Annotated in this window: 105 protein-coding genes, 2 tRNA genes and 1 riboswitch (2 of these 108 running past the window's edge); of the genes, 59 read left to right on the top strand and 48 right to left on the bottom strand. The window is 71.1% G+C overall.

The annotated features are described in order from the left end of the window. Together C8250_RS27735 and nudC are read left to right on the top strand one after the other, a co-directional pair. Positions 1-828, top strand: partial view of a M20/M25/M40 family metallo-hydrolase gene (locus tag C8250_RS27735; protein ID WP_138350960.1) — the 3' portion only. It extends 591 nt beyond the left edge of the window; 828 of the gene's 1419 nt are visible here — the last part of the coding sequence; its start codon lies beyond the left edge, outside the window; its stop codon occupies positions 826-828. Positions 829-916: 88 nt separating this feature from the next. Continuing rightward, entirely contained in the window at positions 917-1855 is a 939-nt protein-coding gene (gene nudC / locus C8250_RS27740) for an NAD(+) diphosphatase (RefSeq protein WP_232484650.1), read from the top strand. A gap of 79 nt (positions 1856-1934) precedes the next feature. Here the strand turns inward: nudC and C8250_RS27745 are convergent, their stop codons facing one another. Next, positions 1935-2177 carry a mycoredoxin gene (locus C8250_RS27745; RefSeq protein ID WP_138350959.1) on the bottom strand — a complete coding sequence of 81 codons (243 nt, stop codon included), beginning with the start codon at positions 2175-2177 and terminating at the stop codon, positions 1935-1937. A 175-nt stretch (positions 2178-2352) separates the two neighbouring features. On the opposite strand from C8250_RS27745, the gene C8250_RS27750 reads away from it, so the two are divergent. The 5 genes from C8250_RS27750 to C8250_RS27770 all read left to right on the top strand — a co-directional run bounded on the left by C8250_RS27750 (position 2353) and on the right by C8250_RS27770 (position 6154). Next, entirely contained in the window at positions 2353-4557 is a 2205-nt protein-coding gene (locus C8250_RS27750) for an ATP-dependent DNA helicase UvrD2 (protein ID WP_138350958.1), read from the top strand. Positions 4558-4717: 160 nt separating this feature from the next. Further along, positions 4718-4999, top strand: a complete 282-nt coding sequence (locus C8250_RS27755) for a hypothetical protein (RefSeq protein ID WP_138351080.1) — start codon at positions 4718-4720, stop codon at positions 4997-4999. 125 nt (positions 5000-5124) lie between these two features. Next, positions 5125-5484, top strand: a complete 360-nt coding sequence (locus tag C8250_RS27760) for a WhiB family transcriptional regulator (RefSeq protein WP_138350957.1) — start codon at positions 5125-5127, stop codon at positions 5482-5484. Continuing rightward, entirely contained in the window at positions 5481-5807 is a 327-nt protein-coding gene (locus C8250_RS27765; protein ID WP_138350956.1) for a hypothetical protein, read from the top strand. The genes C8250_RS27760 and C8250_RS27765 overlap by 4 nt, the downstream gene beginning before the upstream one ends. 149 nt (positions 5808-5956) lie before the next feature. Beyond that, on the top strand, positions 5957-6154 hold the full coding sequence (locus C8250_RS27770; protein ID WP_138350955.1) for a hypothetical protein: 198 nt from the start codon (positions 5957-5959) through the stop codon (positions 6152-6154). A gap of 15 nt (positions 6155-6169) precedes the next feature. Here C8250_RS27770 and C8250_RS27775 read toward each other — a convergent pair whose 3' ends face one another. Next, a complete protein-coding gene (locus C8250_RS27775) occupies positions 6170-7519 on the bottom strand; it encodes an AarF/ABC1/UbiB kinase family protein (RefSeq protein ID WP_138350954.1) in 1350 nt (449 codons plus the stop codon). A gap of 20 nt (positions 7520-7539) precedes the next feature. Continuing rightward, entirely contained in the window at positions 7540-8724 is a 1185-nt protein-coding gene (locus C8250_RS27780; RefSeq protein WP_138350953.1) for a TOMM precursor leader peptide-binding protein, read from the bottom strand. Positions 8725-8947: 223 nt separating this feature from the next. Between C8250_RS27780 and C8250_RS27785 the strand changes: the two genes are divergently transcribed. The 4 genes from C8250_RS27785 to C8250_RS27800 all read left to right on the top strand — a co-directional run bounded on the left by C8250_RS27785 (position 8948) and on the right by C8250_RS27800 (position 12725). After that, positions 8948-9523 (top strand): M48 family metallopeptidase, encoded by a 576-nt coding sequence (locus tag C8250_RS27785; RefSeq protein ID WP_138350952.1) that lies wholly within the window; start codon positions 8948-8950, stop codon positions 9521-9523. Between the two features lie 70 nt (positions 9524-9593). Then, positions 9594-11249 (top strand): TerD family protein, encoded by a 1656-nt coding sequence (locus C8250_RS27790; protein ID WP_138350951.1) that lies wholly within the window; start codon positions 9594-9596, stop codon positions 11247-11249. A 6-nt stretch (positions 11250-11255) separates the two neighbouring features. Next, complete coding sequence (locus C8250_RS27795) at positions 11256-11939, top strand: AIM24 family protein (protein ID WP_138350950.1); 684 nt, start codon at positions 11256-11258, stop codon at positions 11937-11939. 15 nt (positions 11940-11954) lie between these two features. Then, the gene (locus C8250_RS27800; RefSeq protein WP_138350949.1) at positions 11955-12725 is read left to right on the top strand and encodes an AIM24 family protein; all 771 of its coding nucleotides are present in this window, start codon (positions 11955-11957) and stop codon (positions 12723-12725) included. A gap of 36 nt (positions 12726-12761) precedes the next feature. Here the strand turns inward: C8250_RS27800 and C8250_RS27805 are convergent, their stop codons facing one another. Next, entirely contained in the window at positions 12762-13289 is a 528-nt protein-coding gene (locus tag C8250_RS27805; protein ID WP_138350948.1) for an NUDIX hydrolase, read from the bottom strand. Beyond that, positions 13286-14737: a zinc-dependent metalloprotease gene (locus C8250_RS27810; protein WP_138350947.1), complete on the bottom strand. Its 1452-nt coding sequence runs from the start codon at positions 14735-14737 to the stop codon at positions 13286-13288. Before C8250_RS27810 ends, C8250_RS27805 begins: the two co-directional genes overlap by 4 nt. Before the next feature lie 129 nt (positions 14738-14866). Here C8250_RS27810 and C8250_RS27815 point away from each other — a divergent pair, with 129 nt between their 5' ends. From C8250_RS27815 to C8250_RS27830, 4 genes are all read left to right on the top strand, one after another. Next, positions 14867-15970: an NAD-dependent epimerase/dehydratase family protein gene (locus C8250_RS27815; protein ID WP_138350946.1), complete on the top strand. Its 1104-nt coding sequence runs from the start codon at positions 14867-14869 to the stop codon at positions 15968-15970. 109 nt (positions 15971-16079) lie between these two features. Then, a complete protein-coding gene (locus tag C8250_RS27820; protein ID WP_138350945.1) occupies positions 16080-16538 on the top strand; it encodes a molybdenum cofactor biosynthesis protein MoaE in 459 nt (152 codons plus the stop codon). A gap of 118 nt (positions 16539-16656) precedes the next feature. After that, complete coding sequence (locus tag C8250_RS27825; RefSeq protein ID WP_187145007.1) at positions 16657-16815, top strand: hypothetical protein; 159 nt, start codon at positions 16657-16659, stop codon at positions 16813-16815. A 76-nt stretch (positions 16816-16891) separates the two neighbouring features. Then, positions 16892-17968 (top strand): PDZ domain-containing protein, encoded by a 1077-nt coding sequence (locus C8250_RS27830; RefSeq protein WP_138350944.1) that lies wholly within the window; start codon positions 16892-16894, stop codon positions 17966-17968. A 90-nt stretch (positions 17969-18058) separates the two neighbouring features. On the opposite strand, the gene C8250_RS27835 is transcribed toward C8250_RS27830, so the two are convergent. After that, a complete protein-coding gene (locus C8250_RS27835; RefSeq protein WP_203675294.1) occupies positions 18059-18613 on the bottom strand; it encodes a PPA1309 family protein in 555 nt (184 codons plus the stop codon). 131 nt (positions 18614-18744) lie between these two features. Here C8250_RS27835 and C8250_RS27840 point away from each other — a divergent pair, with 131 nt between their 5' ends. The 5 genes from C8250_RS27840 (at position 18745) to C8250_RS27860 (ending at position 25601) form a co-directional block, all read left to right on the top strand. Further along, positions 18745-21603, top strand: coding sequence for a UPF0182 family protein (locus tag C8250_RS27840; protein ID WP_138351079.1), 2859 nt, complete (start codon positions 18745-18747; stop codon positions 21601-21603). Positions 21604-21644: 41 nt separating this feature from the next. After that, positions 21645-21718 (top strand) — tRNA-Met (locus C8250_RS27845). A 167-nt stretch (positions 21719-21885) separates the two neighbouring features. After that, positions 21886-23781 (top strand): tetratricopeptide repeat protein, encoded by a 1896-nt coding sequence (locus tag C8250_RS27850; RefSeq protein WP_138350942.1) that lies wholly within the window; start codon positions 21886-21888, stop codon positions 23779-23781. Positions 23782-23902: 121 nt separating this feature from the next. Then, positions 23903-23976, top strand: a tRNA-Met gene (locus C8250_RS27855). Positions 23977-24215: 239 nt separating this feature from the next. Then, on the top strand, positions 24216-25601 hold the full coding sequence (locus tag C8250_RS27860) for a hypothetical protein (protein ID WP_138350941.1): 1386 nt from the start codon (positions 24216-24218) through the stop codon (positions 25599-25601). On the opposite strand, the gene C8250_RS27865 is transcribed toward C8250_RS27860, so the two are convergent. After that, positions 25567-25977, bottom strand: a complete 411-nt coding sequence (locus tag C8250_RS27865) for a Fur family transcriptional regulator (protein WP_138350940.1) — start codon at positions 25975-25977, stop codon at positions 25567-25569. The two genes, C8250_RS27860 and C8250_RS27865, sit on opposite strands and share 35 nt — an antisense overlap. Before the next feature lie 140 nt (positions 25978-26117). On the opposite strand from C8250_RS27865, the gene C8250_RS27870 reads away from it, so the two are divergent. Then, the gene (locus C8250_RS27870; protein ID WP_138350939.1) at positions 26118-27578 is read left to right on the top strand and encodes a catalase; all 1461 of its coding nucleotides are present in this window, start codon (positions 26118-26120) and stop codon (positions 27576-27578) included. Between the two features lie 264 nt (positions 27579-27842). On the opposite strand, the gene C8250_RS27875 is transcribed toward C8250_RS27870, so the two are convergent. Together C8250_RS27875 and hisN are read right to left on the bottom strand one after the other, a co-directional pair. After that, a complete protein-coding gene (locus C8250_RS27875) occupies positions 27843-28253 on the bottom strand; it encodes a CBS domain-containing protein (protein ID WP_138350938.1) in 411 nt (136 codons plus the stop codon). Positions 28254-28355: 102 nt separating this feature from the next. Then, the gene (hisN, locus tag C8250_RS27880; protein ID WP_138350937.1) at positions 28356-29156 is read right to left on the bottom strand and encodes a histidinol-phosphatase; all 801 of its coding nucleotides are present in this window, start codon (positions 29154-29156) and stop codon (positions 28356-28358) included. A 130-nt stretch (positions 29157-29286) separates the two neighbouring features. Between hisN and C8250_RS27885 the strand changes: the two genes are divergently transcribed. Both C8250_RS27885 and C8250_RS27890 read left to right on the top strand, forming a co-directional pair. Then, on the top strand, positions 29287-29970 hold the full coding sequence (locus tag C8250_RS27885; RefSeq protein ID WP_232484648.1) for a TetR/AcrR family transcriptional regulator; helix-turn-helix transcriptional regulator: 684 nt from the start codon (positions 29287-29289) through the stop codon (positions 29968-29970). A gap of 110 nt (positions 29971-30080) precedes the next feature. Further along, entirely contained in the window at positions 30081-31667 is a 1587-nt protein-coding gene (locus tag C8250_RS27890; protein ID WP_138350935.1) for an MFS transporter, read from the top strand. A 58-nt stretch (positions 31668-31725) separates the two neighbouring features. Here the strand turns inward: C8250_RS27890 and C8250_RS27895 are convergent, their stop codons facing one another. The 4 genes from C8250_RS27895 to C8250_RS27910 all read right to left on the bottom strand — a co-directional run bounded on the left by C8250_RS27895 (position 31726) and on the right by C8250_RS27910 (position 35386). Further along, positions 31726-32049: a multidrug efflux SMR transporter gene (locus tag C8250_RS27895; protein WP_138351078.1), complete on the bottom strand. Its 324-nt coding sequence runs from the start codon at positions 32047-32049 to the stop codon at positions 31726-31728. Positions 32050-32210: 161 nt separating this feature from the next. Next, complete coding sequence (gene rsgA, locus C8250_RS27900; RefSeq protein ID WP_138350934.1) at positions 32211-33215, bottom strand: ribosome small subunit-dependent GTPase A; 1005 nt, start codon at positions 33213-33215, stop codon at positions 32211-32213. 7 nt (positions 33216-33222) lie between these two features. After that, positions 33223-34560 carry a 3-phosphoshikimate 1-carboxyvinyltransferase gene (aroA, locus tag C8250_RS27905; protein ID WP_138350933.1) on the bottom strand — a complete coding sequence of 446 codons (1338 nt, stop codon included), beginning with the start codon at positions 34558-34560 and terminating at the stop codon, positions 33223-33225. Between the two features lie 112 nt (positions 34561-34672). Beyond that, on the bottom strand, positions 34673-35386 hold the full coding sequence (locus tag C8250_RS27910) for a M50 family metallopeptidase (RefSeq protein ID WP_138350932.1): 714 nt from the start codon (positions 35384-35386) through the stop codon (positions 34673-34675). A 54-nt stretch (positions 35387-35440) separates the two neighbouring features. On the opposite strand from C8250_RS27910, the gene C8250_RS27915 reads away from it, so the two are divergent. The 9 genes from C8250_RS27915 to def all read left to right on the top strand — a co-directional run bounded on the left by C8250_RS27915 (position 35441) and on the right by def (position 43181). After that, positions 35441-36256, top strand: coding sequence for an SOS response-associated peptidase (locus C8250_RS27915; protein ID WP_138350931.1), 816 nt, complete (start codon positions 35441-35443; stop codon positions 36254-36256). 23 nt (positions 36257-36279) lie between these two features. After that, positions 36280-36936, top strand: coding sequence for an alpha/beta family hydrolase (locus tag C8250_RS27920; RefSeq protein WP_244809399.1), 657 nt, complete (start codon positions 36280-36282; stop codon positions 36934-36936). 64 nt (positions 36937-37000) lie between these two features. Further along, entirely contained in the window at positions 37001-37843 is an 843-nt protein-coding gene (locus C8250_RS27925) for a sigma-70 family RNA polymerase sigma factor (protein ID WP_138350929.1), read from the top strand. Beyond that, on the top strand, positions 37840-38163 hold the full coding sequence (gene rsrA / locus C8250_RS27930; RefSeq protein ID WP_138350928.1) for a mycothiol system anti-sigma-R factor: 324 nt from the start codon (positions 37840-37842) through the stop codon (positions 38161-38163). The genes C8250_RS27925 and rsrA overlap by 4 nt, the downstream gene beginning before the upstream one ends. 207 nt (positions 38164-38370) lie before the next feature. Continuing rightward, the gene (locus tag C8250_RS27935) at positions 38371-39771 is read left to right on the top strand and encodes an HD-GYP domain-containing protein (RefSeq protein ID WP_138351077.1); all 1401 of its coding nucleotides are present in this window, start codon (positions 38371-38373) and stop codon (positions 39769-39771) included. Further along, a complete protein-coding gene (locus C8250_RS27940; RefSeq protein ID WP_138350927.1) occupies positions 39768-41237 on the top strand; it encodes an HD domain-containing protein in 1470 nt (489 codons plus the stop codon). The genes C8250_RS27935 and C8250_RS27940 overlap by 4 nt, the downstream gene beginning before the upstream one ends. Positions 41238-41326: 89 nt before the next feature. Further along, a complete protein-coding gene (locus C8250_RS44500; protein WP_269284347.1) occupies positions 41327-41449 on the top strand; it encodes a biotin/lipoyl-binding protein in 123 nt (40 codons plus the stop codon). A gap of 17 nt (positions 41450-41466) precedes the next feature. Then, positions 41467-42462, top strand: a complete 996-nt coding sequence (locus C8250_RS27950; RefSeq protein WP_138350925.1) for a hypothetical protein — start codon at positions 41467-41469, stop codon at positions 42460-42462. 62 nt (positions 42463-42524) lie between these two features. Then, complete coding sequence (def, locus tag C8250_RS27955) at positions 42525-43181, top strand: peptide deformylase (RefSeq protein WP_138350924.1); 657 nt, start codon at positions 42525-42527, stop codon at positions 43179-43181. A gap of 89 nt (positions 43182-43270) precedes the next feature. Here the strand turns inward: def and C8250_RS27960 are convergent, their stop codons facing one another. The 4 genes from C8250_RS27960 to C8250_RS27975 all read right to left on the bottom strand — a co-directional run bounded on the left by C8250_RS27960 (position 43271) and on the right by C8250_RS27975 (position 47755). After that, on the bottom strand, positions 43271-44302 hold the full coding sequence (locus C8250_RS27960; RefSeq protein WP_138350923.1) for a ribonucleotide-diphosphate reductase subunit beta: 1032 nt from the start codon (positions 44300-44302) through the stop codon (positions 43271-43273). Continuing rightward, positions 44302-46659 carry a ribonucleoside-diphosphate reductase subunit alpha gene (locus C8250_RS27965; protein ID WP_244809401.1) on the bottom strand — a complete coding sequence of 786 codons (2358 nt, stop codon included), beginning with the start codon at positions 46657-46659 and terminating at the stop codon, positions 44302-44304. Before C8250_RS27965 ends, C8250_RS27960 begins: the two co-directional genes overlap by 1 nt. Positions 46660-46807: 148 nt before the next feature. Then, positions 46808-46939: riboswitch (cobalamin riboswitch) on the bottom strand. Positions 46940-47001: 62 nt separating this feature from the next. Next, positions 47002-47496 carry a GNAT family N-acetyltransferase gene (locus C8250_RS27970; protein ID WP_138350921.1) on the bottom strand — a complete coding sequence of 165 codons (495 nt, stop codon included), beginning with the start codon at positions 47494-47496 and terminating at the stop codon, positions 47002-47004. Positions 47497-47551: 55 nt separating this feature from the next. Further along, positions 47552-47755 carry a hypothetical protein gene (locus tag C8250_RS27975; RefSeq protein ID WP_138350920.1) on the bottom strand — a complete coding sequence of 68 codons (204 nt, stop codon included), beginning with the start codon at positions 47753-47755 and terminating at the stop codon, positions 47552-47554. Between the two features lie 88 nt (positions 47756-47843). Here C8250_RS27975 and C8250_RS27980 point away from each other — a divergent pair, with 88 nt between their 5' ends. Beyond that, positions 47844-48818, top strand: a complete 975-nt coding sequence (locus C8250_RS27980; RefSeq protein WP_138350919.1) for a helix-turn-helix domain-containing protein — start codon at positions 47844-47846, stop codon at positions 48816-48818. A 36-nt stretch (positions 48819-48854) separates the two neighbouring features. Here C8250_RS27980 and C8250_RS27985 read toward each other — a convergent pair whose 3' ends face one another. The 3 genes from C8250_RS27985 to C8250_RS27995 all read right to left on the bottom strand — a co-directional run bounded on the left by C8250_RS27985 (position 48855) and on the right by C8250_RS27995 (position 51732). Then, on the bottom strand, positions 48855-50507 hold the full coding sequence (locus C8250_RS27985) for a sodium:solute symporter (protein ID WP_138350918.1): 1653 nt from the start codon (positions 50505-50507) through the stop codon (positions 48855-48857). Then, positions 50504-50770, bottom strand: coding sequence for a DUF3311 domain-containing protein (locus C8250_RS27990; protein ID WP_138350917.1), 267 nt, complete (start codon positions 50768-50770; stop codon positions 50504-50506). The genes C8250_RS27985 and C8250_RS27990 overlap by 4 nt, the downstream gene beginning before the upstream one ends. Positions 50771-50949: 179 nt before the next feature. Next, positions 50950-51732, bottom strand: a complete 783-nt coding sequence (locus C8250_RS27995; RefSeq protein WP_138351076.1) for a GntR family transcriptional regulator — start codon at positions 51730-51732, stop codon at positions 50950-50952. Positions 51733-52052: 320 nt separating this feature from the next. On the opposite strand from C8250_RS27995, the gene C8250_RS28000 reads away from it, so the two are divergent. From C8250_RS28000 to C8250_RS28025, 6 genes are all read left to right on the top strand, one after another. Beyond that, complete coding sequence (locus C8250_RS28000) at positions 52053-53348, top strand: extracellular solute-binding protein (RefSeq protein ID WP_138350916.1); 1296 nt, start codon at positions 52053-52055, stop codon at positions 53346-53348. A 114-nt stretch (positions 53349-53462) separates the two neighbouring features. Next, the gene (locus C8250_RS28005; RefSeq protein WP_138350915.1) at positions 53463-54470 is read left to right on the top strand and encodes a sugar ABC transporter permease; all 1008 of its coding nucleotides are present in this window, start codon (positions 53463-53465) and stop codon (positions 54468-54470) included. Beyond that, positions 54467-55321: a carbohydrate ABC transporter permease gene (locus C8250_RS28010; RefSeq protein ID WP_244809403.1), complete on the top strand. Its 855-nt coding sequence runs from the start codon at positions 54467-54469 to the stop codon at positions 55319-55321. Before C8250_RS28005 ends, C8250_RS28010 begins: the two co-directional genes overlap by 4 nt. After that, positions 55318-56862 (top strand): glycoside hydrolase family 3 protein, encoded by a 1545-nt coding sequence (locus C8250_RS28015; protein WP_138350914.1) that lies wholly within the window; start codon positions 55318-55320, stop codon positions 56860-56862. The genes C8250_RS28010 and C8250_RS28015 overlap by 4 nt, the downstream gene beginning before the upstream one ends. A 41-nt stretch (positions 56863-56903) precedes the next feature. Continuing rightward, positions 56904-57974 (top strand): SIS domain-containing protein, encoded by a 1071-nt coding sequence (locus tag C8250_RS28020; RefSeq protein ID WP_138350913.1) that lies wholly within the window; start codon positions 56904-56906, stop codon positions 57972-57974. 429 nt (positions 57975-58403) lie between these two features. Next, positions 58404-59852 (top strand): PAS domain-containing sensor histidine kinase, encoded by a 1449-nt coding sequence (locus C8250_RS28025; protein WP_138351074.1) that lies wholly within the window; start codon positions 58404-58406, stop codon positions 59850-59852. Between the two features lie 131 nt (positions 59853-59983). On the opposite strand, the gene C8250_RS28030 is transcribed toward C8250_RS28025, so the two are convergent. Next, positions 59984-60241, bottom strand: a complete 258-nt coding sequence (locus tag C8250_RS28030) for a WhiB family transcriptional regulator (RefSeq protein WP_138350912.1) — start codon at positions 60239-60241, stop codon at positions 59984-59986. Between the two features lie 317 nt (positions 60242-60558). Beyond that, the gene (locus C8250_RS28035) at positions 60559-61527 is read right to left on the bottom strand and encodes a diacylglycerol kinase family protein (protein WP_138350911.1); all 969 of its coding nucleotides are present in this window, start codon (positions 61525-61527) and stop codon (positions 60559-60561) included. A gap of 48 nt (positions 61528-61575) precedes the next feature. On the opposite strand from C8250_RS28035, the gene C8250_RS28040 reads away from it, so the two are divergent. Then, a complete protein-coding gene (locus C8250_RS28040; protein WP_244809405.1) occupies positions 61576-61995 on the top strand; it encodes a hypothetical protein in 420 nt (139 codons plus the stop codon). Positions 61996-62068: 73 nt separating this feature from the next. Here C8250_RS28040 and C8250_RS28045 read toward each other — a convergent pair whose 3' ends face one another. The 5 genes from C8250_RS28045 to C8250_RS28065 form a co-directional block, all read right to left on the bottom strand. Then, entirely contained in the window at positions 62069-63034 is a 966-nt protein-coding gene (locus tag C8250_RS28045) for an RNA polymerase sigma factor SigF (RefSeq protein WP_232484647.1), read from the bottom strand. Between the two features lie 109 nt (positions 63035-63143). After that, complete coding sequence (locus tag C8250_RS28050; RefSeq protein ID WP_138350908.1) at positions 63144-63557, bottom strand: anti-sigma regulatory factor; 414 nt, start codon at positions 63555-63557, stop codon at positions 63144-63146. Positions 63558-63739: 182 nt separating this feature from the next. Further along, on the bottom strand, positions 63740-64309 hold the full coding sequence (locus C8250_RS28055; RefSeq protein ID WP_138350907.1) for a GNAT family N-acetyltransferase: 570 nt from the start codon (positions 64307-64309) through the stop codon (positions 63740-63742). 9 nt (positions 64310-64318) lie between these two features. Beyond that, complete coding sequence (locus C8250_RS28060) at positions 64319-65041, bottom strand: AAA family ATPase (protein WP_138350906.1); 723 nt, start codon at positions 65039-65041, stop codon at positions 64319-64321. Between the two features lie 28 nt (positions 65042-65069). Next, a complete protein-coding gene (locus C8250_RS28065; RefSeq protein ID WP_244809407.1) occupies positions 65070-65969 on the bottom strand; it encodes a pyridoxal-phosphate dependent enzyme in 900 nt (299 codons plus the stop codon). A gap of 129 nt (positions 65970-66098) precedes the next feature. On the opposite strand from C8250_RS28065, the gene C8250_RS28070 reads away from it, so the two are divergent. Beyond that, the gene (locus C8250_RS28070; RefSeq protein WP_244809409.1) at positions 66099-67028 is read left to right on the top strand and encodes a MurR/RpiR family transcriptional regulator; all 930 of its coding nucleotides are present in this window, start codon (positions 66099-66101) and stop codon (positions 67026-67028) included. Between the two features lie 113 nt (positions 67029-67141). Here C8250_RS28070 and sodN read toward each other — a convergent pair whose 3' ends face one another. Further along, the gene (gene sodN, locus C8250_RS28075; RefSeq protein ID WP_138350904.1) at positions 67142-67537 is read right to left on the bottom strand and encodes a superoxide dismutase, Ni; all 396 of its coding nucleotides are present in this window, start codon (positions 67535-67537) and stop codon (positions 67142-67144) included. Between the two features lie 140 nt (positions 67538-67677). On the opposite strand from sodN, the gene sodX reads away from it, so the two are divergent. Next, entirely contained in the window at positions 67678-68100 is a 423-nt protein-coding gene (gene sodX / locus C8250_RS28080) for a nickel-type superoxide dismutase maturation protease (RefSeq protein WP_138350903.1), read from the top strand. On the opposite strand, the gene C8250_RS28085 is transcribed toward sodX, so the two are convergent. Next, positions 68004-68633, bottom strand: coding sequence for a CGNR zinc finger domain-containing protein (locus C8250_RS28085; protein ID WP_138350902.1), 630 nt, complete (start codon positions 68631-68633; stop codon positions 68004-68006). The two genes, sodX and C8250_RS28085, sit on opposite strands and share 97 nt — an antisense overlap. Positions 68634-68712: 79 nt before the next feature. Here C8250_RS28085 and C8250_RS28090 point away from each other — a divergent pair, with 79 nt between their 5' ends. Then, complete coding sequence (locus C8250_RS28090) at positions 68713-69498, top strand: class I SAM-dependent methyltransferase (RefSeq protein WP_138350901.1); 786 nt, start codon at positions 68713-68715, stop codon at positions 69496-69498. An 86-nt stretch (positions 69499-69584) separates the two neighbouring features. Here the strand turns inward: C8250_RS28090 and C8250_RS28095 are convergent, their stop codons facing one another. The 3 genes from C8250_RS28095 to C8250_RS28105 are packed head-to-tail and all read right to left on the bottom strand — an operon-like array spanning position 69585 to position 72292. Further along, on the bottom strand, positions 69585-70352 hold the full coding sequence (locus tag C8250_RS28095) for an amino acid ABC transporter ATP-binding protein (protein WP_138350900.1): 768 nt from the start codon (positions 70350-70352) through the stop codon (positions 69585-69587). Further along, positions 70349-71305: an amino acid ABC transporter permease gene (locus tag C8250_RS28100; RefSeq protein ID WP_138350899.1), complete on the bottom strand. Its 957-nt coding sequence runs from the start codon at positions 71303-71305 to the stop codon at positions 70349-70351. Before C8250_RS28100 ends, C8250_RS28095 begins: the two co-directional genes overlap by 4 nt. Positions 71306-71335: 30 nt before the next feature. Beyond that, positions 71336-72292, bottom strand: coding sequence for an ABC transporter substrate-binding protein (locus C8250_RS28105; RefSeq protein ID WP_138350898.1), 957 nt, complete (start codon positions 72290-72292; stop codon positions 71336-71338). A gap of 505 nt (positions 72293-72797) precedes the next feature. Here C8250_RS28105 and C8250_RS28110 point away from each other — a divergent pair. After that, positions 72798-73994, top strand: coding sequence for an NADP-dependent malic enzyme (locus C8250_RS28110; RefSeq protein WP_138350897.1), 1197 nt, complete (start codon positions 72798-72800; stop codon positions 73992-73994). A gap of 79 nt (positions 73995-74073) precedes the next feature. Here the strand turns inward: C8250_RS28110 and C8250_RS28115 are convergent, their stop codons facing one another. Then, positions 74074-74814 (bottom strand): hypothetical protein, encoded by a 741-nt coding sequence (locus C8250_RS28115; RefSeq protein WP_138350896.1) that lies wholly within the window; start codon positions 74812-74814, stop codon positions 74074-74076. Further along, positions 74811-75317, bottom strand: coding sequence for a SigE family RNA polymerase sigma factor (locus C8250_RS28120; protein WP_138350895.1), 507 nt, complete (start codon positions 75315-75317; stop codon positions 74811-74813). Before C8250_RS28120 ends, C8250_RS28115 begins: the two co-directional genes overlap by 4 nt. 183 nt (positions 75318-75500) lie before the next feature. Between C8250_RS28120 and C8250_RS28125 the strand changes: the two genes are divergently transcribed. Further along, positions 75501-76466, top strand: coding sequence for a zinc-binding dehydrogenase (locus C8250_RS28125; RefSeq protein WP_138350894.1), 966 nt, complete (start codon positions 75501-75503; stop codon positions 76464-76466). Positions 76467-76536: 70 nt separating this feature from the next. On the opposite strand, the gene C8250_RS28130 is transcribed toward C8250_RS28125, so the two are convergent. The 3 genes from C8250_RS28130 to C8250_RS28140 form a co-directional block, all read right to left on the bottom strand. Further along, positions 76537-77529 carry a PadR family transcriptional regulator gene (locus tag C8250_RS28130; protein ID WP_138350893.1) on the bottom strand — a complete coding sequence of 331 codons (993 nt, stop codon included), beginning with the start codon at positions 77527-77529 and terminating at the stop codon, positions 76537-76539. Position 77530: 1 nt separating this feature from the next. Then, positions 77531-78412, bottom strand: coding sequence for a DUF4097 family beta strand repeat-containing protein (locus C8250_RS28135; protein ID WP_138350892.1), 882 nt, complete (start codon positions 78410-78412; stop codon positions 77531-77533). Between the two features lie 169 nt (positions 78413-78581). After that, positions 78582-78767, bottom strand: coding sequence for a DUF6104 family protein (locus C8250_RS28140; protein WP_138350891.1), 186 nt, complete (start codon positions 78765-78767; stop codon positions 78582-78584). 169 nt (positions 78768-78936) lie between these two features. Between C8250_RS28140 and C8250_RS28145 the strand changes: the two genes are divergently transcribed. From C8250_RS28145 to fxsT, 7 genes are all read left to right on the top strand, one after another. After that, positions 78937-81048: a trypsin-like peptidase domain-containing protein gene (locus C8250_RS28145; protein WP_244809410.1), complete on the top strand. Its 2112-nt coding sequence runs from the start codon at positions 78937-78939 to the stop codon at positions 81046-81048. 100 nt (positions 81049-81148) lie between these two features. Further along, positions 81149-82198, top strand: coding sequence for a MoxR family ATPase (locus tag C8250_RS28150; RefSeq protein WP_244809411.1), 1050 nt, complete (start codon positions 81149-81151; stop codon positions 82196-82198). Positions 82199-82202: 4 nt separating this feature from the next. Beyond that, on the top strand, positions 82203-85640 hold the full coding sequence (locus C8250_RS28155; RefSeq protein WP_138350889.1) for an SAV_2336 N-terminal domain-related protein: 3438 nt from the start codon (positions 82203-82205) through the stop codon (positions 85638-85640). Between the two features lie 97 nt (positions 85641-85737). Then, positions 85738-85929, top strand: coding sequence for an FxSxx-COOH cyclophane-containing RiPP peptide (fxsA, locus tag C8250_RS28160; protein ID WP_138350888.1), 192 nt, complete (start codon positions 85738-85740; stop codon positions 85927-85929). A gap of 172 nt (positions 85930-86101) precedes the next feature. After that, positions 86102-87271: an FxsB family cyclophane-forming radical SAM/SPASM peptide maturase gene (locus tag C8250_RS28165; RefSeq protein ID WP_269284405.1), complete on the top strand. Its 1170-nt coding sequence runs from the start codon at positions 86102-86104 to the stop codon at positions 87269-87271. Further along, positions 87268-88692, top strand: coding sequence for an HEXXH motif domain-containing protein (locus C8250_RS28170; RefSeq protein ID WP_138350887.1), 1425 nt, complete (start codon positions 87268-87270; stop codon positions 88690-88692). The genes C8250_RS28165 and C8250_RS28170 overlap by 4 nt, the downstream gene beginning before the upstream one ends. A gap of 58 nt (positions 88693-88750) precedes the next feature. After that, positions 88751-91747, top strand: coding sequence for an FxSxx-COOH system tetratricopeptide repeat protein (gene fxsT, locus C8250_RS28175; RefSeq protein WP_138350886.1), 2997 nt, complete (start codon positions 88751-88753; stop codon positions 91745-91747). A gap of 93 nt (positions 91748-91840) precedes the next feature. Here fxsT and C8250_RS28180 read toward each other — a convergent pair whose 3' ends face one another. From C8250_RS28180 to C8250_RS28190, 3 genes are all read right to left on the bottom strand, one after another. Then, positions 91841-95626 carry a multifunctional oxoglutarate decarboxylase/oxoglutarate dehydrogenase thiamine pyrophosphate-binding subunit/dihydrolipoyllysine-residue succinyltransferase subunit gene (locus C8250_RS28180; protein ID WP_138350885.1) on the bottom strand — a complete coding sequence of 1262 codons (3786 nt, stop codon included), beginning with the start codon at positions 95624-95626 and terminating at the stop codon, positions 91841-91843. A 230-nt stretch (positions 95627-95856) separates the two neighbouring features. After that, entirely contained in the window at positions 95857-96933 is a 1077-nt protein-coding gene (locus C8250_RS28185) for an ATP-binding protein (RefSeq protein WP_138350884.1), read from the bottom strand. Further along, positions 96930-97646, bottom strand: a complete 717-nt coding sequence (locus C8250_RS28190; protein WP_138350883.1) for a response regulator transcription factor — start codon at positions 97644-97646, stop codon at positions 96930-96932. Before C8250_RS28190 ends, C8250_RS28185 begins: the two co-directional genes overlap by 4 nt. Before the next feature lie 202 nt (positions 97647-97848). On the opposite strand from C8250_RS28190, the gene lon reads away from it, so the two are divergent. Beyond that, positions 97849-100266: an endopeptidase La gene (gene lon / locus C8250_RS28195; RefSeq protein ID WP_138350882.1), complete on the top strand. Its 2418-nt coding sequence runs from the start codon at positions 97849-97851 to the stop codon at positions 100264-100266. Positions 100267-100399: 133 nt separating this feature from the next. Here lon and C8250_RS28200 read toward each other — a convergent pair whose 3' ends face one another. Then, a complete protein-coding gene (locus C8250_RS28200; RefSeq protein WP_138350881.1) occupies positions 100400-101257 on the bottom strand; it encodes a lysozyme in 858 nt (285 codons plus the stop codon). A gap of 211 nt (positions 101258-101468) precedes the next feature. On the opposite strand from C8250_RS28200, the gene C8250_RS28205 reads away from it, so the two are divergent. Further along, a complete protein-coding gene (locus C8250_RS28205; protein ID WP_138351069.1) occupies positions 101469-101894 on the top strand; it encodes a MarR family transcriptional regulator in 426 nt (141 codons plus the stop codon). Positions 101895-101942: 48 nt separating this feature from the next. On the opposite strand, the gene C8250_RS28210 is transcribed toward C8250_RS28205, so the two are convergent. Then, positions 101943-102713, bottom strand: a complete 771-nt coding sequence (locus tag C8250_RS28210) for a hypothetical protein (protein WP_138350880.1) — start codon at positions 102711-102713, stop codon at positions 101943-101945. A gap of 369 nt (positions 102714-103082) precedes the next feature. Between C8250_RS28210 and C8250_RS28215 the strand changes: the two genes are divergently transcribed. Genes C8250_RS28215 through C8250_RS28235 form a run of 5 tightly spaced genes read left to right on the top strand, consistent with a single transcriptional unit; the run spans position 103083 to position 108280 of the window. Next, positions 103083-105479 carry a nitrate- and nitrite sensing domain-containing protein gene (locus C8250_RS28215; RefSeq protein WP_244809412.1) on the top strand — a complete coding sequence of 799 codons (2397 nt, stop codon included), beginning with the start codon at positions 103083-103085 and terminating at the stop codon, positions 105477-105479. Further along, complete coding sequence (locus C8250_RS28220) at positions 105476-105991, top strand: roadblock/LC7 domain-containing protein (RefSeq protein WP_187145008.1); 516 nt, start codon at positions 105476-105478, stop codon at positions 105989-105991. Before C8250_RS28215 ends, C8250_RS28220 begins: the two co-directional genes overlap by 4 nt. After that, on the top strand, positions 105991-106386 hold the full coding sequence (locus tag C8250_RS28225) for a DUF742 domain-containing protein (protein ID WP_138350879.1): 396 nt from the start codon (positions 105991-105993) through the stop codon (positions 106384-106386). Before C8250_RS28220 ends, C8250_RS28225 begins: the two co-directional genes overlap by 1 nt. Further along, positions 106367-106975 (top strand): ATP/GTP-binding protein, encoded by a 609-nt coding sequence (locus C8250_RS28230; protein ID WP_138350878.1) that lies wholly within the window; start codon positions 106367-106369, stop codon positions 106973-106975. The genes C8250_RS28225 and C8250_RS28230 overlap by 20 nt, the downstream gene beginning before the upstream one ends. Before the next feature lie 42 nt (positions 106976-107017). Further along, positions 107018-108280 (top strand): styrene monooxygenase/indole monooxygenase family protein, encoded by a 1263-nt coding sequence (locus C8250_RS28235; protein WP_138350877.1) that lies wholly within the window; start codon positions 107018-107020, stop codon positions 108278-108280. A gap of 126 nt (positions 108281-108406) precedes the next feature. Here C8250_RS28235 and C8250_RS28240 read toward each other — a convergent pair whose 3' ends face one another. From C8250_RS28240 to C8250_RS28265, 6 genes are all read right to left on the bottom strand, one after another. Next, positions 108407-109522, bottom strand: coding sequence for a C40 family peptidase (locus C8250_RS28240; RefSeq protein WP_244809413.1), 1116 nt, complete (start codon positions 109520-109522; stop codon positions 108407-108409). Between the two features lie 176 nt (positions 109523-109698). Then, complete coding sequence (locus C8250_RS28245) at positions 109699-110937, bottom strand: PQQ-binding-like beta-propeller repeat protein (protein ID WP_138350876.1); 1239 nt, start codon at positions 110935-110937, stop codon at positions 109699-109701. Positions 110938-111052: 115 nt separating this feature from the next. Further along, complete coding sequence (locus C8250_RS28250; RefSeq protein WP_232484692.1) at positions 111053-112615, bottom strand: glycosyl hydrolase family 18 protein; 1563 nt, start codon at positions 112613-112615, stop codon at positions 111053-111055. Between the two features lie 236 nt (positions 112616-112851). Further along, positions 112852-113148 carry a hypothetical protein gene (locus C8250_RS28255; protein WP_138350875.1) on the bottom strand — a complete coding sequence of 99 codons (297 nt, stop codon included), beginning with the start codon at positions 113146-113148 and terminating at the stop codon, positions 112852-112854. Beyond that, the gene (locus C8250_RS28260) at positions 113145-113900 is read right to left on the bottom strand and encodes a TetR/AcrR family transcriptional regulator (protein WP_138350874.1); all 756 of its coding nucleotides are present in this window, start codon (positions 113898-113900) and stop codon (positions 113145-113147) included. The genes C8250_RS28255 and C8250_RS28260 overlap by 4 nt, the downstream gene beginning before the upstream one ends. A gap of 70 nt (positions 113901-113970) precedes the next feature. Then, positions 113971-114086, bottom strand: partial view of a diiron oxygenase gene (locus tag C8250_RS28265; RefSeq protein ID WP_232484645.1) — the final stretch only. It continues 775 nt past the right edge of the window; the window shows 116 of its 891 coding nt (coding positions 776-891); its start codon lies beyond the right edge, outside the window — the gene reads right to left on this strand; its stop codon occupies positions 113971-113973.

Consider the following 114086-nt stretch of genomic DNA (forward strand, 5'->3'; position numbering starts at 1 on the left):
ACCGTCTGCACCGGCATGCGCGGTCTGGCCGACTGCCAGGTCGATCTGTACGGGCCCGACCAGGACATCCACTCGGGTTCGTTCGGCGGCGCGGTCCCCAACCCCGCCACCGAGGCCGCCCGGCTGGTCGCCGCGCTGCACGACGACGACCGGCGGGTGGCGATCCCGGGGTTCTACGACGGTGCCGTCGAGCTGACCGCCCGCGAGCGCGAGCTCTTCGCGGCGCTGCCGTTCGAGGAGTCGCGCTGGCTGAGCACCGCCAAGTCCCACGGGGCGCTCGGCGAGGCGGACCACACCACCCTGGAGCGCATCTGGGCCCGGCCGACCGCCGAGGTCAACGGCATCTACGGCGGCTACCAGGGCCCCGGCGGCAAGACCATCGTCCCGGCCTCCGCCCACCTCAAGCTGTCCTTCCGGCTGGTCGCGGGACAGGACGCGGGCGCGGTGCAGCAGCTCGTCACCGACTGGGTCGCCGCCCGGCTCCCGGACGGCATCCGCCACGAGGTCACCTTCTGGGGCACCACCCGCCCCTGCCTGACCCCGCTGGACCACCCGGCACTGCAGTCGGTCGTCCGGTCGATGGGCCGGGCCTTCCAGCAGGAGATCCTCTTCACCCGTGAGGGCGGTTCAGGACCGGCCGCGGATCTGCAGGACGTGCTGGGTGTGCCGGTGCTGTTCCTGGGCATCTCCGTACCGTCCGACGGCTGGCACTCGGTGAACGAGAAGGTCGAGCTCGACCTGCTGTTCAAGGGTGTGGAGACCGCCGCCTACCTGTGGGGCGACCTCGCCGAGAACTGGCGTCCGGCCTCCGCCGACGTCACCGGGTGACACCGCCGGCGCCACCGGCGCGCCCCACCGACACCAGTCACTGACAACGACAGCCGCGCTACCGCGTACCGCAGGTACGCACGGGGAGTTGGAAGCAGCCTTGTCCGAGATCGACCTGTCAACCCAGCCGCTGACCCTCGCCCAGACGGGCGTGGACCGCGCCGCCCACCACCGGCTCGACGAGGCCTGGCTGGCCGCCGCCTGGAGCCATCCGACGACCCGGGTCTTCGTGGTCTCCGGCGGCCAGGTCCTGGTCGAGGAGAAGGACGGCACCACCGAACTCGTCATGGTCCCGGCCTTCGACGCGCCCGAGACCGAGACCCACCGCTACTTCCTCGGCATCGGCGAGGACGGCGTGCGGTACTTCGCGCTGCAGAAGGACGCGCTGCCGGGACGGATGGACGACGTGGCACGGGCGGCCGGGCTGCGCGAGGTGGCCGGGCTGCTCTCCCCGCTGGAGGCCGGCCTGATGGCGCACGCCGTCGCGCTGGAGAACTGGCAGCGGATGCACCGCTTCTGCTCCCGCTGCGGCGAGCGCACCGTCATCGCCGCCGCCGGCCACATCCGGCGCTGCCAGGCGTGCGGTGCCGAGCACTACCCGCGCACCGACCCCGCCGTGATCATGCTGGTGACGGACGACCAGGACCGTGCACTGCTGGGCCGCCAGGCGCACTGGCCGGAAGGGCGCTTCTCGACGCTCGCGGGCTTCGTGGAGCCGGGCGAGTCACTGGAGCAGGCCGTGGTCCGCGAGACGGCGGAGGAGGCGGGGGTGGCGGTCGGCGACGTGACATATGTCGCGAGCCAGCCGTGGCCGTTCCCGTCGAGTCTGATGCTCGGCTTCATGGCCCGCGCCACTTCACCGGACATCCAGGTCGACGGCGAGGAGATCCACGAGGCCCGCTGGTTCTCCCGCGAGGACCTGCGCAAGGGCATCGAGTCCGGGGAGATCCTGCCGCCGGGCGGCATCTCGATCGCCGCCCGCCTGATGGAGCTCTGGTACGGCAGCCCGTTCCCGGCCGCCGGCTAGCAGCACCCCGGACAGCACTCCGCCGGGGCGCGGTCGCGCCCCGGCGGATGCGGGTGGGATCAGGCGTCGAGCTGGGGAATCAGACGCCGAGCTTCTGCTTGACCTGCGCCAGCGACGGGTTCGGGAGCGCCGAGCCGTCCGGGAAGAGGACGGTGGGGACCAGCTGGTTGCCGCCGTTGACCTTCTCGACGAACGCCGCGGACTCCGGGTCGTTCTCGATGTTGATCTCCGTGTAGCCGATGCCCTCGCGGTCCATCTGGCCCTTGAGCCGACGGCAGTAGCCGCACCAGGTGGTGCTGTACATCGTCACAGTGCCCGACATGGGTGTCCGCTCCTCACAAGCAGGTGGAATCGTCGATCGGGAGAACGCTGACCCTGCTCCGGGCATTCCTGGACTCCCCGATCTCACCCCTGCACCACCGCTCGCGGTCCGACAATCGCACCTCGGCTGTGGATAACTTTCCCGACCGCCTCCGCGGACCTGGCAGCATGGCGGGGTGACCGCACCAACGCACACCTCGCTCTTCCCCGCAGTACCGGATTCCCCCGACGCCGTGCTCGACGGGCTCGACCCCGAACAGCGCGAGGTCGCCACCGCCCTGCACGGGCCGGTCTGCGTGCTGGCCGGCGCCGGCACGGGCAAGACCCGGGCGATCACCCACCGGATCGCCTACGGGGTGCGGGCGGGGATACTGCAGCCCGGCAGTGTGCTCGCGGTCACCTTCACCGCCCGCGCGGCGGGGGAGATGCGTGGCCGGCTGCGCCAGCTCGGCGCGGGCGGCGTCCAGGCGCGTACGTTCCACTCCGCCGCGCTGCGCCAGCTCCAGTACTTCTGGCCGCGCGCCATCGGCGGTGAGATGCCGCGGCTCGTCGAGCGCAAGGTCCAGCTCGTCGCCGAGGCCGGCGCCCGCTGCCGGATCCGGCTGGACCGCAGCGAGCTGCGGGACGTGACGGGCGAGATCGAATGGTGCAAGGTCACCCAGACCGTTCCCGAGGACTACCCGGCGGCCGCCGCGAAGTCCGGCCGTGAGGTCCCCCGGGACCCGGCCGAGATCGCCAAGATCTACACGGCGTACGAGCAGCTCAAGCGGGACCGCGGCGTCATCGACTTCGAGGACGTGCTGCTGCTCACCGTGGGCGTCCTGCAGGAGCGCCCGGACGTCGCGGACACCATCCGCTCCCAGTACCAGCACTTCGTCGTCGACGAGTACCAGGACGTCAGCCCGCTCCAGCAGCGGCTGCTGGACCTGTGGCTCGGCGGCCGGGACACCATCTGCGTGGTCGGGGACGCCTCCCAGACCATCTACTCCTTCACCGGCGCCACCCCTGACTACCTGCTCGGCTTCCGCTCCCGGCACCCGGAAGCCACCGTCGTGAAGCTCGTCCGCGACTACCGCTCCACCCCTCAGGTGGTGCAGCTGGCCAACGGGCTGCTCTCCCAGGCCAGGGGCCAGGCGGCCCAGCACCGGCTGGAACTGGTCTCGCAGCGCGAGCCGGGCCCCGAGCCCGGCTACACCGAGTACGTGGACGAGCCCACCGAGGCCGAGGGCACCGCCCGCCGGATCAAGGAGCTCATCGCCGGCGGGGTGCGCCCCAGCGAGATCGCCATCCTGTACCGCATCAACGCCCAGTCCGAGGTCTACGAGCAGGCGCTCGCCGACGCCGGGGTGCCGTACCAGCTGCGCGGGGCGGAGCGGTTCTTCGACCGCCCCGAGGTCCGCGAGGCCGGGCTGCTGCTGCGCGGCGCCGCCCGGGCCGGGGCAGGTTCCGATCCGGGGATGGCCGGTACGGAAGTGCCCGAGCACGTCAGGGCCGTCCTCAGCTCCCGCGGCTGGACGGCCGAGGCCCCCGCCGGATCGGGCGCGGTCCGGGACCGCTGGGAATCGCTGGCCGCGTTGGTCCGGCTCGCCGACGACTTCGCGCTGGCCCGCCCCGAGGCCACCTTGTCGGATCTTGTCGCGGAGCTGGACGAGCGGGCGAGCGCCCAGCACGCCCCGACGGTCGAGGGCGTCACCCTCGCCTCGCTGCACGCCGCCAAGGGCCTGGAGTGGGACGCGGTGTTCCTCGTCGGGCTGACCGAGGGCATGATGCCGATCACGTACGCCAAGACCGACGAGCAGGTCGAGGAGGAGCGCCGGCTGCTGTACGTCGGCGTCACCCGGGCCCGGCTCCATCTGTTCCTGTCCTGGGCGCTCTCCCGCTCGCCCGGCGGACGCGCCACCCGCAAGCCCTCACGCTTCCTGGACGGCCTGCGGCCCGGTTCCGCGACTCGCGGCACCGGAAACCGCTTCGCGGCCGGTACGGGCGGCATCGAGCGCGGAGTGGCCGCCGCCAAGCGCAAGCGTGGCCCGGTGCGCTGCCGGGTCTGCGGCCGCACCCTGTCGGAGGCCGGCGAGATCAAGCTGATGCGCTGCGAGGACTGCCCGTCCGATCTGGACGAGGGGCTGTACGAGCGGCTGCGCGACTGGCGCATGGAGCAGGCCAGGGAGCTGGGCCAGCCCGCGTACTGTGTCTTCACCGACAAGACGCTGCTGGCCATCGCCGAGGTCCGGCCCGCAGGACCGGCCGAGCTCTCCGCGATCGCCGGAGTCGGCAGCCGAAAGCTGGACAAGTACGGCGCCGAGGTCCTGGCGCTGTGCACCGGCGGGGATGCCGGCCCCGTAGCCGGTGACGAAGCTGTTGCAGAAGAACCAGAAAAATAGTTTGCGCCCGGCGAGGAAGTCCCCATAGCCTTCCGGAGCACGGTCACTGCGGCTCTTCCAAGAGCCGGGGAGATCGTGATGTACTGACCAAGCACCACAGGCCCTACGAGACGCCGAGAGGAGGCGAAGACCCGTGACCATCAACTTCGAGAACGTGAAAATGACCGATCGTCCGGTCGTCGTCGCCACCTGCCCGCTCGGCTCCCCGCTGCCTGGCACCGGTATGTCCGGTGCCCCGGCTCTGCGCCTGGCTTCCATCGCGGAACTCTCGATCCGCGAGCGCAGCGAGCGAGCGACCAAGGCATCGGCAGTACTGGAGACGAAGGCCCCGGCCTATGTCTTTACGCCCGGCGGTGCCGGTCACAGCACAAATGGACAGAAGCAGCAGCACCTCTCGATGTGGGCCTTCCGCGGGCTCGAACCCTGGAGCGATCCAGTCTGATCGACGATCAGACCGGCACCTTCCAGGGCCGCGGAATCCCAGACCGGGATCCGCGGCCCTTTTGTTTTCTCCAGCCGAACCACCGGCCCACCGGCCGGACCAGACAGACGAGGAACACCAAGACCGTGCATGCCACCCCGCACGCCCCGTCCGTATCGCCCACAGACCAGCTCCCCCCGCCCGCGGTCCACTCGGAGGTCCCGTTGCTGCCCCTGACCGAGCTCGATGACGAAATCGAGCGCCTCGGTGTACCCGTCCCCTGCCGGACCTACGACCCGGAGGTCTTCTTCGCGGAGTCCCCGGCCGACGTCGAGTACGCCAAGTCGCTGTGCCAGACCTGTCCCGTCCGCGAGGCCTGCCTCGCCGGTGCGAAGGACCGCCGTGAGCCTTGGGGCGTCTGGGGTGGAGAGCTCTTCATCCAGGGCGTCGTCGTAGCCCGCAAGCGGCCCCGTGGCCGTCCGCGCAAGAACGCAGTAGCGGTGTGAACACCAGCGCCGTAGGAACAGTCGACCGACCCCTGACGCACGACCCGAAGAAGCAGGTCCCCATGAACCCCTCCACAGAAGTGGCGCACGCCACCGAAGCCTCCCGACACACTTCCGGCGCGTACAGCGCCCGCCAGAACAGGAACCTCGAAATGCAACTCATGCCAGAAGCCTTGGCACGTGCCCATATGCAACAACGCCTCTACGAGGCCGAGCACGAACGTCAGGCCCTTCGAGTGGTGTCGGCCCGCCGACTCCAGCGCCGGGCCGAACGAGTCTCGCTGCGCGCCCGCCGTGCGCTGGCGATGGCCGTCATGCAGTAACAGCGGCCACCACGCTCCAACGGCCGCACACCAGCGGCTGAGCAACACCACTCCGTGCCACAGCGAACACCGCGGGGCCGGTCCGAAAGGACCGGCCCCGCGGTGCGTTACGGCGTATTAACGGGCACTGGGAGAGGTATCGTCGCCAAGTGGACCAGAAGACTCAGCACAACCGGGTCGGGACTGCCCAGACAACGACGTGCGCGCGCTGCGGTGCCGTCGAGGAGGGTCTGCCGATCACCTGGACCTGCTCCGTGGAGAACAGCCGGCGCGTCTATTTCTGTGACCGGTGCGGCCGGGAGAACCTCCGCAGTATCGAAGGTCGTCTCGACTCCTCCTGGTGGTAGCTGCCCGCCGCGTGGTTACGCCGACTCCGCCGCCCCATCGGCGTCGAAGCCCGGCAGCCACTCCAGCAGTTCATCGCGCAGCCGCACCGTCGCGCCCAGCTGGCACAGGACGCCGATGGTGCTCAAGGTCACGCGGTGGATCAGCAGATACGACGGCGGCAGGTTCAGCTGCTTGCCCAACTGATGGGCGGGCGAGCGCGGATCGGCGATCCGTGCCGCCTGGGCGCGCATCCAGCTGCGGACGAAGGTGAACTCCTCGGACCCGGCCGGCTCGATGATCGGCCGCAGATAGTCCAGCACCGCGTCCGGGCGCAGCTTGATCGACGGCCGGACGAAGCCCTCCTGACGGAGCATCGCGTGCACCGATTCGGCGTCGCCCTCCAGCGCCAGCCGCAGCGCGGTGCCGATCGGCAGCGGCAGCCCGTCGGGCAGCCGGTCCACCGTCCCGAAGTCCAGCACGCCCAGCCGCCAGCCCTCGGCGGGGCCGTCGTCCACCAGCAGCCGGAAGTTTCCCGGGTGCGGGTCGGCGTGCAGCAGCCCGGTACGCGCCGGGCCCGCGAACAGGAAGCGCGCCAGCAGCTGGCCGGCCCGGTCCCGCTGCTCCTGGGTGCCCTTGGCGATCACCTCGGCCATGGGCACGCCGTCCATCCACTCGGTGACCAGGACCTGATCGGCCTGGTGCACCACATCGGGCACCGAGACATCGGGGTCGCCGGCGAACTCCGCGGCGTGGGCGTGCTGTGCCTGGGCCTCCAACTCGTAGTCCAGCTCCTCCGAGACCCGGTCGCGCAGCTCGGCGATGAGCGGCTTGATGTCCATCCCGGGGATCAGCGGGCCGAACAGCCGGGCCACCCGGCCCAGTTGGGACAGGTCCGAGAGAAGGGCCGCCCCGGCGCCCGGGTACTGCACCTTCACCGCCACCGTCCGGCCGTCGTGCCACACCGCGCGGTGCACCTGGCCGATCGAGGCGGCCGCGGCCGGAGTCTCGTCGAATTCGGTGAACAGCTCCCGCCAGTCCGCGCCCAGCCGCTCGGTGAGCACCTTGCGCACGGTGCTTGCGGGCATCGGCGGCGCGGAGTCCTGCAGTTTGGTGAGCGCGGCCCGGTACGGACCCGCCACATCCTCGGGCAGCGCGGCCTCGAACACCGACAGCGCCTGGCCGAACTTCATGGCCCCGCCCTTGAGCTCTCCGAGCACCTTGAACAACTGCTCGGCCGTGCGTTCCTGCAGTTCGCTCGCGACGACCTCGGCAGGACGACCGCCCAGCCGCTTGCCCAGCCCGAGTGTGGCGCGGCCCGCGAACCCCAAGGGGAGCGCGGCCAGTTTCGCGGTGCGAGTCACCGCCTTACGAGGAAGATCAGACATGCGCTCCTCATTCCCGTCGGTCACCCGGCCATTGTGCCTCTCCGCACTCGCGGCGCGGCGGGCAGCACCACCCTCGGGTCATTTCCCGCACCACAACCGCATCTGATGTCACCGGGAACCGGTCGTACTTCCATGGACAGCCGGGCCAGCGCGATCTCCACCCGGGCCCCGGAACTCGGCGGACTTCCGCCGTCGAGGAAGGCCAGCGCATGGGCGGCGGCGAGCCCCGCGACCGTCGTCGCCAGGGCGATGTCGCAGGCCGGAACCGCGGGCGCCCGGCCCGATCGGAGCTGGGCGAGCATCCGCGGCCACGCGGGATCCGCGTCCGCCAGCCGCAGCGCCAGACAGCCCGCACAGCCGGTACGCCCCGGAACGACGAGCGGGCCGACCACTCCCATGCCTTCGACGACGCCCGTATAGAGGTGCGGGATGCCCGCCGCGAGCAGCCGTTCCGCCTCCCGGGGCTCCGGAGCGTAGGCCGCCAGCCCGTCGCGCGGGGCCACCACGACCAGCGAGAGCCGGGAATCCTCCGGCTCCTGTCCGGGCCCGTGGCCGGAGCCCGGCCCGCGCCCGGCCCGGGGTCCCCGGCGGCCGAGCGCCGCCGCGCGCGGATCGGGCGCGGCCCGGCGCACCGCCCCGCGGGCGGCCGCGTCCCGCCGCTCACCGATGTGCTCGGCCGGGATGCCGCCCGGGCTCACGTCCCACGGCTCGACCCGTCCGCCGTCCAGCACCTCCACCCGGCCGACGCCGGCCGCCGACAGCAGCGCGGCGACGGCCGCCCCGACCCGGCCCGCGCCGCGGACCCGCACCCGCGCCGCCCGCCGGTCCCGCATCCGGCCGGCCGCGCCGCCGGGACCCGCGTGCACGACGGACAGCGCGGCAAGGTCGGGCCGCAGCCGGTCGATCGCCGCCGTCCGGTGCCGGACCGCCTCGGACAGCCGGGCATGCGCCGCCGCATCGTCCAGCACACCGCCCTCGGCGAGCAGCCCCAGCAACTGCCGGACCTGCTGCGCTCCCAGCCCCAGCGCTTCGGCGTCCCGGGTCAGCAGGGCCGCCCCGCGGGTGCCGTCCAGCAGATCCAGGAATCCCGCCGCCGCGCCGTCGACCGAGTCCAGGACGACCGCGTGCGCCGGATCAATTCCGAACTGCACGCTCTCGCGGTTGCGCCAACTGCGCCGCATGGCGGTTTTGAGCATGGGACGCATGGCCACCCCCGGTGGATCACCGCGAATCCATTCAAGATCCGCACCAGTTTCCGCATCGCTGTAATGCGGCAGTCACAGAATGCACGCGGACGCCGACGGTGACGAAAAGTTATCCACAGGTTGTGAGGGATAGTCGTTCAATATGCGCACGAAGCGAGGTGATTCCCTCGCCGACCGGCCTGGGGACGGGACTTCGCGGACCCCCACCCGGTAACGTCGGAGCGTGTCCGCCGACCCCGCGCATGACCTCTCCAGCCAGCAGTCCCTCACCTCCCGGACGAGTGAGGTCGAAGTGCGCCGCAGCGCCCGAAGGCGCCGGACGGTCTCGGCCTACCGCGAGGGGGACCGCACCGTCGTCCTCATTCCGGCCCGGATGTCGGTCGCCGAGGAGCAACGCTGGGTGACGGTGATGCTCGAGAAACTCGCGGCGCAGGAGAGCAAGCGGATGCTCGGCGACGACGAGCTCTTCACCCGCGCCGCCCAGCTCTCCGAGCAGTATCTGGACGCCCGAGCGGAACCGGACACCGTCCGCTGGGTCACCAACCAGAACTCCCGCTGGGGGTCCTGCACCCCCTCCGAGGGCAGCATCCGTCTCTCCCACCGGCTGCAGGGCATGCCCGAGTACGTCATCGACTACGTTCTGTTGCACGAACTCGCGCATCTGCTGGTACCGGGCCACGGCCCGAGCTTCTGGAAGCTGCTGGAGTCGTATCCGCGGACCGAACGGGCCCGCGGATATCTCGAGGGGGTCGTGGCGGCCGGCCGGCTGCCGGAGCTGCCCACCGCCCGCGAGGAATAGCCGCTGTCGGGGCCAGGGGCTAGCCTGTCGCAACGCACATGCATTTACGGGATGGGGGACGGTCGTTCGTATGGCCAGGGAATTCCAGCGTGGCCACAAGGCCAAGATCAGTGATCTCACGGCGGGGACGGATCTGTACATCGGTGTGCAGATCGCCGGACCCGGCCTGTCGTTCGACATCAGCTGCTTCGGGCTCGACGAGAAGGAGCAGCTGTCCGACGACAGTTACTTCATCTTCTTCAACCAGCCCAAGTCGCCCGAGGAATCCATCCAGCAGCTCGGCGCGCAGGCGGGGGACAGCGAGTCCTTCCGTGTGACGCTCGACCGGATTCCCCCCAAGATCCGCAAGCTCTCCTTCACCGCGACCATCGACGGCAACGGCCAGATGTCGCAGGTCGGACCCGGGTACATCCGTATCGTCGCCGGCGGTGAGGAAGTCGCGCGCTACAGCTTCACCGGCGCCGAGTTCAGCACCGAGCGCGCGGTGATGCTCGCCGATGTGTACCTCAAGGACGTCTGGCGCTTCGCCGCCGTCGGCCAGGGCTTCGACGGCGGACTGGACGCGCTGCTGCGCAACTTCGGCGGCGAGGTCGCCGAAGAGGCGCCGGCCGCCGCGCCTCCGCAGCAGGCCGGGGCCCCGGGCTTCGCACCGCCGCCCGGCGGTGCCGCACCCGCCCCCTCGTTCGGCGCGGCGGCCGGCCCGCCGCAGCCCGCACCGGCCTTCGGCGCTCCGCCCGGAGCCCCGCAGCCCGCACCGGCGTTCGGCGCTCCCGCCGCCGGGCAGGGGTTCACGCCGCCCCCGGGCAATCCGTCGATCCACCAGCAGCAGACCATGATCGCGCCGCTGGTCACTCCGCCGCAGGCGCCCGGCCAGCCGCAGTTCGGCCAGGTCCCGCCGCCGCAGCCGCCCCCCGGACAGGTGCCCGGCCAGCAGTTCGGCCAGCCGCCCGGCCCGCCGCAGTACGGGCAGCCGCAGTTCGGCCAGCCGCCGGGCCAGCCGCAGTTCGGCCAGGTACCGGGCCAGCCGGCACCGTACGGCCAGCCGCAGGCGGGCCAGCCGGCCGGCGGGATCTCCGGCGCCATGCAGAAGTTCCGTGAGACGCCCACCGGCCAGCGGTGGACGCAGCAGAACAACAAGATGATGCGGGCCGACCTCTCGCAGACCGGCGGCCAGCCGGTGCTCGCCCGCCAGGGCAGCATGGTTCTGTACCAGGGCAAGGTCGAATACAGCTACAAGGGTGCCGGGTTCGCCGGCCGGATCGTCGGCGGCGCCACCGGCCAGGAGATGCAGCTGATGCGCTGCACCGGCCAGGGCCAGGTCTTCTTCGCGGAGAACGGCGCCCACCTGCACCCGATCGAACTCCAGGGCGATGCCATCTGCGTCTCCTCGGAGAACGTGCTCGCCTTCGACGAGAGCCTGCAGTACGAGGTGCGCAGGATCGAGGGCCACGGCATCCCCGGCGGCGCGCTGTTCACGATGCAGTTCCAGGGCACCGGAACGATCATCGTCAAGACCCATGGCACCCCCGTGGTGCTGCCCGTCACCCCGACCACGTACGCGGACTGCAATGCGATCGTCGCCTGGTCGGCGGCCTCCCAGGTGATCATCTCCAGCCAGGTCCGGCTGCGGAGGAACGCCTACCCCGGCCACAGCGGAGAGACCGTGAACCTCCAGTTCCGCGGCGCTCCCGGCAACTTCATCGTCGTCCAGCCCTACGAGGTGTGACCCGCAATGGACCAGCAGATGATCGCGGGCTACGCACCGACCCCGGTGTCGGCCCGGATGGAGACCCACGGCTCGGCGATGCTCAAGGTCGCCATGCAGACCGGCCAGGACCTGTTCGCCCGTACCGGCTCGATGGTCGCGTACGAGGGCTTCGTCCAGTACGAGCCCAATCCGCCGGCCGTCCGGCAGATGGCCTCGCAGTGGCTCACCGGTGAGGGCGCCCCGTTGATGAAGTGCACCGGCGACGGCCTGCTCTATCTGGCCGACTACGGCGCCGACGTGGTGTGCGTCAATCTCAACAACGAGTCCCTGTCGGTCAACGGCACCAACCTGCTCGCCTTCGACGCGCACCTCCAGTGGGGCGTCGAGCGGGTCAAGGGGCTCGCCAAGTTCGCCGGCCAGGGCCTGTTCAACGTGGGGGTGAAGGGCACCGGCTGGGTCGCCATCACCTCCCGCGGCACACCGATCGTCGTCGACTGCGGAAGCGGCGCCGACGAGACCTACGTCGACCCGGACGCACTCGTCGCCTGGTCGTCGGGGCTCAAGATGAAGGCCAAGCGCAGCTTCAAGGCGTCCTCCCTGATCGGGCGGGGCAGCGGCGAGGCGTTCCAGATCGCGTTCTCCGGCCAGGGCTTCGTGGTGGTACAGCCCAGCGAGGACAGCACAGACCGCCTCCGGGCACGGGGCTGAGGGGGAGCGACCGATATGCAGAGCCCGCTTTTCGCGAACACCGAGGTCCAGTCGAACGACCTCTACGCACTCCAGAATCCGTACCTGTTGCGGGTCAAGCTGGAGGGCAACTCCGGCCGTGACTGTCTCGCCCGCAAGGGCGCGATGGTCGCCTACCAGGGCATGATCGAATTCGACGGCGAGTACCAGTCACGCAACCAGGGCGGCGCGCGCATGGCCACCGGCGAGGGCCTGGACCTGATGCGCTGCTCCGGGCAGGGCACGGTCTACCTCGCCAACCTGGCCCAGCACATCCACGTCGTGGACGTCGACCATGACGGCCTCACCGTGGACAGCGCCTATGTGCTCGCCCTCGACTCCGGGCTGCACTGGGACGTGATCGCCGTGGACAGCCAGTTCGGCCTGTCCGGCACCGGCGCCTACAACCTGAACATCTCGGGCCAGGGCAAGGTCGCGCTGATGACCTCGGGCAAGCCGCTGCTGATGCCGGTGACCCCGGACAAGTACGTCTCCTGCGACGCCGACGCGGTGGTCGCCTGGTCCTCCTCGCTGCGGGTCCAGATGCAGGCGCAGACCAGCAGTTCCTCGGTCTACCGCCGGCGCGGCAACACCGGAGAGGGCTGGGAGCTCAACTTCGTGGGCCAGGGATACGTCCTGGTGCAGCCCAGCGAGCTGATGCCGCCGCAGAACGCGGAGATCGGCCAGGGCCTGCGGGCCCAGTTCGGGGTGGGCCAGGCGGGCGCCCACGCCCAGAACCTGGGCAACATCTGGACCAACAACCGCTGATCCTGCCGTACGTACGGGCCGTGCCCGCGCGCCGCCTCAGAGCAGCGCGCGGGTACGGGCCAGCAGTGTCTCCACCGAACCGTCGGCGACCGAGCCGACCTCGTCGTAGCCGTACCAGCGCAGGTCCAGCGACTCCTCGCTGATCGCCTCGACCGCGCCGGCCGGCGCGACCGCCGCGTACTGCACATCCAGATGCCAGGCGCAGGGCGTGGAGTGCCGGTCCAGGTTCACCGGCTCAGGACGCAGCAGCGTCAGCCCGGGAATGCCGGACTCCTCGGTGGCCTCACGCAGCGCGGCGGCCGCCAGAGTGGCGTCCTCCGGCTCGCAGTGGCCGCCCATCTGGAGCCACATCTTCAGCTTCTTGTGCAGCGTCAGCAGCACCCGCCCGGTCACCGGGTCCACCACCAGCGCGCTGGCGGTGATGTGCCCCGGCTGCGAGGCCTTCCACATGCCGTCGGGACTGCTGTCGAGATGGTCGAGGTACTCCAGCCGCAGCTGTTCCTGACCGGCGTCCGGCGCGTCCCAGTCCTTCAGGACGCGCACCGCGTCCGCGTGCAGACTCACTTGCCCTCGTCGTCCTTGGTCTCGTCGGAAGCGCTGGGACCGTCGTCCGACTTCTTCGGCTCGTCCTTGGTCAGCCGCTTCTCGGCGGCCTCGCCGAGCATCTTGTCGAGCTCGGAGAAGTCGGCGGACTCGCGGTGCACGAAGCCGTCCGGGTCGTCCAGGTCCTCCGCGGTGGGCAGCATGTCCGGGTGCTCCCACAGGCCGTCGCGGCCGTCGACACCGCGGGCGTCGGTCAGCGAGGCCCACAGCCGGGAGGCGTCCCGCAGCCGGCGCGGGCGCAGTTCCAGACCGATGAGCGTCGCGAACGTCTGCTCGGCGGGGCCACCGGTCGCCCGGCGGCGGCGCAGCGTCTCGCGCAGCGCGGCGGCGGACGGCAGATGCGGCGCGGCGGCGGCGTGCACGACCGCGTCCACCCAGCCCTCGACGAGCGCGAGCGCCGTTTCCAGCCGGGCCAGGGCGGCCTTCTGCTCGGGGGTGTCCTCGGGCTGGAACATGCCCTGCGCCAGCGCTTCCTGCATGGCCTCGGGGTTCGACGGGTCGAGCTGGCCGACCGCGTCCTCCAGCTTCGCCGTGTCGACCTTGATGCCCCGTGCGTAACCCTCGACGGCGCCGAACAGATGCGCCCGCAGCCACGGCACATGGGCGAAGAGCCGCTGATGGGCGGCCTCGCGCAGCGCCAGGTACAGCCGCACCTCCTCCTGCGGGACGCCGAGGCCCTCACCGAAGGCCGCGATGTTCGCGGGGAGCAGCGCGGCCTTGCCGGCCGGGCCGAGCGGGAGGCTGACGTCGGTGGAGCCGACCACCTCGCCCGCCAGGGTGCCCAGCGCCTGGCCGATCTGGCTGCCGAACATCGCTCCGCCCATGGAGCGCATCATGCCGAGCAGCGGCCCGGACATGGCCTGCATCTCCTCGGGGAGCACATCGCCCATGGCGGCGCCGACCCGCTCCGCGACCGGGTCCACCAGTTCCTTCCACGCCGGCAGGGTCGCCTCGACCCATTCGGCGCGGCTCCACGCCACAGCGCTGCCCGAGCCGGAGGGCAGCGACGTCGCCCCGTCCAGCCACAGGTCGGCCAGCCGGATGGCCTCGGAGACCCAGGAGCGCTCGGCCGGGCCGACGCTCGCGTCCTTGACGCCGTCCGCGGTGCCCTGCGCGACGGTCTGGCGTGCGATGTCCTTGGCCATGTCCCAGTTCACCGGGCCGCCCTCGTACGAGAGCATCTGGCCGAGCTGCTGGAAGGCGGCACCGAGATCGTTGGGGTTCAGGGAGCCGAACATCGCGGCGAACGGGTTGTCCCCGCCGGCGCCACCGAACGGGTTCACGCCACCGAAACCGAAGGGATTGTCGGCAGGCCCCTGCCCCGGCCGGTCGCCGCGCTGGTTCTTGCCCTCGTCCCCGTCCTCGGGCTCCTCGGGAGGGACGCCGAATCCGAATGGGTGGTCGCTCACGGGTTTCCTCGGCTCTATGTGTTGGGGCTGTGTCTTGTGGGCTGTACCTCCAGCCTAGACACCAGTCAGGCAGGATGGCTGCGTACCAAGTGCGCACCTCGTACCAGAAACAACCGTGGGAGACACCCGGTGAGTTCCCCAGAAGCACACGTTCGCCCAGAGCGGAGCCCGTCCAAGGCCCCCGCGGGCCCTGTGGTGGCGATCACCGGTGCGGCGTCCGGCCTCGGCCGTCTGCTCGCGCTGCGTCTCGTCGAGTCCGACGAGGTCAAGAAGGTCGTCGCGATCGACGAACGCCGCGGGGACGTGCCCGGAGCGACCTGGCGGGTGCTCGACGTACGCGACCCCGCCATCGCCGAGAAACTGCGCGGCGTCGACGTCGTCGTCCATCTCGGTCTCGACCTCGATCTGGAGTCCGACCCCAAGGCGCGTACCGCCTTCAACGTGCGGGGCACCCAGACGGTGCTCACCGCGGCGGCCGCCGCCGGGGTGCGCCGTGCGGTGCTGTGCACCTCGGCGATGGTCTACGGCGCCCAGGCCGACAACGACGTGCCGCTCGCGGAGGACGCCCCGCTGCGCGCCACCGCCGAGGCCAGCTTCGTCGACGACCTGCTGGAGATCGAACGGCTGGGCCGCCGCGCGCCGCGTGCCCACCCTGGGCTGAACGTCACGATCCTGCGCCCCGCCGTGCTGGTCGGTGGCACGGACACCGCGCTGACCAGGTATTTCGAGTCGCCCCGGCTCCTGGTGGTGGCGGGCAGCCGGCCCTGCTGGCAGTTCTGCCACGTCGAGGACCTGGTGTCGGCACTGGAGTACGCGGTGCTGGAGAAGGTCGACGGGGAGATGGCCGTCGGCTGTGACGGCTGGCTGGAGCAGGAGGAGGTCGAGGAGCTGTCGGGCATCCGCCGGATGGAGTTGCCGCCGGCCATCGCCTTCGGTGCCGCCTCCCGCCTGCACCGCCTCGGCCTCACCCCGTCCCCGGCCGGCGACCTGGCGTACACGATGCACCCGTGGGTGGTCAGCGGCAGCCGGCTGCACGAGGCGGGCTGGCGCCCCCAGTGGACCAACGAGGAGGTGCTGGCCCAGCTCCTGGAGGAGGTCGCGGGCCGGAACTCCGTCGCGGGCCGCCGGCTGGGCCGCAAGGACGCCACCACCCTGGGCGCGGCAGGCGCGACGGTCGCCCTGGTGGGCACGGCCGCGCTGGTGCGCCGGGCCCGCAAGCGGCGCGGAATCTAGGTCGTACACGGCTCCGGTAGGGCTCCCGCTACGGCTCCGGGAAGCGCCGCCACCCCCGGCGGACCAACCACCGGAATCGAACTTCCGCATCGCGGGCGGATGAGGCAGCATGTGCCGCATGGCACCGACGCACGCTGACGCGCAGAACCCGATCCGGCTCCTGGAGATCCGCGACACGCCCCTGTCCGTGGACGAGGTCTTCGCGGCCGTCGGGCACGAGGCCGCGGGGGGTACGGCGCTGTTCGTCGGGACCGTACGGGACCACGACGGCGGTTCCGGCGCCGAGGTGACGGGTCTCGGCTACTCGTCGCACCCCACCGCGGAAGCGGAGATGCGGCGGATCGCGGAGAAGATCGCGGCGGAGTTCCCGGTCCGGGCGCTCGCCGCGGTACACCGTGTGGGTGACCTCCAAGTGGGCGATTTGGCGGTCGTCGTGGCAGTCTCGTGTCCGCACCGCGGCGAGGCGTTCGAGGCCTGCCGGCGGCTGATCGACGAGCTCAAGGCCGAAGTGCCGATCTGGAAGCACCAGACCTTCGCCGACGGCCAAGAAGAGTGGGTGGGCGCGTAGCGCCGTACCGGCAGCCTCTCCGGTTGCGTAACTCCCCACCCGCCCCGACCGTTGTCCTACTGGGTAGCTAATCTGCTCATAGGTCCATAATTGGCGTACGCGGGGTCGGGAGTCCTTCATGGCAGCGCTCGCTTGGTTGCTCATTCCGCTTGTCGCCGTGCTCGTTGCCACCGTCTGGGGCAGCTGGGCCGCGCGCACCCGGGCAACCGGGGACGGCTCCTCGCTGGCGGACTACGAGCGCTTCCGCGAGGCGATGCAGAAGTCGCATTCCGGTTAACCGGGCCGCGGACGCCCCCGCCGCTACGGACCGGCCCAGCGGGCCGTTTGTCGGACCGGTCCCGTACATTCGTGGCATGCCACGCCGCACCGCGACGCTGATCGCCTCGACCCTGACGCTGATAGCGCTGCTGTGCGTCGCCCTGCTGACGCCGGCGCCGTACGCCGAGATGTCTCCCGGGCCGACCGTCAACACCCTCGGCGACCACGGGGGTGAACCGGTTCTGCAGATTTCCGGGCACCAGACCTATCCGACGACCGGTCATCTCAACATGACCACCGTCAGGGTGACCGGCGCCGACTACCGGATGAACCTGGTGGAGGCCGTGGTCGGCTGGATCGGCCATGACGAGAAGGTCGTCGAGCACGACACCCTCTACCCGCAGGGCCAGACCGCCGAGCAGGCCGATCAGCAGAACGCCGAGGAGTTCACCCAGTCCCAGGACAGTGCCAAGGTCTCGGCGCTCAAGAAGCTGAACATCGCGGTCTCCTCCCGCGTCATCGTGGGCGCGGTCGTCAAGGACAGCGCCTCCGAGGGCAAGCTGCACGCCGGCGACGTGATCAAGGCCGTGGACGGCACCGAGGTGAAGGAGCCGGGCGATGTCGCCAAGCTCGTCACCAAGCACCAGCCGGGCGAGAACGTCGTCTTCACCGTCATCCCGGAGGAAGCGGCCAAGAAGAAGGACGGCGCGACCAAGGAGGTCGTGGTCACCACCCGGAAGTCGGCCGACGACGGCAAGGCGCGGGCGGTCGTCGGTATCCAGGCCGGTGTCGAGCACCTCTTCCCGTTCACGATCGACATCAAGCTCGCCGATGTCGGCGGCCCGAGCGCGGGCCTGATGTTCGCCCTCGGCATCGTCGACAAGCTCACCCCGGGCGACATGACCGGCGGGAAGTTCGTGGCCGGCACCGGCACGATCGACGACAACGGCAAGGTGGGCCCGATCGGCGGTATCGGCCTCAAGACGATCGGGGCCCGCGGGCAGGGCGCGCAGTACTTCCTGACCCCGGCCGACAACTGTGCCGAGGCCGCCAAGGACATCCCCTCCGGCCTCACCCTCGTCAAGGTGAGCACGATCGACGACGCCATGTCTGCCCTGGAGAACATCAAGGCCGACAAGACGGACGCCCTGCCGAGCTGCTCGAAGAACTGACCCGCTGGGGCCTGCCCGGCCTTCGTGACCGGCCGGACAGGTCCTGGCCGGGCGGGCCCGTCACGGACCTGCCCGGCTGCGCGCCCGTTCTCAGCTCTCGAAGGTGGCGGCCAGTGCCTCGGCCAGGCCCGGTACCAGGTCGGAGCCGGTCAGGACCTCGGTGGCGGTGTCCTTGGACCGGAGCCTGATGGCGGACTCGCGGGCACCGTTGCGCAGCACGGCCACCGTCATCCGCACCTCCTGGCGCTCCGGGTGCTCGGCGACCCACTTCGCCAGCTTGGCGTCGTTCAGCCCCTCGGGGATCGCCGCCTCCGCGGACGGCGGCAGCATCAGCCGCTCCACCGTCATGGCGCAGCCGGCGATGACGTCCGGCCAGGCGATGGTGGCGAGGAACTCGTCCAGCGCCTTGCCTTCGGGCAGCTCGTCCTGCTCGACCGGGGTCAGCGCCCCGGCGTTCTTCTCCGCGAGCCCCAGCTGATCGGCCAGGCCCGGTTCCTGTGTACGCAGGCGTGCGGTGTCGACCAGGGCGAACAGCCGCGCGGGCCGGTCCCAGCCGAGACCGGACGCATATTCGTCGATCTCCAGTACGGCACGGGTCAGCGGGCTCGCCGCGAGAGGTGCTCCATCGGTCGCAATGTTGGACATGGTCAATATCCTGCCTGTTCCCAGGCCAAAATCGGGAACCGAGTAAAGCGTGAGTAAGTTGCACCAGTGGGGGTCCGACCCGGGACGCCCGTAGACACCGAACTTTCGAGGTGCGCACCTTGGTATTCCAGATGCCGGATCGCGGCGGAGGTCCGACGGGGCCGCGGATCAGACTCGGCCGTCCGTCCCGGCGTACGCGGACGCTACTGATGACGCTTGGCGCGCTGATCGTGCTCGCCATCGCGTTCGTCATGTTCGCGGGCTTCTGGACGGACTGGCTCTGGTACCGCTCGGTCCATTATTCGTCGGTCTTCACCACCACCCTGTGGACGAAGATCGGCCTGTTCTTCACCTTCGGCCTGCTGATGGCCGCGGCCGTCGGCGTCAACATCTATCTGGCCTACCGGCTCCGGCCGCCGCTCAGCGCGATGTCGCTGGAGCAGCAGAGCCTGGACCGATACCGGATGGGTATCGCGCCCTACAAGAAGTGGGTGCTGCTCGCGGTCTGCGCCATGGTCGGCCTCATCGCGGGCGGCTCGGCGTCCGGCCAGTGGCGCACGTGGCTGCTGTACACGAACGCCACGCAGTTCGGCACGAAGGATCCGCAGTTCCACAAGGACGTGGCGTTCTACGCCTTCGACCTGCCCTGGTACCGCTTCCTGCTGAGCTTCGGCTTCGCGGCCGTGGTGCTCGGCCTGGTGGCGGCCGCGCTGGTGCACTACCTGTACGGCGGTCTGCGGATCACCTCGCCCGGCGGGCGGGCCACGGCAGCGGCCACCGGCCACCTGTCGGTGCTGCTGGGCATCTTCGTGTCGCTCAAGGCCGTCGCGTACTGGCTGGACCGGTACGGGCTCGCGGTGAAGTCGAGCGACTTCAAGGCCACCACCAGCTGGACCGGTCTGCGCTACGTGGACGCGAACGCGTATCTGCCGGCGAAGAACATCCTCTTCGCCATCGCGATCATCTGCGCGCTGCTGTTCTTCGCGACGCTGTGGCGGCGCACCTGGTCGCTACCGATGATCGGTTTCGGTCTGATGGTGCTCTCCGCGATCCTGATCGGCGGGCTCTACCCGGCGATCGTGCAGAAGTTCCAGGTGCAGCCGAACGAGGCCGCCAAGGAAGCGCCGTACATCCAGAAGAACATCGACGCGACCCGCGAGGCCTACGGGATCGGCGGGAGCAAGGTCAGCCCGTATCCGGGGACCCCCACCACGCCGAACAAGGACATCCTGCGGGCCGACGCCAACACCACGGCGAGTGTGCGTCTGCTGGACCCGAACGTGGTCTCGCCGACCTTCCAGCAGCTGCAGCAGACCCGCGGCTACTACGCCTTCCCGTCCACGCTCGACGTCGACCGGTACACGACCGACAAGAAGGAGCAGGACACGGTCGTCGGCCTGCGCGAGCTGAACGTCAACGGCATCCCCGAGAACAACTGGATCAACGACCACTTCAAGTACACCCACGGGTACGGAATGGTCGCGGCCAAGGGGACGAACGCGCTGCCGGACGGCTCGCCGGACTTCACCGAGAAGGACCTGCCGGCCACCGGCAACCTCCCCGAGTACCAGCAGCGGATCTACTACGGCGAGCAGACCAAGCAGTACTCGATCGTCGGCGGCCCGACGAAGGAGATCGACTACACCGACAACAGCGGGGAGAAGGCCTACACCTACACCGGCAAGAGCGGGGTCGGGCTCGACAACCCGATCACGCGGGCCGCGTACGCGGTGAGCTTCGGTGAGCCGCAGATCCTGTACTCGGGGGCGATCGGCAAGGGCTCCAAGGTGCTCTACAACCGGACGCCCAAGGAGCGGGTCGAGGCCGTCGCGCCGTGGCTCACCATCGACGGCGACCCGTATCCGTCGGTCGTCGACGGCCATGTGAAGTGGATCGTGGACGCCTACACGACCACCAACGGCTATCCGTACGCCTCCCGCACCACGCTGGGTGACACCACGGCCGACTCGCTGACCGACGGCCAGCGCACGGTGCTCGCGCAGCAGAACCAGGTCAACTACATCCGCAACTCGGTCAAGGCGACCGTGGACGCGTACGACGGCACCGTCACCCTGTACCAGTGGGACGCCAAGGACCCGGTGCTGAAGACCTGGATGAAGGCCTTCCCCGGCACGGTCAAGGACAAGAGCGAGATCAGTCCTGACCTGATGGCGCACCTGCGGTACCCGCAGGACCTGTTCAAGGTGCAGCGGCAGCTGCTGACCCGCTACCACGTGACCCTCGCGTCGACGTTCTACAGCGGCAGCGAGGTGTGGCAGGTCCCGGACGACCCGGCGGCGAAGACCGGCAAGGCGGTTCCGCCGTACTACCTGAGCCTGAAGATGCCGGACCAGAACTCGCAGGCGTTCTCGCTGACGACCACGTTCACGCCCAACGGGCGCGACAACCTCAGCGCGTTCATGGCGGTCGACGCCGATGCGACGAGCAAGGACTACGGCGCGATCAGACTGCTCCAGCTGCCACCGAACACCACGGTGGACGGGCCGAAACAGGTGCAGAGCAAGCTCAACTCCGACAACAAGGTCGCGCCACAGATCAACCTGCTCAAACGCGGGGGCGATTCGACGGTCGAGTACGGCAATCTGCTCACGGTGCCGCTGAACGGCGGCCTCCTGTACGTGGAGCCGGTCTACGTCAGGGGCGCGGGCACCAACTACCCGCTCCTCAGGAAGGTTCTGGTGACCTACGGGAACCAGATCGGCTTCCAGGACACCCTTGAGGCGGCGCTGAACGAGGTGTTCAGCAGCGAAGGGACCACCCAGCCACCACCGAGTACCGGGCAGCCCACGAAGCCGACACCCGATCCGACGGTCGCCGCGGCGCTCGCGGACGCGCAGAAGGCGTTCGACGCGGGCCAGGCGGCGCTGAAGGCCGGCGACTGGGCCAAGTACGGCCAGACGCAGAAGGATCTGGCCGCCGCACTCCAGAGGGCGGCGGAAGCGGAGCAGAAGACGGCAAAGAAGGGCTGATCAGACACACCGCGCGCCGTGGTACGGTTGGGACACAACGGCGCGGGGTGGAGCAGCTCGGTAGCTCGCTGGGCTCATAACCCAGAGGTCGCAGGTTCAAATCCTGTCCCCGCTACTGCAGAAGAGGCTCGGAGTCAACAGACTCCGGGCCTCTTCACTTATTTGGGGGACGCACAGAGCTTTGCGTTTGGTAAGGCGTCAAGTCGGGAAGTCGACAAAACGCTGAAGTGACCTATTGGGTTGCGGTATACCAGGTGTACGGCGGTAACGGGTGGTGCGACGATGGACCTTATGGGGGATGGTGCAAGACTGCTGAATACTCGTCAGATCCATGATCGCGGGTCGACGGGTGACACGTCGACGTCTGCTTCCAGGCTCGTGCCGGCTGTCACCAGTCTCCTGCCGGCGCCGCGCGCCGCCGATTCGCTTCCCGTTGCCAGGACCGACAGGACCGAGCTCTCCGACCTGCCCGAGGCCTCCGAGGCCGCCGAACTCGCCGACGAGGAAAGCCTCGCGGTGCGCGAGGAGGCCGAGATCGAGGTCCGGCACCGCCGGGCCGCCGACCACGGCGACCCCGCCGCCATGAGCGCGCTGGGCACCCTGCTGCTGCGCCGCGGCGACCTGGACGGGGCCGAGCCGTATCTGCGTGCCGCGACCGCGAACGGCGACCGCGCGGCCGCCAACAACCTTGCCCTGCTGCTGCATCAGCGCGGTTACCCGGAGGAGGCGGCCAACTGGTGGCGGATCGCCGCCGTCGCGGGTTCCGCCCCGGCCGCGCACGCGCTGGGCCGGCACTACCGCGAGCGCGGCGACGAGCCCGGTGCCGAGTACTGGCTGCGCCAGGCCGCCGAGTCGGGCCACACGCTGGGCGCGTACGCCCTGGCCGATCTGCTCGACCACCGGCGGGACGTCGGCGCCGAGCGCTGGTTCCGGGTCGCCGCCGAGCACGGCCACCGCGAGGCCTCGTACCGCATCGCGCGGATCTGCGCCGAGCGCGGCGAGGAGCGTGAGGCCGAGCAGTGGTACCGGCAGGCAGCCGCGCGCCGGCACCGCCGCGCCGCGCTGCGCCTCGGCACGCTCCTGGAGGAGCGCGGCGAGACCAAGGAAGCCGGCCACTGGTACCTGACCGCGGCCCGCGACGGTGAGGCGCGCGCCGCCTGCGCGCTCGCCTTCCTGCTGCGCGACGCCGGCGATGTGGACTCCGCCGCCACCTGGTGGCGGCGCGCCGCCCAGGCGGGCGACGGCAACGCCGCCAACGCGCTCGGAGCGCTGCACGCCGAGGAGGGCGAGACGCAGACAGCCGAGCGCTGGTACCGCAGCGCCCTGGCGGCGGGCGACATCAACGGGGCGTTCAACCTCGGCCTGCTCTGCGCCGGCCAGGGCCGCACCGCGCAGGCCGAGCAGTGGTACCGCAAGGCCGCGTACGCCGGCCACCGCGAGGCCGCCAACGCGCTCGCCGTCCTGCTGCTGCAGCGCGGAGACGCGGCCGGCGCCGAACCGTGGTTCTCCAAGGCGGCCGAGGCCGGCAGCGTCGACGCCGCCTTCAACCTCGGCATCCTGCACACCAACCGGGGCGACGAGGCCGCCGCCCGTGGCTGGTACGAGCGGGCCGCCGCGGCCGGCCACACCGAGGCCGCGCTCCAGGTCGCCATCGTGCTGCTGCGCGAGGGCGACAGCCACGGCGCCGAGCGCCATCTGCGGTGCGCCGCGGGCGGCGGCAGCCCCGAGGCCGCCTTCCGGCTCGGCGCGCTGCTGGACCGGGCGGACACCGACGAGGCCGAGGTGGAGGCCGAGGAGTGGTACGGCCGCGCCGCCCGGCAGGGGCACCGGCGTGCCCAGGTGCGGCTCGGCATGTGCGCCGCCAAGCGCGGCGACGTGGTGGACGCGGCGCACTGGTACCGCGAGGCCGCCGAGGCGGGCAGCCGCAACGGCGCGTTCAACCTCGGACTGCTGCTGGCCCGCGAGGGCAGCGAGCCCGAGGCCGCCCTGTGGTGGACCCGTGCCGCCGACGCCGGCCACGGCCGCGCGGCGCTGCGGATGGCGCTGCTCGCCGCCCGGCACGGCGAGCTGGCCGAGGCCCAGGGCTGGTGCGCGCGGGCGGTCGAGTGCGGTCCTGCCGAGGTCGCCGAGCGCGCCGCACGGCTCACCGACGCCGTGAAGCACGAGCTCACGGCGTAGGTCGCGGCGTCGCAGGGCCGCCCCGGCCGGGCTCCGGCCCGGTCGCTGCCCGCGCTCCTTGCCCGCAAGGGAACTGATTTGCACTGCTCAGCGCATCTGGTCTACATTGAGGACACAACGGCGCGGGGTGGAGCAGCTCGGTAGCTCGCTGGGCTCATAACCCAGAGGTCGCAGGTTCAAATCCTGTCCCCGCTACTTCAGTACCAAGGCCCGGTTCCTGAGAAATCAGGAACCGGGCCTTCGTCGTTCCCCTTGCTGCGCGGTCCTGGTACGCAGCCCTGGTACGCGGCCCTGGAGCGTCCCGGAGTAGTGCCTCGGACATCGTTCGGGCAAAAGCGCGCAAACATCCTTCGAAGCCTTCCCTGCCGGCGCGATCCTGGTCTTCTACGCGGTGCGAGGAGGCGGGGTTGCTGCGCGGACGGTTTGGGCGGACCGTGCTGCGACGGCGTGACGGGCCGGCGCCGGCCACGGTGCTCGACGCGGAACGCTGGAGCGGGTTGTGCCGGGCGGCCGTGACCGGTCGGCCGGAGACCGTCGAGGCACTGCTGGACGCCCTGCGGGCCGCGGTGGACGGCGGCCTCCCCTACGACCGTGCCGCGGCGCTCGACGCGCTGCTGCGGTCTCCTCCGGAGCTGCTGCCCCATCTGGACCGCGGCGCCCGCGCCCGGGGCGCCCCGTCGGTGCCGCTCCGCCCTGGCGGCGCCGATCCGCTGCGCTTGCTGCTGGCCTCGCTGGACCGCGACGGTCACGTCCGGCAGGCCGCGGTGGAGGCGCTGACCGGGGTCGGCGGGCCGCTGGCCGCGGCGGCGCTGGCCCTGCGCACGGTCGACTGGGTGCCCGCCGTACGGGAGCGCGCCGTGGCGGCGCTGCCCGCGCGGACCGCGCCCGACGAAGTCGCCGCCGCCCTGCGGCTGTTGCTGCGGCTGGGCGGCAGGCGCCGGGCGGGCGGTCAGCCGGCCGGGTACCGCGCGGTGCTCGCGGAGCCGGCGTACCGGCGTGCGGTCCGCGCGCTGGCCGCCGACGGTGATCCGCGGACCCGCCGCTTCGGGATGGAACTGGCCCTGGAACTGGGGGAGTACGTACGCGGCGACCTGCTGCGGACCGCGCTGCGCGACCGGGACCAGGTGTGCCGGCGGCTGTGCGCGGAACGGCTGCTGGAGATCGATCCGGATCAGGCGGGACGGCTGATGTGGGCGCGCAGCGCGGCGGTGCGGGAGCTCGCTGTGGCGGCGCTGCCCGTCGACGTGCCGGCCGCGCGCCTGGTGAGCGTGCTCGCCGATCCGGCCCGGATGGTGCGGGCGCAGGCGCGGTGGCAGCTGTACCGGCGCGGTGAGCCGCCGGCCCGGGTCTACCGCAGACAGCTCGGCCGGTGCGGGCCCGGCGGTCCGGCGGGGCTGGTGGCCGGTCTGCTGGCGGGCCTGGGGGAGTGCGGCGACGCGACGGACGTACCGGTGCTGTTGCGCTTCACCGGGCCGGGAGCAGGGCCGGGAGCAGGGCCGGGACCCGAGCCGGGAGCCGGGCCTGGGCCGGTCGCCCGGCCGGCGCGGGTACGGCGCTGTGCCGTGCGGGCGCTGGGGCGGCTCGCGCCCGCGGACGATCTGGTGCGGTTGCTGGCGCCACTGGTGCTCGACCCCGATCCGGGGGTGGCCAGGGAGGTGTTCGAGGCGCTGGCGCGGGTGGCCGCGCAGGTGCCCGCCGAAACGGTCTGGGTGGGCAGGACCCGTACCGAGCCGGCCGTGCGCAGGGCGGCCGAGCGGCTGGCGCCGGACGCGGGAGCCGCGCCCGTCAGGAGCAGTCGGGGCACAGACCGCGGTAGGTGACCTCGACGTCGGCGATGGTGAAGCCGAAGCGCTCGGTCGCGGGGAGGCTCGCGAGCGGGTCGCCGGCGGGGTGGACATCGCGGATCGTGCCGCAGCGCGAGCAGATCAGGTGCTGGTGCGGGTGGTGCGCGTTCGGGTCGTACCGCTTGGCGCGGCCGTCCGTCGCGACCTCGATGACCTCACCGAGGGTCACCATCTCACCGAGGGTGTTGTAGACGGTCGCCCGGGAGATCTCCGGCAACCGGGATGTGGCGCGGGCGTGCACCTCGTCGGCGGTCAGGTGCACGTGGTCGCCGTCGAGGACCTCGGCCACGACACGCCGCTGGGCGGTCAGCCGCCAGCCGCGTTCGCGCAGTCGTTCCAGAAGGTCACTCATACGCAGCAGCGTAACAGCGCTCGGTCCGGGGTCCGAATGAGTCCGGGGATGGTGCTCTTCTTGACTTAGACTCTGTCTATCGTAGGATCGATTCCGGCGACAGCCGAGGGACAGGTCGATCAGGATCCAGGGAGACGCACGTGACGGTTCAGGAAACGGGCCCGCTGACCACCGAGGCCGGAGCACCGGTGGCGGACAACCAGAACAGCCAGACGGCAGGTCCGGGCGGCCCGGTGCTGATCCAGGACCAGTCGCTGCTGGAGAAGCTCGCGCACTTCAACCGTGAGCGCATCCCGGAGCGCATCGTGCACGCCCGCGGCGCCGGCGCCTACGGCACCTTCACGCTGACGCGTGACGTCTCGGAGTGGACCCGGGCGGCGTTCCTGTCCGAGGTCGGCAAGCAGACCGAGACCTTCCTGCGGTTCTCCACCGTGGCGGGCAACCTGGGCTCGGCGGACGCGGTGCGCGACCCGCGCGGTTTCGCGCTGAAGTTCTACACCGAGGACGGCAACTACGACCTCGTCGGGAACAACACCCCCGTGTTCTTCATCAAGGACGCCATCAAGTTCCCCGACTTCATCCACACCCAGAAGCGCGATCCGTACACCGGCTCCCAGGAGGCGGACAACGTATGGGACTTCTGGGGCCTGAGCCCCGAGTCGACGCACCAGGTGACCTGGCTCTTCGGCGACCGCGGCATCCCGGCGACGCTGCGCAACATGAACGGCTACGGCTCGCACACCTACCAGTGGAACAACGCCGCGGGCGAGGTCTTCTGGGTCAAGTACCACTTCAAGACCGACCAGGGCATCAAGAACCTGACCACGGACGAGGCGAACCGGCTCTCGGGCATGGACCCCGACTCGCACCAGCGTGATCTGCGCGAGTCGATAGAGCGCGGCGACTTCCCGTCCTGGACGGTGCAGATCCAGGTCATGCCGGCGGCCGACGCGGCGAACTACCGCTTCAACCCGTTCGACCTCACCAAGGTGTGGCCGCACGCGGACTACCCGCCGATCGAGATCGGCAAGCTGGAGCTCAACCGCAACCCGGAGAACATCTTCGCCGAGGTCGAGCAGTCGATCTTCTCCCCGGCGCACTTCGTGCCCGGTATCGGCCCGTCCCCGGACAAGATGCTCCAGGGCCGGCTGTTCGCGTACGGCGACGCCCACCGCTACCGCGTCGGCATCAACGCCGACCACCTGCCGGTGAACCGCCCGCACGCCACCGAGGCACGCACCAACAGCCGTGACGGCTACCTGTACGACGGCCGTCACAAGGGCGCCAAGAACTACGAGCCGAACAGCTTCGGCGGCCCGCAGCAGACCAACGAGCCGCTGTGGCAGCCGCTCCCGGTCTCCGGTGCCACCGGCACCTCCGAGGCGCCCTCGCACGCCGAGGACGACGACTTCGTGCAGGCCGGAAACCTCTACCGCGCCATGTCCGAGGACGAGAAGGAGCGCCTGGTCGACAACCTGGCGCAGTTCATCTCCAAGGTCTCGCGCGACGACATCGCCGAGCGCGCGGTGAAAAACTTCCGCCAGGCGGACCCCGACTACGGCAAGCGGCTGGAAGCCGCGGTCCAGGCCCTCCGCGGCTGACCGGACGCTTGTCGTAACGACCTGGGGGGCGAGGCGGAGTGGATTAGCGAGCGGCGTCATGCGGCTTCGCGTCCAAGGTGGAGGAGGGAGGCGACGCGGAGCGTCGTCGACCGACGACAACGCCGGAGGCGGAGTCGCAGGGCGTCGGGAGCCCGCTCCGTATCGCTCCCCAGGTCGTAAACCGAAGAGGCCGGACGCCATGGGGCTCCGGCCTCTTCGCCGTCCCCGGCCGGCGCGGCCGTGAACGCGGGTCGTGGGCGGGGGTCAGCCGGCCAGTGCGCTCTGCGCTCCGGCGGTGGCCCGGTCCGGGGCCCAGCAGCGGATGATGTCGCGGACCGACACGATCCCGACGGGGTCGCGGCCGTCCAGCACGATCAGATGCCGGAAACCGCCGTGCACCATGGCGGACGCGGCGTCCTCCAGGGTCCACTCGGGCGTCGCGAAGACGACGTCGGTGGTGGTGTGGTCGTGGGCGGTCTCGACGTCCGGGTTCAGGCCGGCGCCGATGGCGTTGAGGATGTCGCGCTCGGTGAGGATGCCGACTCCCCAGGTGTCGGAGTCGAGGACGACGGCCGCGCCGATGCGTCGGACGGCCATCAGGCGGGCGGCCTGGCGCAGTGTGTGGGCGGGTCCGATGGTCAGGACGACGGTGCTCATGGCGTCTCGGACGAGCATGGGCTACCCCTAGAGAATGCGTTCACAAGTTCACAAGCTCGGGCATTCTCATGTTCACATGCTCTGTCCGGCTCAGCAAGGGGAGGCGCGCCGCCGTTTCGTTCAGCCCGTGCGCCCCAGGTATCCCAGCAGCTCCTCGTGGAGGAGCCCGTTCGAGGCCGCCGCGTTCCCGCCGAACGGGCCGGGCTCGCCGTCCAGGCTGGTGTACCGGCCGCCGGCCTCCTGCACGATGACGGCGGGCGCCGCCATGTCCCACAGGCTCAGCTCCGGCTCGGCGCAGATGTCGACCGAGCCCTCGGCGACCATCATGTACGGCCAGAAATCGCCGTAGCCGCGGGTGCGCCAGCAGTTCCGGGACAGGTGCAGAAAGCCGTCGAGCCGGCCCTGCTCCTCCCAGCCGCTGAGCGAGGAGTACGCGAAGGACGCGTCCTCCAGCTTGTTGATCTTCGACACATGCAGCCGGGTGGCGGCCGACAGGCTGCGCCCGGTGTACGCGCCGCCGCCCTTCGAGGCCCACCAGCGCCGCCCGAGCGCCGGCGCGGAGACCACGCCCACCACACCCTCGTCACCCTGCTCGCCGCGCACCATCAGCGCGATGAGGGTCGCCCAGACGGGTACCCCGCGCACGTAGTTCTTGGTGCCGTCGATCGGGTCGACGATCCACCGGCGCGGGCCGTTGCCGTGGCTGCCGTACTCCTCGCCGAGCACCGCGTCCCGGGGCCGGGCGCGGCCCAACTGGCTGCGGATCAGCTCCTCCGCCGCTTTGTCGGCCTCGCTCACCGGCGTCATGTCGGGCTTGGTCTCGACCTTGAGGTCCAGAGCCTTGAAGCGCTCCATGGTGGTGGCGTCGGCGGCATCCGCGAGGATGTGGGCGAGGCGCAGGTCGTCGTTGAAGTCGGGCATAAGGCGAACAGTAGCGATCGCAACCGGCCGAGGTCACGCGGACGGTGCGCGGAGCCTTGACAGCGGTCTGTGACGCGTCAATTCTTTGCCCACGGCCGCTGTCCGGGACATATGCGGGCCCTTGGAGGCAATGATGCCTACTGCGCGGGAATCATTACTGGACGCGGCTCTGGCCGCACTGGGCGCCCGGCCCTGGGCGGCGGTGCGGATGGTCGATGTGGCGCTGTCGGCCGGGGTGTCCCGGCAGACCCTCTACAACGAGTTCAGCAGCAAGGAAGGCCTCGCCCGCGCGCTCGCGCGCCGCGAGGCCGACACGTTTCTGGCCGGGGTCGAGAACGCCCTGGCGGAAGCGGAACGGCAGGGCGCGGACGCGGGCGACTGCTTCGCCGCCGCCGCGGCCTGGACGCTGCACAGCGCGCGCCGCAGCCCACTGGTCCGCGCCACTCTGACGGGCTGCCGCAGCGAGCGGCTGCCGGCCGCGGCGGTCGCCGGGATCCCGCTCCAGCGCTCGCCGCATCCGACGCGTACCGCTGCCGCGCACGCTTCGCCGTCGTACGCCCCGGCGTCGCACACCCCGCCTCCGGCGCCGGAGGTCGCGCCCTCGCCCGCCGAAATCGTCACCGAGATCCGCAACCGGGCGGTCGGCGCGCTCGAACACGGCTACCCGAAGCTGGATCTGGCCGACATCGGCTGGGCGTGCGAGGCCGCGGTCCGGCTCACGCTCGCCTACGTCGTCGCCCCTTCGACCTCCGACGAGGACGCCTGCCTGCAGGTCGCGCGGCTGGTCCGCGGGCTGCTGGCACGCGGCTGGTGAGCCGCGGGCGGACCGGTCAGCGATCGGTGCGCGAACGGTCAGCGCCCCCTTGGAGTCTGTGAGCCAGGACGCCGCAGCGTCCGGCCCACACCACCCAGAGGGAGCACGACATGACGGGGACCGGTACGTCGAACGGCACGGCCTTGGCCGGCCGCAAGGAATGGACGGGCCTCGCGGTCCTCTTCCTGCCCACGCTCCTCATCTCGATGGACATCAGCGTGCTGTTCTTCGCGCTGCCGTTCATCAGTGAGGACCTGGCACCCAGCGGCACCCAGCAGCTGTGGATCATGGACATGTACGGCTTCGTCCTCGCCGGCATGCTGATCACGATGGGGGCGCTCGGCGACCGGATCGGCCGGCGCCGCCTGCTGCTCATCGGCGCCACCGCCTTCGGCGTCGCCTCCGTCATCGCCGCCTACTCCGGCAGCGCCGAGGTGCTGATCGCCACTCGCGCGCTGCTCGGTCTCGGCGGCGCCACCCTCATGCCCTCGACGCTCGCGCTGATCCGCAACATGTTCCACGACGCCAGGCAGCGCAAGACCGCGATCTCCATCTGGACCGGCGCCATGGTCGGCGGCGCCACCGTCGGGCCGATCGTCGGCGGCTTCGTCCTGGAGCACTTCTGGTGGGGCGCCGCGTTCCTGATCAACGTGCCCGCCATGGTGCTGCTGCTGGTCCTCGCCCCGGCGCTGCTGCCCGAGTACCGCGCCCCCCGGGCCGGCCGGTTCGACGTGCTCAGCGCGTTCCTGTCGCTCGCCGCCGTCCTCCCGGTCATCTACGGGATCAAGCAGATGGCCGTGCACGGAGTCGGGCCGGTGCCCGCCCTGTCGGTCGTGGTGGGGCTGGCGGTGGCCTGGGTCTTCGTCCGCAGGCAGCGCACCTCGGCCAACCCGCTGATCGACGTCGAGCTGTTCCGGCAGCGCACGTTCAGCGCGTCCCTGCTGATCAACGTGCTGGCGATGTTCGCCTTCATCGGCGTCACGCTCTACACCAACCAGTATCTGCAACTCGTCCTCGGCAAGAGCCCGTTCCACGCGGCGCTGTGGTCCATGGCCGTCATGCCCGCCATCATGATCGCGATGACGGTCTCCGGCATCCTCGCCGACAAGGTGCGCCCCGCCTATCTGCTGGCCGCCGGGCTGCTGCTGACGACGGCCGGGGCCCTGGTGCTCACCCGGGTCCGGACGGACTCCGGCATCGCGGTCGTCCTGACCGGCGCCGCGCTGGTCGCCGCCGGGCTGCTGATGGGCAGCACCCTCACCGCCGACCTGATCCTGGCGGCGGCGCCGCCCGAGCGGGCCGGCTCCGCCTCCGCCCTGTCCGAGACCGGCAGCGAGTTCGGCGGCGCGCTCGGCATGGCGATCCTGGGCACCATCGGAACGGCCGTCTACCACGACCGGATGAGCGGTACACCGGCGGAGGCGCACGAGACCCTCGGCGGCGCGGTCGCCGCGGCAGCGCAGCTCCCCGGCAGGACCGGCACCGAACTGCTCGACACCGCACGGGAAGCGTTCACGGCGGGCGTCCACGCCGCCGCCTTCGGCGCCGCGATCGTCACGTTCACGGCCGCGGTCCTCGCGGTGGTCCTGCTCCGCCAGGTGCCGGCGTCCGCGCCGGCCGCCAAGGGCACGGAGAACGACGGGGATTCGGCCGGGGAGCCGGCCGGCGGGAACGCCTCGGAGGCGGTCGCGCGCTGAGTCCGCGCGACGAAGGTGAGGGGGCCGTCCGGCGACACCGCCGGACGGCCCCCTTCGGTCAGTGCGAGGAGCCCGACAGCTGCAGACCCACAACGCCCGCCAGGACCAGGCAGATTGAGACGATCTTGAGCGTCGAGACGATGTCGCCGAGGAAGACCATGCCGTAGATGGCGGTTCCCGAGGCGCCGATCCCCGTCCACACCGCGTACGCGGGACCGACGTCGAGCTTCTTCAGGGACAGGGTGAGCAGGCCGAAGCTCCCGAGGGCGAAGACCGCGAAGGCGATCGTCGGCCACAGACGGGTGAACCCGTGGGAGAGCTTGAGACAGACCGCGAAGCCGGTCTCCAGGATGCCTGCGACCACCACGAGCAGCCATGCCATCGAGGTGCCTCCCGTTCCGTCGCCCTGCCTGCCGTCCGAGGCGCTGCTGTCGGACTGATGGATCATCACACAGCATGCCCCGAAATGGCGGCAACGTTCCTCGGGTGAAGAGGCAAACGGGCGAACGGACGAACGAGAGCGCCGGGGACGATCGCCAGGGATCAGTCGCCCTCGCGGCGTTCACGGGTCGCGAGCAGCCGGCGCAGCGAGTCGAGCCGGGCCGGATCGGCGTGACCGGCGGCGACCCACGCGTCCAGCGCGCACTCGGGTTCGTCATGGCTGCAGCCGCGCGGGCACTCCTCGGTCCCGGCCACCAGCTCGGGGAAGGCCAGGATGACGCGCGACGGATCGATGTGGTGCAGGCCGAAGGAGCGCACGCCCGGGGTGTCCACGACCCAGCCGTCGGCGTCGCCGGGGAGCGGGAGGGCCAGCGCCGACGTGGTGGTGTGCCGGCCGCGGCCGGTGACGGCGTTGACGATGCCGGTGGCGCGCTGCCGCTCGACGAGCGCGTTCACCAGGGTGGTCTTGCCGACACCGCTGTGCCCGACGAACGCGGTGATCCGGCCCTTGAGACGCTCGCGGACCGCGTCCACCCCGCCGGTCAGGAAGTCGTCCCGGGTGGTGACCACATAGGAGACGCCCAGCGTCGCGTACGTCTCCAGCAGCGTGTCCGCCGACGCCAGATCGGACTTGGTCAGCACGAGCAGCGGCTCCAGGCCCGCGTCGTACGCCGCCACCAGACAGCGGTCGATCATGCGGGGGCGCGGCTCGGGATCGGCCAGCGCGGTGACGATCGCGAGCTGGTCGGCGTTGGCGACGACCACGCGCTCGTACGGATCGTCGTCGTCGGCGGTGCGCCGCAGCACGGACTTGCGCGGCTCGACCCGCACGATGCGCGCCAGGGTGTCCTTGCCGCCGCTCAGGTCGCCGACGACCGCGACGCGGTCGCCCACCACGGCGCTCTTGCGGCCCAGTTCGCGGGCCTTCATCGCGACGATGGTGCGGTCCTCGATCAGGACGTGCAGCCGGCCGCGGTCCACGGTGAGGACCATGCCCTCGGCCGCGTCCTCGTGCTTCGGCCGGATGTTGGTGCGGGGACGGTTGCCCTTGGTGTTCGGGCGGACCCGGATGTCGTCCTCGTCGGGGTTCTTGCCGTAGCGACGCATGGCGCGGTCAGCCCCGCCCCGCCGTGACGGGGGTCCCGAGCATCTCGGTCCACAGTTCAGGGAACTCCGGGAGCGTCTTGGCGGTGGTGGCGACGTTCTCCACCAGGACGCCGGGCACGGCCAGGCCGAGCACGGCCGCCGCCGTCGCCAGCCGGTGGTCCTCGTAGGTGTGGAAGACCCCGCCGCGCAGCGCGCGGGGCCGGATCCGCAGTCCGTCCTCGGTCTCGGTGGCGTCGCCGCCCAGACCGTTGATCTCGGTGACGAGCGCCGCGAGGCGGTCCGTCTCGTGCAGCCGCAGATGCGCGACCCCGGACAGCACGGACTCCGACCCGGCCAGCGCGGCGACCGCCGCGATGACGGGCGTCAGCTCGCCGACCTCGTGCAGGTCCGCGGTGATGCCCAGGATCCGGCCGGTGCCGGTGAACGTCAGCCCCTGCTCGGTCAGCTCGCACGCACCGCCCATGCGGGTGAAGATCTCCCGCAGGGCGTCGCCCGGCTGGGTGGTCCGCTCGGGCCAGTCCGGCACGGTGACCCGGCCGCCGGTGACCAGCGCCGCAGCCAGGAACGGCGCCGCGTTCGACAGGTCCGGCTCCACCGTCAGGTCCCGGCCGAGCAGCGCGCTCGGTGCTACCCGCCAGACGTTCGGCTCGCCGCCGTCCTGCGGGGCGTCCACCTTGGCGCCCGCGACCCGCAGCATGTCGATCGTCATGCGGATGTGGGGGAGGGAGGGGAGCGTGCGGCCGGTGTGCCGCAGCTCGAGACCCTGGTTGAAGCGCGGTCCCGAGAGCAGCAGCGCGCTCACGAACTGCGAGGACGACGAGGCGTCGACCTCCACCGGCCCGCCGGACAGCGAGCCGGCGCCCTGCACGGTCAGCGGCAGCGCGCCGCGTCCCTCGTCGTCGATCCGGGCGCCCAGCGTGCGCAGCGCGTCGATCACGCCCTGCAGCGGCCGCTCGTACGCCCGGGGGTCGCCCTCGAAGCGGACCGGGCCGTCGGCCAGCGCCGCGACCGGCGGCAGGAAGCGCATGACGGTGCCGGCGTTGCCGACGTCGATCCGCGCCGGGCCGTGCAGCCCGGCCGGGATGACCCGCCAGGCCTCACCGCCGCCGCCCGTGTTCACCTGCTCGTCGATCTGCACGCCCATGGCGCGCAGCGCGTCCGCCATCAGCACGGTGTCGCGGCTGCGCAGCGGGCGCCGGATCCAGCCGGGCTCGGAGGCGTGCGCGGCGAGCACCAGCGCGCGATTGGTGACCGATTTGGATCCGGGCACAGTGACCGTCGCGTCGACGGGGCCGGAGGCGACGGGGGCGGGCCAGAGAGCGGTGTGCGGGGAACTGTCGGTCATGGGCACCAAGCCTAGTGGCTGGCGGCGGCCCCGCCCGGAGTGCGGGAGCCGGGCAGGAGGCCGCGGAGGGCCGTTCCGGAGCCCGGCGAGGACCCCGTGGGGCCCACCGGCCTCACAGGCCGAGCAGCCAGCGCCCGCCACCGACGAGCGCGCAGACGGCCGTCGCGTAGAACAGCAGCAGCCACAGGCCCACCGGGGTGTGGGTCAGCCGGCCCAGCTGGTCCGCGTCCGAGGTGTTCGACCGTTCGCGTCTGCGGGTGCGCTGCAGCTCGAAGACCGGACGCGAGCCGCCGAGCAGCAGGAACCAGACGACGAGGTAGGCGAAGGCCGCCTGCACCTGCGGTCCGGTCAGCCAGGAGACCAGCAGGAACGCGGCACCGGTCACCACGACCGTGAGCGCCCCGTACGCGTTGCGGATCATGATCAGCATCGCCAGCAGCAGCGCGGTGGCCCCCCACAGCAGCGCGGTGATGTGCCCGGCGGCCAGCAGCGCGGCCCCGGCCAGGCCCAGCAGCGGCGGCGCGGTGTACCCGGCGGCGGCCGTCAGGATCATGCCGAGCCCCGAGGGCTTGCCGCGCGAGACGGTGAGGCCCGAGGTGTCCGAGTGCAGCCTGATGCCCTCCAGGCTGCGCCCGGTGAGCAGCGCGAGCAGGCCGTGGCCGCCCTCGTGCGCGATGGTGATCGCGTTGCGGCTCAGCCGCCATATGCCGTCCGGCAGCACGGCGGCCAGCGCTATCAGCGCCGTACCGCCGACCAGCCAGGCCGACGGATCGGGCTGGGTACCGACCACGCGGTCCCATAGTTCCGTGAAGCTCTTGATATCCATCGTTCCCCTGCAACGTGCGGCGCCATGTCGGAGTGCCGTGGCAGTCTGGCACTCATGTGTGGTCGATATGCGGCGAGCCGGCAACCCGAGGATCTGGCGGCTCTTTTCGAGGTCCAACAGCGGGAGCCGAAGGAGGAGTTGGCGCCGAACTGGAATGTGGCGCCGACGGATCCGGTGTGCGTCGTGCTGGAGCGTCCGCTGAAGGGCGCGGAGACCCCCGAGCCGGTACGGCAGCTGCGCAAGCTGCGCTGGGGGCTGGTGCCGTCATGGGCGAAGACCCCCGACGTCGGCGTGAAGATGATCAACGCACGGGCGGAGACGGTGCACGAGAAGCCGTCCTTCCGCCGCCCCTTCAGCGCCCGCCGCTGCCTCATACCCGCCGACGGCTACTACGAGTGGGTGACCGCGAAGGACGAGCGGCAGCTGGAGGAGCAGGGGAAGAAGAAGCGGGCGCGCAAGCAGCCGTACTTCGTGACCCCCGCGGACGGCTCGGTGATGGCGATGGCCGGGCTGTACGAGTTCTGGCGGGACCGGACGCTGCCCGACGACCACCCGCAGGCGTGGTGGTCCACCTGCACCGTCATCACGACGGAGGCGGAGCAGACCCCGCCCGCCGGATTCGCCGGCGAGGGACCGGCCTCCTTGGCCGCCGTCCACCCCCGGATGCCGCTGATGCTGGCCCCGGACCGCTGGGACGCCTGGCTGGATCCGGCCACCACCGATCCCGACGAGCTGCGCGGCCTGCTCGTGCCGCCGCCGGCCGGAACGGTGCGGTTGTATCCGGTCGGCACGGACGTGAGCAACGTCAGGAACAACGGGCCGCAGCTGACCGACGCGCTCGCCGCCCCCGCGGAGGAAACCCTTTTCTGACCGGGACCGGCAGGATGGGGCGGGTGATCGACACACCGGCGGGCGAGGCCCGCGTGACGTGGCATGACGGCGGGCGCGACGCGCGGGCGGTCCTCGCGCTGGGACACGGGGCAGGGGGCGGCATCGAGGCCCGCGACCTGGTCGCGCTGGCGGCCGCGCTGCCCGCCCTGGGCGTGACCGTGGCGCTGGTCGAGCAGCCGTGGCGGGTGGCGGGCAGGAAGGTGGCGCCCGCGCCGAAGACCCTGGACGTGGGCTGGCGCGCGCTGTGGCCCGTCCTGGCGGAGCCCGGCCTGCCGGTGATCGCGGGCGGCCGCAGCGCCGGGGCCCGGGTCGCCTGCCGCACGGCTGTGGAGCTGGGTGCTGCCGCCGTGCTGGCCCTGTCGTTCCCGCTGCATCCGCCGGGCCGGCCGGAGAAGTCCCGGGCCGCCGAGCTGCTGGGCTCCGGCGTTCCGACGCTGGTGGTGCAGGGCGGCCGGGATCCGTTCGGGCCGCCGGAGGAGTTCCCCGCCGGGACGGAGATCGTCGCGGTGCCGTACGCCGACCACGGCTTCGCCGTCCCGAAGAGGGCCGACCTCTCCCAGGAGGACGCACTCTCCGTGATCACGGACGGTGTCGGTGACTGGCTGTCCGCACTCGGACACACGTCCGTTCGCACACGGGCGCGGGAACGGCGGGAATGACGGCCGTGATCCGTGCGTTGTCCGGATCACCGGTACGAAAACGCAGAGTGAGGAAGGCAGCCGCATGGTTTCAGCCGCATGCCAGCCACGCGCAAACGCGAAGGCGAAGGCGCCCTACCTGGACTGGGCCCAGTGGCCTGCGACAGGCGGCAGGACCGGCACGCCCGGCACGCCGATCTCCAGCGGGATATCCTCCGAACCGAGCGGGTCCGGTTTTGGGCCCGTGACCGTTTTGGAGGAGGTGGTTCCGGTCACCGGCACCAACGACAGCACAGCGGGTGCTGCGGGCACGGCCGGCGAGGAAGCACAGGAGAGCTCCGCGGAGCGCAATGAGCGCTTCGAGCGTGACGCCCTCACCTTCCTCGACCAGATGTACTCGGCCGCGCTGCGGATGACCCGCAACCCCGCGGACGCCGAGGACCTGGTGCAGGAGACGTACGCGAAGGCGTACGCGTCCTTCCACCAGTTCCGTGAGGGAACGAACCTCAAGGCGTGGCTCTACCGCATTCTCACCAACAGCTTCATCAACTCCTACCGCAAGAAGCAGCGCGAGCCGCTGCGCAGCGGCTCGGAGGAGATCGAGGACTGGCAGCTCGCACGCGCCGAGTCGCACATGTCGACCGGCCTGCGTTCGGCCGAGTCCCAGGCGCTCGACCACCTGCCCGACTCCGATGTGAAGTCGGCGCTGCAGGCGATCCCCGAGGAATTCCGTATCGCCGTCTATCTCGCGGATGTCGAGGGCTTTGCGTACAAGGAGATCGCGGACATCATGGGGACACCCATCGGCACGGTGATGTCCCGACTGCACCGCGGGCGGCGCCAGCTGCGCTCGATGCTCGAGGACTACGCCCGTGAGCGCGGGCTCGTCCCGGCCGGCGCGGGAGACGAGAAGGGCTCAGGGACATGAGCTGCGGCAACGCACATGAGACGGACTGCTCCGAGGTACTCGACCACCTCTACGAGTACCTCGACGAGGAGATGTCCGACGACGCCTGCGCCAAGTTCAGGGAGCACTTCGACGAGTGCCACCCGTGCTTGGAGAAGTACGGCCTCGAGCAGGCGGTGAAGAAGCTCGTCAAGCGCTGCTGCGGCCATGACGACGTTCCCACCGACCTCCGGTCGAAGGTCATGATGCGGATCGAGCTGATCCGTTCCGGCGAGATCTCACCGGTGCCGGAACAGGCACCCGAGATCATCGCCGGGAGCGGAGCCGAAGCTCACCCGTAGGGGTGACTGACGACAGGCCCATTCCGCCCAAACCGCATATCGGTCTCCCGCCCGACGGGCGCGGCCCTATCCTCCGAGGATTCAACGGGGGTCGGGCCGCGCCCGTCGCAGGCACTGGGAGGCAAGGTGCTGGATTCGAGGATCCGGGCGGACGGCCTGCGGTCGGCGATCAGGGCGGACGGCCTGCGGTCGAGGATCCGGGTGAGTCTGCGGACCCTGCCGCCGGCGGCCCGCGGCTACATCGCCGTGGTGCTGCTCACCGCCTGCTTATGCGCGGCCCCGGCGTTGGACGGCCGGACGCCCTGGGCGACGGTCGCCGTCCTCGCCGTCCTGTACGCGGTCTGCGAGATCGGCTTTCTGCCCCCGGGACGCGGGACCCTGTCTGCCGCGGGCCGGGACCCCGGACGTGAGGCGCCCGCCGGGATCGGCTCGTTCTACCCCGTACTGCTCGCCGCGGCGCTGATGCTGCCGCCGTCCGCCGCCGCGCTCGTCGCCCTGCCGGGATCGCTGGCCGGCCGGGTCGGGCAGAGCCCGCGCTGGCTGCGGCGCTGCTGGCGCGCCGGCCAGCTCGCCGTCGCCACCTTCGCCGCCGGCCACGCGCAGCGGCTGCTGGGCGGCGAACGCGCCCTGGACGAACTCGACTTCCCTTACCTGCTGCTCCCGGCCGCCGCTGCCGCGCTCACCTTCTGCGTGGTGGCCACCACCCTCGTCGGCGGGGTGCTCGTCACCGCCGAGCGCTGCCCGCCGCGCGCCGCCTGGGGTACCCCGCTGCTGGGCTCGATCGCACCGCACCTGACCTACGGGATGGTCGGGCTGATGATGGCGGCGCTGTGGCGCGGCTCGTACGGGGCCTTCGCCGCCGTACTGGTGCTGCTCCCCATGCACATCTCCTGCTGGGTCTTCGCGCAGGTCCACCGCGAACACACCGCGCACCGGGCGACCGTCCGGGCCCTCGTGCAGGCCGTCGAGATCAAGGACCGCTACACGCGCGGCCACAGCGAACGCGTGGGCCGCGCCTCGGTGTTCATCGCCCGCGAGATCGGTATGGCCGAGGACCGGGTCGACGCGCTGCGCTTCGCCGGGATCCTGCACGACATCGGCAAGATCGGCGTCCCCACCCGGCTGTTGCGCAAGGACGGTCCGCTCACCCCCGAGGAGCGCCGGGTGATCGAACTGCACCCGGAGTACGGCCACGAGGTGGTGCGCGGCATCGCGTTCCTCGGCGAGGCGCGCGCCGCGATCCTGCACCACCACGAACGGATCGACGGCAGCGGCTACCCGTTCGGGCTGACCGGCGACCAGATCCCCGAGTTCGCCCGCGTCGTGGCCGTCGCCGACGCCTTCGACGCCATGACCTCCACCCGCAGCTACCGCCGGGCCAGGGGCGTCGACGAGGCGCTGGCCGAACTCCGCCGCTGCGCCGGGACCCAGTTCGACCCGGCCATGGTCAGCGGCCTCATCCACGCCCTCGACCGGCACGTCTGGACCCCCACCGCGACGGCCGACGTACCCGGCATGCCCACGCCGGGCGCCGCCGAGCCCGCCCTCCCGCTGCCGCGCGCCGCCGGCCGCACCGCCACCGGCGCAGCTCCGGACCGCCGGCCATGACGTCTCCCCGTGACGATCCCGCGGCCCGGCCACCCCGATGGCCCCCCGGCCGCAGGCTCCGGCACGGACGGCCCGGCCGGGCCGCGGCCCGCGCCGGAGCCCGCCCGCGTACCCCGCTCGTCGTGGGAGCGGCCTACGCGGCGACCGCGCTGCTCACCGCCGTGGCGATCGGCTGGACGGCGTGGGCCGGTGTCGCCGAGCCCGCGACGGCCACCGCCTTCGGAGCGCTGATCGCGGTGGGGGAGGCGGCCCGGATCCCGCTGCCCGGTGACCGCGAGGCGGCGCCGCTGGCCACCGCGGGCGCGCTGGCGTACGCGCTGCTCGGCGAGGCGGACGGTGTCCCGACCTCGCACGGAGTCCTGCAGGTCGTCGCGGTCGTCGTGGTGGCCGCCGCACTCGGCCGGCTGGCCAACGCGCTGCCCGGCCCCCGCACCGTCCGTGCGGCCCGCTGCACCCAGGACACCGCGGACCCGCGCTCCCTGGACAACGCAGCCCGCCGCGTCCTCGCCGTGGCCTTCGCCGCCACCTGTTTCCAGCCGCTCTACAACTCCGGCCTGCTGCAGCGCTTCTTCGACCCCGGTCCGCTCTACGCGCTGTTCCTGTTCGCGCTGCTCGCGCTCACCGCCCTGTGCGACGCGGTGCTGGCCGCCACCCTCGCCGCCGCCAGAACCGGCCACCCCTTCGCGCCCGTCCTGCGTGACGAGCTGCGGGCCCTGCCCACCATCGGCTCCGCCGTCTGCGCCGGCGGTGTCGTGATGGCCCTGGCGGTCGGCGTCGCCGGGCTGTGGGCGCTGCCCGTCTTCAGCCTTCCGCTGCTGCTCACCCAGGTCTCGTTCCGCCGCCATGCCGCGATCCGGGCCACCTACCGGCAGACGATCGCCTCCCTCGCACGCGCCACCGAGGTCGCCGGCTACACGCCCACGGGCCACGCCCGCCGGGTGACCGCCCTCAGCCGGGAGGTGGGCCGGGAACTGGGGATGGCGCAGCGTGAGCTGCTGCTCCTGGAGTACGCGGCCCTCATGCACGACATCGGCCAGCTCTCCCTGGTCGACCCCGTCCCCGGCGGCGCCACCGAGCCGCTGGAGCCCGAGGAGCGGCGCCGTATCGCGCTGCTGGGAGGTGTCGTGGTCCGCCAGACCGGCGTTCCGGCCGAGGTCGCGGTGATCGTCGAGTGCCAGGCCGACCCGTACCGCGAACAGCCCCTTGCCGGCCGGATCGTCCGCGCCGTCAACGCGTACGAGGACCTGACCGGCGGGACGGCGGCCCTGGACCGCCGTCTGGCGGCCGTGGAGCGGCTGCGGCTGTCCACCGCCCGGGACTACGATCCGGGCGTCGTGGACGCGCTGACCCGGGTTCTCGCCCGTGGCGGAGCGGCCCGGGCCGCCGGCGGGGAACCGGACGGTAATGAGCGGCGCCCGCGACCGGCATGGTTGGATGCGGCTGGGGATGGCAAGGAGGAGTGGTGAGGACCGGAATCCGGGCTGAGACTCCGGCCGATATGTGGAAGGTTGTCACTGAGCGGGGGAACAACCTGCGGGGGGACGGGAGCGTCGTCATGCTGGAGACCGTGGAGCAGGAAATCCCGGTACTCACCGAGATGCCGGGAATCGTCACCGGGCTGAAAGTGTCCGAGGGGGACGTGGTGCGGAAAGGCGACGTCCCGGCCGTGATCGGCTGAGCAGGCAGGCGGGAATCGTGAGGATCTTCGGCAGAGTGCGGCACCGGCCCTCCCCTACGTGGCGGCAGGCCACCGACCGCGCCTTCTCGCTCATCGGCGACGGGCGCTACGAGGACGCGGGCGCGCTGCTGACGCGCGCCGCCGACATGGAACCGTGGCTCTCCGAGTCCTGGTACAACCTCGCGCTGCTGCACAAGTTCCGCCACGACTGGGAGCAGGCCCGCACCGCCGGGCTGCGTGCCGTGGCCCTGCTGGACCGCGACTCCGGCGCCCCGGACTGGTGGAACCTCGGCATCGCCGCCACCGCCCTGCAGGACTGGCCGCTGGCCCGCCGCTCCTGGCAGGCGTACGGGCTGCGGCTGCCGTCCGGCTCCGCCGAGAGCGCCTCCGAGGAAGCGGTCCGGCTGGCGCTGGGCAGCGCCGCCGTAAGGCTGTCGCCGGAGGGCGAGGCCGAGGTCGTCTGGGGCCGCCGGCTGGATCCGGCCAGGATCGAGGTGCTGAGCATCCCGCTGCCGTCCTCGGGCCGCCGCTGGGGCGAGGTCGTGCTGCACGACGGCGTCCCGCACGGTGAGCGCGCCACCGCGGAGGGCTCCGCGAAGTCCGTGTACCCGGTGTTCGACGAGATCGAGCTGTGGGCGCCCTCGCCGGTGCCCACCTGGCTGGTCCTGCTGGAGGCCGCCACCGCGGCCGACCGGGACGCCCTGGAGCGGCTGGCCGCCGACGCCGGCTTCGCCGCCGAGGACTGGTCGTCCTCCGTGCGGCTGCTCTGCCGTACCTGCTCGGAGAGCCGGATGCCCACCGACGACGGCTCCGCGACCTCCCGCGACCCCCATGACCACGGTGAACCCGGCCACCCCGGCCACCTCAGCCACCACAGCGCGGGCTCCCTCTGGGTCCCCGAACGTGAGTGCGGGATAGCGGCGCCCGCCGCCCTCGTACGAGGCCTTCTCGACAGCTGGATCGCGGACAGCCCGGACACCCGGGACTGGCGTGATCTGGAGGAGGTCTGCTGACCTTGCGCGGCCCCGTACGCTTGACGGGTCTATGACGGAATTGGGAAGGCGTACGGCGGAACATGTCGCAGCAGGAAACCGAGAAGCAGCAGGACCGGCACGCGCACGAGCACGGTGAAGCGTCGGAGTTCTTCGACGACACCACGGACGCCGAGGCGCGCGAGCTGGCGTACCGCGAGCGCGGGACGGCCCGCCCGATCACCGTCGTGGGCAATCCGGTGCTCCACAAGGAGTGCCGCGACGTCACGGAGTTCGACGACGCGCTCGCCGCCCTCGTGGACGACATGTTCGCGAGCCAGAAGGCCGCCGAGGGCGTCGGCCTCGCCGCCAACCAGATCGGCGTCGACCTCAAGGTCTTCGTCTACGACTGCCCGGACGACGACGGCGTGCGCCACACCGGCGCCGTCTGCAACCCCGTCCTGGACGAGATCCCCGCCGACCGGCGCGTGCTCGACGACTCCAACGAGGGCTGCCTCTCGGTGCCCGGCGCCTACATGGAACTGGCCCGCCCGGACTACGCGATCGTCCGCGGCCAGGACCTCAAGGGCAACCCCATCGCCCTGGAGGGCACCGGCTACTTCGCCCGCTGCCTCCAGCACGAGACCGACCACCTGTACGGCTACCTGTACATCGACCGGCTCTCCAAGCGCGACCGCAAGGACGTGCTGCGCCAGATGGAAGAAGCCACCCCCAAGTTCGCCACGGTCCCCAACGACTGACCGTCGCCCGCAGCACCACGCGTAAGGGCCCCGCTCATGGAGCGGGGCCCTTACGCGTTGCCGGCCGTGGTGGCCGGCCGTCGTGGTGACTAGAAGTCGTCGTCGAAGCCGACCGTGCCCTCGACCGCCACCTGGTAGGCGGAGGCGCGGCGTTCGAAGAAGTTGGTCAGTTCCTGGACGCCCTGGAGCTCCATGAAGGAGAACGGGTTCTCCGAACCGTAGACCGGCTTGATGCCGAGCCGGGCGAGGCGCTGGTCGGCGACGCACTGGAGGTACTCGCGCATCGACTCGGTGTTCATGCCGGGCAGGCCGTCACCGCAGAGGTCGCGGCCGAACTGGAGCTCCGCCTCGACGGCCTCGCGGATCATGTCGGTGATCTGCTGGTCGAGTTCCGCGTCGAAGAGGTCCGGCTCTTCCTCCCGGACGGTGTCGACGAACGCGAACGCCGCGTCCATGTGGCCGGTCTCGTCCCGGAAGACCCAGTTGGTGCCGGTCGCCAATCCGTGCAGCAGGCCCCGCGAGCGGAACCAGTAGACGTAGGCGAAGGCACCGTAGAAGAACAGCCCCTCGATGCAGGCCGCGAAGCAGATGAGGTTGAGCAGGAAGCGGCGCCGGTCGGACTTCGACTCCAGCCGGTCGATCTTCTCGACGGAGTCCATCCACTTGAAGCAGAACTGCGCCTTCTCGCGGATCGACGGGATGCTCTCGACCGCGTCGAACGCGGCGGCCCGGTCGTCCGGATCGGGGAGGTACGTGTCGAGCAGCGTCAGATAGAACTGGACGTGCACGGCCTCCTCGAAGAGCTGGCGGGACAGGTAGAGCCGGGCCTCGGGCGAGTTGATGTGCTTGTAGAGCGTGAGCACGAGGTTGTTGGAGACGATCGAGTCACCGGTCGCGAAGAACGCGACGAGGCGGCCGATCATGTGCTGCTCGCCGGGGGAGAGCTTGGCGAGGTCGGCGACGTCGGAGTGGAGGTCGACCTCCTCGACGGACCAGGTGTTCTTGATCGCGTTGTGGTAGCGCTCGTAGAACTCCGGGTAGCGCATCGGACGCAGGGTCAGCTCGAAGCCCGGGTCGAGGAGGTGCTTCTCGTGCGTCGTCGTGTTGGTGGTGGTCGGCATTACTGGCAGGCCTCGCAGGACTCGGGGTTTTCCAGGGAGCAGGCGACGGCGTCGTCGTCCGTCGTCTGCTGGACGGGGATGGGCGCGGGCACGGCGGCGGCCGGTGCTGCCGCGGCGGCGCGGGCGATCCGGGTGGCCGGCCGGGACCGCAGGTAGTACGTGGTCTTCAGGCCCTGCTTCCAGGCGTACGCGTACATCGAGCTGAGCTTGCCGATGGTCGGCGAGGCCATGAAGAGGTTCAGCGACTGGCTCTGGTCGAGGTACGGGGTGCGTGCCGCGGCCATGTCGATCAGGGCGCGCTGCGGCAGCTCCCAGGCGGTGCGGTACAGGGCGCGCACCTCGGCCGGGATCCAGGTGAAGCCCTCGACGGAGCCGTTGGACTCGCGCAGCGCCTCGCGGGACTGGGCGTCCCAGACGCCGAGCTCCTTGAGCTCGTTCACCAGGTAGGAGTTGACCTGGAGGAACTCACCCGACAGCGTCTCGCGCTTGAAGAGGTTGGAGACCTGCGGCTCGATGCACTCGTAGACACCGGCGATCGAGGCGATCGTCGCGGTCGGCGCGATGGCCAGCAGCAGGGAGTTGCGCATGCCGGTCTTCGCGATCCGGGCGCGCAGCGCGTCCCAGCGCTCCGGCCAGAGCGACTCGGCGGTGTCGTAGTGGTCGGGGTGCAGCACGCCCTGGGCGGTACGGGTCTGCTCCCAGCCGGGGTGCGGGCCGTGCCGCTCGGCGAGGGTGGCGGACGCCTCGTAAGCGGCGAGCATGATCCGCTCCGAGATGCGGGTGGACAGCGTCCGCGCCTCGGCGCAGTCGAACGGCAGCCGCAGCTTGAAGAAGACGTCCTGCAGGCCCATCAGGCCCAGGCCGACCGGCCGCCAGCGGGAGTTCGACGCGCCGGCCTGGTCGGTCGGGTAGAAGTTGATGTCCACCACGCGGTCGAGGAAGGTGACGGCGGTGCGGACGGTGGCGTCGAGCTTCTCCCAGTCCATCTCGCCGTCGGTGCCCAGGTGCGCGGAGAGGTTCACCGAGCCGAGGTTGCAGACGGCGGTCTCGCCGTCGTCGGAGACCTCCAGGATCTCCGTGCACAGGTTCGAGGAGTGGACCACGTTGCCGGGCAGCGCCGTCTGGTTGGCGGTGCGGTTGGCGGAGTCCTTGAAGTTCAGCCAGCCGTTGCCGGTCTGCGCGAGGGTGCGCATCATCCGGGCGTAGAGCTGGCGGGCCGGGATGGTCTTGATGGCCAGACCGGCGGACTCGGCCTTGCGGTAGGCCTCGTCGAAGTCGCCGCCCCACAGGTCGACGAGCTCGGGTACGTCGGCGGGGGAGAACAGCGACCAGTCGGTGTCCGCGTCCACCCGGCGCATGAACTCGTCGGGGATCCAGTGCGCGAGGTTCAGGTTGTGCGTACGCCTGGCCTCCTCACCGGTGTTGTCGCGCAGCTCCAGGAACTCCTCGATGTCGGCGTGCCACGTCTCCAGGTAGACGGCGGCGGCGCCCTTGCGCCGGCCGCCCTGGTTGACGGCGGCGACGGACGCGTCGAGGGTGCGCAGGAACGGGACGATGCCGTTGGAGTGCCCGTTGGTGCCGCGGATCAGCGAGCCGCGGGAGCGGATCCGGCTGAACGGGATGCCGATGCCGCCGGCGTGCTTCGACAGCCGGGCGACCTGGTGGTAGCGGTCGTAGATGGAGTCCAGCTCGTCGAGCGGGGAGTCCAGCAGGTAGCAGGACGACATCTGCGGGTGCCGGGTACCGGAGTTGAAGAGCGTGGGGGAGCTGGGGAGGTAGGAGAGCGTGCTGGTCAGCGCGTAGAGCTCGCCGACCTCGACGAGGGCGCGCACCGAGTGGTCCGCGGCCAGACCGCAGGCGACGCGCAGCAGGAAGTGCTGCGGGGTCTCGATGACCTGGCGGGTGATCGGGTGCCGGAGCAGGTAGCGGCTGTGCAGGGTGCGCAGGCCGAAGTACTCGAGGCGGTCGTCGGCGGTGTCGTCGATCATCGCGTCCAGGCGGGCGGCGTGCAGCATGACGAACTCGGCCGTGGCGTCGGCGATCAGGCCTTCGCGGTGCCCGACGGCGATGGAGGCGGAGAAGGAGACGGCGCCCTGCCCCGCCGCCTCGTCGGCGACCGCGCGGGCCAGCAGCCGGGCCGCGAGCCGGCTGTACTGGGGGTCCTCGGAGATCAGTCCGGCGGCGGCCTCGGTGGCCAGCGCCCGCAGTTCGGCCTCGTCCGATCCGGCGTTGCGGCCGCGGAGGGCGGCAGCGGCGACCCGGCCGGGGTCGGTGTCGGGGAGGTCGACGGTCAGTTCCGTCAGGGTGTGCAGCAGGATGGTTCCTGCTGAGGCGGGGGCTGCGGGCGCGATGGTCACGTTGGTGCTCTCTCCCTCGAACGCGGCGACGGCGTCGCGAGGGGGGAGGAGCAGGCGCGTTCGGGCACACCGCATCAGGGCAGGGGTGTGCCATATCGCGTCCGCCGGCCCAACCCGCGAGGCCCGGACAACACTGCACCCGGAAGGCAGGACCGGATGCGCCGTCAGCAGGTGGCCGGACTGTGCGGGCGTGCGCAGGCACGACCGCTCACCGTTGCGGGGCAGTGCCGGATTCTCACCGGCTTCCCCTGCGTGGACAGCGGTCCTGAGCATACATCTAGTGGCGCCTCGCAGCGCTAACCCCAGATGTTGTGTCTGGTGTGGTGCGCGGTGGACGGTGCGTTACAACGGGAGGGCGTACGTGAAGAGGTGGACGTCCGGAACGGGCGACCAGTCGCGGTCCGGCGTGCGCCGGAATCCGAGCCGTTCGTAGATGCGGTGGGCGCCGGTCATCGACTGCTGGGTGGACATCACCAGTTGCCGTACGCCGAGGGCACGGGCCCGTTCCACACACGCGAGGACGAGTGCCTCGCCGGTGCCGCGGCCGCGCGCGGCCGGGTCGACGGCCAGCATCCGGAACTCCGCCTCGCCGTCCCGGGCTATGTCGCCCCAGGGGCTGCCGGGAGGGGCGAACGTCACGCAGCCGAGCAGCGTGTCGTCCGCCGCGTCGACCGCGACGAGCACCTCCGCGGAGACGGCGCGGGCGCGGGCATCGCGCAGTTTCGGGGCGTACTGGCCGTCCGGCTGGGTGTGGCCGTCGGCGATGAAGGCGTCGGCGGTGATGCGGCCTGCCTCATCGAGCTCGTCCGCGCGCGCGGGGCGGATGATGATGTCCATCCCCGCAGTCTGCCGCATGGCCGGCGCCGGCCTTCGCGGAGTGCGGCGGGTGCATTCAGACGACCGGGCTGAAGGCGCCGCGGGTGGGCTCGGCCGACCTGAGGGCCGACGCCGACTGCTCCTCGTGACGCCGCTCCGCGGCCCTCGCGGCGCGGATCTGGCGGGAGATGCGGAGCTCGACGCGGAAGCCGATCAGGGCGGGCAGGGCGACGAGGAGGATCAGGGCGGTGGCGGCCAGGAGGCCGAGGAATGTGTTCATGCATCTATTTTCGGGCGGGCGGCCCCGCCACGGGAGTGGCAGGACTGACTCACTACCGCTAATTACTGCCAAGTGGGATGCTGGAACCATGCTGGAAAACGTGGCAGTGGTTCTGATGGACGGCGGACACGCCTTCGAACTGGGCGTTGTCTGTGAAGTCTTCGGCATCGACCGCAGTGAGCAGGGGCTGCCCGTCTACGACTTCGCCGTCGTCGGCATCGGGAAGCACCCCGTCCATCTGCACAACGGCATGGACGTCTCGACGCCGTACGGTGTCGACCGGCTGGAGGAGGCGGACCTCATCGCCGTCCCGGCCGGGTGCGACTACCCCGAGCGGGCGGAGTACCCGCCGGAGCTGCTGCGCGCGCTGCGCGGCGCCGTGGAGCGGGGCGGCCGGGTGCTCAGCGTGTGCTCGGGAGCGTTCGTGCTGGGCGCGGCCGGGCTGCTGGACGGCCGGAGCTGCACCACGCACTGGCGGCACACCGAGGCGCTGTCGCGCCGCTTCCCGCTCGCACAGGTCGAGGCGGACGTGCTGTACGTGGATGACGACCCGGTGATCACGTCGGCCGGCACGGCGGCGGGCATCGACGCCTGTCTGCACCTGGTCCGCAAGGAGCAGGGCAGCGCGGTGGCCACCGGCATCGCCCGGCGCATGGTCGTGCCGCCGCACCGGGAGGGCGGGCAGGCGCAGTACGTGGACCGGCCACTGCCGCGCGGCCGGTGCGACACCGTGGGCGCGGTGCTCAGCTGGATGGAGCGCCATCTGGACCGTGAGGTGACCGTCGAGGAGCTGGCCGCCCGCGCCCATATGTCGCCGCGCACGTTCGCCCGCCGCTTCCAGCAGGAGACGGGCACCACCCCGTACCGCTGGCTGCTGGGCCAGCGGGTGCTGCTGGCGCGCGAGTTGCTGGAGGGGACGGACGAGACGATGGAGGCGATCGCCACCCGCGCGGGCCTCGGCAGCGCGGCGACCCTGCGCCATCACTTCGCCCAGTGGGTGGGCACCACCCCGCAGGCCTACCGCCGGACGTTCCGGGACCCGGTGCCCGCGCGGAGCGCGTGACACCGGGTCCCGGGGAACCGCGGAGGAACCGGAAGCTCAGGAAACCACCAGTGGCAGTTCCTCCTTGGCGTCCGGCTCTCCGGTGCCCTTGACGCCCGGCTCACCGGAGTCGGCCGTGTAGTCGGAGGGCGAGGTCTCGTCGACGCCCTCGGGCGCCTTGAGCGCCTTGAGGACGAAGGTCAGGACGACCGCCACGACTATGTTGATCACGAAGGCCGTGAGGCCGATGTAGCCCTTCTCGCCGATGTACGGGATCAGGTCGGCGTTCCCGGCGAAGTGCGTCTGTGCCGGGGTGTGCTGCTCGTACGCCTTCCAGGTGCCGTAGACCATGCCCGCGGCCCAGCCGGCCAGTAGCGCCCAGCGGTGGAACCACCGGGTGAACAGCCCGCCGACGATGGCCGGGACGGTCTGCAGGATCCAGATGCCGCCCAGCAGCTGGAAGTTGATCGCGACCGTCTTGTCCATGGTGAGGACGAAGATCAGCGCGCCGACCTTCACCAGCAGCGACACCAGCTTGGAGACCTTGGTCTCCTGCGCGGGGGTCGCGTCGGGCTTGATGAAGTCCTTGTAGATGTTGCGGGTGAACAGGTTCGCCGCGGCGATCGACATGATGGCCGCGGGCACCAGCGCGCCGATGCCGATCGCGGCGAACGCCACCCCCGCGAACCAGTCAGGGAACATGTTCTCGAACAGCTGCGGGATCGCCGTCTGCGGGTTGTAGCCCTTCACCCCGACACCGACGCCGGCCGCCAGCGCCATGAAGCCGAGCATCGCCAGCAGGCCCAGCATCAGGGAGTACAGCGGCAGGATGGTGGTGTTGCGGCGGATGACGTTGCGGCTCTTGCCGGACAGCACCGCGGTCACCGAGTGCGGGTACAGGAACAGCGCCATGGCCGAGCCGAGCGCCAGGGTCGCGTACGCCCACTGCGCTTGCGGCCCGGAGACCAGCGAGCCCTTGGGCTTCCCGGTCGCCGGGTTGACGGTGGCGTACGCCTTGCCCGCCTTGTCGAAGATGTCGTCGAACCCGCCCAGTTTGTACGGGATGTAGATGATCGCCACCGCGATGACGATGTAGATCAGCGCGTCCTTGACGAACGCGATCATCGCGGGCGCGCGCAGCCCCGAGGAGTACGTGTACGCCGCGAGCACCCCGAACGCGATCAGCAGCGGCAGGTCCTTCATGAACCAGCTGGAGTTCTCGCCGCCGCCCACGCCCATCACGTCCAGGACCGCCTGGATCCCGACGAGTTGCAGCGCGATGTACGGCATCGTGGCGAGGATGCCGGTGACGGCCATCGCCAGCGACAGGCCCTTGGAGCCGAAGCGGCCGCGGATGAAGTCCGAGGACGTGACGTAGCCGTGCTTGTGGGAGATCGACCAGAGCCGCGGCAGGAAGAGGAAGACCAGGGGGTACGTGATGATCGTGTACGGCACCGCGAAGAAGCCGGCCGCGCCCGCCGCGTAGATCGCCGCCGGGACGGCGACGAAGGTGTACGCCGTGTAGAGGTCGCCGCCGAGCAGGAACCAGGTGATCCAGGTGCCGAAGCTCCGGCCGCCCAGGCCCCATTCGTCCAGGCTCAGCGCGTTGTCGGCGCGCCGCCAGCGGGCCGCCAGGAAGCCGAGGACGGTGACCGCCACGAAGAAGAAGATGAAGACGCCGAGCGCCACACCGTTGACTCCACCGGTCATGACGCGGCTCCCTTGCGTGCGCGTTCCTCACGGCGGACCAGGAGGTAGGCGATCGTGGTCAGTCCGGCCGAGATGAAGACCCAGGCCATCTGGTACCAGTAGAAGAACGGGATGCCGATGAACTCCGGCGTCAGACGCGCGTAGGAGCTGACCCACAGCATCGCGACCAACGGGATGACCAGGCATACACCGGCCACCACACGCGAAGGTGTGACGACCGGTGTGCGGTTGGGCGTGGGTGATGTTTCCGGTGGTGCTGACATCTTCTCGGCTCCGTCCCCTAGAGCGAATCTCCTGCGTAATGCGCAGGAAATCTAGGGCAGCACTCCGCCACACGTCACTAGCGGTCCGCATATCGGTACGGACTCGATTCCGGACGAGAGGGGAATCGGGTGGATCGGAGCCGGTTCGGCCGGAATGCGGCCCGGCGGTCGGTCGGTGGTCAGTCGGTGGGGCGGCTCAGCCTGGCGACGAACTTGTACCGGTCGCCGCGGTAGACGGAACGCACCCATTCGACCGGTTCGCCCGTGGTGTCGATGGAGTGCCGGGACAGCATGAGCATCGGCAGACCGACGTCCGTGCCGAGCAGGCCGGCCTCCCGGGGTGTGGCCAGCGAGGTCTCGATGGTCTCCTCGGCCTCGGCCAGCCGTACGTCGTAGACCTCCGCCAGCGCCGTGTACAGAGAGGTGTACTTGGCGAGGCTGCGGCGCAGCGCGGGGAAGCGCTTCGCCGACAGATGGGTGATCTCGATGGCCATCGGCTCGCTGTTGGCGAGCCGCAGCCGCTCGATGCGCAGGACCCGGCCGCCGGTCTTCATGTCGAGGAGGCCGGCGAGCCGGTCGTCCGCGGTGATGTAGCCGATGTCCAGGAGCTGTGATGTGGGCTCCAGGCCCTGGGCGCGCATGTCCTCCGTGTACGAGGTGAGTTGCAGTGCCTGGGAGACCTTCGGCTTGGCGACGAAGGTGCCCTTGCCCTGGATGCGTTCGAGGCGCCCCTCGACGACCAGTTCCTGCAGGGCCTGCCGCACGGTGGTGCGGGAGGTGTCGAATTCCGCCGCGAGCGTGCGCTCGGGCGGGACCGGTGTGCCGGGCGGCATCGTCTGCGTGATGTCCAGCAGATGTCGCTTGAGGCGGTAGTACTTGGGCACACGTGCGGTGCGCCCGGCGGCGCCCGCCGTCTCCGGCACGTCCGATGCCGGCGTGCCGCCGCCCCCGTCGCTGTCCATGACGTCTACTCCCGACTGCTGTCGTGCTGCCGTCACCGGCTCCTCCGTCTATCGCGGCTCACATGGTGGCACGGGCTGCTGTGGTGCAGGGAGGCGATGGCAGGTGACGTCCCCCTCAGGTGTCGGTCCGATAACAGACCTAACAGCGCTTCTTATACACCCTTGACACCCCTAAAGGTCTAGGCCAAGCTGCGCTCACTGGTCTAAACCATTAAAGACCAATCCCAGACCCACAAGCAGGACGCGGCATTTGCCGTGTCTCGCGGCAGCCGACTTTTCGGGCGGTGGGGGGTGGTTTCGGGCATCCTGAGGAGGGTGGCATGAAGCGCAAGCTCATCGCGGCAATCGGTGTCGCGACCATGATCGCGGGCGTCGCAGCGTGTGGCAGCGACAAGAAGGACGACACGGCCGCGAAGCCGGCGGACCGCAAGGACACCGTGACCGTCTGGCTCATGAGTGACGCCCAGAGCACCTGGCCGGAGCTGGTCAAGAGCGTCAACGACCAGTTCAAGGCGAAGTACCCGAACGTCACCGTGAAGGTGCAGTACCAGCAGTGGAGCGACAAGGTCCAGAAGCTGGACGCCGCGCTCTCCGGCTCCAGCGCCCCGGATGTCGTCGAGCTCGGCAACACCGAGACCATGACGTACATCCTCAACGGTGCCCTCGCCGAGGTCGACAAGACCAAGTTCGAGAATTCGGCCACCTGGATCAAGGGCCTCGAGGACACCTGCTCGTACCAGGGCAAGCTCTACTGCGTGCCGTACTACGCCGGTGCCCGTGTGGCGATCTACAACGCCGATGTCTTCAAGGCCGCCACCGGCTCCGCCGACCTGCCTAAGACCGAGACCGACCTGACCGCCGCGCTGGACAAGATCGCGGCCGCGAAGGGCGCCGACAAGGCGTACTCGCCGCTCTACCTGCCGGGCGAGTACTGGTACGCGGCCATGTCCTACGTCAAGGCGTACGGCGGCCAGATCGCCAAGTACGACGGCGGCAAGTGGACCGGCACCCTGTCCTCCCCGGAGGCCCAGGAAGGTCTGAAGCACTTCATCGAGCTGGTCAACAAGTACAACCACGGTGACAAGACCAAGGACGAGGCGGACCACGCCGCGGTCATGGCCCAGGAGAAGACCGCGCTGATCTACGGCAACGGCTGGGAGTCCGGCAGCGTCGTCGACACCAAGGCGCCCGGCAACCCGAAGCTGAAGGACGCCATCAAGACGGCCGGTATGCCCGGCCCGAACGGCAAGGCGCTGCCGTCCTTCATCGGTGGCTCGGACCTCGCCGTCGTCGGCAAGTCCAAGGTGCAGGACCTCGCCAAGGAGTGGATCGCCAGCTTCACCAGCGAGAAGTCCGAGGCCGTACTGGCCAGCAAGAAGATCCTCCCGAACAACACCAAGCAGCTCGAGCCGCTGAAGTCGGACCCGGCCACCGCGCCGATCGCCAACGCGGTGCCCGACGCCTGGTTCACCCCGATCGCTCCGGGCTGGGCCACGATCGAGAAGCAGAACATCCTCAAGAACATGCTGCTCGACATCATCAAGGGCAAGTCCATCGCCGACGCCACCAAGGCGGCCGACGACAAGATCAACTCGCTGATCAACAACGCCTCCTGATCCCAGGCCTCGCCCGTGGGGGGCGGGGAAACAGGCGCTGCGAGCGCGGACGGTCCACGGATGTGGGCCGTCCGCCTCCGCACCCGGCATGGACGACGAAGAAAGGTCAGCGAGATGAGTGCCGCCGACACGCATGCCACCGAGCCGCTGGAGCGGGGTCTCGTGAAGAGCCCGCCGCCGGCTCAGGACCGGCCCGCATCCGGGCGGGGGGCCCGCCGCCGGCCGGCCACCCGGCAGAACAGAACCCTGCCGTACTTGCTGATCACTCCGGCCCTGGTGGTCATGGCGGGCGTGCTCGGCTGGCCGCTGATCGACACCGTGGTGCTGTCCTTCCAGGACATGCGGCGCAACAACCTGTGGGGCGGCACGACACCGCCGTGGGTCGGTCTCGACCAGTACACGACGATCCTCGGCGACTCCGAGTTCTGGCATGTGTTCATCCGCACGGTCGTCTTCGTCGTCGTCTGTGTCTTCTTCACCATGTTGCTCGGGCTGCTCATAGCCATGCTGCTGCAACGGGTGTCGCCCTGGCTCCGGGTGATGATCACCAGCGCGATGGTCGCCGTCTGGGCGATGCCGCTGCTGGTCTCCACCTCGGTCTTCAAGTTCATGTTCGACTCGGACTACGGGCTGGTCAACGAGCTGCTCAGCAAGCTCCCCGGGGTCGACTACGCCGGCCACAACTGGTTCCTCAACCCCACCTCGGGGCTGGCGATCATCGCCGCCCTGGTGGTCTGGGCGGCCATCCCGTTCATCGCCATCAGCCTGCACTCGGCGCTCACCCAGGTGCCCAAGGAGCTGGAGGAGGCGGCCAGGATCGACGGCGCCAGCGGCTTCGGCATCTTCCGGTTCGTCACCTTCCCGGTGATCAAGCCGGTCTTCGTCATGACCACGACGCTGTCGATCATCTGGGACTTCGGTGTGCTCGGCCAGGTGCTGCTGATGCGCAACAACCACCCGGAGCCGGACTACCAGCTGCTGGGCCTCTACTCCTTCACCCAGGCGTTCACCAGTAACTCCTTCAGCACGGGTGCCGCGATCTCCATCATCACCGTGGTGATGCTGTCCGGCGTCTCCGTCTACTACCTGCGCCAGCTGATGAAGATCGGAGAGGTCGAGTGACTACCGCCGCCAAGGTCACCTACAAGAGCAAGAAGAAGAACCGCACCGGCTGGAACATCCTCGGCCTGCTCACCTTCGTGGTCATGGGCTTCCCGGTCTACTGGATGGTCATCACCGCGCTCCGGCCCAGCACCGAGATCCTCAGCTACCACCAGAAGCTCTGGCCGAGCTCGATCACGTTCGACCAGTTCCACCGGGCGATGGACATGCCCAACTTCTGGGACAACGTGAAGAGCAGCGTGATCATCTCGCTGTTCAGCGTCATCATCGCCATCGGCGTCGGGCTGCTCGCCGCCTACGCGCTGGGCCGCTTCCACTTCTGGGGCCGCCGCGGGCTGATGATCACGCTGCTGCTGATCCAGATGATCCCCGGCACCTCGATGCTGATCCCCATCTACATCCAGCTCAACGACATGGGCGGGCTGAACCAGTACTGGGGCGTCATCGTCGTGTACGCGGCGACGACGCTGCCCTTCTCGGTGTGGATGCTGCGCGGATTCATCGTCAACATCCCCAAGGAGCTGGAGGAGTCGGCCATGGTCGACGGCTGCAGCCAGATGGCCGCCTTCCGCCGCGTGGTCTTCCCGCTGCTGGCACCCGGCCTGGTCGCCGCCTCGATCTACGCCCTGATGACGGCCTGGAACGAATACCTTTTCGCTTACGTCCTCCTCCAGGACAACGACAAGTACACACTCAGCATTTGGCTGCTGAACTTCACCGGTCAGCGCGGCACCGACTTCGGCGCGCTGATGGCGGGCTCCATCCTGGTGGCCCTGCCCGTGGTGATCTTCTTCGTCATGGTCCAGCGCAAGGTCGCTTCCGGTCTGACCGCCGGGGCGGTGAAGGGATGACCGTCATTTCTACCGACTCCGCCCCCGACACCCTCATCCGGGACGCGCTCGCCGTCCTGCAGCCGGGATTCATCGGGACCACCGCACCCGAGTGGCTGCTGCTCCGGCTCGCCGAAGGCCTCGGCTCCGTGGCGCTGTTCGCCCGGAACATCGAATCGCCCGAGCAGCTGTCCGCGCTCACCGCGCAGTTGCGCGCGGTACGGGCGGACGTGCTGGTCGCGGCCGACGAGGAGGGCGGTGACGTCACCCGCCTCGAAGCGCGGACCGGCTCGTCCTTCCCCGGCAACCTCGCGCTCGGCGCGGTCGACGACGCGGACCTGACGCAGGAGGTGGCGGCGGAGCTCGGCCGCCGGCTCGGCACCTGCGGGGTCAACTTCAACTGGGCGCCGTCCGCGGACGTCAACTCCGACCCCGGCAACCCGGTGATCGGCGTACGGTCCTTCGGCTCGGACCCGCACCTCGTCGCACGCAACACCGCCGCGTACATCACCGGTCTGCAGTCCGCCGGGGTGGCGGCCTGCACCAAGCACTTCCCCGGCCACGGCGACACGGCCGTCGACTCGCACCACTCGATGCCCAACATCGAGGTCGGCCTGCAGACCCTGCAGGACCGTGAACTGGTGCCGTTCCGGGCCGCCGTCGCAGCCGGGACCAAGGCCGTGATGAGCGCCCACATCCTGGTGCCGGCCCTCGACCCGGACCGGCCCGCCACGCTCAGCCCCAGCGCGCTCAACGGGCTGCTGCGCGCGCCCGCCGCGGAGGGCGGCCTCGGTTACGACGGACTCATCGTCACCGACGGCATCGAGATGCAGGCCATCGCGGCGACGTACGGCATCGAGCGCGGCACCGTCATGGCGCTGCTGGCCGGTGCCGACGCCATCTGTGTCGGCGGAGGTCTCGCCGACGAGGAGACCGTGCTGCGGCTCCGCGACGCCATCGTTCGTGCGGTGCGCGACGGCGATCTGCCCGAGGAGCGGCTTGCCGACGCCGCCGCCCGGGTGCGGTCGCTCGCGGCATGGACGGCCGAGCGGTCGGGTGCGGCGGAGGGGACCGCACCCGACCCCGAGGTCGGCCTCATCGCGGCCCGCCGGGCCGTGCGGGTGACCCGTACGGAGGAGTACGTACCGATCGCGACCGCGCCGTACGTGGCCGCCTTCACCCCGGTCGCGAACATCGCGGTCGGCGCCGAGACGCCCTGGGGGGTGGCCGCGGAACTGGAGCGGCTGCTGCCCGGCACCGTGACCGGCACCTTCCGCGCGGCGGACGCCGAGGCCGGCGGGGCGGACGCCCTCTGCGCGAAAGTGCTGCAGTCCGCGTCCGACCGTAGGATCGTCGCAGTGGTCCGCGACGTGCACCGCCACGCGTGGATGGCCGACGCTCTGGACGCCCTGCTCGCCGCCCGGCCCGACACGGTCGTGGTGGAGATGGGGGTGCCCCAGGCGCCGCCCTCCGGCGCGCTGCACATCGCGACCCATGGCGCTGCCCGTGTGTGCGGGCGAGCAGCCGCGGAGGTCATCGCCGGCAAGGAAGCCGGGCTCTGACCGGCGCGGAGGAGATTCGCAACAGCCTGGAGGCCCACCGCATGTCCGCCCCGACGCCGGACCGGAAGATTCTGATACCGGGCCGGATCATGTCCGGCGAGATGGCCGAGCAGCCCGCCGTACTGCGGCGCATCCTGGAGCGGGGTGCGCCGCGGATCCGCGCGGTCGCCGCGAAGGTCGCGGCGCGCAACCCGCGCTTCGTGCTGCTCACCGCCCGCGGTACGTCCGACAACGCGGCGCTGTACGCGAAGTACCTGATCGAGGTGCTGCTCGGGAAGCCCGCGGGGCTGACCTCGATGTCGACCACCACCGCGTACGGCGCGACGCCGGACCTCACGGACTGCCTGGTCATCACCGTCAGCCAGTCCGGTGGCTCGCCCGACCTGGTGGCCTCCACCCGGGCGGCCCGCGAGGCCGGTGCGATCACCGTCGCGGTGACGAACAACCCGGAGTCCCCGCTCGCCGAGGTCTCCGAGTTCCACATCGACGTGCTGGCAGGACCGGAGAAGGCGCTCCCGGCGACCAAGACGTACACCGCCGAGCTGCTGGCCCTGTACCTGTTCGTGGAGGGCCTGCGCGGTGGTGACGGCTCCGCCGCCGAGGTGCTGCCGGAACTGGCCGAGGGGATCCTGGCGCGCGGCGCCGAGGTCAAGGCGCTGGCCGGCCGCTACCGCTTCGCGGAGCGCATGGTCATCACCTCCCGCGGCTACGGCTACCCGACCGCGCGGGAGGCCGCGCTGAAGCTGATGGAGACCAGCTACATCCCGGCCCTGGCGTACTCGGGCGCGGATCTGCTGCACGGCCCGCTGGCCATGGTCGACAACATCTCGCCGGTGATCGCCATCGTCACCGAGGGCAGGGGCGGAGAGGCCCTCCAGCCGGTCCTGGACCGGCTGCGCGGCCGGGGCGCGGACCTGGTGGTCATCGGCCCCCAGGCCCAGGTGGACGCCGCCTCAGCGGGCTTCGCCCTGCCGACGAAGGGGGTCGCCGAGGAGGTCCAGCCGATCCTGGAGATCCTGCCGCTGCAGATGCTGGCCTACGAGGTCACCATCGCCCGCGGCCAGGACCCGGACGCCCCGCGCGCCCTCGCCAAGGTGACGGAAACGCACTGACCGCGGCCCCGGCCGTGTGGAACGGGAAAGGCCCCGTCGCGTGCTGCGACGGGGCCTTCCGCGTGTGAGCGGGGAGGGAGCGGGCCCCGGCGGGAACGGGGCCGGTGCCCGGAAAACGCCACGGGCCGCGGCGCCGGGAAGGGACCCTCAGCCCTTCCAGCACCGCAGCCCGGAGCTGCTGTCGACGCCGTGGCCGACGGGGTGTGCGGTTCCCCGTGGCCCGTTAGGGCCGACCGGTGAGGCCACGGCGTAGTCAGGGCAGAGAACGCCTGGCCTCGATCCACCCTCCTGTGCGGGGAGGATGGAGGTCTGTTCGGTCCATTGTGGACTAGACCATTCGTCCTTGTCCATGGAATCGCGGCCATCGGTGGAAAAAAGGCCCGGCACGGATGGCGCGAATTGGCCTGTACGCTCGCAGACGTGCCCTCCATGAACGACCTCGTACGCCAGCACACCGGCCTCGACGACTCCGATCTCGAATGGCTCCACCTGCTGGTCTCCGAGTGGCAGCTGCTCTCCGACCTGTCCTTCGCCGACCTCGTCCTGTGGGTGCCCACCCTGGACGGCACACGCTATGTCTCGGTCGCCCAGATGCGGCCGAACACCGGACCGACCTCGTACCAGGACGACATGGTCGGCCATCTGGTGCCGCGCGGCCGCCGTCCCATGCTGGACGCGGCGCTGGACGAGGGCCGGATCGTCCGTGAGGGCGACCCCGAATGGCGTGACGAGGTCCCGGTCCGGGTCGAGTCGATCCCGGTCCGCCGCGAGGGCCGGGTGCTGGGCGTGATCGCCCGCAACACCAACCTGCTGACCGTCCGCACCCCCAGCCGGCTCGAGCTCACCTATCTGCAGAGCGCCTCGGACCTGGCGCAGATGATCGCCGCCGGCTCCTTCCCGTTCCCCGCCGAGCAGGTCGACATGGACGCGGCGCCGCGCGCCGGCGACGGTCTGATCCGGCTCGACGCGGACGGCATCGTGCAGTACGCCAGTCCCAACGCGCTCTCCGCGTACCACCGGCTGGGCCTCGCCGCCGACATCGTCGGACTGCACCTCGGCGCGACCACCGCCGAACTCGCCCCCGCCCGCGGCCCGGTGGACGAGGCGATGGTCAAACTCGCCAGCGGCTGGGCGCCTCGTGAGGCCGAGGTCGAGGGTGGCGACGGCGTCATCCAGCTGCGCACCATCCCGCTGCGGCCCAAGGGCACCCACATCGGCTCACTCGTCCTGCTGCGCGATGTCACCGAGCTGCGGCGCCGCGAACGCGAGTTGATGACCAAGGACGCCACCATCCGGGAGATCCACCACCGGGTGAAGAACAATCTGCAGACCGTCGCCGCACTGCTGCGGCTGCAGGCCCGCCGGATGGATTCCGACAAGGCGCGCGAGGCGCTGGAGGAAGCGGTCCGCCGGGTCGGCTCGATCGCGATCGTGCACGAGACGCTCTCCCAGAACCTGGACGAGCGCGTCGAGTTCGACGACATCGCCGACCGGGTGCTCTCGATGGTCGCCGAGATCTCACCCGGCCGCGTCACGGCCCGCCGCACCGGGCGCTTCGGCATCCTGACCGCCGAGGTCGCCACCCCGCTGGCGATGGTTCTCACCGAACTGCTGCAGAACGCGCTGGAGCACGGCTTCGGCCCGGGGGAGAGCGGCACGGTCGAGGTGGGGGCGACGGCCGGCCGCGACAAGCTGATCATCACCGTCCAGGACAACGGCCGCGGGCTGCCGGAGGGCTTCAACCCGCAGCGCGCCGGAAATCTGGGACTGCAGATCGTCCGCACCCTGGTGGTCGGCGAACTGTCCGGCACGTTCGACATGGTCCCGGCGCCGGAGGGCGGCACCAGGGTCGTGCTGGAACTTCCGGCCGAGGCGTAATTCCGGTGCCGGTGGTCGGGGGAGAACAGCAGTAAGCCCCGACCGCCAGGCGGTCGGGGCTTACCGGATGCTGTGTGCTGCGCGTACGAATTCGGGTGCTGCGCGCTGCGGCTCGGGGGTAAAGCGGGGCGTCAGACGCTGGCGTTGCGGGCCCTGTTGCGGGCGGCGCGGCGCTTCATTGCGCGACGCTCGTCCTCGCTGAGGCCACCCCAGACGCCTGCGTCCTGGCCGCTCTCCAGCGCCCACTGCAGGCACTGCTCCATGACGGGGCAGCGGCGGCAGACGGCCTTGGCTTCCTCGATCTGCAGCAGCGCAGGACCGGTGTTGCCGATGGGGAAGAAGAGTTCCGGGTCTTCCTCGCGGCAAACGGCGCGATGACGCCAGTCCATGGCTGCTCCAACTCCTTTGTGACAAGCACGTTGCTTGTGAATGTGAACGCTTTCACGAATCCCCTCACAGGGCACGGCACTACGCCCAGTTGCCTGGTGCAGTCCCGCTGGTGTGAGGTGGTGGATTCGGGCTCTCAAGGGACTCCGGTTGTTGGCCGTCCCGATCGCCATGTAGAGACTCGCAAACCTGGGCTGCGGATACAACCCCTTCAGGAAAGTTTTTTTTGATTCCTCGGTGTCGCCTGCATCACAGCCGTACTTCCATGGGGTGCAGGGCAGCCTAAACGTTCGAGTAAAAGGACTTTGGGCTCTTCCGCTTACACAATCACACGCAGTGCACGGCGTACGCCTGTGAAGGTTGCGCTGGTTCGCAGCCCCAGGTGGTCGCCGTCCACCTGGAACGGGAGTGGAGCCTGCGAATGCAAGGTGAAGTCCGTCAGGTCGTGGACGGACGCCACATGCTTACCGTGCGGGCCTCGATCGGGGGTCGAACGCAGCAGTTGCGTGGCGTAACGCATCGCTGACGTCGTCGACATCTTCGAGACTCCGAGCAGGTCGAGGCCGGTGTCGAAGGAGGCCTCGGGGGACGCGTACACCGGACGATTGCCCAGGTAGGTCCAGGGGGCGGTGTTGCAGACTATGGCCAGCACCAGCCCGGTGACCGGGTCCTCGTCCGGGCGCTCCAGCGTGATCGAACCGCCCCGCCGGTGCGTCTCCGCCAGGAACTGGCGCATCACCTGGCGCATGTAGAGCGCGTGCGTCGAGCGCTTCCCTTGATCCCGCTGCTGTTCGACCCGGCCGACCACGCCGGCGTCGAAACCCAGCCCGGCGCAGAAGGTGAACCAGCGCGAGGGCACTCCCTCGTCCTCCGTACCGGGCGTGCCGCTCACCAGTCCCAGGCCGACCGTGCGCGACGACTGGTCGTGCAGGGCGTCCAGCAGTGCCCCGGTCGCCTCGACGGCGTCATTGGGCAGTCCCAGGGCGCGCGCGAAGACATTGGTCGAGCCGCCGGGGACCACGGCCAGCTGCGGCAGCCGGTCGGGATCGGGTCCGTTGTGCAGCAGTCCGTTGACCACTTCGTTGACCGTGCCGTCACCGCCCAGCGCGACGACCAGTTCGATCTCGCCGCCCTCGGCGGCCTGCCGGGCGAGATCCCGGGCGTGGCCGCGGTACTCGGTGGCGGCCACTTCCAGCTTCAGATCGCTGGCGAGTGCGTGGGCCAGAACGTCACGGACCCGCGCACTGGTGGTGGTGGCAGCAGGGTTGACCACGAGAAGTGCGCGCATGAGGGGAAGCGTACCTACCCATAAGTACACCGGGCTACGCTGGCCGGTGTGAGCCAGATCCCCCCGACCCCGTCACCCAAACCGCGCCGGCTGACCGCCGCCGCGGGCCTCGCGGCCCTCGAAGGGCTCGCCCTCGCGGCCTGCGGGCTCGTGCTGCTGGTGCTGGCGCTGACCGGTCACTCCGACAACGTCCGCAACGCCGTGGTGGGTGCGCTCACCGTTCTCGCCCTCGGCGCGATCCCGCTGGCGGCGGCGTACGGGCTGCTGCACGCCCGGCGCTGGAGCCGCGGCCCCGCGCTGATCATCCAGCTGCTGGCGCTGCCGGTGGCCTGGACGCTCGTGCACGGCGCGGCGGCGCTCGTCGCGGCCGGCGTCGCGCTGGCCCTCATGGCGCTGGCCGGGCTGGTCCTGCTCGTCCACCCCGCCACGACCGCCGCCCTGGGGATCGGCGACCGCAGCCAGGCCTAGGTCTCCGCGGCCTGAGTTTCTACGCCCTGGGCCTGCCGGACGCCTCAGGAAGCTGTCCGGCAGGCGTCATGGGCTACTCCTCGACGAGGAGCTTCTCGCGGAGCTGCATGAGAGTGCGGGCCAGCAGCCGGGAGACGTGCATCTGGGAGATGCCGACCTCGATGGCGATCTGCGACTGGGTCATGTTGCCGAAGAACCGCAGCATGAGGATCTTCTTCTCCCGGGGCGGCAGCGACTCCAGGAGCGGTTTGAGCGATTCCCGGTACTCGACGCCTTCGAGCGCCTCGTCCATGGCCCCGAGGGTGTCCGCGACGGCCGGGGAGTCGTCGTCGGTGTCCGGAACGTCGAGGGACAGGGTGCTGTAGGCGTTCGCGGATTCGAGGCCCTCCAGCACCTCCTCCTCCGTGATCTTGAGCTGGACCGCCAGCTCGTGCACGGTCGGCGCCCGGCCGAAGCGCTGGGAGAGCTCTCCGGTGGCGGTGGTCAGGGCCAGCCGCAGCTCCTGGAGCCTGCGGGGGACGCGGACCGCCCAGCCCTTGTCCCTGAAGTGACGTTTGATCTCGCCGACGACCGTGGGGGTCGCGTACGTGGAGAACTCCACGCCGCGGTCCACGTCGAAGCGGTCGACGGACTTGATCAGACCGATGGTGGCGACCTGGGTGAGGTCGTCCAGCGGCTCCCCGCGGTTGCGGAAACGCCGCGCCAGGTGCTCCACCAGGGGCAGGTGCATACGCACCAGCCGATTGCGCAGCTCGGCGCGTTCCGGTGAGCCGTCCGGGAGCTTGCTCAGCTCCACGAAGAGCGCTCGGGCGCCGGCCCGGTCATGCGGGTCGTGCTGCTCTTGCTGGTCCATGGGATCCGCCTGCTCCGCCGCGTCCATTCCATCCGTACGGGACCCGGGGTGCTGCCGCGCCGCATACCGCCCGACCGCCCCGGCGGGCGACGCCTGGGCGGGTACGGCGGCACGGCCCCGCACCGCGGGCGTGCTGCTGTCCGCCGGGGGTCCGGGAGCTGCCTCCCGGGAAAGATCAGCACTCATGGCGTTTCCCCGTTCCGTGCACGGTTGTACCGTTACCGGCCCTTCGGGGGACCGGGACACGCTGACCTGCTTCGGGTCCGCGCCTGCGGGCTGCCTGCATCTGGGGACCTCACGACTGTCCGGGGCCGGCACCGCGCTTCTTGTGCAGGCTGATGCTGACGGTCTTGTCCTCCGCGACCGTGGCATCCACCTCGCCCGCCAGTGCGGAGAGCACTGTCCAGGCGAAGGTGTCCCGCTCCGGAGCGCGACCATCGGTCGTGGGCGCCGAAACTCTCACCCACAGAGCGTCTCCGACGAGTCGGAAGACGCAACTCAATACGCTGCCGGGAACGGCCTGCTGCAGCAGGATCGCGCACGCCTCGTCCACGGCGATGCGCAGGTCTTCGATCTCGTCGAGGGTGAAGTCCAGCCGTGCCGCGAGTCCGGCCGTAGCCGTACGCAACACCGACAGATAGGCCCCCGCCGCGGGCAGCCGGACCTCAACGAAGTCCTTCGTCCCGGGCTCGCCTGCGATCTGGGACACCCTCACCTCCAAGGTGGCACACAGTGATTGCTCTGGTTCGCCAGCGACGCTATCGCGATCTGTGCCCTGATGTCGCCCGGACGGAGCACTGCCGCCGCCATGAGTGAGCCCTGGCCCGACACCCCACGACTGTCACCCATGGTAAGCGTATGGGTACGCAACGTGGCTAGGGGTGTGCGGTCTCAATTCGAAAGAGATGTCGCATCGTTGCCCACGCCCGGGTGGACTGCCAGGTCGGCGAGGGTGCGGAGCGGTTCGCCGGTCAGTCGTTGCACGGTCCAGCCGTCCTGTCCGAAGGCGCCGATGGAGCGGTAGAAGCCGATCGCGGGATCGTTCCAGTCCAGTACTGCCCATTCGAAGCGCTCGTAGCCGCGTGTGACGCAGATCGAGGCCAGTTCGGCCAGGAGTGCCTTGCCGTGGCCGCCGCCGCGCGCTTCGGGCTTTACGTACAGATCCTCCAGGTACACCCCGTGTGTGCCCGTCCAGGTGGAGAAATTCCGGAACCACAGGGCGAATCCCACCGTGCGGTCCCCGGATGAATCACCGGATACGTCCTCGGGGCCGGCTGCGGGCGCGTCCGTGGAATCGTCCTCCGCGATCAGGGCGAAGATCGCCGGGTGCTCGCAGAAAAGGGCGTCGTGCAGTTGCTCCGGCGTCGCGCGGGCTTCCGCCAGCGCCTTTTCGTACTCCGCGAGTTCGCGGATCATGGCGTGGATCGCCGGGACGTCGGCGGGGGTGGCGGCTCGGATCATGAGCCCAGGTTACGTCCCGATGATGTGGCGCAGGTAAGCGTTGGGATCGGTCAGATACCGGCGCCAGTGGTCGACGATCGCCAGGTCCTCCCAGCGCGCGGAATGCGCTCCGTCCTCGCCGATCTCGAGGATCGTGGCGCCCGGGGTCGCGGTCAGCAGCGGTGAGTGAGTGGCGCAGATCACCTGGGCGCCGGTGCCGGCGAGCTCGTGCATCAGGCCCACCAGGTGCAGACAGGACGTGAAGGAGAGCGCCGCCTCCGGCTCGTCCATCACGTACAGGCCGGGCTGCCGGAACATCTCGCGGAAGGCCGTCAGGAAGCCCTCTCCGTGGCTCATGGTGTGCACGGCGACGTCCTCGCGCTCCAGGGCGTCCAGGGCGGTCTCCGCGCGCAGGAAGAAGCCCTTGCGGCGGGTGCGGGGGCCGTCGAGCATGCGGCGGCCGGACCGGGTGGCGTCGAAGCGGATCCGCTGGCCCAGATCGGACTTCTCGCGGTTGCTCGCGTACTTGTATCCGGCCCGGCCGCCGTACGAGTCCAGGCCGAAGCCCTCCGCGAGCGCCTCGACGAGGGTGGACTTGCCGGAGCCGTTCTCGCCGACGAGGAAGGTGATCGGGGAGGTGAAGCGCAGCCCGCCGTCGAGCAGCTGGGCGACGGCGGGGACCCGCCAGGGCCAGACGCCGGGCGGGAACTCGTCGGTGGCGGGAACATGCGCGTAGGCGCGTTCGATCAGCACGCGTTGTCCGTCCTCATCCGGTCATGCCTCATCCGGTCACGACGGCCGCGAGGCGGGTGCCGGGGGAGAAGGCCCCCTCGTCCGCCAGGGTGAACAGGCCGTGCAGCATCTTCGCCACGTAGACGCGGTCCGGGACCAGGCCGTGCCGGACGGCGAAGTCCGCCGCGAAGGCGTCCAGGCCGGGGGTGGTGCGGGCGTACCCGCCGTGGTGGAAGCGCTCGTCGAGCGTCCAGTCGCCGGTCCGCCCGCCGAACGCGTCCTCCTGCAGCCGCTGGACGGCGGCGCCGAGGAAGCCGCCCTTGAGGACCGGGAAGCCGATCGCGCGCTGGCCGCCGGGCGCCAGCCCCGCGGCCAGCCCGGCCAGCGTGCCCCCGGTGCCGCAGGCCACCGCGACGACGTCCGCCTCGCCGCGCAGCTCCCGGCCCAGCTCGGCACAGCCCTGGGCCGCCAGCGCGTTGCTGCCGCCCTCGGGCACCACGTAGCAGCGGCCGAAGCGCTCCCGCAGCTCTTCGGCGACGTCCGGCTCGGCCTTGCGGCGGTACGTGGTCCGGTCGACGAAGGCCAGCCGCATGCCGTCGGCCGCGGCGCGGGCCAGCGAGTCGTTCAGCGGGCGCCGGGCCAGCTCGTCGCCGCGTACGACGCCGATGGTCGTGAAGCCGAGCAGCCGTCCGGCGGCCGCGGTCGCGCGCAGATGGTTGGAGTAGGCGCCGCCGAACGTCAGCAGGGTGTCGTGGCCGGCGTCCGCGGCGGCCTGGAGGTTGAGCCGCAGCTTGCGCCATTTGTTGCCCGGCAGGTCCGGATGGATCAGATCGTCCCGCTTCAGCAGCAACCGGACGCCGTGCCGCGCGAGCCGGGCGTCCTCGATCGCGACCAGCGGTGAGGGCAGCCGGGGTCGCAGCGCGTCGAGCGGCAGGCCGGTGGCGGTCACCTCGTCATTGTCACCCGCACGGGTGAGGTCGGCAGCCCGCGGGTCGCAAACCGCCGCAATGGCCTCACAAGTCCCCCGGGCCGCGGAAGAAGCTCCCGAAAAGGGCCGCCCCCGGTGCATTCTTCTCCCGTGAAGACGGACGGCACGAACGGCACAGACCTCTCCGGCGGCCCGGGCCTGGAGCGGGAGCGGGAATCCCCGGCCGGGCCCGGCGACGGGCTCGCCGCGACGGTACGCGGGCTGCTGCCCTCGCTGACACCCGCCTCCGCGCGCATCGCCCGGCTGATCGTCGAGGACCCGGCCCAGGTCGCCCGCAGCACGATCTCCGAACTGAGCGCGCTGGCCGGCACCAGCGACTCGTCGATCGTCAGGACCGCCAGGGCGCTGGGCTTCTCCGGCTACCCCGAGCTCCGGCTGGCGCTGGCCGCCTCGGCCGCCCGGCAGCCCCCGCGCTCGACCCTGACCTCGGGGATCACCCGGCAGGACTCACCCGCGGAAGTGATGGCCAAGCTGGTGCACACCGAGTCCCAGGCCGTCCTGGAGACCGAGACCCAGCTCGATCCGGGGCAGTTGCTGGGCGCCGTGCTCGCGGTCTGCGGCGACGGCCAGCTGCACATCGCCGGCGTCGGCGCGTCCGGGCTGGTCGCGCAGGACCTGCACCAGAAGCTGCAGCGCATAGGACGGCCCTGCCACGCACACGGCGACTCCCAGTCCGCGCTGACCAGCGCGGTGCTGCTCGGCCCCGGTGACGTCTTCCTCGCCGTGTCGCACTCCGGCGAGAGCCGCGACGTCCTGGAGCCGCTGCGCCGGGCCGCCGCGGAGGGCGCGACCACCGTCGTCATCACCAACCACCCGCAGTCGTCGGCCGCCCGGCTGGCCGACTTCGTCCTGGCGTCGGCGGGCCGCGAGACGACCTTCCGGCCCGGCGCGATGGCCAGCCGGATCAGCCAACTGGTCGTCGTCGACTGCCTCTTCGTCTGCGTGGCGCAGCGCACCTACGAGAAGTCCGACCACGCCCTGCGCGTCACCCATCAGGCCCTGGAGAGCGACCGCGCCTGAACACCCGGGCCCGGAACGCGAGAACGCCCGTACCCGGTACGCGAACGCGGACCGGGTACGGGCGAATGGTCTGTGACCGTGGTGTTGTCACAGGCCGAGGGCCCCGGTGGAGCTCAGGCCTTCTTGGTCTCCCAGAAGATGGTGTCGATCTGGGCGATCAGCTCGAGGAGCTTCTCGCCGGTCTTCGGGTCGTTCGACGCCTTGGCAGCACTGCCTGCCTTGAGGGCGTCGTTGATGAGCTGGTGCAGCTCCGGGTACTTCTCGAAGTGCGGCGGCTTGAAGTAGTCGCTCCACAGCACCGAGATGTGGTGCTTGGCGAGCTCCGCGCGCTGCTCCTTGATGATGATGGCGCGGGTCCGGAAGTCCGGGTCCTCGTTGGCCTGGTACTTCTCCTGGACGGCCTTGACCGACTCGGCCTCGATGCGGGCCTGGGCCGGGTCGTATACGCCGCAGGGCAGGTCGCAGTGGGCGCTGACCTTAACCTTGGGCGCGAACAGGCGAGAGAACATGGCTGTCCTTCCTTGTGATCGTCTTTCCAGGTGGGAGATTACTCCCTGGGAGAGTCGTTTTCTCGGGTGCCCCATGTGGCTTAGGACAAAAGTCTGGTGTCACCCTGGGGCTGGTGGAGGAAGGGACGAGGAGGCGCAGCATGCGGGAACGGCGGGTCCGACCGGTCTACGCGGTCGAGGTGACCGGTCCTTCGATGGTCCCGACGCTCTACGAGGGCGATCGGCTGTTCGTGCGAAACGTCAACGGCCCGGCGGACGTCCGGGAGGGTGACGTCGTGGTCCTGCGGCACCCGCTGCAGCAGGACCTGCTCATCGTGAAGCGGGCGGTCGAGCGCCGTGAGGGCGGCTGGTGGGTGCTCGCCGACAATCCCTTCGGGCCGATCGCGGACAGCAGCGTATTCGGCACGGTGCCGGACGAGTTGGTGCTCGCCCGGGCCCTGGTGCGGTTCCGGCCGCCCCGGGAGCTTCAGAGGTCGGTGGCCGGGGTGCTGTCGTGGGCGGCGTCCTGTGTGCGGCCGCTGAGCGCGGACCGTTCGTTCTCCAGGCGCTTGCGGGCGCGGTAGGCCGCCACGTTCGCGCGGGTCGCGCAGCGGTCGGAGCAGTAGCGGCGGGATCTGTTGGTCGATGTGTCGACATAGGCGTTGCGGCAGGGGGCCGCCTCGCAGATGCCCAGCCGGTCCACGCCCAGTTCGGTCAGCTGGAAGGCCAGCCCCATGCAGGCGGTGGCGGCGTATCCCGCGGTGGCGGTGGCGGCGTGGTCGGCGAGGTGCATGTGCCAGTCGGGCCGGCCGGTCTCGTCGAGGTGTTCGTGCCCGGAGATCTGCGGGCTGACCGGGAACTCCAGCAGCAGCGCGTTGAGCAGGTCCACGGCGCGTACCTCGTCGCCCTCGTCGGCGGCCTCGAAGACCCCGCGCAGCCGGGTGCGTACGGCGCGCAGCCGGGGCACGTCGGCGTCGGTGCTGCGCGCGGCGGCCTGGGTGCTGGCGCCGAAGAGCGCGCGGACGGCGTCGACGCCGGTGAGGTCGTCCGTCCCGCGTTCCGGCTCCTCGCTGTTCACCAGGCGCACGGCGTAGTCCGAGTAATAGGCCAGTTCCACTTGTGATCCTTACGCGTGCGTTCTAGGCTCAGTAATGGTCGAGGTAGCTATCAGGGTATTACGAACGGGGGAGACGGCGATGACGGGTACACCGGCGGCACCGACGGCACCCGCGGTGCGCACCGCGGACTGGCAGAGCTGGCAGAAGAGCTGGGACCGCCAGCAGGAGTGGTACCTGCCGGACCGCGAGGAGCGGTTCCGGGTGATGCTGGACATGGTCGAGGCATTGGTCGGGCCCGCGCCCAAGGTGCTGGACCTCGCGTGCGGCACGGGCAGTATCTCGGACCGCGTGCTGCGGCGCTTCCCCGAGGCGCGATCCACCGGCGTCGACCTCGATCCGGCCCTGCTGACCATCGCCCGGGGGCACTTCGAGGGCGAGTCGCGGATCGAGTTCGTCACCGCCGATCTGCGCGACCCGCGGTGGACCGACCGGCTCCCGCACCGGGAGTACGACGCCGTCCTCACCGCGACGGCGCTGCACTGGCTGCGGACGGATCCGCTGCGCGAGCTGTACGGCCGGGTCGCCGGCGTCCTGCGGCCCGGCGGGGTCTTCATGAACGCCGACCACGCGCCCGACGAATCCACGCCCCGGATCAACGAGGCGGAGCGGGCGCTGCGGCACGCGCGCATGGCGCGGGAGAAGGCGGAGGGCGTGCTGGACTGGACCGAGTGGTGGGACCTGGCCCGCCAGGACGAGCTGCTGGCCGGACCGGTCGCCGAGCGCTACGAGATCTTCGGCTCGCACGCCGACGGCGAGCCGCACTCCGTCGAATGGCACGCCCAGGCGCTCCGCGACGCCGGCTTCGCCGAGGCCCGCGCCGTCTGGCGCTCGGTCCCCGACGCGCTGGTGCTCGGCCTGAAATAACGCGCGGAACAACGCGCGCCGCCCCGGACAGGAGAAGGCCGGACGGCCGGGCTCGCGGCCCGGCCGTCCGGCCTCGTCCGTTCGGGTCACAGCACCTTGGACAGGAACGCCTTGGTGCGGTCGTGCTGCGGGTTGTTCAGGACGTCACGGGGGTTCCCCGCCTCGACGACGATGCCGTCGTCCATGAAGACCAGCGCGTCGCCCACCTCGCGGGCGAAGCCCATCTCATGGGTGACGACGATCATCGTCATGCCGTCCTCGGCGAGCCCGCGCATGACGTCGAGGACGTCACCGACGAGCTCCGGGTCGAGCGCGGAGGTCGGCTCGTCGAAGAGCATCAGCTTCGGCTCCATCGCCAGCGCGCGGGCGATGGCCACCCGCTGCTGCTGTCCGCCGGACAGCTGCGAGGGGTAGTTGGCCGCCTTGTCGGCCAGGCCGACCCGGTCGAGCAGCCGCTCCGCGCGGGCCCGGGCGGTCGCCTTCGACTCGCCCTTGACCTGCATCGGGGCTTCCATGACGTTCTCGATCGCCGTCATGTGCGGGAAGAGGTTGAAGCGCTGGAACACCATGCCGATGTCCCGCCGCTTCGCCGCGACCTCGCTGTCCTTCAGCTCGTAGAGCTTGTCGCCCTTCTGCCGGTAGCCGACCAGCTCGCCGTCCACCCACAGGCGGCCGGCGTTGATCTGCTCCAGGTGGTTGATGCACCGCAGGAAGGTGGACTTGCCCGAGCCGGACGGGCCGACGAGGCAGAACACCTCGCGCGGCGCGACCTCCAGCTCGATCCCCTTGAGGATGTGCGCCAGGCCGAACGACTTGTGGACGGCCTCGGCCTTGACCATGGGCTGAACGGTCATCGGGCCACCTCCGGACGGCGCAACGTGCTGAGATTCGCCTTGATCTTCTGCCACGGGGTGAGCGGCAGACTGCGCAGCGAGCCCCGGGCGAAGCGGCGTTCCAGGTAGTACTGGCCGACGCTGAACACGCTGGTCAGGGCGAGGTACCAGATGGACGCGACGAAGAACATCTCCATGGTCGCGAAGGAACTCGCGGCGATGTCCTGCGCGCTGCGCAGCAGGTCCTGGTACTGGACGGCGACGACCAGCGAGGACGTCTTGAGCATGTTGATGAACTCGTTGCCGCTCGGCGGGATGATCACCCGCATGGCCTGCGGCAGCACCACGCGGCGCATGGTCTGGCCCTGCTTCATGCCCAGGGCGTGCGACGCCTCGGTCTGGCCCTCGTCGACCGACTGGATGCCGGCCCGCACGATCTCGGCCATGTAGGCGCCCTCGTTCAGACCGAGCCCCAGCAGGGCGGCCACGAACGGGGTCATGACGTCGACCATGTTGTTCTTGTAGATCGGGCCGAGGTTCAGGACCGGGAAGATCAGCGCCAGGTTGAACCAGATGAGCAGCTGTACATAGACCGGGGTGCCGCGGAAGAACCAGATGTAGAGCCAGGCGACGCCGCCTGTCACCGGGTTCTTGGAGAGCCGCATGACGGCGAAGAGCACACCGAGCAGCAGCCCCATCAGCATCGACAGGACGCTGATGAGGATGGTGTGCCACATACCGGTCAGGATGGAGTGGTCGAACAGCTTCTCCGGCACGGTCGCCCAGCGCACATCGCCCTGGGAGAACGAGAACACCAGTGCGGCCAGCACGGCCACGACGACGACCGCACTGATCCAGCGCCCGTAATGGCGTACGGGGATCGCCCGGATGGCCTCCGCGGGGACCGCGGTGGCGGTCCCGGCGGACCCGCTCGACGGAGCGTCAGCGGGTTCCTTATCGAATTTGTCAGTCACTGCGACGGCCCTTCAGTGGAGCGCGTGGGGTCAGGAGCCGCCGTTGATCGCGGCCTTGGTGATCGCGCCGTCGCCGGCGCCCCACTTGTCGAGGGCTGCCTTGTAGCTGCCGTCGGCGATGATCGCGTCCATCGCCAGCTTGATCGCGTCGCGCAGCTGCGTGTTGCTCTTGTCCACGGCGATGCCGAACGGTCCGGCGTCGGACTTGTTGGCCACCGACTCGAAGTCGTTGCCGCCGCCCGCGGTCTTGGCGATGTACGCGGCGACCGGGGAGTCGTTCAGGTCGGCGACCGCTCCGCCGGCCTTGACGCGGGTCTGGGCCTCGGCGTCGGTCGGGAAGGACTCGATGGACAGCGCTCCCTTGCCGTCCGTCGTGCACTTCTTGGAGAGGTCCTTGGCGGCCGCCTCGAAGGTCGTACCGCGCTGGACGGCCAGCTTCTTGCCGCACAGGTCGTCGACGGAGGTGATGTGCTCCGGGTTGCCCTTCTTGACCAGGATGCCGGTGCTCGCGGTGAAGTAGTCGACGAAGTCGACGCCCTTACCGGTCTTCTGCCCCTTGTCGTCCAGGCCCTCCTGGCGGGCCTTGGTGTCGCTGACGGAGGACATGACGACGCCGTAGCGGCCGGTCTGCATCGCGGCCAGGAGGCCGTCGAAGGTGCCGCTGGTGAACTTGAACGTCACGCCGAGCTGCTTGCCGAGCGCCGCGGCGATGTCGGGGTCGACGCCGACGATGGTGCCGTTCTGCTTCAGCTCCATCGGGGCGTACGTGGCGTCGGTGCCGACCTCGATGACACCGGCGTCCTGGAACTTCTTGGGCAGCTTGTTGAAGAGCGGAGCACTGTTCGACTTCGTCGAGGTGTCGGGGCCGCTGTCCTTCTTGGTCTGGTCGCCACAGCCGCTGAGCAGCAGGGTGCCCGCGACCGCGATCGCGCCGACCGCTGTGATCCGAGATGTGGCGGCCGAGCGACGGGTGGTGCGTGCGGTCATTGCTGGTTCCTCCTGCGGAATGTGGGCGGAGTGGGGAAGACGGTGGGTGGGGATCCCCTATTCGAGTGTCGCCACCCGGTGTGATGTGCGCATCTTGCCATCCGGACAGACCCAGTCAGTGGTCCAGTTGTGTCAAAATCGGATAACGGGCGATCCCCGGGCTCTCACCGGGCCGGCACACCAAGGCCGGACCACGGTGGGGCCACGCCGACCAGTCGCACACAGTATCCGCGGTTACTCCCCATTCGGGCCTTTTGCCGCGCTGTATGCCGTTATTTCCGATTCGCCTCCTGCTGGCGGAACCGAATAGGACTCGTCAGCGGAATCGGTCTTCCGGTAGAACGGATCCTTACCCCTCATCCCGGGGCCCATGGCATGCGTGCGGCATGCCTGGCGCCGGTGCCTTCAGGACCACTCAAGTGCCTGGGTGTACCGATGCCGAGCCCGCCTATCTCCATTTCTGGAGGTAGTACCCTCGAAACCAAATCAGACAAAGGGGTCAATTGTGGCAGCGGAGATCGTCAATCCTCGGACCGATACGGACACGTTTCCCATCGATCCGGTCTTCGCCCTGCACCGTGGCGGAAAGATGGAGGTGGCCGCGACCGTGCCGGTGCGCGATGCGGACGATCTGTCCCTCGCCTACACGCCGGGTGTCGCGAAGGTCTGCACGGCCATTGCCGAGCAGCCCGATCTGGTGAACGACTACACCTGGAAGTCCAACGTCGTGGCCGTGGTCACGGACGGCACCGCGGTGCTCGGACTCGGTGACATCGGCCCGGAAGCCTCCCTGCCGGTGATGGAGGGCAAGGCGATCCTCTTCAAGCAGTTCGGCGGGGTCAACGCGGTCCCCATCGCGCTGGCCTGCACGGACGTGGACGAGATCGTCGAAACCGTGGTGCGGATGGCGCCGTCCTTCGGCGGCGTCAACCTGGAGGACATCTCCGCCCCCCGCTGCTTCGAGATCGAGCGGAAGCTGCAGGAGCGCCTCGACATCCCGGTCTTCCACGACGACCAGCACGGCACCGCCGTCGTGACGCTCGCCGCGCTGCGCAACGCCGCCAAGCTCACCAACCGGTCGCTGGGCCAGCTGCGCGCGGTGATCTCGGGCGCGGGAGCGGCCGGGGTCGCGATCGCCAAGATCCTCATCGAGGCGGGAATCGGCGATGTCGCCGTCACCGACCGCAAGGGGATCGTGCACGGCGGCCGTGACGACCTGAACTCCGTCAAGCGCGAGCTGGCCACGTACACCAATAAGGCTGGTCTTTCCGGTTCGCTGGAGACCGCCCTGGACGGAGCCGACGTCTTCATCGGCGTGTCCGGCGGAACCGTGCGCGAGGAGGCGGTGGCCACCATGGCCAAGGGCGCCTTCATCTTCGCCATGGCCAACCCGACGCCGGAGATCCACCCGGATGTCGCACACAAGTACGCCGCCGTCGTCGCCACCGGCCGCAGCGACTTCCCGAACCAGATCAACAACGTCCTGGCGTTCCCGGGCATCTTCGCCGGCGCCCTCCAGGTGCGCGCCTCGCGCATCACCGAGGGCATGAAGATCGCCGCCGCCGAGGCGCTGGCCGCCGTCGTCGCCGACGAGCTCAGCGCCGACTGCGTCATCCCGTCGCCCTTCGACGAGCGGGTCGCCCCGGCGGTCACCGCCGCGGTCGCGGCCGCCGCCCGCGCGGAGGGCGTCGCCCGCCGCTGACCGCCCTCCGGGCGGGTTGTCGCAGGACAGGAATGACGGCGGGCCGGCACCCATGGGTGCCGGCCCGCCGTCGCCGGTGTCAGGACTTGGGCAGCGGTACGAGCAGCTCCGGGCGCAGCGCGAGATCGCGGAGCTGCGCCATGGTCAACGGTGGCGCGGCCATCCAGGCGGGGTCGGAGCGACGGCCGGACAGCGAGTCGCCGGCGTTGACCTGGATGAACATCGTCCGGCCGTCGGGAAGGCCCAGGCCGGCGCAGTATCCCGCGACGCTCTTCGTGCCGTCGTCGTACAACTGAATGCCGGGCACGATGCGCCAGGTCCACAACGTGCGGCCGCCGCTCAGTTCCACCTTCCCGCAGTCCGCCGTCCAGCGCTTCGTGTCGAATTCGGCACAGACGTCGTGCGCCCCTGACCCGTCCGGAGCGAAATTGTGGATCGAGATCTCGCCGTACTTCCCGCCCTTGGCCACCAGGTACATCCCGTCGCCGATCGCGACGTCCTTGCCGCTACCGGGCTTGCTGTTCAGTTCGATCCGGCCCACCTCCGGCGGGAGCAGCTCCCTGAGCAGCGCGGTCTGCGTCGGGCCGCTGTACCCGGCGGCGATCTGCACCCGCCGTGCGTCCACCGCACCCGGCAGCAGCAGGCCGGCGGTCACCGCGCCGGCGAGAGCCAGCGCGGAAACGGCGATCCGGGCCCGCCGGCGCCGCCGCCGTATGCTCCGGGCCTGGGCGAAGATCCGCTCGCTCGTACCGTTCGGCACGGGGACGACACCGTCGACGGCCCGCCGCAACAGCTCTCTGACCGCTTGGTCCTGGTTCATACCCGCTCCTCCCGCATCTCGGCGCGCAGCGCCGCCATCCCGCGTGCCGTATGGCTCTTGACGGTGTTCTCACGCATGCCGAGCGCCTCGGCGGTGGCCTCGACGCTCAGGTCCTCCCAGTACCGCAGGACGAGCACGGCGCGCTGCCGCGGCGTGAGCCGGGAGAGTGCGACGCGGACGGCCACACCGGTGTCGGTGTCGGTCTCCGGGCCGATCCGCTCGGGGAGTTCGCCGTAGGGCTGCTCGCGGTGCCAGAAGCGGCGGCGGGAGGCGATGAAGGTGTTGACCAGCGTCTTGCGGGCGTAGGCCTCGACATTGTCGAGGCGCTCCAGCCGGCGCCAGCCCAGGATGACCTTCACCAGTGTCGTCTGGACGAGGTCGTCGGCCTCGTCGCTGTTGCCGCACAGCAGGAACGCGCTCCGGAAGAGCGCGAACCGTCTGCCGGCGACGAACGCGTGCAACGCGTCGTCGTCGCCTCCGCCGGCGCTGCCGTCCTGCCGCATGTCGTCCCCTCCCCGTGCCGCGTGGGCGGATCGCCCGTCACTGTGTCAGTGCGCTGGGAGGCCCGGGAGGTTGCACCAAGGGCAAGGGGTGACGTGTCCGGGGGTGACGGGATCAGGGTGACGTATGTCGCTTCGTACGGCGGGGTCTTCACCGGATGTCGATCGCGCCGATAGTTTCTGGGCATGTTCGCTGCCTATGCCGCACGTATCGACCGTGATCAGCCGCTGAACGGCCTGGAGCTGGGGGAACGCCCGGAGCCGGAACGCCGGGAGGGGTGGACGACGGTCACGGTGCGGGCCGCGTCGCTCAACCACCACGACCTGTGGTCGCTGCGCGGGGTGGGGCTCGGGCAGGAGCGGCTGCCGATGATCCTCGGCTGTGACGCGGCGGGTGTCGACGAGAACGGCAACGAGGTCGTCCTGCACTCCGTCATCGGCCAGTCCGGGCACGGCGTCGGACCGGACGAGCCGCGTTCGATCCTCACCGAGCGGTACCAGGGGACGTTCGCCGAGCGGGTGTCGGTGCCGGCCTGGAACGTGCTGCCGAAGCCCGCCGAGCTCTCCTTCGAGGAGGCGGCCTGTCTGCCGACCGCGTGGCTGACCGCGTACCGGATGCTCTTCACCAACGCGGGCGTGCGGCCGGGCGATTCCGTCCTGGTGCAGGGCGCGGGCGGCGGGGTGGCGACGGCGGCGATCGTGCTGGCGAAGGCGGCCGGGCTGCGGGTGTTCGCGACGAGCCGGGACAAGGCCAAGCGTGAGCGCGCGGTGGAGCTGGGCGCGGAGGAGGCCTTCGAGCCGGGCGCGCGGCTGCCGCGGCGGGTCGACGCGGTGATCGAGACGGTGGGCGCCGCCACCTGGTCGCATTCGGTGAAGTCGCTCAGGCCCGGCGGCACGCTGGTGATCTCGGGCGCCACGAGCGGCTCGAACCCGCCGGCCGCCGAACTCACCCGGATCTTCTTCCTGGAGCTGAAGGTCGTCGGCTCGACGATGGGCACCAAGGACGAGCTGGAGGATCTGCTCAGCTTCTGCGCGGCCACCGGTGTCCGGCCGGTGATCGACTCCGTACTGCCGCTCGAACGGGCCCGCGAGGGCTTCGAGAAGATGGCGGGCGGCGAGCTGTTCGGAAAGATCGTGCTGACGACGGGCTGACGACGGGCCGACGGACAGCGGGCTCCGACCAGTCGGAGCCCGCTGTCCGTGTCCCCGCGTCGTCCCCGCGTCAGTCCTTGCGGCCGCGCAGCACAGCGCCGATCCGGGCAGCCGCCGTCGACAGATGGCGGCGGGTCTCGCGCAGCTGACCGGCGTCCACGCCCCGGTCGCGGGCCGCGTCACGGATGTCGTCGCGAAAACGGTCCAGGAGGCGTTCCAGCTCGCGGCCCGGGTCGGCGACGGCGTCCTCGGAGTCGTTCTCCCTGGCCCAGTCGGGCGCGTCCGCCGGCACCTCGGCCGAGGCGGCGTCCGCGTCAGTGGTGCTGCTCGTCGCGCCGTCCGGATCGGTCTTCAGGTAGCCGGGCCAGGCGGTCGAGATATGGCCGGTGGCCCGGCCCAGCGCGCCCAGTTCGCGGTTGAGTTCGGCGAGGCCCTCCTTGAGGCCGCCCTGCCAGTCGCCCTCGCGGACGTGGGACTGCACCTGCTCCTGCACCTGCTTGGCGATCCGCTGCACCTCGACCCGGGCGAAGTCCTGCGCCTCCTTGGCCTGGAGGCGGGCGTTGCGCGCATCCTCCTTGGCCCGGCGGCTCTCCTCCTTGGCGCGGCGGGCCTGGTCCTTCCACTCCTGCTTCATGGCGCGGAAGTCGGTGCCGACACCGTTGCCCGCGGGGGAGTTGCGAGCCTCCTGCGCCGCGGCCCGGATCTCCCGGCGCAGATCACCGGCGGCGCCGCGGACGTCCTCGCGGATCTCGGCGGCCAGCGTCGAGACCGATTCGCGGATCTCGTTCTCCAGGTCGGCGATCTCGTCGGCCCTGGCGGCCAGTTCGGCGCGGCCGGCGTCGGAGATGGAGTACACCTTGCGGCCGCCCTCGGTGCTGTGGGTGACCAGGCCCTCCTTCTCCAGCTTGGCCAGCCGCGGGTAGACGGTGCCGGCGGAGGGCGCGTAGAGGCCGTGGAAACGCTCCTCCAGCAGCCGGATGACCTCGTAGCCGTGGCGCGGGGCCTCGTCCAGGAGCTTGAGGAGGTACAGCCGCAGGCGGCCGTGGGCGAAGACGGGGGCCATGTCAGATGTCCTTCCGGAGTGAGGGGGTCCCGTCGGTCAGCGCGCCGGCCGGCTCGTCGTCGACCGGTGGGCGGCGCAGCAGCGCGATGGCGCCGGAGACGGTGGTGGCCTTCAGATGGGCGCCGCCGGTGCCGACCCGTCCGGTGATGCGCTTGGCGCCCCACTGGCCGGTGACCCGCAGGTCCTCGAAGGCGCAGGACACGGCGCCGCTGGCGGTGTTGGCGTCGACCTCGGCGTTCGCGGGATCCGGGATGCGGATGGCGATCTCGCCGGAGACGGTGTTCAGCCGGACGTCGGCGCCCGGGGGCGTCTCGACGGGGGCCAGGTCGAGCACCATGTTGCCGCTGACGGAGTCGGCCTTGATGCGGGCGCCGCTGCCCTCGACGACGGTCAGGTCGCCGGAGACGGTGTTGATGTGCAGGTCGCCGGAGACCGCCTGGGCCTCGACGTTGCCCGAGATGGTGTTGGCGCTGACCGAGCCGGCCACGCCGACCAGGGTGACGTCCCCGTTGACCCCGCGTACCTGGGTGGCTTCGGAGATGCCGGAGATCACCGCGCTGGCGCCGACCACGCCGACCTCGACGCGGGTGCGCTGCGGCACGGCGAGCGAGACGACCGCGTGCCGCTCCCAGCCCTTGCCGCCGAGCCACTTGAGGAAGCCCTTCCAGGGCAGGTCGTCATAGCCGACGGTGAGGACGCCGCCCTTGAGGCTGACGAGCAGCGGCGGTCCGTCGAGCTCACTGACCTCCAGCCGGGCCGGGCCCTCCTCGACACCGACGACGTTCACCGCGCCGCCGACGATGCGCACGCGCACCGTGTCGACCTGCGCGTCGAAGACAAGCTTGTGTGGTTCCGTCACGGTCCATTCCGACGTGCCGCTCATGTCGACCCTCCTCGGTGGTACGTCAGGCAACGCAACATATCGCGTCTCTTGAGAGACACGATATATCGCGTACTGGAGAAGTCAAGCGGCCTGTTCCGCGGTCCTGAGCCGTACTCGAGCCGTCCCCGAGCGGTGTCGATGGGCGCCGGTGCGGCGCCCGCGCGGGCCGTCACTCCTCGTCGTCGTCCTCGTCGTCCAGCCGGGCCAGCCAGGTGGCCAGCCGCTCCACGGGGATCTCGAAGTCGGGATTGAGGTCGACGAACTCGCGCAGCCGGGAGGCGAGCCACTCGAAGGTGACCTCCTCCTCGCCGCGCCGGCTCTCCAGCTCCTCGATACCGCGATCGGTGAAGTACACGAGATGCTCCATAGCTCCAAGCAGGGGTCACCGGTGCACACGGACACCGCGACACGGGGACGGTGGGACATTCCAGGCAAGGATAGGCAGCATTCCGACACTCCCTCGCGCGGGTCCTCGCAGGCCGCTAGCCTTTCGTTACTGCTGGCCGAACGGGGGGTGGCGCGGCGTGACAGGGGGGTATGGGGGCGCACAGGACGCACAGGACGAGGACTCGGATCCCTTCGAGACCCTGGCGCCCCTGGTGAGAGCCGCCACCGTACGTGTTCATGCCCCTCCGTCCGGGTATGCCCCGGACGGGTCCGGCGGTCCGTCCGCCGGGGACGTCGCCGTCCGCCCATGGGGCAGCGGCTTCTTCGTCGCCCCCAACTGGGTGCTCACCTGCGCCCATGTGGCGCTCCGGGGCGAGGGAGGCGCGGTGGTTGACGGTGGGCGCGAGGTCGGCATCACCTTCGACGGGCGCACGGTCCGCGGCCGCGTCGAATGGGCCGAACCGGCGGCGAATCCCGGACCGGGGTTGTGGCCCGCCCCCGACCTGGCGCTGATCCGGCTGCTGGAACCGGTGCCGCACGCCTGTGTCTGGCTCACCGAGCGCACCTCGAAGGTCTTCACCCGCAAGGAAGTCGCCTTCTTCGGCTGCATGGAGGTGGACGGCGAGGTCGAGGACGTCAGCGGCCGGTGCACGATCCGCGGCGAGCTGGGCAAGGACGGCAAGCTCCGCCTCGGCAACGAGGACGAGATCCCGTCGGGCGCCTCCGGCGGCCCGGTCGTCGACCTCGCCCGTGGCGAGGTGATCGGCGTGCTCAAGGCCCGGCGCGGCGGCCAGGACGGCGGACTGGCCATATCCGTCGTGCAGTTACGCGGGCTGCCGCTGCCGCAGGGGCCGGTCGGCGCCGAGTCCGACGACCTCTTCCAGCGGGTGGTGCACGCCCACGACCGGCATCATGCCGACCGCCACCGGCGCGCCGACACCAACGTCACGACCTGGACCGACGCCCACAACCTGATGGGCGCCACCCCCGGGCGCGCCCTTTCGCCCGGGATGCGCACCGAACTGCTCGGACTGCTCGCCGAACTCCCGCCACCGGTCAGCACATTGAGCCTGCTGGCGACGGTCAACGAACTGCGCGGCCAGCCCTGCGAGAACCTGCCGCTGGCGCCGCGCGGCTGGCGCGACGGGCTCGGGCTGCTCTACGAACTGCGGCGCGGGCAGAGCGAGTTGGAGACGGTGCTGCGCTACTGCGTCCATGCGGCGACGGCGGAGCGCCCGTACGAGGCGGCGCACGGCGCCGAGCGGCGGCTGTGGAACTGGGCGGCGGCCGTCGCCGCGAGCGAACGGGACCTGTCGCGCGGCTTCCGCAACGAGCTGGGCCGCGAATGGCTCGCCCGGGTCAACGACCGCAGGACGGACCCCGGCCCGTCCGGTGTGCGGGTCCCGGGCGCCGGCGGTCCGCCCGCCCGTGAGGCGGTCTCGCACCCCTCGGTGCTGCTGGAGATCGACCGCCGCGGCTGGGAACGGGACAGCTACGACTGGCGGATCGCCATCGTGGACGCGGCGGGCGACGTCCGGCCGGTGGCCGAGGGTGCGGAAGGCACCCGCCTCGGCGAACTGCCGGTGCGGCTGAGCGCCCCGCTCGCCGAGGCGTTCCGCCGCTGCGACGAGCCGGACCGCCGGGCGGTACTGCAGGTGGCGGTGGTCAGAGCGCTGCTCGAACTGCCGGTGGAGACCTGGCGGATACCGGCGGACGGGACGACGCTGGGGGAGCAGCGTCCGGTCGTGGTGCGCCGGGCCGACCCGGAGTACGACCCGGACGAGGTCGGCGAGGACGCGGCCCTGCGGAGGGCCCGCTGGAAGCGGGTGCAGGCCGGGCCGATGGAACCGGTGGTGCTGGACTGCGACGCCGGGGAGCCGGGGCCGGTCCCCTCGGACGACGAACTGCGCTCCCGTGGCCTGTACTCGGTGCCCGCGCTGTGCCGGGCCTCGGATGCCGAGGACGGCCCCGCGAACCTGCGCCGGGTCACCAACGCCGGGTACGGAGTGGTCCTCTGGCGCCGCGAACGGGCCGAACGGGACCTGGTGTGCACCGATTTCCACCGGGGGGTGGAACACGCGGTCGCCGCCGCCGCGCAGGCGGACCGGCTGCCGGAGGCGGTGCGTAAGCTGCGTGCCGATCTCGCCCGCCGCGAGCCCGAGGCCTACATCTCCAAGGGACTGATCCTGCTGTACGACGACCCGACCCGCCCGCTGCCCGGCACCGATCAGCCGCTGGAGACGCCATGACCGGCCGAACACACCCCTTATGTTCCGCCCCCACTCCGTGGGACGGTCGATACGTGGTCTGCGCTCCTGCCATCGACGTACGAGCGACGAGGAGCATGTAGTGCCTGACATCAACGCGCGGCCCGACGGGAATGCCGGGACCGACGGCAACGAAGAGAACGAGTGGCTGATCTACCGGGGTGCCGGGGAGCCGCACGACGGGATCAGTACGCTGCCCGATCCGCCGCCGTGGCGGGATTTCGACGGCGGCCCCCTCGTCGAGCCCGGCCCCGGCACGGACAGCGCCTCGACCCGCAGGCTCGGCGCGTACCGGCACATGGCGCAGCTGCACCGGCCCAGTCCGGAAGAGCTGGAGATCGTCAACGCCGCGCTGTACCTGCGCCGTCCGCTGCTGGTCACCGGCAGTCCCGGCACCGGCAAGAGCACGCTGGCGCATGCCGTCGCGTACGAGCTGGGTCTCGGACGGGTGCTGCGCTGGCCCATCGTCAGCCGCACCACGCTGCAGGACGGCCTCTACCGCTACGACGCCATCGCGCGGCTCCAGGACACCCAGATCGCGGCGAGCGGCCGGGCCCAGACGCCCGGCGGCATCGGCAGCTACATCCGGCTGGGCCCGCTGGGCACGGCGCTGCTGCCGACGGCGCGGCCCCGCGTCCTGCTCGTGGACGAACTGGACAAGAGCGATATCGATCTTCCCAATGACCTGCTGAACGTGCTGGAGGAGGGCGAGTTCGCGATCCCCGAGCTCGAACGGCTCGCCGAGCGCGAGCCGCGGGTCGAGGTGCTCACCGACGACAGTACGAAGGTGACGGTCGAGGACGGCCGGGTCGGCTGCCGGGCCTTCCCCTTCGTCGTGCTCACCAGCAACGGCGAGCGCGACTTCCCGGCGCCGCTGCTGCGGCGCTGCATCCATCTCGAACTGGGGCAGCCCGACCACAAACGGCTGGCCACCGTGGTCCGGGCGCATCTGGGGACCGAGGCGGCCAGGATCGGCGACGATCTGATCACCCGGTTCCTGGAGCGCTCGCGCAGCGAACTCCTCGCCGCCGACCAGCTGTTGAACGCGATCTACCTCACGCACCACGCCGCGCCGCCGTCCCGCGACCGGCTCGCCGACATGCTCATCCAGCGACTCGACCGGCCGAGGTGAGGGTGTGACAGCGCCTCCCCCCTCCCCGCCACCCGAGGCCCAGCCGCCTCCGTCGCCGCCTCCGCGGCCGCGCCGTGATCCGCTCGCGGAGATCATCGAGCGGCTGCGCGGGGCGGGGCTCGACCCGGACCTGGGTGAACTGGCCGACGCCGTCTGGCTGGCGCGCTGGTCGCAGCCCGCCGGGGCCGGCGCGGAGCCCGGTGAGTGGGCCGACGGCCCGCGCCCGGCGGACCGGGCGACCGGGCCGGCCGCGGTGGACACCGTGGACCGGCCGGCGGACCCGGCGGCCGACGCGGGGGACCGTCCCGACGATCCGGGGGCGGGATCCGGCCATCCCGGCGGCGGTCTGCCCGGGGGCAGCATCGCGCTGTATCCGGGGGACCGGGACCGTACGGCCGGTGGCGGACGGGGCTCCCCGCTGCCGGGCGGCGCCTTCTCCATCGGCGTGCCCGAGGCACCCGCACTGCCGGGACTGCTGGAACTGCAGCGGGCGCTGCGCCCGTTGCAGCGCTACCACAGCGCCGCACCGCCGATCCGCAGCGAGCTGGACGAGTCGGCGACGGCGGAGCGCAGCGCGCGGGCCGGCGGTCTGCTGATGCCGGTCTTCCGCAGCATCTCGCGGGGCGACGCCTCGCTGCAGCTGCTGATGGACGCCTCGTCGTCGATGTACGTGTGGGAACGCATGCTCGGCGAGTTCCAGCAGGTCTTCGGCCAGTTGGGCGCCTTCCGTGACGTCCATGTGCAGTATCTGCACCAGACCCCGGACGGCGGCGCCGCGGTGAGCCGCCGCTTCGAACCCGGCGCCGCCGGGCTGCGCTCCGCGGACCAGCTCAACGACCCGACGGGACGTCAGGTGACAGTGCTCGTCAGCGACTGCGCCGGCCCGCTGTGGCGCAGCGGCGAGGCGCACCGGCTGCTGCACCGGCTGTCCCGGCACGCGCCCGTCGCCGTGCTCCAGCCGCTGCCGCAGCGGCTGTGGTCCCGTACCCGGCTGCCGACCTCGTACGGGCTGCTGATGCGCGGGCAGGGCCCCGGACAGTCGGCGACGCTGCACTTCGAGGGGGAGGGCGCGCTGGAGCGACCCGGCATGGTCCCGGTCCCGGTGCTGCCGCCGACCGCCGCCGCGCTGGGCGCGTGGGCGCGGCTGCTGTCGGGCACCGGCACGGGACCGGTGCCGGCCGCGGTGGGCTGGGTGCGCGCCGACCAGCCGGCCGCACCGCCGTCCCGGCCGCGCAGACCGCTGGCCCCGGCCGAGCTCGTCGCCCGGTTCCGGTCCGCCGCCTCCCCGGGCGCTGCGCAGCTCGCGGTGTACGTGGCCGCGGCCCCGCTCTATCTGCCGGTGATGCAGCTGGTGCAGCGCACGATGCTGCCCGACTCCGGACCCGCGGAACTCTCCGAGGTGCTGCTCAGCGGGCTGCTCACCCGGGCCGGCTCGGGCGGCTCCGGCGGTCCCGGAACGGAGACGCCCCCGTACGGAACAGTGCTGGACACCCCCGCGTACGGCACCGTGATCGGCGAGGTGCCCGCGGCACGTCCGCCGGCGCAGTGGTACGCGTTCGCCGAGGGCGTCCAGGACGTCCTGCTGGGCCCGTTGGGGCGGGACGAGGCACTGCTGGTGCTCAAGCACTGCTCCGAGTACGTCGAGCAGCGGTTCGGGCTCGGCGGCCCCAACTTCCCGGCGCTGGCCATCGCCCAGCTGGCGGACGGCCGTGGCGGCGGAGCCGTGCCGGGACGGATACCGGCGCTGGACGGCGGTGCGGAGGAGTCGGCCCGGCGGGCCGCGCAGCCCTTCGCCCAGGTGGCGGCGAAGGTGCTGGAACGCTTCATCCCGCTGACGGACGTGACCGAGCAGATCGGTGTCGAGGGCGCCGGCGCTCCCCGTTCGCAGGCGGCGCTGGAACGGGCCAGGGTGCTCGTCGGGCGCTTCGAGTCCGACGGCATGGTGCAGAGCCTGCTGGACGCCGTACAACTGCTCCGCCGGGCGGCGGCCGCCGCGCTGCCGACCGCGGCCGATCCCGAGCTGTGGGGCGAGCTGGCGCAGAACCTGCTGCGGCTGTGGCGGCTGCAGGGCGAGGCCGGTCTGCTGCGCGAGGCGCAGGAGGCCGCGGAGATCGCGGTCGCCTCGCCCGGTGCGGTGCGGGCCCGCGCCGTGCTGGCCCGGGTGCTGCACGCGGCCGCCTCCGACCTGCGGGCGCTCGGCCAGCGGCAGGCCGCGCTGGAGCTGCTGCGGCGCGCCGACCGGGAGTTCACGGCGGCCGGCGCGGGCGCCGGGCTGGAGCCGGACGAGACGCTGCGGATCACCCTGGAGCGGGCCGAGGCGCTGGAGGAGCAGTGGCGGCTCAGCGGTGAGACCGGGCCGTTGCAGGAGACCATCGGCATGCTGGAGGCGTACTCCGACGGGCATCCCCGGTCCGGGGAGGACGTCCCCCAGCCGGCCGGCCTTTCGCTGGCCCGCGGGCGGGCGCTGTTGATGCTGGCCGGGACGGGTGACGATGCCGAGCGCTCCCGGGTGTACGCCGCGCAGGCCGCCGGGTCGCTGGAGTACGCCCGCGCAGCGCTGGCCGCGGAACAGGCGCCGATCGAGGACAGGGTCCGGGTTCAGCTGCTGCTGATCGACGCACTGCTGCTGGCGGGCGACCGGCTGGAGCAGGCCGGCCGGCTGGTGGCGCGGACGCTGGAGGACGTCAGGGAGCGGATACTCCGGGCCGAGGTGCTGGTCCGGTCGGCCCGGCTGTGGGTGCACCGGTATGCGGCGGGCGGGCCGCCGTCGGATCTGGACGAGGCGGCCGACCGGTTCCAGGATGCGGGCCACCAGATGATGCGGGACCGGCCCGAGTACGGCGAGTTGATGGAGGAGTGGGGCACGGTCCTGCTCCAGCGGGCGGAACTGGCGGGCGGGGCGGCGTTCGTCTCCCGTGCGATCCGGGTGCTGCGGGACTGCCGGATGCAGTCCCCGGCCGGTCACCCCCGGCTCACCCAGCGGCTGATGATGCTGGGCCGGGCGTTGTTGCTGCGGTACCGGACGAGTCAGGACCTGGTCGACCTCCGCGAGGCCGAGCACATCTTCGGGCTCGCGGCCCGGAACGGCGGCGCTCCGCTGGTGCGGGCCCGCGCCTGGCTGGAGCTGGGTGAGGCGAACCGGCTGAACTTCCGGCACACCGGGGGATCCGACCGGCTGGACCAGGCGGCGGACGCCTTCCGCAGGGCGGCCGAGACGGCCAGGGCTGCCGAGGAGGGGTCGGCCGACCCGGCCCCGGCGGTGCGGCTGACGGCCGAGGCGCACCACCGGCGCGGTGTGGTGTACGAGGCGGCACAACGGCCGCGGGCCGCGCGGGAGGCGTACCGGGCGGCCTTGGAGGAGTGGCGCAGACTCCCGGACGGTGGCGGACGGGACGCCGACTGGACGGCGGAACGGCTGGCCGCTCTGGGCGGCGGACGGTAGGCGCGGCGTTCCCGACGCCGTGCCGGGGGTTTTGCCCACCCGATGGGCGGGCATCCCAGATGGGCCCCAACTGCGGGGAATTGAGGGTGGTGTGACGATGGGTCAGGAAAATAGCGCGGAGCGTACCGGAACGGCGGCAGATCCGGACGGACTGCCGGATCTGCTGGACCTGGATCTGGAGACGCTGCGGGAACTGGACCACCCCGTGCTGTCCGAGGTACTGGAGGGCCTGCGGACCCGGCTGGGTGAGCCGTCCGAGACCCTTTGGGCATTCAACAGCGCTTTCTGAACGCGCGGCCGCCCGGCTCCTTCGCCCTGGTGCCCCGCCCGGTTTCGGTCGGATCGCAGGCCGATCCGGACAATGCCGCCGCACCGGGGTTTGTGCTGCCGCGAGAGAAGGAAGGTTCCGCCACGGACCGGGGGACAGGGGACATGCTGTGAGGCAGGCCACGGAAGGACCGGTGACGTCGCGGGAACCGGCAGGACCGGACGGTCCACGTGCGGTCCCCTTCCGCCAGTTCATCCTCAAGATGAACGGCCGCTGCAACCTCGCTTGCCGCTACTGCTATCTCTACGCGGGCCCGGACAGCGGCTGGCGGCACCGTCCCGCTACCCCCGCCGCACCGGTGCTCGACGCCACCGCCGCCCGGATCGCCGAACACGCCGCCGCGCACGGGCTCACCGACATCGCGGTCGTCCTGCACGGCGGCGAACCGCTGCTCGCCGAGACCGAAGCGCTCGGCGCCGTCGTCGACCGGGTGCGGGCCGCGGTGCCCGTGGACTGCGCCGTGCACGGCACCGTCCAGACCAACGGCACGCTGCTCGACGACGACCGGCTGCGGACGCTGGCCGCGCACCGGATCCGGGTCGGGGTGAGTCTCGACGGCGGGCTGCCCGGCCACAACCTGGCGCGAGTGGACCACGCGGGCCGTCCGTCCTGGCCGGCCGCCGCCCGCGGGCTGCGGTTGCTCGCCGAGGACCGGCACCGGGGGAGCTACGCGGGCGTGCTCTGTGTCGTCGACCTCGCCTCCGACCCCGCCGAGGTCTACGGGTCGCTGCTCGACTTCTCGCCGCCCGCGGTGGACTTCCTCCTCCCGCACGGCAACTGGAGTGTGCCGCCGCCAGGCCTGCCCGCGCCGGCCGAGCGGCCGTCCCCGTACGGCGACTGGCTGTGCACCGTCTTCGACCAGTGGTGGCGGTCCGACCGCCGCCGGATCCGGGTGCGGATCTTCGAGGAGTGCCTCGCGCTGCTCCTCGGCGTCCCGGCGGCCACCGAATCGCTGGGGCTGCGGGCGTTCGACGCCGTGGTGGTGGAGACCGACGGCAGCATCGAGCAGGTGGACTCGCTCAAGTCCGCCTACGAGGGCGCCGCCGCCACCGGGCTCGACGTCTTCCACCACACGTTCGACGAGGCACTCGCACACCCGGGTGTCGCCGCCCGCCAGGGCGGGCTCGCCGCGCTGGCCGGGCAGTGCCGCCGGTGCCCGCTGGTCCAGGTGTGCGGCGGCGGCAACTACGCCCACCGATATGTCGACGGCGAGGGCTTCCGCCATCCGTCCGTATATTGCGCCGATCTCCAGCGGCTGATCCGGCATGTCGCGGATCGGCTGGCCGAGGCGGCCGCGGCATGACCACAGGGATCCTCTCCGGTGCGGCCGGCCGCATCTCCGACGCCCTGCTCCGGGAACTCGGCGGCACCCACGGCGGGCGTGCGGAGCTCGCCCTTCTCGCGGCGGGCCAGCACCGGCTGCGGCTGCTCCAGCTCCGCGCCCTGTCCGACGCGGTCGCACAGCACCGCGGCCCGGCCGCGCCCGTGTTCCGCCGGCACTGGGCGCTGTTGGAGGCCGCCGACCGGTTCGACCGGGACGCGACGCGGCGTGTGCTGTTCTACCCCCTCGTCGGCCCCTGGGTCCGCCGCTGCCTGCTCCGGCTCGGCACCGGGGGGCACGGACCGGCACTCACCCACGAGCTGGCCTACCTCGGCGCCCTCGCGGCGGCCGCCGGGGTACGCGCCGGTGTGCCGTTCGCCCTCCGGCTCGACGACGAGGACGGTGCGCTGCCACTGCCCACTCTGGGGGCGCTGAGCGCGACCGGCGGAGGCGGTCAGCAGGCGTTCGGAACCGTTGAACTCCTCTTCGACGGGGACGTGCTGACGGTCACTCCGCAGGGGGACGCCCCTGCCGTGATCCGCCGCGGCCCCGACGGGAGCTGGCGGTCGGACGATCCGCGCTGGTTCCCGTTGCGGGTCCTCACCGGTGGACCGCGGCCGGTCCTGCTCGACGAGATCGACCCGTTCCGGACGCAGGGCAGCGGACTGGAACGGCACTGCCCGCGGGCCGGCGACCGGCTGACGCCCGCCGAGTCCGACCAGTGGCAGCACGCCTGGGCGGGCGCCATGGCCGTGCTGCACCTCGGCGGGGAGACGCGTCCCGCCGAGGTGGCGGATCTGCTGGAGTGCTTCGTGCCGCTGCTCCCGTCGCCCGGTGCGGGGTCGCACACCAGCGGTGTGTCCCGCAGCGGGACCCGCCGCGAGGCTTTCGGCGCCGTGCTCAGCAGCATCCCGCAGAGCCCCGGGTATCTCGCCGCGACGCTCGTCCATGAACTGCAGCACGCCAAACTCGGTGCTCTCGCCGACCTTGTACCGCTACATACGGCGGATGCCCAGCGACGGTACTGGGCCCCCTGGCGGCCCGATCCGCGGCCCTTCGACGGGCTGCTGCAGGGCGCGTACTCCCATCTGGCACTCGCCGAGTACTGGCAGCTGTTCGCCAGGGACACCAAGGACGCCGCGGAACGCGACAAGGCGTGGGCCGAACACTCCCGCTGCCGCGAACAGGTCGGCGCCGCACTGCCCGCGCTGGCCGGATCGCGGAGCCTCACGCCCGAGGGAAGAGTGTTCGTCAACGCCATGGTCCGACAGCTCACCCGATTGAAGGATCATCCCCCGCCCGAGGGGCACTTGGCCCGCGCGAGTGCGTATGTGGAGACCGCCCGCGGGATGTGGTGGAGGCGGACCTCGGGAGGGGAATCACCGGTGTATGTTCCCAGCTAAGGGATCTGACGGTCCGTCGAGGCCGTACGTTCGTTCGCATCACGAGGGAGACGGTCGCATGGCCGTAGTGCGGAAGTCGGCGGCAACGGCCGAAAGGCAGCCCGTCACCATCAGTTTCGCGGGATTCAACCGGGCCTGGGCCGCGTGGATCGGCTCGCGTCTCGAACGGCAGGGGCACCGGGTCGCCTTCGAGCGGTTCGACCCGCCCCCGGGGACCACGATCGAGCAGGCGCTCGAAGACCTGTTGCTCGCCGAGGGACGCATCCTCGTCATTCTCAGCGACTGGTACTTCCAGTTGGGCCCGCGCACCCACGAGGAGTGGAACCAGGCGCTGCGCGCCGTCGTCGCGACGAACACCGACCGCTTCGCCGCGGTCTCCGTCACCAACGCCGCGCTCCCGACCGCGACCGCCGCGCTCAGCGCCTCCTCACTGTGGGGCATCGGCGCGCATGAGGCCGAACGCCGGCTGCTGGCACGGCTCGGTACCGTCGACACCGCTCCCCTGGAGGAGAACCCGGCCCGCTCCGGCCCCCGCTTCCCCGCCGACCAGCCGCGGGTCTGGGGCGGCGTCCCGCGCCGCAACATCCGGTTCACCGGCCGGGAGAACCTGCTCGGCAGCATCTATCACCGGCTGCAGCAGGCCGAACACGGCGCCGCCGTCGTGACACTGCTCGGCATGTCCGGCGTCGGCAAGACCCAGATCGCCGCCGAGTACGTCTACCGCTTCGGTTCCGAGTACGACGCGGTGTGGTGGGTCCCCGCCGACCAGCGCGGCACCCTGCGCCAGCGGCTGGCCGAACTCGCCCCGGCCCTCGGCCTCACCACCGGGCCCGAGTACGGCGAGCGGCTGCGCGCCGTGCTCGACGCGTTGCGCCGAGGCAACCCGTACTCCCGCTGGCTGCTCGTACTGGACGGCGCCGACCAGGTCGGGGACATCGCGGACCTGCTGCCCAGCGGACCCGGGCATGTGCTGATCACCTCGCAGAACCGGGCCTGGGGCGAACACAACACCGCCCTGATGGAGGTCCCCGTCTACAGCCGCGACGAGAGCGTCGCCTTCGTCCGCCGCCGGGCCGACAGGCTCGACGACACCGACGCCGACCGGCTCGCGGAGGCGCTGGAGGACCTGCCGCTGCTGCTCGACCAGACGGCCGGCTGGCTGAGCGACTCCACCATGTCGGTGGACGAGTACATCGGGCTGCTGAGCACCGGGAACAACTCCGAGGCCGGCCTCAAGGTCGCCGCCGACTTCCCGATGACCTTCCAGACCGCCTGGTCGATACTGCTCAACCAACTGCGGGACACCGAGCCCGCCTCCATCGACCTGCTGCGGATGTGCGTCTTCTTCGCGCCCGGTCCCATTCCGGTCCGGCTGCTGCGCGAACTGCCGGTACGTGACCTTCCCGAGCAGCTCGTCGGGTTGATGAACGATCCGCTGCGCTGGAACGACGCCACGGCCAAGCTCGTCCAGTACTCGGTGGTCCGCCGCGAGTCGCACGACGTGGGGTCCGACGATCCGGGCGGCGGCTCCGAGATCCTGCACATGCACCGCATGGTCCACCAGACGGTGCGCGACGGCATGTCCGAGGCCGACCGGCGCGAGTACGCCGTGGTGGTGCGCCGCGCGCTGGCCGCCGCCGACCCGGGCCGGCCCACCGACACCCGGCTGTGGCCGCGGTACGCGGAGATCACGCCGCACCTGAAGGCGGCGGGGGTGCTGGAGAGCACCGACCCGGACATCCAGCAGCTGGTGCTCAACTCGCTCCGGTACATGTACCTGTCGGGCGAGTACACCTCCGGGCTCAAGCTGGCGGAACGCGGGCTCGCCGCCTGGAAGGCACTGCTCGGGGAATTCCACCCCCGTATCTGGGACATCACCCGGCACTACGCCAACCTCCTGCACGCGACCGGCAGTTACGAGAAGGCTGAGTCGATCTGCCGGATCGCCGTGGACCATCTGCGGGAGGAGCGCGGGCAGCAGGACCTCGACCTGCTGCGCGCCGCCACCGGCCTGGCCGCGTCCCTGCGCGGCCTCGCCCGGTACGACGAGGCGCACGAGGTGTCCCGGCTGGTGCTGGAGGGCTATCTCGAACTCGTCGGGGACCGCGATTCGCGCACCCTCAGCGCCCGCAACAACCTCGCCGTCTCGGTGCGGCTGCTCGGCCGCTACCAGGAGGCGCTCGAACTCGACCGGCAGACCCTCGACATCCGTCGCGACGCGCTGCGCCCGCGGCACTCCTGGACGCTCTTCTCCGAGATCAACTACGCCTGGGACCTGCGGCTGCTCGGACGGTACGACGAGTCCGTCTCGGTACAGGAACGCAGCGTCCGTACCCACCGCGACGTCATGGGCGTCGACAACCCGCAGACCCTGCGGGCCGAACACACCCTCATCATGGGCCAGTACCGGACGGGTGAACGCCGCGCCCCGGTGCTGCTGGCCCGGCTGCTGGAACGAGTGGAGCGGGTGCTGGGCGAGAACCACCCCCTGACGCTCATGGTCGCCTCCAGCTACTCCTGTGTGGCACGCGAACACGGCGACCTGGACCGCGCACGCGGCGTCGGCGAGGGTGTCGCCCGGCGCTACCGCGCCACTCTCGGCCCCGTACACCCGTATGTGCTGGGCTGCCTCGGCAACAACGGGCTCGTGCTGCGCGCGGCGGGTGAGCGCCAACAGGCCCAGGAACTGATCGAGGAGGCGCTCACGGGGATGAACGAGGCGGTCGGACCGGACCATCCCTGGACGCTGGGCTGCGCACTGAACGCCACCGCCACCCGCAACTTCTCCGGTGATCCCGAAGGGGCGGCCGAACTCAGCCGCGACACATCGGCGCGCGCCGCGGTCTCCCTGGGCGCCACCCACCCGCTGACGCTCTCCGCCCGGATCGCGCTCGCCGCCGACCTGCGGGCGCTGCGCAAGATCCAGGAGGCGGAGAAGATCGAGGAGGAGGCGCTCGCCTCGCTGTCCGCGACGCAGGGCGCCCAGCACGTCCACACCGTCTCCGCCCGGTCCCGCACCCGGCCGTTCTGGGACTTCGAGCCCCAGGGCACCTAGCGCACCGCCTGGGCACGGACAAGGGCCGGGCCCGCCACCTGGATTCAGGTAGCGGGCCCGGCCCTTGTCGCACGTGGTGTCGTGCGCCCGTGGTCAGATCTCGAAGACCTCGTTGACCAGGGACTCCTGCTCGGCCTGGTGGCGCTTGGCGGAGCCGACGGCCGGCGACGAGGACGACGGGCGGGAAACCCGGCGCAGTCGGTCGGCGTTGTCGGGAGCGGCGCCCAGCACCAGGTCCAGGTGGTCGATCAGGTTCAGCGCGATGAACGGCCACGCACCCTGGTTGGCCGGCTCGTCCTGCGCCCACACGTACTTCTGGGCACCGGTGTACCGCGCCAGCTCGGTCTGGATCTCCTTGCCGGGGAGCGGGTAGAGCCGCTCGATCCGGACGATGGCGACCTCGTTCGCGCCCTTGGCCTCACGTGCCGCGATCAGGTCGTAGTAGACCTTGCCGGAGCAGAAGACCACCTTGCGGACGGCGGACGGGCTGACCGTCGTGTCACCGATGACCGGCTGGAACCCGCCCGAAGTGAAGTCCTCGGACCGGGAGTTCGCGGCCTTCAGTCGCAGCATCGACTTCGGGGTGAAGACGATGAGCGGCTTGTGGTGCGGGTTGTGCACCTGCCAGCGCAGCAGGTGGAAGTAGTTCGCCGGCGTGGTGGGGCTGGCGACCGTCATGTTGTTCTGGGCGCACATCGCCAGGAACCGCTCGATGCGGGCCGAGGAGTGGTCCGGGCCCTGTCCCTCGTAGCCGTGCGGCAGCAGCAGGGTGACGCCGGACGTCTGGCCCCACTTCTGCTCGGCGGAGGAGATGAACTCGTCGACGACGGTCTGCGCGCCGTTGACGAAGTCACCGAACTGCGCCTCCCACATCACCAGCGCCTCGGGCCGGGCCAGCGAGTAGCCGTACTCGAAGCCCATCGCCGCGTACTCGCTGAGCAGCGAGTCGTAGACGTTGTAACGGGCCTGGTCCTCGGAGAGGTAGAGCAGCGGGGTGTAGTCCTCGCCGGTCTCCCGGTCGACCAGCACGGCGTGCCGCTGGCCGAACGTGCCACGGCGGGAGTCCTGGCCGGCGAGCCGGACCGGGGTGCCCTCCATGAGCAGCGAGCCGACGGCGAGGGTCTCGCCCATCGCCCAGTCGATTGTGCCGTCCTCGACGCTGGCCGCGCGGCGCTGCAGCTGCGGCAGCAGGCGCGGGTGGACGGTGATCCGGTCCGGGATGTTGACCTGGGCGGCGGCGATCCGCTTGATGGTCTCCTGGCTGATCGCCGTGTCCAGCTTGACCGGGAACTCCTGCGTCGGCACCGGCATTTCGGTGGCGGCAGGGGTGGAGGCGGCCTCGCGGACCTCGGTGAAGACCTTCTCCAGCTGGCCCTGGTAGTCCTGCAGAGCCTGCTCGGCCTCTTCCAGGGTGATGTCGCCCCGGCCGATGAGGGACTCGGTGTAGAGCTTGCGCACCGAGCGCTTCTTGTCGATCAGGTCGTACATCAGGGGCTGGGTGAACGACGGGTTGTCGGCCTCGTTGTGACCGCGGCGGCGGTAGCAGACCAGGTCGATCACGACGTCCTTGTTGAACGTCTGGCGGAACTCGAAGGCCAGCCGCGCGACGCGGACCACGGCCTCCGGGTCGTCGCCGTTCACGTGGAAGATCGGCGCCTCGATCATGCGGGCGACGTCGGTGCAGTACATCGACGAGCGCGACGCGGCCGGGGCGGCGGTGAAGCCGACCTGGTTGTTGATCACGATGTGCACGGTGCCGCCGGTGCGGTAGCCGCGCAGCTGCGACATGTTCAGCGTCTCCGCGACGACGCCCTGGCCGGCGAAGGCCGCGTCGCCGTGCAGCGCGACCGGCATGACGGTGAAGTCGGTGCCCGCCTTGTTGATGATGTCCTGCTTGGCGCGCGCGATGCCCTCGACGATCGGGTCGACGGCCTCCAGGTGCGAGGGGTTCGCCGCCAGCGAGACGGTGATCTGCTCGCCGTCCAGACCGGTGAAGGTGCCCTGAGCGCCCAGGTGGTACTTGACGTCGCCGGAGCCGTGCATCGACTTCGGGTCGAGGTTGCCCTCGAACTCGCGGAAGATCTGCGCGTACGACTTGCCGACGATGTTCGCCAGCACGTTCAGCCGGCCACGGTGGGCCATGCCGATGACGACCTCGTCCAGACGCGACTCGGCGGCCGCGTCGATGACGGCGTCGAGCAGCGGGATGACGGACTCGCCGCCCTCCAGCGAGAACCGCTTCTGGCCGACGTACTTGGTCTGCAGGAACGTCTCGAACGCTTCGGCCGCGTTCAGCCGGCGCAGGATCCGCAGCTGCTCGTCGCGCTCCGGCTTGGTGTGCGACCGCTCGACGCGGTCCTGGATCCACCGGCGCTGCTTCGGGTCCTGGATGTGCATGAACTCGACGCCGACGGTGCGGCAGTACGAGTCGCGCAGCACACCGAGGATGTCGCGGAGCTTCATCAGCGACTTGCCGGCGAACCCGCCGACCGCGAACTCGCGCTCCAGGTCCCACAGGGTGAGGCCGTGCTCCAGGACGTCCAGGTCCGGGTGCTTGCGCTGGCGGTACTCCAGCGGGTCGGTGTCGGCCATGACGTGGCCGCGGACCCGGTAGGAGTGGATCAGCTCGAAGACCCGCGCGGCCTTGGTGACGTCGTCGTCGTGCGCGGTGTCGATGTCGGTCCGCCAGCGGACCGGCTCGTACGGGATCCGCAGCGACTCGAAGATGTCGTCGAAGAAGCCGTTCTCGCCGAGCAGCAGCAGGCTCATCTGGCGCAGGAACTCGCCGGACGCCGCACCCTGGATGACCCGGTGGTCGTAGGTGCTGGTCAGCGTCATGACCTTGGAGATGCCGAGCTTGTTCAGGGTGTCCTGCGACGTGCCCTGGAACTCCGCCGGGTAGTCCATCGCGCCGACGCCGAGGATCAGACCCTGGCCGGGCATCAGCCGCGGCACGGAGTGCACGGTGCCGATGCCGCCGGGGTTGGTCAGCGACGCGGTGACGCCGGTGAAGTCGTCCATCGTCAGCTTGTTCGCGCGGGCGCGGCGGACGATGTCCTCGTACGCCTGCCAGAACTCGAAGAAGTTGAGCGTCTCGGCCTTCTTGATGGCCGCGACGACCAGCTGGCGGTCGCCGTTGGGCTTCACCAGGTCGATGGCCAGGCCCAGGTTGACGTGGGCCGGCTTGACCAGCGTCGGCTTGCCGTCCTTCTCCGTGAAGGAGTGGTTCATCGTCGGCATGGCCTTGAGGGCCTGCACCATCGCGTACCCGATGAGGTGCGTGAAGGAGACCTTCCCGCCCCGGGCGCGCTTGAGGTGGTTGTTGATGACGATGCGGTTGTCGAACAGCAGCTTCACGGGAATCGCGCGAACGCTGGTCGCCGTCGGCAGTTCGAGGCTGGCGTTCATGTTCTTCGCGACGGCGGCCGACGGGCCGCGCAGCGTGACGTACTCCGGTCCCTCGGCAGCCGCTGCCGGTTCCGCGGCCTTGGCCGGTGCGGCCGCTGCCTTCGCGGGAGCGGCGGCCGGCTTGGCGGGGGCCGGGGTGGTGGCCGCGGGCGTGGCTGCCGCGGCGGCCGGCGCCGGAGCGGCGGCCTTCGCAGCGGCCGGCGCGGCCTGTGGGGCAGGGACAGCAGCCGTGACCGGGGCGGCCGGGGCCGGCGCGGCCGGGGCGGCCACGGACGAACCCGTGTCCGTCCCTGGCTTGTAATCGGCAAAGAAGTCCCACCAGGCTCGGTCTACCGAGTTCGGGTCCTGGAGGTACTGCTGGTAGATCTCATCGACGAGCCACTCGTTGGGGCCGAAGCCCGCGGCAGGGCTCTTGCCCTGACCGTTGGTCTCGATCGATGTGCTCGAGCTATTGGGGGACTGTGGCGACACGGCGGCAACCGCCCTCTTCCGCTTCACAAGATGGTGGACAGCGGGAATAAAGGCTACGCCTACCGGGCCGTTCGGCGCAGGCCCGGGGGTCAGTCGTCGCGTAAGTCACACCGGAAGAGGGGTTTCGGCGCTGTGCATGGCGGGAAATTGGTCCCTCTTAAGGGGTTGTGACGGCGTCCCCCCGTACGAGTACGGCCCGCTGTCCGCCGCACCCGTATTGCCAGCCTATGTCAACGTTGCGCGGGAACCGAACCCGGAAGCGTGACGCGGATCCGGCAGCCACGGGGGGATTCGGCCACCTCGATGTCCCCGCCGTGCAGATCGACCGCCCAGCGGGCGATGGCCAGCCCCAGTCCCGTACCGCCGTCGCCGCCGGGGTGGGCGCCCCGGTTGAAGCGGTCGAAGACCCGGTTGCGCTCGGACTCCGGGATGCCCGGACCCTCGTCCCGCACATCCAGGTCCAGGCTCCCGGGCACCGCCCCGCGCCGGGCGCGGACGGTGACCCGGCCGCCGGGCGGGCTGTGCTTGACGGCGTTGTCGACGAGGTTGGCCACCACCTGGTGCAGCCGCTCGGCGTCGGCGTACGCGGTCAGCTCCGGCGGTGAGACGTCCAGGTGCAGATGGACGTCGGCGCGGGGGCGGCTGCGCCGGCCGGCGCGGGCGGCGCCCTCCATGCCCAGGCTGGCCGTCTTCAGGACGGCCGACAGATAGGGCCAGACCTCGAAGGGCTTGGCGTCCAGGTGCACCGCGCCGCTGTCCAGCCGGGACAGGTCCAGCAGCTGGCTGACCAGCTTGCCCAGCCGCTCGGTCTGCTGCAGCGCGGTCCGCATCGTCTCGGGATCGGCCTCGGACACCCCGTCGACGACGTTCTCCAGGACCGCGCGCAGCGCCGCGATGGGCGTCCTGAGCTCATGTGAGACATTCGCCACCAGTTCCTTGCGGTGCTGGTCGACGGCCTCCAGATCGGCCGCCATGCGGTTGAACGTCTCCGCCAGCTCACCGACCTCGTCGCGGCGCACCTGCGCCACCCGTCGGCTGTAGTCGCCCTGCGCCATGGCCCGCGCGACCGCGGTCATCTCCCGCAGCGGCGCCGTCAGGCCGTGCGCCACGAACTGGGTGATCAGCAGACAGGCGATGATCGAGAAGATCGTGATCACCCGGAGCTCGGTGGCCGAGTGGATCGCGACGATCACCAGCAGCGTCGTGATCAGCACCGAGACGACGACCAGCAGTTGCAGGGCCGCCTTGATGGACCGCAGCGGGTCGTAGGGCCTCAGCGCCGCCCACAGGCGCGCCCACAGCCTCATGGGGCCGGGGTCTCCAGCGCGTAGCCGACGCCGTGCACCGTACGGATCCGCTCGGCGCCGATCTTGCGGCGCAGCGCCTTCACGTGGCTGTCGACGGTGCGGGTGCCGGACGCGTCGGCCCAGTCCCAGACCTCGGCGAGCAGCTGCTCACGGGAGAGGACGGCGCGCGGCTGCTGTGCCAGGCACACCAGCAGGTCGAATTCGGTCGGGGTCAGGTGCACATCCGTGCCGCGCACCCGGACCCGTCTCTGGGAGTTGTCGATCTCCAGGTCGCCCAGTTGCAGACTGCCGCCGCGCGGGCTGTGCGCGGCTATCGTCGCGCGCTCCACGCGGCGCAGCAGTACGTGCACCCGGGCGGCCAGCTCGCGCATGGAGAACGGCTTGGTCATGTAGTCGTCCGCGCCGACCCCGAGGCCGACGAGCATGTCGGTCTCGTCGTCACGTGCGGTCAGCATCAGCACCGGCACCGGCCGCTGCGCCTGGACCCGGCGGCAGACCTCCAGGCCGTCGTAGCCGGGCAGCATGACGTCGAGCACCAGCAGATCGGGCTGCCAGGCGATCGCGGTCTCCACCGCGGTGGGTCCGTCGCCCGCTGTGCGTACCTGGAACCCTTCGGCGCGCAGCCTTGCCGCGATGGCGTCGGCGATCGTCGGATCGTCCTCCACCACCAGCACCCGGCGCTGTGCGCCTGGTGTCGTCTGTGTGCTGTCCATTGCCGCCCCACAAGGTCGTCCCGGTTGGCATGCAGCGTACGGGGCGGTCGGCGCGCTCGGCTACGTGGCCCAAAAGGGGCACCCGGCGTCCTTTCCGGGCGTCACGAACGTGATCGCTCAGAGCGAACATCCGTTGGGGAACACCGGGGGCATCAGATGCATTGAGTCCACATAGCTCAACTTGCTTGCTTAGGGAGAGATCATGGCTGCTGTAACCGCATCGTCCGGACCGCTCACCCTGCCCGTGCTGCCACTGGATGACGCTGTGGTGCTGCCCGGCATGGTGGTGCCGCTGGACCTGACCGACACCGAGGTGCGCGCGGCCGTGGAAGCCGCGCAGGCCGCGCACGTCTCAGGAAGTAAGAGCAAGCCGCAGGTGCTGCTTGTTCCACGGATCGACGGCACGTACGCCGCGGTCGGCACGCTCGGCTGGATCGAGCAGGTCGGCCGGCTGCCCGACGGGGACCCGGGCGCGGTCATCCGCGGGGTGACCAGGGTGCGGATCGGGGCCGGCACCACCGGACCCGGCGCCGCGCTGTGGGTGGAGGCGACCAAGGTCGAGGAGCCGGCGGTCACCGAGGCGCCCGGCGCGGTCGCCGAGCTCGTCAAGGAGTACAAGGCACTGGCCACCAGCTGGCTGCGCAAGCGCGGCGCCTGGCAGGTCGTGGACCGGGTGCAGCAGATCGAGGACGTCTCGCAGCTCGCGGACAACTCCGGCTACTCCTCGTTCCTGACGACCGAGCAGCGGTTGCAGCTGCTGGAGACCGGCGACCCGGTGGAGCGGCTGCGGATCGCCATCGCCACGCTGCGCGACCACCTCGCGGAGCAGGACGTCGCGGACACCATCCGCAAGGACGTGCAGGAGGGGATGGAGAAGGCGCAGCGCGAGTTCCTGCTCCGCCAGCAGCTGGACGCCGTCCGCAAGGAGCTGTCCGAGCTGAACGGTGAGCCGGAGGACGAGGCCGGTGACTACCGGGCCCGCGTCGAGGCCGCCGATCTGCCGGAGAAGGTCCGCGAGGCCGCGCTCAAGGAGGTCGAGAAGCTGGAGCGCTCCTCCGACGCCTCGCCCGAGGGCAGCTGGATCCGCACCTGGCTGGACACGGTGCTCGAACTGCCGTGGAACACCACCACCGACGACGTGTACGACATCCCGGGCGCGCGCTCGGTGCTCGACGCGGACCACGCGGGCCTCGACGACGTCAAGGAGCGCATCACCGAGTACCTGGCGGTGCGCAAGCGCCGCTCGGACCGCGGTCTGGGCGTCGTGGGCGGCCGTCGCGGAGGCGCCGTGCTGGCGCTCGTCGGCCCTCCCGGGGTCGGCAAGACCTCGCTCGGCGAATCCGTCGCGAAGGCGATGGGACGGAAGTTCGTCCGGGTCTCGCTCGGCGGCGTCCGGGACGAGGCGGAGATCCGCGGCCACCGGCGCACCTACGTCGGCGCGCTGCCCGGCCGCATCGTCCGGGCCATCAAGGAGGCCGGGTCGATGAACCCGGTGGTGCTGCTCGACGAGATCGACAAGGTCGGCTCCGACTACCGGGGCGACCCGGCGGCGGCACTGCTGGAGGTGCTGGACCCGGCACAGAACCACACCTTCCGGGACCACTACCTGGAGGTCGAACTGGACCTGAGCGATGTGGTCTTCCTGGCCACCGCCAACGTCCTGGACTCGATCCCCGAGCCGCTGCTCGACCGGATGGAACTGGTCAGGCTGGACGGCTACACCGAGGACGAGAAGGTCACCATCGCCCGTGACCACCTGCTCCCGCGCCAGCTGGAGCGGGCCGGACTGGTCACCGACGAGGTGTCGCTCGACGATTCGGCGCTGCGCAAGCTCGCCGGGGAGTACACCCGCGAGGCGGGTGTGCGCACCCTGGAGCGGTCGATCGCCCGCATCCTGCGGAAGATCGCGGCCCGGCACGAACTGGGCGAGCAGAAGCTGCCGTTCACCGTCACCGACGCGGATCTGCGGGCGCTGATCGGGCGGCCGCACCACACCCCCGAGTCGGCGCAGGAGCCGGACGAGCGGCGGACGGCCGTCCCCGGGGTGGCGACCGGCCTGGCCGTGACCGGGGCGGGCGGCGACGTGCTGTTCATCGAGGCGTCGCTGGCCGACCCGGAGACGGGCGGATCGGGGCTGACCCTCACCGGCCAGCTCGGCGACGTCATGAAGGAGTCGGCACAGATCGCGCTCTCCTTCCTGCGCTCGCACGGCGCGGAACTGGAGCTGCCGGTCGGCGACCTGAAGGAGCGCGGTGTGCACATCCACGTGCCCGCCGGCGGCATCCCGAAGGACGGCCCGAGCGCGGGCGTCACGATGACGACGGCGCTCGCCTCGCTGCTGTCGGGGCAGCGGGTCCGCACCGATGTGGCGATGACCGGTGAGGTGTCGCTGACCGGGCGGGTGCTGCCGATCGGCGGCGTCAAGCAGAAGCTGCTGGCCGCGCACCGGGCCGGAATCACCACGGTGATCATCCCGAAGCGCAACGAGCCCGACCTGGACGACGTGCCCGCGGAGATCCTGGAGAAGCTCGAGGTGCACCCGGTCTCCGACGTCCGGCAGGTGCTGAAGCTGGCGCTCGAGCAGTCGGTGACGGAGGACCGGATCCCGGTCGCCGCCTGACCGTCGGACCGCTGCCGTGGCGGCAACGGAGCGGTGCACACAGAACAGGGCGCTCCCCTCCCCCCGTGCGGAGGGGCGGCGCCCTGTTCCGTGTTCTGTTTCCGTGTTCTGTGCGGTTCAGCGGGCCGGGCGGCTATCCGTTGGCGAAGGCCTGCAGCCGGTCGTAGGCCCCGTTGAAGCGGTCCTGGTCACCGGGGAAGACGCCGGAGTCGGCGTACTGCCAGATGGTGTGGAAGCCCCAGCCGGCCGGCAGGGTGCCGGCGCTGGTGGAGTAGCGCGCGATCCACAGCGGGTTGTTGGCGGCGAAGGCACTGCTGTTGCCGGTGCACTGGGTCCACCAGTTGGTGGAGGTGTAGATCGTCGGGTACCGGCCGGTACGGGCGCGGTACTCGTTGCTGAACGAGGCGATCCAGCTGACCATGCTGCTCGCGCTCAGGCCGTAGCAGGTGGCGCCGTACGGGTTGTACTCGATGTCGAGCGCGCCCGGCAGGGTCTTGCCGTCACCGGACCAGCCGCCGCCGTGGTTGACGAAGTAGTCGGCCTGGGCGGCGCCGCCGGAGTTGTCCGGCAGCGCGAAGTGGTACGAGCCGCGGATCATCCCGACGTTGTACGAGCCGTTGTACTGCTGGGCGAAGTAGGGATTGGTGTACGAGGTGCCCTCGGTGGCCTTGATGTAGGCGAACCGTCCGCCGTTGGACCAGGCCGCGGACCAGTTGACGTTGCCCTGGTAGCCGCTGACGTCCATGCCCGGAGTCTGGGTGACCAGTGGGGTGGCCACGCCTCCGGTGGTGCTGCCGCCCTCGTGGGCGCGGATGGTCGAGCCCATCCAGTCGAGTTCGGGGTGGGTCATCGGGCCGCTGCCGACCGCGCCGGCGGAATTCGGCAGGGAGAACAAGAGGGCGAGCACAGCGAAGAGCAGTCCGGCGGCGAAGGCCGTCCGGGTGCGGAAGAATCCTGATCTGCGCACGGCGGATTGGGCTCCGAAGGACATATGTTCCTCCATGGGGGACGGGGCCTGACGCGCACCATGGCCTTGGGGTGGCCATGACAAGACGAAGGTAGGGGCGGAAACTACGCGCGTGGAAGGGTCCCCGGGAACCGCCGTTGGTCTACACCTACGAAATACTTGAGCAGCTGCGGGAACGACGATCGCTGAAAGAAACTTTCAGCCCCCTGAAAGCGGGAGCGCTGTGGACGAGCAGATGGAAGCCCTGGAACGCGAGCTGACGGTGTTCTACCGGCGGGCTCGCGCGTCCTCCGGCGAGATGGCGCGTGAGCTGCACCCGGAACTGGAACCCGCCGCCTACGGGCTCCTGGTCCGGCTCCAGGAGTGCGAGCCCGAGCGCGCCACCGACCTCGCCGCGTACTTCGGCGTCGGCAAGGCCACCATGAGCCGGCAGCTGCGCGCGCTGGAGGTGCTGGGGCTGATCACCCGCGAGCCGGATCCCGCCGACGGCCGCGCCTTCCTGATGCGGATGACGGCCGAGGGCCGCGAGCGCTTCTCCCGCGTGCGCGCCGCCCGGCGCTCCCGCTACCTCCGGCGGCTGGCGGCCTGGGACCGCGGCGAGGTCAGCGAACTGGCCCGGCTGCTGCAGCGGCTGAACGAACTGCAGGGCTCGGAGGACTAGGGCACGCCCTGGAGGCCCCCTCCGGACGGATGAAAGCGACCCGCCGGGTCAGAGCTCCACGAGGGCGGCCGTCGCGTCGTCGAACGGCTTGCCGCGCGGGACGGCGCGGCCCTCGGGGTCGGCGGCCTCCACGGCGCGCACCCGCCGGATCAGCGTCTGCGGTCCCTCCTCGCGCAGCAGCGCGAAGGTGCCGGCCCAGTCGTCCGTGCGGAAGACCTCGACCAGCCGGGTCGCCCCGTCGCTCAGCGCCGCGAACGCGCGGACGTCGCCGCGCGGGGTGGTGCCGGTGACCGCGCGGGAGACCACCGCCGGATCGGCGGCGGCGGTGAAGAAGCCGCCCTCGGCGTTGCGCAGCGCGGGGACGGCGCGGCCCTCGGCCACCAGCCGGTCGATGCGGTCGTCCAGCACCGGTGTGATCTTGCCGTCGGCGGCCTCCAGGAGCAGCACCGAATCGGAGAGCACGAGATGCTCCACGGTGTCCTGGTTCCACCGGACTGTGACCACCGTGGCCTGCGGTGTGAGCTGGTGATAAAGATCACAGGTGTCGCGGTGCGCGTCCGCCGTACGGGCAATTGCGGACGCCAAACAGTCGGAGAGAGTCATCTCCGGTCGCGAAACGGACAGTTCGAGCAGGGCCCCGCCGAGCCGCGCCACGAACCAGGGCACCGAGTGGATGCAGTCCCCGTTGCCGGGCCGCGGCGTCACGCCATCCAGCAGAACCAGCACGCCACCGTGCCCGGAAGCGGGCAGGGCCAGCGAAAGGAAGTCCTCGTTGGGGTGGTCGGGGGTGCCGGGCTCGGTGCTGCTCTCGATGCGCATGGCTCAATTCTGCCGGAGCGCCGTTCGAACCTCTTGGTCCGTACCTGACGGGCCCCGTATCGCGCCCGGTGCGGATCCCATGGCGCCTGACATGGGCGGATGGGATGCGGGCGGGCATCCTGCCAGGGCTCGGGCGCGACGCCAAACCCGTTCGGCGATCACGGATCGAGACGTTCCGCGCCGGACTTGTCCGTCAACTCATGGGTGCGATTCACTCGTTCGGGTGTCGGGGGAGGGGGACGCGCGGCCCCGTCTACAACGGGCTGAGAAGGTCGGGCCCATTGACCAGGCGAGACGGGATTGCGAGCTCCGGTGCGAAGACGACGTGAACCGCGCGACGGGGTCCCCCCGGCGGCGGGCAAAGGACGGGTGCGCAGCCGCTTGCTGGCCGCCCTGTTGATCTGTGCTGTCATCGTGCCGGCCGCGGCCGCGCCCGGTGTGGCGGTCGCCGTGCGCGACGTGTCCGACGCGCAGGACGAGGTGACGGGGGCCGAGTTGGCCGTCCGGGCGATCTCGCTGTCGCACTCCCTGGCCGACGAACGCGACGACATGGCCGCCTTCGTCGCCGGCGGCCGCTCCACCGCGCCCGGCACCGGCGCCCCCGGACTCTCCGAATCGCAGCGCAACCGGGTGGACCGGCAGGCGCAGAGCCTCTCGGCCGACGAGGACACCGGCGCGGAACCGCGCGAAGTGCTGGCGACCCTCCCGCAGATCCGGCAGGAGGCGCTGACCGGCACCGGTACGCCGCAGGCCGTCGTAGCCGCGTACGCCCCGCTGCTGGACGCCCTGGGCCGGGTGACGGGTCCGGTGACCGCACCGCTCAGCCGCGCCGCCGCGCTGGCCGCCACCGAGCGCGGGCTGCTGGTGAGCGCGCTCACCGGCTCCGGCTCCCAGCGGCCGCTGGCCACCGACGCGCAGACCGCCGCGGTACAGGAGCGGGCCGCGCTCGCCGACTTCCGCGCCACCGCGCCCCAGGACCTCCGCGACCAGTACAGCCAGACCGTCACCGGCGCGGATGTCACCGAGGCCGAGAGCGACCTCCGGCTCCTCACCGACCAGCCGCAGCTGACCGGTTCCGACCGGGCGCTCGGCACGGCCGAGGTGAAGGCCGCGCTCACCGCCAGGATCGACCTCATGCGCAGCGTCGAGTCCTCGCTCGCCACCGCCGAGGCCGACGCGGCCGGCGAACGGCGGGACGACGCGGTGACCGCCCTCGAACTGCGGGTCGCCCTCGCCGCGCTGTGCCTGCTGGTCGCCGTCGGCGTCCTCGTCTCCACCGCCCGCTCCCTCACCCGGCCGCTCGCCGCGCTGCACCGCTTCGCCAAGGGCGGGTCCGAAGAGGCACGCGTCATCGGCAACGACGAGTTCGCGACGGTCGCCCGCCGTATCAACGTGCTCGTCACCGAGCTGCGCGCCGTACAGGCCCGCGGCCTCGAACTCGGCGCGGAACAGACCCGGCTGCTCGGCATCCGCGACGCGCTCACCGCGGAACGCGACAGCCTGCTGCGTCAGCGGGACGACGCAAGCGCCGCGAGCACCGTGAGCGCCAGGACCGGCACCGACCGGACCGGCGGGCACACCACGTACGTCAGCCTGTCGCTGCGCACCCTGGGCCTGGTGGAGCGCCAGCTCGCCCTGATCGAGGGTCTGGAGGAGCGCGAGCAGGACCCGGACCGGCTGGAGACGCTCTTCCGGCTGGACCACCTCGCCACCCGGATGCGCCGCAACAGCGAGAACCTGCTGGTCCTCGCCGGCACCGAGCACAGCCACGGCGGCGCCACCGTCAAGCCCGTGCCGCTGGTCGACGTGGCCCGTGCGGCGATCTCGGAGATAGAGCGCTACGAGCGGGTGCGGATCCAGGTGCTGCCCGCCGGGCAGCTGGCCGGCCACGCCGCCGACGACACCAGTCACCTGGTGGCCGAACTGCTGGACAACGCGACCGCGTTCTCGCCGCCCCAGGCCGAAGTACAGCTCTCCGGCTGGATGCTGGAGAACGGCGAGGCCATGATCTCCGTCGAGGACCAGGGCATCGGCGCTCCGCCGGAGCGGCTCGCCGAGCTGAACGCGCTGCTCACCGACCCCGAGCCGACCGCGCCCGGCAACGCGACCGGTATGGGGCTGTACGTCGTGGCCCGGCTCGCCGCCCGCCACGGGATCCGCGTCCAGCTGCGCGAGCAGAAGCAGGGCGGCATCGCGGCCGTCGTCATCCTGCCGCGCCGGCTGCTGCCCGCGGCCCGGCCCGACGAGGCTCCGGCCAACCCGGTGGAGGCCGCGATCGCGGGCGAGCCGATGCCGGTTGCCGTGTCGGAGACTCCGGAGCGGGCACCGGAACGGGTACCCGCCGAGCCGGAGGCGGTTCCGGACGCGGCCGGGGCCGGGGCCGCGGGTGACGCTTCCGTGGAGCACTCGGGACCCGAGCGGGACCCGGCCGGCGACCGGCCCACGGGCGGCGTCGTACGGCCGCGGCACGCGCCCGACGACGCGCAGGCGGAACCCGCCGGACCCGACGGATCCATCACCGGCAAGGGCCTGCCGCAGCGCGTGCCGCGCAGCAGCGGGCTGACCGGTGAGCCGGCCGCGCGGCGCCCGGAACGGACCGGGCCGGTGGACGCGGAGGCGCTACGGCGTAAGTTCGGCGGATTGCAGCAAGGACTTCGGGACGGACGACGGGACGCGGAAGAGGAGACCCGGGCGGCGGACCCGGAGAAGGCAGGCCCAACGGGGGGCACAGGCGCAGCTGGAACCATCGAGGAGGCGAGCCGTTGAACGCGGCGAGTACGGACACGAAGGACCTGAGCCATGAAGCCCGGAATCTGCGGTGGTTGCTGAGCAACTTCGTCGAGGAGGTGCCGGGTGTCCACTCGGTCGCCGTGGTCTCCTCCGACGGACTGCTGCTGATCAACTCCGACCCGGATCCGGCGGCCGCGGCGGAACCCGGCGGGCAGCAGCCGCCGGCCGGCCCCGCGGACGCCCGTGCGGACCTGGCCACGGTCGTCTCCGGCCTTGCCTCGCTGACCGACGGCGCGGCGCGCCTGATGGACGGCGGCCGGGTCCGGCAGACCGCGGTCGCCATGGACGAGGGCAGTCTCTTCGTGATGTCGATCAGCGACGGGTCGCTGCTCGGCGTCCACGCCTCCGCCGACTGCGACATGAGCGTCGTGGGGTACCACATGGCCCTGTTCGTCGGCCGGGCCGGCCACGTGCTGACGCCCCAGCTCCGCAACGAGTTGCGCCGGTCCCAGGAAGCCGCCGGCGCCGAGAGCGGGGGCGGTCGCTGATGTCCATGTCCTTGCCCCAGCGCGGCCTCGACCGCCGCACGGCCCGGGTCCGCCCGTACGCCCTGACCGGTGGACGCACTCGCTTCGGCCATGTGCTGTTCGTCGAGACCTTCGTGGCGAGCATCGACGGCCAGGAGCCGAATTTCGTGCTGACCGCCGGCCGCTGGGCCGAGCGGGTGATGCCGGAGATGCGCGCGATCGTGGAGTTGTGCCGCAGAATGCGGTCGGTGGCCGAGATCTCGGCACTGCTGCGGATGCCGCTCGGCGTCGTCCGCGTACTGCTCAGCGACCTGGCTGATCAGGGGAGGATCCGCGTCTACGGCACCGGGCACGGCCCCGGCAGCCCGGATCGCGCGCTGTTGGAAAGGGTGCTCGGTGGACTTCGCAGGCTTTGAGGAGACCGGCGGCACGCAGGAGTGGCAGACGGAGCGCGGGCGCGCGCCGGTCTCCACCAAGATCGTGGTCGCGGGCGGCTTCGGCGTGGGCAAGACGACGTTCGTCGGCTCGATCTCCGAGATCACGCCGCTCACCACCGAGGCGGTGATGACGCGGGCCAGCGAGTCCGTGGACGACCTCGGCTCGACCCCGGACAAGACGACGACCACCGTCGCGATGGACTTCGGCCGGATCACCCTGGACCAGGACCTCGTGCTGTACGTCTTCGGCACGCCCGGTCAGCAGCGCTTCTGGTTCATGTGGGACGACCTGGTGCGCGGCGCGATCGGCGCGATCGTGCTGGCGGACACCCGGCGGCTGGCCGAGTGCTTCCCGGCGCTCGACTACTTCGAGGGCTGCGGACTGCCGTACACGGTGGCGGTCAACCAGTTCGAGGGCACTCCGGAGTACACCGAGCAGGACGTCCGCGAGGCGCTCGCCGTACCGCCGCACATACCGGTGTTGATCTGCGACGCCCGGAAGCGGTATTCGGTAGTGGAGGCACTCATGGCCCTGGTGGCGCACGCACTGGCCGAACAGCCGCTCTGAGCGATCCGTTCCCGAATTTTTCACGAAAGCCGGACCTTCATCATGCGCAAGATACTCATCGTCGGAGCCGGTCAGGCCGGGCTCCAACTGGCCCTGGGTCTGCAGGGCCGTGGCTATGAAGTCACCCTCATGTCCAACCGCACGGCCGACGAGATACGCGACGGCCGGGTGATGTCCACGCAGTGCATGTTCGACACCGCGCTGCAGCACGAGCGCGATCTCGGCATCAACTTCTGGGAGGAGCAGACCCCGCGCATCGAGGGTCTCGGTGTCTCGGTCGCGGCCCCGGACGCGTCGCGCCCCATCGACTGGGTGGGCCGGCTGGACGGCTACGCGCAGTCCGTCGACCAGCGGGTGAAGATGGCCGGCTGGATGGAGACCTTCGCCGAGCGCGGCGGCAAGCTCGTCATCCACGGCGTCGCGGTCTCCGACCTCGACTACTTCTCGCGCGCCTACGACCTGGTGCTGGTCGCCGCGGGCAAGGGCGAGCTGGTCTCCATGTTCCGCCGCGACGCGTCCCGTTCGCCCTACGAGGCCCCGCAGCGCTCCCTGGCCGTGTCGTACGTGCACGGCCTCGCACCGCGCCCCGGGAGCGACGGCCGGCTCGCGGTCAACGTCAATCTGGTGCCGGGCATCGGCGAGCTGATCGTGATCCCGACCCTCACCACCTCGGGCCCCGCCGACATCCTCTTCTGGGAGGGCATCCCCGGCGGTCCGCTGGACGTCTTCCAGGGCGTCAAGGACCCCGAGGAGCAACTGCGCCTCACCCTCGACCTGATGCGGCAGTTCACCCCGTGGGAGTACGACCGGACCCGCTCGGTGGAACTCACCGATGCGAACGGCACCCTCGCCGGCCGGTACGCGCCCACGGTCCGGCAGGGCGTCGCCGAACTGCCGTCGGGCGGTCTCGTCCTCGGCGTCGCCGATGTCGTCGTCGCGAACGACCCCATCACCGGACAGGGCTCCAACAGCGCTGCCAAGTGTGCCGCGTCCTACCTGGAGAGCATCACCGAGCGCGGCGACCAGCCCTTCGACGGCGCGTGGATGCAGTCTGCCTTCGACCGGTACTGGCGGATCGCCGAGCCCGTCACCCAGTGGACGAACGCGATGCTCGCGCCGCCGCCCGAGCACGTTCTCCAGGTGATCGGCGCCGCGGGCGAGCTGCAGCCCGTCGCGGACCGCTTCGCCAACGGGTTCAACGACCCGGCCGACTACGGGCAGTGGCTCTTCGACCCGGAGCTGGCCGCGGCCTACCTCGGCGAGGTCCAGGCCGGTCGGACCGCGCAGCCCGCACAGGGCGCGTAACACGGCGGGGCCGGGCGGGCTCGCGACACGAGCCCGCCCGGCCCCGGAGTTTCCCGGTACCGCCAGGGCGTGTTTCGAAAGTAGCGCCGTTCGCCCGGAGGGCCAGGCGGGACTCTCGAAACACCCCTAGCCGACGTTGTTGCCCTGGTCGGAGCCACCGTCGATCGGCGTCCTGGCGTCCGTCTTGGGGACGGCCGGCGGGACGTAGTTCTTCATCGGGCCCTGCGCCGAGTCGGGCCGGACCGCTCCGAGGATCGGGTTGGCGGCGATGGGCGAGACCTTCACGACGGAGCCGGGCCGCGGCGCCTGGATGACGAGACCGTCGCCGATGTAGATGGCGACATGCGTGGCGCCCGGGAAGTAGACGACGAGGTCGCCGGGGCGCAGCAGGCTCAACGGAACCTTGGGCAGCTGCGCCCACTGCTCCTGGCTGGTGCGCGGGATCGCCTTCCCGGCGTGCAGCCAGGCCTGCGAGGTGAGGCCGGAGCAGTCGTACGCGTCCGGTCCTTCGGCGCCCCAGACATACGGCTTGCTGAGCTGCAGGAACGCGTAGCCGACCGCGCGGTTGCCCGCCTCGGACGGCGTCCGGCTGCCCGCGCCGAGGGCCTTGGAGTCCAGGAAGTCGCTCTGGGCCTGGTTGATGCCCTGCTCCTCGAGCTTCTGGAGCTCGTCGAGCTGAACACCTGTCAGACCCGCGATGATGGTCTCGACGCGCTTGAGGTGCTCCTCGACCTGGACCTTCGCGGCGCCCTGCTGGGTCTGCAGCAGCTGCGCCTGGCCGAGCGCCGTCTGGGCGCCCGCGTTCAGCACCGCGATCCGCGCCTCACCGGTCTTCAGCTGCTCCAGGATGTCGGCCTCGCTCCCGGCGGCCCGCTGCAGCAGGTGCTTCTGCGAGAAGAGCTGCTGCGGGTCGTCGCCGACCAGGAGGTTGAGGTACGGCGAGACCCCGCCGTCCTGGTACTGCCGGCGGGCGAGCATCCCGATCTGGTCGCGGGCCTCGGCGACCGCGACCCGCTGGTCGGCCAGCTGCTTGTCCAGCAGAACGGCCGTGGCCCGCTGCTTGGCGGCGGCTTCCTTCGCCTTGTTGAAGGCCTCGGTCGCCTGCTCGGTCTGCAGATACAGCGTCTGGAGCTGGGTCAGCAGCTGGGGCAGCGGCTGTGACGGGGGGTCATGGGGCGCGGCGGCCGCCTGCTGGGCGGGGAGCGAGAGGGCGGCGGCCGCGAGGAGCGCACCGCATATCACCGCTCTTTGGATCCACCCACGGTTCCGTCGGGCCACTGACATCCCCTCACCTTCGGTTGCACAGAGGTGATCACCTGCTGCGCCAAGATCCTGTCACGGATTGTCGTATCTTCGACAGTGGGAATAGGCGATTCCGCTCAATCCGGTCACCCCCGTGGTGCCTTCCCCTCACCTGCTCAGCCCAACGGCAGGGCCGTCACCGTGTTTCCGTTCTGGACGAACAGGACGCTACCCCGGGCGGCGAGGCGTATGCCCGCGGCGGCGCCGGTCCCCGCTCCCGGAACCCGATAGCTCCATACCGCCTTACGGGTGCGGAGGTGGAACGCCGCGACGCACGGCCGGCCGCCTGCGGTGGGTGCGTGCAGCACCCCGCCGTGCACCACCGGCGCGCACTGCGTGCCCAGCGGTATCGCGGGGCCGCTCTCCCACAGCGTGCCGCCGGTGCGGGCGTCGAGGGCGAGGACGCCGGCGGCGGATCCGGTGGCGTACAGGACGCCGTCGGCGATCACCGGATCGCTGTAGGTCCGGTCGCGAGGAGTGTGGTGCCAGGCGACGGTGCCGTCGTCCAGCGCGACCGCGGTGATCCCGCCGCCCGCCACGTAGGCGCGCGGACCGGCGACCGCCGGGCGGCCGTTGCCGGTTCCCTGCAGGGCACGCGTCCACTGCCGTTCGCCGGTCCGCCGGTCGAGGGAGGTCAGGGCGTCGCCGTCGCAGTACAGCAGCCGGTCGCCCGGCAGCACCGCAGCCGGTGCCTCGGAGGGGATGTGTCCGGCGGTCGTCCGCCACAGTTCGCGGCGGTCCTTGAGGTCGTAGGCGAGCAGTAGCGCCGCGTAGTCGTCGTCGAGCGGGCTGCCCTGGGACGCCGTCAGATACAGCGCGCCGCCGTCGGAGGCCAGCAGCGCGTCCTGGGCGAACCGCAGACCGGCCGCGGGCTCCAGGGTCCAGCGGACCCGGCCCTTGGCAGCCGGGTCGACCGCGCGCGGGGCCGCGGCGCCGACGGTGTAGGCCACGTCCGCCAGCAGACCGTCACCGGTCGGCACCGGCGAGCCGTCGGGTTCGAAGCCGCCGGCGGTCCACAGCGGTTTCCCGGTGCGGGTGTCGAGGCCGATCAGACCGTCGTAGCCCTTGAGGACGAGGAGGGTGCCGCTCACCGCCACCGGCGCGACGTCCACCAGCTCGGGGCCGTCGTACGTCCACAACGGGGGCGGCGCGCTGCCGGGCGGGCGGGATCCCCTGGGATGGGGCTGCGAGGACCGGCTGCCGGAGGGGGAGGGCCCGGCGGCGCCGACATCGCTGCGGTGTCCGCCGGGGGCGTTGCGCAGCCAGGCGATCCCGGCCGCGCTCGCCATCGCGGCACCGCCGAAGGACACCGTCAGCAGAGCCCGGCGCGACATCCCGGCGGGCTGCTCCGACATGGCGTACGTGCCCCCTCCGGCCTGGACCTGTCGAGGGAGACTACGACCGCCCCCGGCCGGAATCCAGTCCGGCCGGGGGCGGTGCGGGGTTACTTCTGGTTGCTACGGATTGATCTCAGCTTCCGAAGTACGACCGGAAATTGTTGGAGAACTCCCAGTTGCTGTATTTGTCCCAGTTCACCGACCAGGTCATCAGGCCGCGCAGCGCGGGCCAGGTGCCGTGGGTGGTGTAGCTGCCGCAGTTCGTCTTCTTGGTCAGGCAGTCCAGCGCCTTGTTCACCTCGGCGGGTGCGGTGTAGCCGTTGCCGGCGTTGGTGCTCGCGGGCAGGCCGATGGCGATCTGGGAGGGCGCCAGCGGCGGGAACATGTTGGCGGTGTTGCCCGCGACGGGGAAGCCGGTGAGCAGCATGTCGGTCATGGCGATGTGGAAGTCCGCGCCGCCCATGGAGTGGTACTGGTTGTCCAGGCCCATGATCGAACCCGAGTTGTAGTCCTGGACGTGCAGCAGGGTCAGATCACCGCGCATCGCGTAGATCACCGGCAGATAGGCACCCGCGCGCGGGTCCTGGCCGCCCCAAGGGCCCGAGCCGTAGTACTGGTAGCCGAGCTGGACGAAGAAGGTCTCCGGCGCCATCGTCAGGACGAAGCTGCTGCCGTACTTGGCCTTGAGGGTCTTCAGCGCGGAGATCAGGTTCACCACGACCGGCGTCGTCGGGTTCTTGAAGTCGGTGTCGCCGGTGTTGAGGGAGAGCGAGTGGCCCTCGAAGTCGATGTCGAGGCCGTTGAGCCCCCACTTGTCGATGATCGCGCTCACCGAGGAGACGAAGGTGTCGCGGGCCGCGGCGGTGGTCAGCTGCACCTGGCCGTTCTGGCCGCCGATGGAGATGACGACCTTCTTGCCCTGGGCCTGCTTGGCCTGGATGGCGGCCTTGAACTCGGCGTCGGACTCGACGCCGGCGCACTCGGTCACGGGGCAGCGGTTGAAGCGGATGTCCCCGGAGGTGACGGAGGTCGGCTCACCGAAGGCGAGGTCGATGACGTTCCAGGTGCTGGGAACGTCGGCCATGCGCGTGTAGCCCGCGCCGTTGGCGAAGCTCGCGTGCAGATAGCCGACCAGCGCGTGGGTGGGCAGTCCGCCGGAGGGCGGCAGGGTGGTGGGCGGCGTGGTGGGAGGAGTCGTCGGCGGTGTCGTGGGGGGCGTCGTCGGCGGGGTGGTCGGCGGTGTCGTGGGCGGGGTGGTCGGCCCGCCAGGACCGCTGAGCGAGGCGTCGTCGGCGTAGTAGACCGGCTGGCCGTACCAGCCGTGCAGATAGACCGTGGCGCTGGTCTGGCTCGCGCCGGTCGTGAAGTTGACGCTCAGCTGCTGGTACGCGCCGCCGGTGCCCGGCGTCCAGGTGCTGGTGCCGCCGTCGACGCCGATGTACACGTACGAGCCCTTGACCTGGGTGGAGAAGGTGTAGGCGGTGTTCGGAGCGACGGTGACGGTCTGCTTGCACTGGGCGGTGTCGCTCGCGCCGGGGGTGCCGGCGAGCGCGTAACTCCCGCTCTTGGCCTGGCCGGTGACGGCCTTGGCGCTCGCGTCGCAGGTCCAGCCGGACAGGGATCCGGTCTCGAAACCGCCGTTGGCCAGGAACTCACCGGCGGTGGCGGAGGGGGCGAGTGCGACCAGGCCGCCCAGGGTGGCGGCGCAGGCGAGGGTGGCGGCGCCGGCGATGGCGGATCTCGACCGGCCGCGGAAGGGGGATGTGAGCACGGGGGGATGCTCCTTCTGCTTCAAGGAGTGCGCATGACGCAGTGCGCATGACAAGGCGCAGCAAACAGGTCTGGACCAATCCTGTCAATGGTCTGAACCAACACCCGTGCGACATCCGGTGGTCACCGCGCCCCCGCGCGGCCGTCATCCGCCGCTGTGCGTCAATCCCCGGGCGGCCGCGTCCCCTTGTTCCGTACGCTCTTCGACCACGGCCACTTCAGCCGGGTGTCCGGGACGGTCCCCTCGGGGTCGTACACGAAGACCCACCGGGTCTGCCGCGCCGCGCGCGGGCCCGGGCTCGGCTCGCGGTGGTACACGTGCACCACGGGTTTGCCCCCGTCGGCGTCCGGCACCGGCACGGTGTACACCTTCGGCGGCTGTCCGGTCGCCCCGACCAGGACGCCCATCAGGCGTCCGTCCAGCGGGCCGCCGACGAACTCCGTGTTCTCGCTTCTCACCCGCCCAGCATCCCACGGCCGCCGTCGTCGGGGAGCAGATGCGCGACGGCCTCCACGATCGGGGCAAGCCGCCGGGCCAGTTCGCCGGCCGGGCTGTCGGGGGTCTCCAGGGCCAGCGCCGCCGCGGCGATCCCGGCGGTCTCCGGGTCGGTCGTCGCGGTGATCACCAGCAGGCCGGTGAGATGGTCGACGAGCCAGCCGCGCAGCTCCGGCAGCGGCGGCTGCTTGCCCTCGTCCAGCCAGGTCAGCGACACCGCCTCGACGGAGGCGATCCAGGAGCGGACCATCATCGCCAGCCGCGGGCCGGGATCCGGCGCCCCCAGGTGCAGCAGCACCTGCTCGGCCGCGCTGCGCCGCACCCCGTCGACGATCGCGCCGGTCCGGCTGGTCTCGGCGACGCTGCCGCCGCGCAGCAGCGCGGAGTAGGCGGCGTCGTGCTCGTCCACGAACGCCAGATAGCGGTCCAGGGCGTGCGCCAGTCGCTGCGTCGGTGCGCCCTGCGACGGTTCGACGAAGCATTTCCGCAGCTCATCGGCGGCATTGTGCATCGCGGCCTCGTACAACTGCTGTTTGCCACCAGGGAAGTACCGGTAGACCAGCGGCCGTGACACCCCGGCGGCGGCCGCGACATCGTCGACCGACACGTCCTCGGGGCGGTGGTGCCCGAAGAGGTCCACCGCTGCCGCGAGCAACTGCGTACGGCGTTGCTCGACGCTGAGTCGGCGGTATGCGGGCGCCGCGCTGCCGTTCATGGGCGCAGCCTAACCGGTGGGGCCCGGCGCGGGTCCGGTAACGGCCGCGCGCCAGGTCGTAACGGGTCGTTCAGGCGAGCAGGCCCGAGGCGCGCCACAGCCGGCGGCCGGGGCCGCGCAGCACGTCGATCTCCTCCAGGAACTCGACGAGCCGCTTCGAGGACTGCAGCATGACGTCCCGGCGGT

Origin of the sequence: Streptomyces sp. So13.3 (assembly GCF_005860785.2) — a bacterium.
Lineage (GTDB): Bacteria > Actinomycetota > Actinomycetes > Streptomycetales > Streptomycetaceae > Actinacidiphila > Actinacidiphila fildesensis.

Coding starts and splice junctions, on each gene's coding strand:
- fxsT (WP_138350886.1), top strand. CDS start 88,751: ATGGCCGTAGTGCGGAAGTCGGCGGCAACGGCCGAAAGGCAGCCCGTC.
- C8250_RS28120 (WP_138350895.1), bottom strand. CDS start 75,317: ATGCGGCAGGACGGCAGCGCCGGCGGAGGCGACGACGACGCGTTGCAC.
- C8250_RS27875 (WP_138350938.1), bottom strand. CDS start 28,253: ATGCTCGTCCGAGACGCCATGAGCACCGTCGTCCTGACCATCGGACCC.
- C8250_RS27980 (WP_138350919.1), top strand. CDS start 47,844: ATGCTGGAAAACGTGGCAGTGGTTCTGATGGACGGCGGACACGCCTTC.
- C8250_RS28130 (WP_138350893.1), bottom strand. CDS start 77,529: ATGGCCCCCGTCTTCGCCCACGGCCGCCTGCGGCTGTACCTCCTCAAG.
- C8250_RS27865 (WP_138350940.1), bottom strand. CDS start 25,977: ATGAGTGACCTTCTGGAACGACTGCGCGAACGCGGCTGGCGGCTGACC.
- C8250_RS28095 (WP_138350900.1), bottom strand. CDS start 70,352: ATGACCGTTCAGCCCATGGTCAAGGCCGAGGCCGTCCACAAGTCGTTC.
- C8250_RS28225 (WP_138350879.1), top strand. CDS start 105,991: ATGTCCATGTCCTTGCCCCAGCGCGGCCTCGACCGCCGCACGGCCCGG.
- C8250_RS27800 (WP_138350949.1), top strand. CDS start 11,955: ATGCAGAGCCCGCTTTTCGCGAACACCGAGGTCCAGTCGAACGACCTC.
- C8250_RS27790 (WP_138350951.1), top strand. CDS start 9,594: ATGGCCAGGGAATTCCAGCGTGGCCACAAGGCCAAGATCAGTGATCTC.
- C8250_RS27995 (WP_138351076.1), bottom strand. CDS start 51,732: ATGGACAGCGACGGGGGCGGCGGCACGCCGGCATCGGACGTGCCGGAG.
- C8250_RS28260 (WP_138350874.1), bottom strand. CDS start 113,900: ATGAACGGCAGCGCGGCGCCCGCATACCGCCGACTCAGCGTCGAGCAA.
- lon (WP_138350882.1), top strand. CDS start 97,849: ATGGCTGCTGTAACCGCATCGTCCGGACCGCTCACCCTGCCCGTGCTG.
- C8250_RS27795 (WP_138350950.1), top strand. CDS start 11,256: ATGGACCAGCAGATGATCGCGGGCTACGCACCGACCCCGGTGTCGGCC.
- C8250_RS28125 (WP_138350894.1), top strand. CDS start 75,501: ATGTTCGCTGCCTATGCCGCACGTATCGACCGTGATCAGCCGCTGAAC.
- C8250_RS28245 (WP_138350876.1), bottom strand. CDS start 110,937: ATGTCGGAGCAGCCCGCCGGGATGTCGCGCCGGGCTCTGCTGACGGTG.
- fxsA (WP_138350888.1), top strand. CDS start 85,738: ATGGGTCAGGAAAATAGCGCGGAGCGTACCGGAACGGCGGCAGATCCG.
- C8250_RS28030 (WP_138350912.1), bottom strand. CDS start 60,241: ATGGACTGGCGTCATCGCGCCGTTTGCCGCGAGGAAGACCCGGAACTC.
- C8250_RS27885 (WP_232484648.1), top strand. CDS start 29,287: ATGATGCCTACTGCGCGGGAATCATTACTGGACGCGGCTCTGGCCGCA.
- C8250_RS27850 (WP_138350942.1), top strand. CDS start 21,886: ATGGACCTTATGGGGGATGGTGCAAGACTGCTGAATACTCGTCAGATC.
- C8250_RS28055 (WP_138350907.1), bottom strand. CDS start 64,309: ATGATCCGAGCCGCCACCCCCGCCGACGTCCCGGCGATCCACGCCATG.
- C8250_RS27895 (WP_138351078.1), bottom strand. CDS start 32,049: ATGGCATGGCTGCTCGTGGTGGTCGCAGGCATCCTGGAGACCGGCTTC.
- C8250_RS28135 (WP_138350892.1), bottom strand. CDS start 78,412: ATGAGCGGCACGTCGGAATGGACCGTGACGGAACCACACAAGCTTGTC.
- C8250_RS27940 (WP_138350927.1), top strand. CDS start 39,768: ATGACGTCTCCCCGTGACGATCCCGCGGCCCGGCCACCCCGATGGCCC.
- C8250_RS27910 (WP_138350932.1), bottom strand. CDS start 35,386: ATGGATATCAAGAGCTTCACGGAACTATGGGACCGCGTGGTCGGTACC.
- C8250_RS28105 (WP_138350898.1), bottom strand. CDS start 72,292: ATGACCGCACGCACCACCCGTCGCTCGGCCGCCACATCTCGGATCACA.
- C8250_RS28090 (WP_138350901.1), top strand. CDS start 68,713: ATGACGGGTACACCGGCGGCACCGACGGCACCCGCGGTGCGCACCGCG.
- C8250_RS27925 (WP_138350929.1), top strand. CDS start 37,001: ATGGTTTCAGCCGCATGCCAGCCACGCGCAAACGCGAAGGCGAAGGCG.
- C8250_RS28020 (WP_138350913.1), top strand. CDS start 56,904: ATGTCCGCCCCGACGCCGGACCGGAAGATTCTGATACCGGGCCGGATC.
- C8250_RS28025 (WP_138351074.1), top strand. CDS start 58,404: ATGAACGACCTCGTACGCCAGCACACCGGCCTCGACGACTCCGATCTC.
- C8250_RS28185 (WP_138350884.1), bottom strand. CDS start 96,933: ATGAGGCTGTGGGCGCGCCTGTGGGCGGCGCTGAGGCCCTACGACCCG.
- C8250_RS28205 (WP_138351069.1), top strand. CDS start 101,469: ATGGAAGCCCTGGAACGCGAGCTGACGGTGTTCTACCGGCGGGCTCGC.
- C8250_RS27975 (WP_138350920.1), bottom strand. CDS start 47,755: ATGAACACATTCCTCGGCCTCCTGGCCGCCACCGCCCTGATCCTCCTC.
- C8250_RS28190 (WP_138350883.1), bottom strand. CDS start 97,646: ATGGACAGCACACAGACGACACCAGGCGCACAGCGCCGGGTGCTGGTG.
- hisN (WP_138350937.1), bottom strand. CDS start 29,156: ATGCCCGACTTCAACGACGACCTGCGCCTCGCCCACATCCTCGCGGAT.
- C8250_RS27755 (WP_138351080.1), top strand. CDS start 4,718: ATGACCGATCGTCCGGTCGTCGTCGCCACCTGCCCGCTCGGCTCCCCG.
- def (WP_138350924.1), top strand. CDS start 42,525: ATGTCGCAGCAGGAAACCGAGAAGCAGCAGGACCGGCACGCGCACGAG.
- aroA (WP_138350933.1), bottom strand. CDS start 34,560: ATGACCGACAGTTCCCCGCACACCGCTCTCTGGCCCGCCCCCGTCGCC.
- C8250_RS27985 (WP_138350918.1), bottom strand. CDS start 50,507: ATGACCGGTGGAGTCAACGGTGTGGCGCTCGGCGTCTTCATCTTCTTC.
- C8250_RS28235 (WP_138350877.1), top strand. CDS start 107,018: ATGCGCAAGATACTCATCGTCGGAGCCGGTCAGGCCGGGCTCCAACTG.
- C8250_RS27840 (WP_138351079.1), top strand. CDS start 18,745: ATGCCGGATCGCGGCGGAGGTCCGACGGGGCCGCGGATCAGACTCGGC.
- C8250_RS27960 (WP_138350923.1), bottom strand. CDS start 44,302: ATGCCGACCACCACCAACACGACGACGCACGAGAAGCACCTCCTCGAC.
- C8250_RS28200 (WP_138350881.1), bottom strand. CDS start 101,257: ATGTCCTTCGGAGCCCAATCCGCCGTGCGCAGATCAGGATTCTTCCGC.
- C8250_RS27820 (WP_138350945.1), top strand. CDS start 16,080: ATGTGCCGCATGGCACCGACGCACGCTGACGCGCAGAACCCGATCCGG.
- rsgA (WP_138350934.1), bottom strand. CDS start 33,215: ATGCGTCGCTACGGCAAGAACCCCGACGAGGACGACATCCGGGTCCGC.
- C8250_RS27830 (WP_138350944.1), top strand. CDS start 16,892: ATGCCACGCCGCACCGCGACGCTGATCGCCTCGACCCTGACGCTGATA.
- C8250_RS27990 (WP_138350917.1), bottom strand. CDS start 50,770: ATGTCAGCACCACCGGAAACATCACCCACGCCCAACCGCACACCGGTC.
- C8250_RS27780 (WP_138350953.1), bottom strand. CDS start 8,724: ATGCGTCCCATGCTCAAAACCGCCATGCGGCGCAGTTGGCGCAACCGC.
- C8250_RS28035 (WP_138350911.1), bottom strand. CDS start 61,527: ATGCGCGCACTTCTCGTGGTCAACCCTGCTGCCACCACCACCAGTGCG.
- C8250_RS27915 (WP_138350931.1), top strand. CDS start 35,441: ATGTGTGGTCGATATGCGGCGAGCCGGCAACCCGAGGATCTGGCGGCT.
- C8250_RS28170 (WP_138350887.1), top strand. CDS start 87,268: ATGACCACAGGGATCCTCTCCGGTGCGGCCGGCCGCATCTCCGACGCC.
- rsrA (WP_138350928.1), top strand. CDS start 37,840: ATGAGCTGCGGCAACGCACATGAGACGGACTGCTCCGAGGTACTCGAC.
- C8250_RS28000 (WP_138350916.1), top strand. CDS start 52,053: ATGAAGCGCAAGCTCATCGCGGCAATCGGTGTCGCGACCATGATCGCG.
- C8250_RS27745 (WP_138350959.1), bottom strand. CDS start 2,177: ATGTCGGGCACTGTGACGATGTACAGCACCACCTGGTGCGGCTACTGC.
- C8250_RS28045 (WP_232484647.1), bottom strand. CDS start 63,034: ATGAGTGCTGATCTTTCCCGGGAGGCAGCTCCCGGACCCCCGGCGGAC.
- C8250_RS27970 (WP_138350921.1), bottom strand. CDS start 47,496: ATGGACATCATCATCCGCCCCGCGCGCGCGGACGAGCTCGATGAGGCA.
- C8250_RS27890 (WP_138350935.1), top strand. CDS start 30,081: ATGACGGGGACCGGTACGTCGAACGGCACGGCCTTGGCCGGCCGCAAG.
- C8250_RS44500 (WP_269284347.1), top strand. CDS start 41,327: ATGCTGGAGACCGTGGAGCAGGAAATCCCGGTACTCACCGAGATGCCG.
- C8250_RS27825 (WP_187145007.1), top strand. CDS start 16,657: ATGGCAGCGCTCGCTTGGTTGCTCATTCCGCTTGTCGCCGTGCTCGTT.
- C8250_RS28115 (WP_138350896.1), bottom strand. CDS start 74,814: ATGAACCAGGACCAAGCGGTCAGAGAGCTGTTGCGGCGGGCCGTCGAC.
- C8250_RS28015 (WP_138350914.1), top strand. CDS start 55,318: ATGACCGTCATTTCTACCGACTCCGCCCCCGACACCCTCATCCGGGAC.
- C8250_RS27775 (WP_138350954.1), bottom strand. CDS start 7,519: ATGTCTGATCTTCCTCGTAAGGCGGTGACTCGCACCGCGAAACTGGCC.
- sodN (WP_138350904.1), bottom strand. CDS start 67,537: ATGTTCTCTCGCCTGTTCGCGCCCAAGGTTAAGGTCAGCGCCCACTGC.
- C8250_RS27835 (WP_203675294.1), bottom strand. CDS start 18,613: ATGTCCAACATTGCGACCGATGGAGCACCTCTCGCGGCGAGCCCGCTG.
- C8250_RS28210 (WP_138350880.1), bottom strand. CDS start 102,713: ATGCGCATCGAGAGCAGCACCGAGCCCGGCACCCCCGACCACCCCAAC.
- C8250_RS28005 (WP_138350915.1), top strand. CDS start 53,463: ATGAGTGCCGCCGACACGCATGCCACCGAGCCGCTGGAGCGGGGTCTC.
- sodX (WP_138350903.1), top strand. CDS start 67,678: ATGCGGGAACGGCGGGTCCGACCGGTCTACGCGGTCGAGGTGACCGGT.